At 59.1% G+C, this 115,343-nt stretch carries 92 protein-coding genes and 1 pseudogene (1 of these 93 only partly in view); 15 read left to right on the forward strand and 78 right to left on the reverse strand.

Annotated features, from left to right (window positions below; translation table 11 throughout):
• The 7 genes from I8J29_RS12685 to I8J29_RS12715 form a co-directional block, all read right to left on the reverse strand.
• Positions 1-5,036, reverse strand: partial view of an Ig-like domain-containing protein gene (locus I8J29_RS12685; protein WP_208847967.1) — the 5' portion only. It extends 2,218 nt beyond the left edge of the window; 5,036 of the gene's 7,254 nt are visible here — the first part of the coding sequence; its start codon is at positions 5,034-5,036; its stop codon lies off the left edge, out of view.
• A 415-nt stretch (positions 5,037-5,451) separates the two neighbouring features.
• Positions 5,452-7,320: a biosynthetic-type acetolactate synthase large subunit gene (gene ilvB, locus I8J29_RS12690; RefSeq protein WP_240546138.1), complete on the reverse strand. Its 1,869-nt coding sequence runs from the start codon at positions 7,318-7,320 to the stop codon at positions 5,452-5,454.
• Between the two features lie 800 nt (positions 7,321-8,120).
• The gene (locus I8J29_RS12695; protein ID WP_208847968.1) at positions 8,121-8,945 is read right to left on the reverse strand and encodes a carbohydrate ABC transporter permease; all 825 of its coding nucleotides are present in this window, start codon (positions 8,943-8,945) and stop codon (positions 8,121-8,123) included.
• Positions 8,942-9,826: a carbohydrate ABC transporter permease gene (locus I8J29_RS12700; protein ID WP_208847969.1), complete on the reverse strand. Its 885-nt coding sequence runs from the start codon at positions 9,824-9,826 to the stop codon at positions 8,942-8,944. Before I8J29_RS12700 ends, I8J29_RS12695 begins: the two co-directional genes overlap by 4 nt.
• Before the next feature lie 97 nt (positions 9,827-9,923).
• The gene (locus I8J29_RS12705; protein WP_208847970.1) at positions 9,924-11,282 is read right to left on the reverse strand and encodes an ABC transporter substrate-binding protein; all 1,359 of its coding nucleotides are present in this window, start codon (positions 11,280-11,282) and stop codon (positions 9,924-9,926) included.
• A gap of 144 nt (positions 11,283-11,426) precedes the next feature.
• Positions 11,427-12,500: a response regulator transcription factor gene (locus I8J29_RS12710; RefSeq protein WP_208847971.1), complete on the reverse strand. Its 1,074-nt coding sequence runs from the start codon at positions 12,498-12,500 to the stop codon at positions 11,427-11,429.
• Positions 12,497-14,287, reverse strand: a complete 1,791-nt coding sequence (locus I8J29_RS12715; RefSeq protein ID WP_208847972.1) for a cache domain-containing sensor histidine kinase — start codon at positions 14,285-14,287, stop codon at positions 12,497-12,499. Before I8J29_RS12715 ends, I8J29_RS12710 begins: the two co-directional genes overlap by 4 nt.
• Before the next feature lie 395 nt (positions 14,288-14,682).
• Between I8J29_RS12715 and I8J29_RS12720 the strand changes: the two genes are divergently transcribed.
• A complete protein-coding gene (locus tag I8J29_RS12720) occupies positions 14,683-15,849 on the forward strand; it encodes an acyl-CoA dehydrogenase family protein (protein ID WP_208847973.1) in 1,167 nt (388 codons plus the stop codon).
• Positions 15,850-16,022: 173 nt separating this feature from the next.
• On the opposite strand, the gene I8J29_RS12725 is transcribed toward I8J29_RS12720, so the two are convergent.
• The 12 genes from I8J29_RS12725 to I8J29_RS12780 form a co-directional block, all read right to left on the reverse strand.
• A complete protein-coding gene (locus I8J29_RS12725; RefSeq protein ID WP_208847974.1) occupies positions 16,023-16,730 on the reverse strand; it encodes a PIG-L family deacetylase in 708 nt (235 codons plus the stop codon).
• Positions 16,727-17,041, reverse strand: a complete 315-nt coding sequence (locus tag I8J29_RS12730; protein ID WP_208847975.1) for a DUF1806 family protein — start codon at positions 17,039-17,041, stop codon at positions 16,727-16,729. The genes I8J29_RS12725 and I8J29_RS12730 overlap by 4 nt, the downstream gene beginning before the upstream one ends.
• Positions 17,042-17,248: 207 nt before the next feature.
• A complete protein-coding gene (locus I8J29_RS12735) occupies positions 17,249-17,638 on the reverse strand; it encodes an iron chaperone (RefSeq protein ID WP_208847976.1) in 390 nt (129 codons plus the stop codon).
• Between the two features lie 24 nt (positions 17,639-17,662).
• Positions 17,663-19,030 carry an alpha-galactosidase gene (gene melA, locus I8J29_RS12740; protein WP_208847977.1) on the reverse strand — a complete coding sequence of 456 codons (1,368 nt, stop codon included), beginning with the start codon at positions 19,028-19,030 and terminating at the stop codon, positions 17,663-17,665.
• 328 nt (positions 19,031-19,358) lie between these two features.
• Positions 19,359-20,015 (reverse strand): bacillithiol biosynthesis deacetylase BshB2, encoded by a 657-nt coding sequence (gene bshB2 / locus I8J29_RS12745; RefSeq protein WP_208848049.1) that lies wholly within the window; start codon positions 20,013-20,015, stop codon positions 19,359-19,361.
• Between the two features lie 23 nt (positions 20,016-20,038).
• The gene (locus I8J29_RS12750; protein WP_208847978.1) at positions 20,039-20,383 is read right to left on the reverse strand and encodes a YojF family protein; all 345 of its coding nucleotides are present in this window, start codon (positions 20,381-20,383) and stop codon (positions 20,039-20,041) included.
• A 335-nt stretch (positions 20,384-20,718) separates the two neighbouring features.
• Entirely contained in the window at positions 20,719-26,490 is a 5,772-nt protein-coding gene (locus tag I8J29_RS12755) for a GH92 family glycosyl hydrolase (protein WP_208847979.1), read from the reverse strand.
• A 26-nt stretch (positions 26,491-26,516) separates the two neighbouring features.
• Positions 26,517-28,115 (reverse strand): S-layer homology domain-containing protein, encoded by a 1,599-nt coding sequence (locus I8J29_RS34465; protein ID WP_208847980.1) that lies wholly within the window; start codon positions 28,113-28,115, stop codon positions 26,517-26,519.
• Positions 28,116-28,140: 25 nt separating this feature from the next.
• Positions 28,141-31,695, reverse strand: a complete 3,555-nt coding sequence (locus I8J29_RS12765; RefSeq protein ID WP_208847981.1) for a discoidin domain-containing protein — start codon at positions 31,693-31,695, stop codon at positions 28,141-28,143.
• A gap of 777 nt (positions 31,696-32,472) precedes the next feature.
• The gene (locus tag I8J29_RS12770) at positions 32,473-33,507 is read right to left on the reverse strand and encodes a LysM peptidoglycan-binding domain-containing protein (protein WP_208847982.1); all 1,035 of its coding nucleotides are present in this window, start codon (positions 33,505-33,507) and stop codon (positions 32,473-32,475) included.
• Between the two features lie 375 nt (positions 33,508-33,882).
• Complete coding sequence (locus I8J29_RS12775) at positions 33,883-34,602, reverse strand: SDR family oxidoreductase (protein ID WP_208847983.1); 720 nt, start codon at positions 34,600-34,602, stop codon at positions 33,883-33,885.
• A gap of 379 nt (positions 34,603-34,981) precedes the next feature.
• A complete protein-coding gene (locus I8J29_RS12780) occupies positions 34,982-35,953 on the reverse strand; it encodes an aldo/keto reductase (protein WP_208848050.1) in 972 nt (323 codons plus the stop codon).
• A 103-nt stretch (positions 35,954-36,056) separates the two neighbouring features.
• Here I8J29_RS12780 and I8J29_RS12785 point away from each other — a divergent pair, with 103 nt between their 5' ends.
• The 4 genes from I8J29_RS12785 (at position 36,057) to I8J29_RS12800 (ending at position 40,088) form a co-directional block, all read left to right on the forward strand.
• The gene (locus I8J29_RS12785) at positions 36,057-36,500 is read left to right on the forward strand and encodes a MarR family winged helix-turn-helix transcriptional regulator (RefSeq protein ID WP_208847984.1); all 444 of its coding nucleotides are present in this window, start codon (positions 36,057-36,059) and stop codon (positions 36,498-36,500) included.
• 48 nt (positions 36,501-36,548) lie between these two features.
• Entirely contained in the window at positions 36,549-37,787 is a 1,239-nt protein-coding gene (locus I8J29_RS12790) for a carboxylate--amine ligase (protein ID WP_208847985.1), read from the forward strand.
• A 271-nt stretch (positions 37,788-38,058) separates the two neighbouring features.
• A complete protein-coding gene (locus I8J29_RS12795; RefSeq protein ID WP_208847986.1) occupies positions 38,059-39,492 on the forward strand; it encodes a sensor histidine kinase in 1,434 nt (477 codons plus the stop codon).
• Positions 39,493-39,683: 191 nt separating this feature from the next.
• Positions 39,684-40,088: a VOC family protein gene (locus I8J29_RS12800; protein ID WP_208847987.1), complete on the forward strand. Its 405-nt coding sequence runs from the start codon at positions 39,684-39,686 to the stop codon at positions 40,086-40,088.
• Positions 40,089-40,226: 138 nt separating this feature from the next.
• Here the strand turns inward: I8J29_RS12800 and I8J29_RS12805 are convergent, their stop codons facing one another.
• From I8J29_RS12805 to I8J29_RS12815, 3 genes are all read right to left on the reverse strand, one after another.
• On the reverse strand, positions 40,227-40,982 hold the full coding sequence (locus tag I8J29_RS12805) for an alpha/beta fold hydrolase (RefSeq protein WP_208847988.1): 756 nt from the start codon (positions 40,980-40,982) through the stop codon (positions 40,227-40,229).
• On the reverse strand, positions 40,966-41,412 hold the full coding sequence (locus tag I8J29_RS12810; RefSeq protein ID WP_208847989.1) for a VOC family protein: 447 nt from the start codon (positions 41,410-41,412) through the stop codon (positions 40,966-40,968). Before I8J29_RS12810 ends, I8J29_RS12805 begins: the two co-directional genes overlap by 17 nt.
• Before the next feature lie 267 nt (positions 41,413-41,679).
• The gene (locus I8J29_RS12815) at positions 41,680-42,498 is read right to left on the reverse strand and encodes an AraC family transcriptional regulator (RefSeq protein ID WP_208847990.1); all 819 of its coding nucleotides are present in this window, start codon (positions 42,496-42,498) and stop codon (positions 41,680-41,682) included.
• A 102-nt stretch (positions 42,499-42,600) separates the two neighbouring features.
• Between I8J29_RS12815 and I8J29_RS12820 the strand changes: the two genes are divergently transcribed.
• Entirely contained in the window at positions 42,601-44,535 is a 1,935-nt protein-coding gene (locus I8J29_RS12820; protein ID WP_208847991.1) for a glutaminase domain-containing protein, read from the forward strand.
• A gap of 243 nt (positions 44,536-44,778) precedes the next feature.
• On the opposite strand, the gene I8J29_RS12825 is transcribed toward I8J29_RS12820, so the two are convergent.
• The 16 genes from I8J29_RS12825 to trxB form a co-directional block, all read right to left on the reverse strand.
• Positions 44,779-45,978 carry a copper amine oxidase N-terminal domain-containing protein gene (locus I8J29_RS12825; RefSeq protein ID WP_208847992.1) on the reverse strand — a complete coding sequence of 400 codons (1,200 nt, stop codon included), beginning with the start codon at positions 45,976-45,978 and terminating at the stop codon, positions 44,779-44,781.
• Between the two features lie 102 nt (positions 45,979-46,080).
• Entirely contained in the window at positions 46,081-46,359 is a 279-nt protein-coding gene (locus tag I8J29_RS12830) for a hypothetical protein (RefSeq protein ID WP_208847993.1), read from the reverse strand.
• Between the two features lie 109 nt (positions 46,360-46,468).
• Entirely contained in the window at positions 46,469-47,638 is a 1,170-nt protein-coding gene (locus I8J29_RS12835) for an acyltransferase family protein (RefSeq protein ID WP_276316280.1), read from the reverse strand.
• Positions 47,639-48,048: 410 nt separating this feature from the next.
• A complete protein-coding gene (locus tag I8J29_RS12840; RefSeq protein WP_208847995.1) occupies positions 48,049-48,981 on the reverse strand; it encodes a hypothetical protein in 933 nt (310 codons plus the stop codon).
• Entirely contained in the window at positions 48,953-49,495 is a 543-nt protein-coding gene (locus I8J29_RS12845; protein ID WP_208847996.1) for an RNA polymerase sigma factor, read from the reverse strand. The genes I8J29_RS12840 and I8J29_RS12845 overlap by 29 nt, the downstream gene beginning before the upstream one ends.
• A 153-nt stretch (positions 49,496-49,648) precedes the next feature.
• Positions 49,649-50,149: an SRPBCC family protein gene (locus I8J29_RS12850; protein WP_208847997.1), complete on the reverse strand. Its 501-nt coding sequence runs from the start codon at positions 50,147-50,149 to the stop codon at positions 49,649-49,651.
• A gap of 30 nt (positions 50,150-50,179) precedes the next feature.
• On the reverse strand, positions 50,180-50,494 hold the full coding sequence (locus I8J29_RS12855; RefSeq protein WP_208847998.1) for an ArsR/SmtB family transcription factor: 315 nt from the start codon (positions 50,492-50,494) through the stop codon (positions 50,180-50,182).
• Positions 50,495-50,516: 22 nt separating this feature from the next.
• Positions 50,517-50,852, reverse strand: coding sequence for a DUF1801 domain-containing protein (locus I8J29_RS12860; RefSeq protein WP_208847999.1), 336 nt, complete (start codon positions 50,850-50,852; stop codon positions 50,517-50,519).
• A 246-nt stretch (positions 50,853-51,098) separates the two neighbouring features.
• On the reverse strand, positions 51,099-51,953 hold the full coding sequence (locus I8J29_RS12865) for a DMT family transporter (protein ID WP_240546139.1): 855 nt from the start codon (positions 51,951-51,953) through the stop codon (positions 51,099-51,101).
• A 283-nt stretch (positions 51,954-52,236) separates the two neighbouring features.
• Positions 52,237-52,452, reverse strand: coding sequence for a hypothetical protein (locus tag I8J29_RS12870; RefSeq protein ID WP_208848001.1), 216 nt, complete (start codon positions 52,450-52,452; stop codon positions 52,237-52,239).
• Between the two features lie 51 nt (positions 52,453-52,503).
• On the reverse strand, positions 52,504-53,442 hold the full coding sequence (locus I8J29_RS12875; RefSeq protein ID WP_208848002.1) for a GH25 family lysozyme: 939 nt from the start codon (positions 53,440-53,442) through the stop codon (positions 52,504-52,506).
• A 46-nt stretch (positions 53,443-53,488) separates the two neighbouring features.
• Positions 53,489-55,051, reverse strand: a complete 1,563-nt coding sequence (locus I8J29_RS12880) for a carbohydrate-binding protein (protein ID WP_240546140.1) — start codon at positions 55,049-55,051, stop codon at positions 53,489-53,491.
• Positions 55,052-55,099: 48 nt separating this feature from the next.
• Positions 55,100-56,146 (reverse strand): glycoside hydrolase family 19 protein, encoded by a 1,047-nt coding sequence (locus tag I8J29_RS12885; RefSeq protein ID WP_208848004.1) that lies wholly within the window; start codon positions 56,144-56,146, stop codon positions 55,100-55,102.
• Between the two features lie 347 nt (positions 56,147-56,493).
• Entirely contained in the window at positions 56,494-56,952 is a 459-nt protein-coding gene (locus I8J29_RS12890; RefSeq protein WP_208848005.1) for a MarR family winged helix-turn-helix transcriptional regulator, read from the reverse strand.
• A 212-nt stretch (positions 56,953-57,164) separates the two neighbouring features.
• A complete protein-coding gene (tpx, locus tag I8J29_RS12895; RefSeq protein ID WP_208848006.1) occupies positions 57,165-57,686 on the reverse strand; it encodes a thiol peroxidase in 522 nt (173 codons plus the stop codon).
• 62 nt (positions 57,687-57,748) lie between these two features.
• The gene (gene trxB, locus I8J29_RS12900; RefSeq protein ID WP_420831121.1) at positions 57,749-58,675 is read right to left on the reverse strand and encodes a thioredoxin-disulfide reductase; all 927 of its coding nucleotides are present in this window, start codon (positions 58,673-58,675) and stop codon (positions 57,749-57,751) included.
• 376 nt (positions 58,676-59,051) lie between these two features.
• Between trxB and I8J29_RS12905 the strand changes: the two genes are divergently transcribed.
• Positions 59,052-60,002 carry an alpha/beta fold hydrolase gene (locus I8J29_RS12905; protein WP_240546141.1) on the forward strand — a complete coding sequence of 317 codons (951 nt, stop codon included), beginning with the start codon at positions 59,052-59,054 and terminating at the stop codon, positions 60,000-60,002.
• An 86-nt stretch (positions 60,003-60,088) separates the two neighbouring features.
• Here I8J29_RS12905 and I8J29_RS12910 read toward each other — a convergent pair whose 3' ends face one another.
• The 6 genes and pseudogenes from I8J29_RS12910 to I8J29_RS12935 all read right to left on the reverse strand — a co-directional run bounded on the left by I8J29_RS12910 (position 60,089) and on the right by I8J29_RS12935 (position 64,917).
• Positions 60,089-60,856 (reverse strand): ABC transporter permease, encoded by a 768-nt coding sequence (locus I8J29_RS12910; RefSeq protein ID WP_208848008.1) that lies wholly within the window; start codon positions 60,854-60,856, stop codon positions 60,089-60,091.
• The gene (locus tag I8J29_RS12915) at positions 60,857-61,618 is read right to left on the reverse strand and encodes an ABC transporter ATP-binding protein (RefSeq protein ID WP_208848052.1); all 762 of its coding nucleotides are present in this window, start codon (positions 61,616-61,618) and stop codon (positions 60,857-60,859) included. It abuts the gene before it with no gap.
• A gap of 49 nt (positions 61,619-61,667) precedes the next feature.
• A pseudogene (locus I8J29_RS12920) lies at positions 61,668-62,312 on the reverse strand (pentapeptide repeat-containing protein); the annotation flags it as partial.
• A gap of 194 nt (positions 62,313-62,506) precedes the next feature.
• Entirely contained in the window at positions 62,507-62,695 is a 189-nt protein-coding gene (locus I8J29_RS12925; RefSeq protein WP_208848009.1) for a hypothetical protein, read from the reverse strand.
• Between the two features lie 12 nt (positions 62,696-62,707).
• Positions 62,708-63,661 carry a copper amine oxidase N-terminal domain-containing protein gene (locus I8J29_RS12930; RefSeq protein WP_208848010.1) on the reverse strand — a complete coding sequence of 318 codons (954 nt, stop codon included), beginning with the start codon at positions 63,659-63,661 and terminating at the stop codon, positions 62,708-62,710.
• Positions 63,658-64,917: an MFS transporter gene (locus I8J29_RS12935; RefSeq protein WP_240546142.1), complete on the reverse strand. Its 1,260-nt coding sequence runs from the start codon at positions 64,915-64,917 to the stop codon at positions 63,658-63,660. The genes I8J29_RS12930 and I8J29_RS12935 overlap by 4 nt, the downstream gene beginning before the upstream one ends.
• A gap of 265 nt (positions 64,918-65,182) precedes the next feature.
• Here I8J29_RS12935 and I8J29_RS12940 point away from each other — a divergent pair, with 265 nt between their 5' ends.
• On the forward strand, positions 65,183-66,769 hold the full coding sequence (locus I8J29_RS12940; RefSeq protein WP_208848011.1) for an RCC1 domain-containing protein: 1,587 nt from the start codon (positions 65,183-65,185) through the stop codon (positions 66,767-66,769).
• Between the two features lie 76 nt (positions 66,770-66,845).
• The gene (locus I8J29_RS12945) at positions 66,846-67,679 is read left to right on the forward strand and encodes a hypothetical protein (RefSeq protein ID WP_208848012.1); all 834 of its coding nucleotides are present in this window, start codon (positions 66,846-66,848) and stop codon (positions 67,677-67,679) included.
• 163 nt (positions 67,680-67,842) lie between these two features.
• Here I8J29_RS12945 and I8J29_RS12950 read toward each other — a convergent pair whose 3' ends face one another.
• The 3 genes from I8J29_RS12950 to I8J29_RS12960 form a co-directional block, all read right to left on the reverse strand.
• Positions 67,843-68,523, reverse strand: coding sequence for a GDSL-type esterase/lipase family protein (locus I8J29_RS12950; RefSeq protein ID WP_338113144.1), 681 nt, complete (start codon positions 68,521-68,523; stop codon positions 67,843-67,845).
• A 160-nt stretch (positions 68,524-68,683) separates the two neighbouring features.
• The gene (locus I8J29_RS12955; protein ID WP_208848014.1) at positions 68,684-71,527 is read right to left on the reverse strand and encodes an S-layer homology domain-containing protein; all 2,844 of its coding nucleotides are present in this window, start codon (positions 71,525-71,527) and stop codon (positions 68,684-68,686) included.
• A 324-nt stretch (positions 71,528-71,851) separates the two neighbouring features.
• Complete coding sequence (locus I8J29_RS12960) at positions 71,852-72,145, reverse strand: hypothetical protein (RefSeq protein WP_208848015.1); 294 nt, start codon at positions 72,143-72,145, stop codon at positions 71,852-71,854.
• A 239-nt stretch (positions 72,146-72,384) separates the two neighbouring features.
• Here I8J29_RS12960 and I8J29_RS12965 point away from each other — a divergent pair, with 239 nt between their 5' ends.
• Entirely contained in the window at positions 72,385-72,624 is a 240-nt protein-coding gene (locus I8J29_RS12965) for a hypothetical protein (protein ID WP_208848016.1), read from the forward strand.
• 149 nt (positions 72,625-72,773) lie between these two features.
• Entirely contained in the window at positions 72,774-73,520 is a 747-nt protein-coding gene (locus I8J29_RS12970; RefSeq protein WP_208848017.1) for a hypothetical protein, read from the forward strand.
• Positions 73,521-73,727: 207 nt separating this feature from the next.
• Here I8J29_RS12970 and murA read toward each other — a convergent pair whose 3' ends face one another.
• The 4 genes from murA to I8J29_RS12990 all read right to left on the reverse strand — a co-directional run bounded on the left by murA (position 73,728) and on the right by I8J29_RS12990 (position 80,552).
• Entirely contained in the window at positions 73,728-75,020 is a 1,293-nt protein-coding gene (murA, locus tag I8J29_RS12975; protein WP_208848018.1) for a UDP-N-acetylglucosamine 1-carboxyvinyltransferase, read from the reverse strand.
• Positions 75,017-75,730 carry an FHA domain-containing protein gene (locus I8J29_RS12980; RefSeq protein WP_208848019.1) on the reverse strand — a complete coding sequence of 238 codons (714 nt, stop codon included), beginning with the start codon at positions 75,728-75,730 and terminating at the stop codon, positions 75,017-75,019. The genes murA and I8J29_RS12980 overlap by 4 nt, the downstream gene beginning before the upstream one ends.
• 192 nt (positions 75,731-75,922) lie before the next feature.
• A complete protein-coding gene (locus I8J29_RS12985; RefSeq protein WP_240546143.1) occupies positions 75,923-79,519 on the reverse strand; it encodes an endo-beta-N-acetylglucosaminidase in 3,597 nt (1,198 codons plus the stop codon).
• A gap of 469 nt (positions 79,520-79,988) precedes the next feature.
• Positions 79,989-80,552 carry a hypothetical protein gene (locus I8J29_RS12990; protein ID WP_208848020.1) on the reverse strand — a complete coding sequence of 188 codons (564 nt, stop codon included), beginning with the start codon at positions 80,550-80,552 and terminating at the stop codon, positions 79,989-79,991.
• Positions 80,553-80,655: 103 nt separating this feature from the next.
• On the opposite strand from I8J29_RS12990, the gene I8J29_RS12995 reads away from it, so the two are divergent.
• Both I8J29_RS12995 and I8J29_RS13000 read left to right on the forward strand, forming a co-directional pair.
• Positions 80,656-80,826, forward strand: coding sequence for a hypothetical protein (locus tag I8J29_RS12995; RefSeq protein WP_208848021.1), 171 nt, complete (start codon positions 80,656-80,658; stop codon positions 80,824-80,826).
• Positions 80,827-80,914: 88 nt separating this feature from the next.
• Entirely contained in the window at positions 80,915-81,712 is a 798-nt protein-coding gene (locus tag I8J29_RS13000) for a class I SAM-dependent methyltransferase (RefSeq protein WP_208848022.1), read from the forward strand.
• Between the two features lie 115 nt (positions 81,713-81,827).
• On the opposite strand, the gene I8J29_RS13005 is transcribed toward I8J29_RS13000, so the two are convergent.
• The 21 genes from I8J29_RS13005 to I8J29_RS13105 all read right to left on the reverse strand — a co-directional run bounded on the left by I8J29_RS13005 (position 81,828) and on the right by I8J29_RS13105 (position 105,241).
• Positions 81,828-82,379: a YdcF family protein gene (locus tag I8J29_RS13005; protein ID WP_208848023.1), complete on the reverse strand. Its 552-nt coding sequence runs from the start codon at positions 82,377-82,379 to the stop codon at positions 81,828-81,830.
• A gap of 84 nt (positions 82,380-82,463) precedes the next feature.
• Positions 82,464-82,679 carry a DUF948 domain-containing protein gene (locus tag I8J29_RS13010; RefSeq protein WP_208848024.1) on the reverse strand — a complete coding sequence of 72 codons (216 nt, stop codon included), beginning with the start codon at positions 82,677-82,679 and terminating at the stop codon, positions 82,464-82,466.
• 188 nt (positions 82,680-82,867) lie between these two features.
• Entirely contained in the window at positions 82,868-83,821 is a 954-nt protein-coding gene (locus I8J29_RS13015; protein ID WP_208848025.1) for an aldo/keto reductase, read from the reverse strand.
• Positions 83,822-83,941: 120 nt separating this feature from the next.
• Positions 83,942-85,153, reverse strand: coding sequence for an MFS transporter (locus I8J29_RS13020; protein ID WP_208848026.1), 1,212 nt, complete (start codon positions 85,151-85,153; stop codon positions 83,942-83,944).
• Between the two features lie 364 nt (positions 85,154-85,517).
• Complete coding sequence (locus tag I8J29_RS13025; protein ID WP_240546144.1) at positions 85,518-86,297, reverse strand: glycerophosphodiester phosphodiesterase; 780 nt, start codon at positions 86,295-86,297, stop codon at positions 85,518-85,520.
• Positions 86,298-86,369: 72 nt separating this feature from the next.
• The gene (locus I8J29_RS13030; protein ID WP_240546153.1) at positions 86,370-87,176 is read right to left on the reverse strand and encodes a carbohydrate ABC transporter permease; all 807 of its coding nucleotides are present in this window, start codon (positions 87,174-87,176) and stop codon (positions 86,370-86,372) included.
• 126 nt (positions 87,177-87,302) lie between these two features.
• The gene (locus tag I8J29_RS13035; RefSeq protein WP_208848027.1) at positions 87,303-88,175 is read right to left on the reverse strand and encodes a carbohydrate ABC transporter permease; all 873 of its coding nucleotides are present in this window, start codon (positions 88,173-88,175) and stop codon (positions 87,303-87,305) included.
• 1 nt (position 88,176) lies between these two features.
• The gene (locus I8J29_RS13040; protein ID WP_208848028.1) at positions 88,177-89,247 is read right to left on the reverse strand and encodes an ABC transporter ATP-binding protein; all 1,071 of its coding nucleotides are present in this window, start codon (positions 89,245-89,247) and stop codon (positions 88,177-88,179) included.
• Positions 89,201-90,115, reverse strand: coding sequence for an HAD family hydrolase (locus I8J29_RS13045; protein WP_208848029.1), 915 nt, complete (start codon positions 90,113-90,115; stop codon positions 89,201-89,203). Before I8J29_RS13045 ends, I8J29_RS13040 begins: the two co-directional genes overlap by 47 nt.
• Before the next feature lie 204 nt (positions 90,116-90,319).
• On the reverse strand, positions 90,320-91,708 hold the full coding sequence (locus I8J29_RS13050) for an ABC transporter substrate-binding protein (RefSeq protein ID WP_208848030.1): 1,389 nt from the start codon (positions 91,706-91,708) through the stop codon (positions 90,320-90,322).
• Between the two features lie 174 nt (positions 91,709-91,882).
• Positions 91,883-92,629, reverse strand: coding sequence for a glycerol-3-phosphate responsive antiterminator (locus I8J29_RS13055; protein ID WP_208848031.1), 747 nt, complete (start codon positions 92,627-92,629; stop codon positions 91,883-91,885).
• Positions 92,629-93,471 (reverse strand): metallophosphoesterase family protein, encoded by an 843-nt coding sequence (locus I8J29_RS13060; protein ID WP_208848032.1) that lies wholly within the window; start codon positions 93,469-93,471, stop codon positions 92,629-92,631. The genes I8J29_RS13055 and I8J29_RS13060 overlap by 1 nt, the downstream gene beginning before the upstream one ends.
• Positions 93,472-93,759: 288 nt before the next feature.
• Complete coding sequence (locus I8J29_RS13065; protein ID WP_208848033.1) at positions 93,760-94,233, reverse strand: hypothetical protein; 474 nt, start codon at positions 94,231-94,233, stop codon at positions 93,760-93,762.
• Positions 94,234-94,445: 212 nt separating this feature from the next.
• A complete protein-coding gene (locus I8J29_RS13070) occupies positions 94,446-95,411 on the reverse strand; it encodes a LacI family DNA-binding transcriptional regulator (protein ID WP_208848034.1) in 966 nt (321 codons plus the stop codon).
• Positions 95,412-95,507: 96 nt separating this feature from the next.
• The gene (locus tag I8J29_RS13075) at positions 95,508-98,900 is read right to left on the reverse strand and encodes a GH36-type glycosyl hydrolase domain-containing protein (RefSeq protein ID WP_208848035.1); all 3,393 of its coding nucleotides are present in this window, start codon (positions 98,898-98,900) and stop codon (positions 95,508-95,510) included.
• A 99-nt stretch (positions 98,901-98,999) separates the two neighbouring features.
• On the reverse strand, positions 99,000-100,406 hold the full coding sequence (locus tag I8J29_RS13080) for a sulfatase family protein (protein ID WP_240546146.1): 1,407 nt from the start codon (positions 100,404-100,406) through the stop codon (positions 99,000-99,002).
• Between the two features lie 36 nt (positions 100,407-100,442).
• Positions 100,443-101,303 carry a carbohydrate ABC transporter permease gene (locus I8J29_RS13085; protein WP_208848037.1) on the reverse strand — a complete coding sequence of 287 codons (861 nt, stop codon included), beginning with the start codon at positions 101,301-101,303 and terminating at the stop codon, positions 100,443-100,445.
• 17 nt (positions 101,304-101,320) lie between these two features.
• Positions 101,321-102,211, reverse strand: coding sequence for a carbohydrate ABC transporter permease (locus tag I8J29_RS13090; protein ID WP_090638895.1), 891 nt, complete (start codon positions 102,209-102,211; stop codon positions 101,321-101,323).
• Positions 102,212-102,337: 126 nt separating this feature from the next.
• Complete coding sequence (locus tag I8J29_RS13095; protein WP_208848038.1) at positions 102,338-103,603, reverse strand: sugar ABC transporter substrate-binding protein; 1,266 nt, start codon at positions 103,601-103,603, stop codon at positions 102,338-102,340.
• Positions 103,604-104,079: 476 nt separating this feature from the next.
• A complete protein-coding gene (locus tag I8J29_RS13100) occupies positions 104,080-104,790 on the reverse strand; it encodes a DNA alkylation repair protein (RefSeq protein WP_208848057.1) in 711 nt (236 codons plus the stop codon).
• Positions 104,791-104,866: 76 nt separating this feature from the next.
• Positions 104,867-105,241: an ATP-grasp domain-containing protein gene (locus I8J29_RS13105; RefSeq protein ID WP_208848058.1), complete on the reverse strand. Its 375-nt coding sequence runs from the start codon at positions 105,239-105,241 to the stop codon at positions 104,867-104,869.
• 489 nt (positions 105,242-105,730) lie between these two features.
• Here I8J29_RS13105 and I8J29_RS13110 point away from each other — a divergent pair, with 489 nt between their 5' ends.
• Together I8J29_RS13110 and I8J29_RS13115 are read left to right on the forward strand one after the other, a co-directional pair.
• Complete coding sequence (locus I8J29_RS13110) at positions 105,731-106,318, forward strand: restriction endonuclease (RefSeq protein ID WP_208848039.1); 588 nt, start codon at positions 105,731-105,733, stop codon at positions 106,316-106,318.
• A gap of 329 nt (positions 106,319-106,647) precedes the next feature.
• On the forward strand, positions 106,648-107,073 hold the full coding sequence (locus tag I8J29_RS13115; protein ID WP_338113145.1) for a very short patch repair endonuclease: 426 nt from the start codon (positions 106,648-106,650) through the stop codon (positions 107,071-107,073).
• Positions 107,074-107,181: 108 nt separating this feature from the next.
• Here the strand turns inward: I8J29_RS13115 and I8J29_RS13120 are convergent, their stop codons facing one another.
• The 6 genes from I8J29_RS13120 to I8J29_RS13145 all read right to left on the reverse strand — a co-directional run bounded on the left by I8J29_RS13120 (position 107,182) and on the right by I8J29_RS13145 (position 115,279).
• Positions 107,182-107,949 (reverse strand): hypothetical protein, encoded by a 768-nt coding sequence (locus tag I8J29_RS13120; RefSeq protein WP_208848040.1) that lies wholly within the window; start codon positions 107,947-107,949, stop codon positions 107,182-107,184.
• Between the two features lie 79 nt (positions 107,950-108,028).
• On the reverse strand, positions 108,029-108,916 hold the full coding sequence (locus tag I8J29_RS13125) for a carbohydrate ABC transporter permease (protein ID WP_208848041.1): 888 nt from the start codon (positions 108,914-108,916) through the stop codon (positions 108,029-108,031).
• Positions 108,917-108,937: 21 nt separating this feature from the next.
• Positions 108,938-109,837 carry an ABC transporter permease gene (locus I8J29_RS13130; protein ID WP_240546148.1) on the reverse strand — a complete coding sequence of 300 codons (900 nt, stop codon included), beginning with the start codon at positions 109,835-109,837 and terminating at the stop codon, positions 108,938-108,940.
• A gap of 72 nt (positions 109,838-109,909) precedes the next feature.
• Positions 109,910-111,667: a type 2 periplasmic-binding domain-containing protein gene (locus I8J29_RS13135; protein ID WP_208848042.1), complete on the reverse strand. Its 1,758-nt coding sequence runs from the start codon at positions 111,665-111,667 to the stop codon at positions 109,910-109,912.
• 109 nt (positions 111,668-111,776) lie between these two features.
• Complete coding sequence (locus tag I8J29_RS13140) at positions 111,777-113,453, reverse strand: response regulator (protein ID WP_208848043.1); 1,677 nt, start codon at positions 113,451-113,453, stop codon at positions 111,777-111,779.
• Between the two features lie 5 nt (positions 113,454-113,458).
• Positions 113,459-115,279, reverse strand: coding sequence for a sensor histidine kinase (locus I8J29_RS13145; RefSeq protein WP_208848044.1), 1,821 nt, complete (start codon positions 115,277-115,279; stop codon positions 113,459-113,461).
• Between the last annotated feature and the right edge of the window lie 64 nt (positions 115,280-115,343).

A 115,343-nucleotide genomic window follows, 5' to 3' on the forward strand; every position in this document is an offset into this window, starting at 1 on the left:
TTGTTCACGAGCATGCCCGAGCCGATGCCTGCGAGCAGGCTGTTCAAGTTTTGCGGCGTGCCGTTGTAATTGCTCTTCTCGCTCATCAGGAGCGAGCCGCCGCCTTGGACGTACGTTTTCAGCACGTCGATTTCGGCCGGCGTGTACTCCGTGCTCGGGTGCGTGACCACGAGAACGCCGACGTCGGCGAGAAGCGAGGCGGTCAAAGCCGTTTTATTCTCGATGACCGTGTACCCTTGCTGCTTCAGCGTCAGCGTCAGGGACGTCAGGTTATCTTTGTACGTGCCCGTGTCGCTTGTCGTATTCTCGTTGCTGTGCGTCGCGTCAATCATGACTTTAATGCCGAGCGGCGCCTTGACGCTGAGCGCTTGCTCGAATTTGTTGTCGCCCAGATCGTTGCCGTCCCCGGCCTCAAGAACGACGATCAGCTTATGGTCGCCCGCTGTCGGGTTTGCCCAGCTGACGCTGGCGGTCGCGCTCTGGTTCGATGCCAGCGATTCGATCGTCGCGTCGCCGATCAGATGCTCCGCATCGATGCTGTCGTAGTAGAAATGCGCCGTCAAATTCGTCAGGCTGATCGTGCCGAGGTTGGACAAGCCCGCCTTCAGCGTCGCCGGCACGCCGGCGATGGCCGCGCCTTCCGCGATGGACAGGTCGTTGACCTTCACGGACAACGGATCCTGCGGCGACCAGATCGGCGCGGAATACGTGCGGTCGCCGTCCTTCTGCGTCACGCGGATGACGAACCATTGCTGGCCGCCGACCACGTTCACGCTCGGCTTCCAGTTGAACGAAGCGCTGTCGCCGGACGGCGTGTACGTGTCGATGACGCGGCCGCCGTTGGTAACCAGCTCGACCTTCGCGACATTGTCGTTCGAAGGCGTCTTGATGAAGCTGTATTTCGGATCGCTGGCGCTCTCGGATACCGGATCGCTGCCCGTCACGTCGAAGTTCAGCGTCTTCGAATCGACGGTCGCGCCCATGTAATAGCCGTTGGCCAGGACGTCCAATTGCGCGTTCGGATCTTCGCTGAAATACACGTGCATGTTGCGCATCGCGTCAAGCAGCGATTCCTGCGAAAGGTCTTTCGCGACGATGATCGTGCGTTCTTTCGTTTGGCCCCATGTGCCGTCATGGTTGTCTTCGCCGTACGTCGGCGCGACATGCCAGCCCAGGTCGAGCGCGCTGAAGAATTTGTTCTCCGCGTTCACGTACGAATAGTTGCCCGAGCCGTTGCCGACTTCCAGCATCGTGAACAGCTTGTCCACGTTTTTGTCGTACGGAATGAAATTGTCGAACGCGTTGGCGCCCATCGCCGGATGGTTGAACTGCGCCACGATGTTGTCGTAGGTCAGCGTCCATGCGTAGTAGTTTTGCAGGCTTTGGTACTTGCCGCCGTTCTGTACGCGGTCGATGAAGTTCGTCGTGCCGAAGACGTTGGAGTGGCCCCACGTCGTCGAAGTCATCTCGAACGCCGGGAAGACGACGAAGCTGCCGTCCTTCGTGTATTGGTTGGCCAAATCCTTGGTCAATTGCCAATCCGAACCGCCCGTCCGTTCCGGCATGCCGTTATGGTCGACGGTGTCTTGCCCGACCAGATTCGCGTCGATGTCATGCGAATGGTCGGAGAACGCGAAGTAATCGTAGCCATGCGCCTGCGCTGCCTTCAGCGCGTCTTCAGGCGTGCCTTGCGCGTCATGCGAAATGTTCGTATGGTTGTGCGTCGTCCCCCGGTAGTGGTTGCCGCCGGTGAACCGCTCCAGCACCTCGAACGTCCAGGAATGCGTGGATGCATTGCCCAGCTTGTCTTTGCCGCTCACTTGAACCGTATGCGTGCCGACCGCCAGATCGTCATCCGACGTCAGCGTCAGCTTGATCTGCGTCTCGGACAGCTCGGCCTTGGACGTCAGGTTCTTGCCGTCGATCGAGATGGCGAGCGCGGCCGTATCGACGCCGTTCGGATCGTCGACGTTCACGGACACGGCCGGATGATAGCTCTCGACCCGATCGCTTGGCGCCGGCTGCTCGTTCGAGTACGCCGGTCCGTCCGTATCCTCGACGACCGGTACTTCGTGCGGTTCCGCGGCGGTACCGGAATTTTGCTTCGGTTGGCCGGACGTTTCCGCTTCGATGTAGTACAGGACTTTCGCTTTCGCCGCGTTCACGTTTTCTTTCGGAATTTTGGCGTTGTAATTCAGGTTGTCGGTTGCGACCATCGGAATCGAGGCGAAGCTTGCGTCGCCTTCGTTCTTATAATAGAGCGTTACGGAATCCGCGTATTTGACCTTCGCGGTGAACGGAATGTCCAGTCCGACGTACGCTTTGGTCAACGGCGTATGGCTGAACTGCATGTCGCCTTTAATATCCGCCGCGTTTCTTGGCGCGAGGTAGTAGCCGCTTGTGTATGGCGAACCCCACTTGGTCTGCTCCACGATGCCCGTGAAGCCGAATGCGTCGCCCAGCGAAACCGCCGTATTGACGTCAATGCCCGAGTTTGCGGCGATCTTCACGTTAGCCACGTTGCCGGCATCATCGGCGATCGTAACGTTGAATTCCGGACCGTTCGCCGGAATGTTCGTCACTTTGCCGCGAACTGTAACCACGGTGCCTTCCAGCGGCTCGGCTTTCGCGGAGCTGCTCAGGTCGGCTACCGATGCGGAAGCCGCGGCCACCGGAGCGTCCATCCCTTCGTCCGTCACCGTCGTCGGCACGAACTGCATGGAGCCCGCCGCGAAGGCTACTTTGCCTTCGAGCAGCACCTTATGGCCGGGTTGAATCGTCTCCGCCGGCGCCTGCGCGCTGACGACATGAATGCCGCCCGTGCTATCCTGCACGTAGTAGCTGGCGTTCTCCGTGCCGACCGCCTGGTTGGCGGACGTTACGATGCCTTCGATCGTCGTGGCGTAGCCGACGTTCAGCGGAACGCCGTTCGCGTCCGTGCCGTCGATGCTCGCGATCGTCGACGATGCCGCCGGCGCCGCGTCGACATGCGCGTAGAAGCTCTCCGGCTGCGCGCCGTCCTTGTACGTCACGTAGACGGCTCCGCTGCCTTGCGCGTCATTAAACGTCAAGTGGAAGGAACCGTCCGCTCCCGCCGTCGCGGATTGGCCGGCCGCCGTTACGGCGCCGTTCGTCACGACGTACGCTTGGACGGACGCGGATGCCGGCACGGAGCCCGCGACGCCCGTTACGGTCGCGCTGCCCGCCGCGGTGGCGAGCGTGATTTTCGACGCATCCGGCGTCGTCATCGATTTCGAGTTGTGAATGACGATTTCTTTCGGATCGGTCTGCACGTCCGGCGCGTTCAGGACAAAGTCGTTAGCCGTGTTCCGGTTGAAATAACCGTTGCCGAGACCGAACGCATGCCGCGGATCCGAACCCGCATCCGTCTTGCGTACGATGGCGCCGCCCTTGATGCTGCCGTTGTAGAACGGCGCGCCCCAATGGTCGGTCTTCAACGAGAAGTTCTTGTTCGAACCGTCGCCGAACGCCACGATGTCGATCGCCCGCGGATCGTCCTGATCCGTCAGGCCGGTCGTGGAGTAGGCGAGCGTGATAATGCCACCCGCGCTCGCGCTCGGGCTCAGCGCGGAGCCGGCCGCTTGGTCGGCCGCGATCGGCAGCGGACCGCCCGTCGTGCTCGTGCTTCCGGAGACGAGGTAGTAGCCGTGCGCCTTGATCGTCCCGGTCAGCTTATAGCCGCTGCCGATAGTGCCGTTGCCCGCGGACGTATAGACAAGCGCCCACTTATTGTTGAAGCTGATGTCTTGGTTCGTACGGTTGTACAACTCGAAATATTTCGTGTTGTAGAACGCGCCGCCGTTGCCGCCGTTCGCGTACAGCTGGCTGATGACGACGTCGCCTGCCGTGTACGTCGCCGGCGTCGATACCGCAACCGTAGCGGAAGCGGTAAAATTCCCCTCAGCCGTCGTTGCCGTAATGACGGCCGATCCGGGCGCGACGGCCGTTACTTTGCCGGTACCGTCGACCGTGGCGGCAGCGGCGTTGTCGGATGACCATTGCACCGCTTTATTCGTCGCGTTGGCCGGCTGCACCGTCGCCGTCAGCTGGCCCGTCTGGCCGGCGTCGAGCGACAGGCTGCTCTTGTCGAGCGTAACGCCCGTTACGGCGATCGGCGTATCGTCGACCGTCACTTGGGCCGTCGCCGTGAAGCCGCCGTCCGCCGTCGTGACCGTGATCGTCGCCGTTCCGACGCTCACCGCCGTCACGGTACCGTTATCGACGGTCGCTACCGCGGCGTCGCTGGACGTCCAGGTAACGGCTTTGTTCGTCGCGTTGCTCGGCTGAACGAAAGCCGTCAGCTTATCCGTGCCTCCCGTGGACAGCGTCAGCGCCGCTTTGTCGAGCGTGACGCCCGTCGCGCTGACCGGCGTCGAGGTGCCGATCGGCGTGCCGTATACCGTGATGTTGCCGATTCGGCTCGTGCCGCCGGATCCGATCGGTTTATCGTTGACCGCTAAAGATGCGGCATCTATTCGCCAGCGCACATAAACCGTCGGCGAATCGTTTACATCGGTTGGCAGCACATGGTTGCTGATAACGCCTGTCGTGTTATCGTTCGCTACGTTATACGTACCGCCGTCCGTTTTCCATGTCGAATTGTCAGTGCTGTATTCCAGCAAAAAAGTTTTCGGCCCCGTTGCGGAGCTCTGCTGTACGGAAGACAGCGTAATGTTGTCGTAGCCAGTCGTGCTGAGCTTCACCAGCCAGTACGAGGTTCCTGCCGACCAGCCGCTTGACGTGACCGAAATCGGGCTCGTTCCGACGACTGACATCGGTAAGGTGGATCCTACGGGGCCGATAACGGTCGCGGGATTCCCCTTGTTCGCCGCGATGCCGTCGTTCGCATAATACGTCGTCGCATCCGCGGCGTTAAAATTGCTCCACTGCGCCAACAACTCCGGCGCCCCGTCCGCGCGCGCCGTCCGCGGCTGCGGAAGCAGCATGCCGGCCAGCAAGACGAACGTCAGCGCCAGCCCGATCCACTTCCGGTTAGTACGTATAAAAGACTGCATTTCCGAGGTTCACGCTCCCTAAAAATATGTAATGCCCATTGATGACCGCACGACCTTTGCCCTATGCCATCAAAACGATTTCTGCGCTAATTCAGTCCACCCACTCCTCTGCTGCAATCCCATCCACCCGACCCGTTAATCGTAACCCGACATATGTTGAAAAATAGCAAATATGCAGCGTATAAAGTATAAACCACCACTTTTGCGGATACCGCTTAAGAGATTGTAAAGGACCGAGCGCGAAACTCCGTTTTAATCGGGTCAAACATCCGGGAATTCGCGATAATTCGACAAAAATGGCTCCAAGGCCTACTCGCCTGGAGCCATTTATTTTGGATTAATTTACAAACTATTCATAAACCGCCGGCACGGTCCGGACACAACCCGCGCCAACCCTGGCGTTATGCTGCCCTACTCAAGCCTCCTGTTCGCCGAACCCGCCCAGGATCATCCGGTCCAGCGTCGTGCCGGCGACGACCATCGGATAGACGTTCTCGTCCATCGGCACCATGAACTCGACGAGCACGGGCGCCGGCGTGTCGAGCGCTTCCCGCCAGGCCTGCCGGGCTTCCGCCTTCGTGCTCGCCCGCAGGCCCTTAATACCGTACGCTTCGGCCAGCTTCACGAAATCGGGGCTGCCCGCCAGGTCGATCTGGCTGTAGCGCCGCTCGTACATGATCTCCTGCTGCTGCTTGACCATGCCGAGCACCTGATTGTTAATGACGACGATCTTAACCGGGATATTATGGATGGCGCATACCGCCATCTCCTGCGCGCACATCTGCATGCCGCCGTCGCCGTTGATCGAGACGACGAGCCGTCCGGGATTGCCGAGCTGGGCGCCGATGGCCGACGGGAAGCCGAAGCCCATCGTGCCCATGCCACCGGAGGTGATCAGCGACCGCGGCCGGTTGAACTTGTAGTAATGCGCGGTCCACATTTGATGCTGGCCGACGTCCGTCGTCACGATCGCGTCGCCGCCCGTCGTCTCGTGGATCAGCTCGATGACGAACTGCGGCTTCAGTTCGGTCTCCGAATCGCGGTACCGCAGCGGGTACGCCGCCTTGTTCGCCCGCAGCTCCGCGAGCCAGGCCTCCGACCGGGCCGGCTTGGCCGCTTCGTTCGCGAACCGCAGCACGTCCTTGACGTCTCCGATGCAGACGATGTCCGTCCGCACGTTCTTGCCAACCTCCGCCGGGTCGATGTCGATATGGGCGATCGTCTTCGCCAGAGGCGCGAAGCCGTCCAGCTTCATCGTCACGCGGTCGTCGAACCGCGCGCCGATCGCGACCAGCAGGTCCGCACGCTGAATCGCCATGTTCGCCGCGTATTCGCCGTGATGGCCGGGCATGCCGAGCCACAGCTCGTGACTGCTCGCGAAGCCGCCGAGCCCGAGCAGCGTGGTGACGACCGGAACCCGGGTCTGTTCGGCAAACGCCAGCAGCTCGGCCGACGCGTTCGCGTAGACGACGCCCCCGCCGGCGATGATGACCGGCCGCTCCGCCGCCGCGATCGCGCCGAGCAGCCGCTTTACTTCGCCGGGATCCACGGCCGGCGCCGGCTCGTAGCCCCGGACCCGCGGCTCGTCCTCGGCCGGCCGGTACGCGAAGCGCTGATTGGACACGTCCTTCGGAATGTCGATCAGGACCGGTCCTTTGCGGCCGCTGTTCGCCACGTAAAACGCTTCGCGGACGATGCGGGGCAGGTCGCCCGCGTCCCGTACGAAATAGCTGTGCTTCGTGATCGGCATGGTGATGCCGACGATGTCCGCCTCCTGGAACGCGTCCGTGCCGATCAGGCCCGTCGGCACGTTGGCGGTGATGACGACGAGCGGCACGGAATCCATGTACGCCGTGGCGATGCCGGTCACGAGATTCGCCGCGCCCGGTCCGGAGGTCGCGAGGCAGACGCCGACCTTGCCCGTCGACCGCGCGTAGCCGTCCGCCGCATGCACGGCGCCCTGCTCGTGCCGCGCGAGCAGATGCTTGAAGTCCGGATTGTCCGTCATCGCGTCGTAGATATTCAGCGCGCTGCCGCCCGGATAGCCGAATACGCACTCGACGCCTTCGGCCAGCAGGCCGCGCAGCAGCGCTTCCGAGCCGGTGATCGTCTCCGGCTCCGGCGGGTACTCTCCGCTCGCCGCGGCGGAACGCCGCTCCTTCTCATTCGTTTCTCCCGCCTGTTCCGATTGCCCCGACTGCTCCGTCCGTTCCGCTTGGCTCTCCTGCTCCGTTGTTCCATTTCCCGCTTGCTCCGCCTGTTCCATCCATTCCATTCGTTTCATGCCCGGTTCCTCCCGAATCGAAAATAACCTCTTCCTCCCCTCGCGGCAGACGTCGGCTGTCTGGCCAAGGGGCGAAAGAGGTCGATCGTTCGCGGTACCACCCGGGTTCGCCGAAACCTTGCGGCTTCGGCCTCTCGAGGCAGGGAGCGCCCTTGCGGCGCGCCTGCCTGCGGCACGGTAACGTGTGCCCGTCCGTCCGAGCCTACGCCCGCTGCGCCGGCATAGGCGCCAGCCGCGGGTTTCGGTCGGCCGCTCCGAGAGGACATCGCGCAGGGACTTAAGGCGAAGGTTTCAGCGTTCCCCCCGCTCTCTGGACGTAAGCACGTCCTGCGCTTTCTTCTCTTCATCGCGTTCGCCGTATAAGCCAAAAACCCCTTTCCTCCGAAGGCGCAGACATCCTGTCTGGCCAAGGGACGAAAGGGGTTCGATTTCGCGGTACCACCCTGGTTTGCCGACTTCTCGCGAAGCCGGCCTCATGAGGCGAGGAGCGTTCGCCGTGCGATCGAAGCGATCCGGCGCGTCCTGCCTGCGGCACGTTAACGGGTGCCGGCCCGTTCGCGCCTACGTCTCGCGCCACCGGGCATCAAGCGCCGGGGCCGGGATGTCGGGCGACCGCTCCGAGGGCGACATCGGACAAGGGCTTCCGGCGAAGGTTTCAGCTTTCCCCTCGCTCTCTGGACGGAAGGACCGTTTGCCTTTCTTTCTCATCATCGCGTTGTCTGAATTTTCATTATCTTAGCACAAGGCCGAACCGTTGGCAATCCGGAATCCGATCGCCGCGGGAGACGGCAAATCCGCCGTTACCCCTTGACCGCCCCGTCCGTGATCCCCTGGATGACCCAGCGCTGGAAGAACGCGAAGATCAGCACGATCGGAATCGAGGCCAGGATCAGCGAGGCGAGAATAAGCGCCCAGTCCCGGCTGTACTTGCCGAAGAACATGTTGATCGTCAGGACGAGCGTGTATTGGCGGAAGTCGTTCAGCAGCAGCACCGGCAGCAGGAAGTCGTTCCACAGCCAAAGCAGGTTCAGCACGACGATGGTGAACGTGATCGGCAGCAGCAGCGGGAAGATGATCAGGAAGAACCCTTTCCATTCGCCGCACCCGTCCATGCTCGCGGACTCGTCGAGCTCCCGCGGGATGCCCTTCACGAAGCCGTGGTAGAGGAAGATCGCCATGTTGACGCCGAGTCCCGCGCAGACGACGCCGAGTCCGAACGGCGAGCCCTGCAGGCCGAGGTCGCGGGCCATCTTGGTCAGCGTGACCATGATCGTCTGGAACGGGATGAGCATCGACGCGACGAAGAGCATGAAGATGGCGTTGCTGAGCTTGCCGCGCGTGCGGGACAGCTTGTAGCCCGCGAGCGAGCTGCAGGCGACGATGCCGACGATGCCCGTCACCGTGACGACGACGGTGTTCCAGCCGCTGTGCAGCATGTTCGCTTTCTTGAACGCTTCGGCGTAATTATTGAATTTCAAGGCGGACGGCCAGCCCAGAACGGAGCTGTACACCTCGCCCTCCGTCTTGAACGAATTGACGATGGCCATGTAGATCGGGAACAGGAAGTAGACGGCCAGCAGGGCGAGCACGACCCACCCCAGCACGGAATAGACGCGCTTGCTCATGCTTCCACCTCGCGCTTCTTCATGACCGTCACCTGAATCATGGTAATGACGAGGATGATCAAGAACAAGATGATCGCCTTGGCGCTGGCATACCCGTAACGGTTATTGCCTTGATACGCTTCCTCGAGGATATTCATCGTAATGACCTGCGTGCCGCGTCCGGGACCGCCCCCGGTCAAGGCGTAGACGAGGTCGTAGATCTTGAACGAGCTGTTCAGGGTCAGGAAGATGCAAATCGTCAGCGCGTGCGCGATCAGCGGCAGCGTGATGTAGCGAAGCATATGGAACGGCGTCGCCCCGTCGATGATCGCCGCTTCCTTCAGATGCTGCGGAATGCCCTGGATGGCCGACATGTAGATCAGCATCAGGGTGCCGACGCCGCCCCAGACGGAGACGAGCAGGATCGACCAGAACGAGATCTTGGGATCGCCGAGCCATGACAAATCCAGAAAACCGAACAACGCGTGCTCGGACAGCGCCGGAATGACCTTCGAGAACACGAACACCCACATGAACGTGCTGATGATGACGCTGAGCATGTTCGGCATGAAGAAGATCGTCCGGAACAGTCCCTTCGCCCGCGTGCGGGATTCGATCAGCAGCGCCAGCAGCAGGGCGAGCACGTTCGTGAAAATCACGTCGAAGACGACGTATTTGGCGGTAAACAGGATCGCCGTGCGGAAATACCGGTCGTCCCGCAGCGCCTCGACAAAATTCTGAATGCCGACGAAGCCGTACGTCTTGTTCAGACCGTTCCAGTCCGTGAAACTGTAGTACGAGCCTTGAAGCATCGGGATGACCAGAAACAGCAGGTAGAGCACGAAGGCGGGCAGCACGAACAAAATGAGCGACACGGTCGCCTTGCGGCGTCGGCTCGTCATGGTTGCATTCACTCCTTAGGGAAGACGCGCCCCGCTTCCGCCCGCGCTAGAGGGCGGCGAAAGCGGGGTGCGCTCGTTGTGATCCGGGTCCGGTCGGTTACTTGTTGGCCGCGTTGGCTTCCTTCCACGCTTTGTCCAGGTCCTTGATGACGTCTTCCTTGGACAGCTTCTTGTCGTAGTAGGATTGCAGCGCCTTGCCCGACTCGTCCTTGACCGCGGACGGAATAGCGGGATCGCGGTAGGATTGGCCCTTGTTCACGTACACGGCGGCGTCTTCCACCCAAGGATACGGCTTGAACGTATGGTTCTTCGATACCGGGTTGAACTTCAGGCTTTGGTACAGGTCGTTCGACGCTTGGTCGTCGAGGATGAAGTTCAGCAGGTCGATCGCGACGTCCTTGTTCTTGCTGTTCGGCGGCACGGACAAGGCCGTGGATACCGAGACGTTGATGCGGAGCGAAGCCGGGTCGTCGTTGATCGGCAGCGGCGCGACGCCGAATTCCATCTTGTCGTTCATCTTCAGGATGGCGTCCGCGTCCCACGTGCCCTGCACCCACATTGCCGCCTTGCCATTGGCGAAGTCGGCCGCGCCGTCGTCGTTGCCCTTCTCGAACGCGCGGTCCGTGCCGTTCGCGTTGACGAGATCGATGATGTCGAACATCTCCTTGATGTCGGCGAAGCTGCCTTGGTCGCTGTTCATTTTATCCATGAAATCCGTATGGCTGCTGTTCACGAGCCCGCCGACCGTCAGCGGCAGGAACAATTGCGGAATCCAGCTTTCCTTGTAGCTGAGCAGGAACGGCGCGATTTTATTGTCCTTCAGCTTCTGCACGACCGCTTTCATCTCGGTGAGCGTCGTCGGCGGCGTAAGGCCGAGGTCGCTGAATATTTTCTTGTTGTACAGGTAGCCCCACGACAAGCTCTCCATCGGCACCGCGACGACCTTGCCGTCCATCGAGACGAGGTCCTTGATGCCGTCGATCAGCTTGCCCGCGAGCGGCTGGTCGGAGAGGTCGGTCAGGTAGCCGGCCTTGTAGAAGGACGGCATGTCGTTGCCGGCGTGCAGGCTGAAGACGTCCGGCACGTCGCCCGTGGCGAGGCGGGTCTTGAGGATTTGCGGGGCGTTGTCCGCGCCCGGATATTCGGAGTTGAACGTCACTTCGATGTTCTTCTCGGCTTTCTCTTTTTCCGCGAATTTCTCGAAGTACCCGTCGAACTGCTCGCGGAACCGGTCGAGACCGCCCAGGAAGATCTTGAGCTCGACCTTCTTCGGCGCGGCCGCCGGTTCGTTGCCGCCCGCCGTATCGGCCGGCTGATTGTTCGCCGCCTGGTTGCCCCCGTCGCCGCCCGCGCTGCCGGCATTGGCGCCGTTGTTCGAATTGCCGCCCCCCGACGAGCAGGCTGCCGTCAATCCCAGCAATGCAACCGCTGCCAAGATCGAAATGGATTTCTTCATTACAAGACCTCCCTAGGTTGTGATAACGCTTACGTAACGAGTATAACGGGGAGGCGTCGCGCTTGGCATTGGACCGCATTTGCGCGTTGTTATGGACGATATTGATATTCCGCGGCGCTCGCTAGGCGATTGCTAGGCACTTGCTCAGCGCTCGTCTGCCGCTTCCCGCCGCGCCTGGGCCGGCGTCATGCCCGTGATTTTCTTGAAGATGCGGTGAAAATACGTCAGGTCGGAGTAGCCGACGGCCTCCGCCGCGCTCTTGATCGACGCGGACGCCTGCAGCAGCCGGTTCGCCTCCTCCACCCGCCTCGTGATGATGTAATCCATCACCGTCGAGCCCGTCGCCTGCCGGAACGTCCGGGACAGATGCTCCTTGCTGACGAAGTAGAGCCCCGCGACCGATTCCAGCGTGATCGGATCGGCGAACGAACGGTCGATGAACCGCCGGATGTCCTCGATGTCGATGCGGTGCTTGCTGCGGCGGAGCTGGATCGTCTGCTCGAGCACCGCCCCGTACGCGGCGCGCAGCATGCCGATCCATTGCTCGAGCGGCGTGAAGTCCGTCACGAAGAACGAACCCGCCTGCTCCGGCAGGGCGGACGCGTCGTCGGCGCCGGCCTTGGCCGCGAGCTCGCCGAGCAGCAGCATGAAATGCTTGTAGAGCAAATGGTACAGCCCCGGCGCCGCCTGCGCCTGCGTCCGCAGCAGCGCCTCCAGCGACGCGAACGACTCCCGGACCGCGCCCGCCTGCAGCTCCTGGAACTGCCGCGAGATCAGCTCCTTGTATTCCGTGACGACGCTCATGACGTCCTTGCCGAGCGGCTGCGCGGCGTGCAGCCCCCGGGCGATGCGCAGCTCCGACGCCGCCTTCTCCAGCGCCCGGTTCAGCTCCTCCGCCTGGACCGGCTTCAGGATGTATTCGTCGACCTTGGAGAGGATCGCCTGCTTCGTGTACGCGAAGTCGTCGAAGCCGCTGATGACGATCTTGCGGATGAACGGATAGTCCTCCGTCAGCTTCCGCAGCAGCTCCGCGCCGTCCATCCCGCGCATGCGCATGTCCGTGATGACGATGTCCGGATGGATCTCGTCGATGATCCGCAGGCCGCTCAGGCCCTCCTCCGCCTCCTCGACTTGCTCGATGCCGAAGCGCGTCCAATCCGCGAGCCGCTTGATGCTGTCGCGCGTCCAAAATTCGTCGTCGATGATGACCGCCTTCATTCCGTTTCTCCCTCCTCGATCGCGGGTATAAGCAGCTTGACCGTCGTGCCCTTGCCCGCCTCGCTCGAGACGAACAGGCCGTATTCCTCGCCGAACAGCAGCTTGATCCGCGCGTTGACGTTGCTCATGCCCATGCCGTCGCCGTGCTCGGGGCCGTCCGCCGGCTGGCTTAGCCGGCGGCGAATCTCCGCCAGGCGCGCGTCGGGAATGCCCGCGCCGTTGTCGGCGATGTCGATTTCGATTTCGTCGAGCACCTTCTCCACCCGGATCGCGATCGTCCAGGCGTCCATTTTGCCCTCCAGGCCGTGGAAGAAACAGTTCTCCACGATCGGCTGGAGCGAGAACTTCGGAATCCGGCAGCCGAGGCAGTCCTCGTCCGCCTCGATCCGCACGCCGATCATGCTCTGGAACCGCAGCTTCTGGATGTGCAGGTAGTTCTCGACGTGCTCGAGCTCGTCGGCGACCGTGACCAGGTCGGACTTCATCCGGATCGCGTAGCGGAACAGGTCGCTGATCGCCCGGACGTGATCGTTGATCTCCGGGACGTGGCGGGACAGCGCGATGCCCCCGATCGCCTGCAGGGCATTATGCAGGAAATGCGGGTTGATCTGCGCCTGCATCGCCTTCACCTGGGCCGTCCGCTTCTCGATCGTCGCCTTGTACTCCGTCTGGATGAGCTCCTTGATCCGGCCGAGCATGGAATTGAACCGTCGCTCCAGCGTCCCGATCTCGTCGCTGCGCGGCTCGCGGATGTCCACCTCGAAATTTTGGATCTCGACGGCCTTCATCGACTTCGTCAGCCGGATGATCGGCCGCGTCGTCACGTACGCGATCAGCACCGACGCCGCGATCGCCACGATCGCGAACGCCAGCGCCGTGAACAGGCTGAAGTTCAGCGTCGACGACGCGCCCTCGGTGACGTACGCGATCGGGATGAACTTCACGATCCAGACCTGGCCGGAGACGCTCGGCTGGTAGAACAGGAAGCCGCGCTTCGATTCCGCATACCCAGGACCGTCCGGGCCGGAGAGCGCCGCCTTCACCGTCTCCTTATCGGTCGTGATTCGCTCGCCGTACGGATTGTACATGACGTTGCCGTCCGCGTCCGCCACGAACACCTCGCTGTTGGCCTCCGAATGGACCATGTCGAGCACGCTGTTCATCATTTTCCACCGCACCTCGAGCATGACGCCGCCGAGCACCTCGCGATCGGAGAAGCGGTTCATGCTGCGCACGATGGAGAACGTGTTCTTGCCGTTGTTGAGGAGCAGGTTCAGGCTGTCGTGCGTCCGTCCGATCTCGCCCCAGTCCGCCTGCGGCGTCTTCAGCTGGTCGGTCGAGACGCCGGCGTCCTTGTCGACGACGTACAGCCGGTCTTGGGATTTCAGGTACAGCGCGATCTGGGCGATGTTCTTGTTGTTGGCGCTGTAGAGCGACTTCAGCCGGTCGAGCGTGTATTGGTTCACGAACGACGGCGCCCCCGCGCCCTGGACCGGGCCGCCGTTGGCGTTGGGAAACAACGTGTTGTCGAGGAGGAGCGAGTAGGAGACCGCCTGCAGCTGGTCGAACTTCTCGTCGAAATATTTCGAGGCCCACTCCATCCGGGATTCGTTCGAACGGATGACCTCCGTCGCGAGCGACTTCTTCGTCGTGTTCGTCGCGAACAGCGTGACGAGCGAGAGCGGCAGCACGGCGATGAGCACCATGAGCAGCATGAGCTTGTACCGGAGACTGAGCTGGAAGGGGCGCGCGATTCCGCGCCAAGCTTGTCGGGTCCATCTGAGCATCGGGGAGCATCTCCGCTTCGTGTAGAATCGTGTAGAATCGTGTAGGATGGCGTCTACTGCCAGTTTGCCTCCTGCCAAGCCGGGTTGTCAACGCTTCCATTGTTGGAAACCGCGTGTTTGGCGCGAATGCGTGCGCGGACGCAGAGGGAGAATTGCCCGCCGGCTGCCCGGCGCGCGCGGAACCGGTCGTGCCGAGCCGCCAAGAAGCCGGCGCTGCAATGCGCCTTAACCCGTGCACCAGTGCCTGCGCGCCAATTCGCCCGAGCCGGAGCGCCAATGCGCCTGACCCTTCGCGCCAAGCGCCCTAGCAGGAAGAAATCGGACAAAACGCCGTTTCGCCCTCCCCTTTCGCGCGCCGCTTGGTATAATACGAGATGTAAAGGAGTGAGCCACGGATGAGCCGTTATATCGATCGCTATATTCGCAACGAGAAGGAAGAAGCCCGGGTCCGGAAAATCGAGGCGCTGGCCGCGCGCTTCGCGGAACGGGCGGAGCGCCACGACCGGGAAGGGTCGTTTCCGTTCGACAACTTCGCGGACCTGCGGGAAGCGGGGTACTTAAGCATCACCGTGCCGAAGGAGTACGGCGGGGAAGAAGCATCGCTGCGCGAGCTCGTCCTGCTGCAGGAGCGGCTGGCGTACGGGGACGGCTCGACCGCGCTCGCCGTCGGCTGGCACGTCGGCCAGCTGCTGCATCTGCGGACGACCCGCAAATGGCCGGACGCGGCCTTCGCCGGGCTGTGCCGGGACATCGTCGCGGACGGCGCGATGATCAACACGTTCGCGAGTGAAGCGGCGACGGGCAGCCCGAGCCGCGGCGGACGGCCGGAGACGGCCGCCGTGCCCGCCGAGGGCGGCGGCTGGCGGATCACCGGCCGCAAGACGTTCAGCACGCTGTCGCCGATTCTCGACCGGTTCGTCGTCACCGCGTATATCCCGGACGAAGACGCCACGGGCGAATTTCTCGTCCGCCGGGGCGACGGGGTGACGATCGTGGAGACGTGGGATACGCTCGGCATGCGGGCGACCGGCAGCCACGACGTGGTGCTGGACGGCGCCTACGCCGCGCCGGAGTGCCGGCTGACGGGCAAGGGCACGGACGACGGGGCCGGCTGGATGCTGCACATCCCGGCCTGCTACATGGGGATCGCGTTCGCCGCCCGGGACTTCGCGCTGAACTTCGCGCGCACGTACCGCCCGAACACGATGGATAAGCCGATCGCCGCCCTGCCGCCGGTGCAGCAGCAGATCGGCGAGATGGAGATCGCGCTCCGCTCGGCGCGCGCGCTGCTCTACGAGGCGGCGGACCGCTGGGACCGCGAGCCGGAGGGCCGGACGTCGCTCAAGCCGGAGCTCGGCCTGGCGAAATACGCCGTGACCAACAACGCGCTGCGGATCGTCGACCTCGCGATGCGCATCGTGGGCGGCGCGAGCCTGTCGCGCAGCCATCCGCTCGAGCGCTATTACCGCGACGTGCGCGCCGGCCTGCATAACCCGCCGATGGACAACGCCGTCGTCGCGAACCTCGCCGCCGCCGCGCTGGGCGAGTCCATGCCCGGTTAAGGCGCGAGGGGCGGAAGGCGCGCGGAACGCAACACGGCCGTTGCGCAAGAATAGCCCGGGCAACATTGCCCGGGCTATTCCGGTTGCGGCCATGCGCGTTCCTGCAACGCTTCCGTCCGCGGCCCCATGCTCCGCACGCTCATGCAGACCGTCGCCCGTCGCGCGCCAGCCTGCTAGAACAAATCGTCGCCGGCCCGCTGCGGCGCGTCCGGGTCGCCTTTCAGGAAATACTCGTAATCGCCGAACCGGGACAGCGCCTCGTCGTCGGCCAGCCATACCCACTCGTCGATCTCCGTCTGGCAGCGGTGCGCGCGGAACGCGGCGAGCTTCGCCTCCAGATGGGCGCCGACGTCGACCTTGATGACGTCCTTGCGGGTATAGCCGTAGCGCTTCGGATGCTCCATCGCGTCGCCGAACGTAATGAAATAGAGCGCGCCCTTGCTTGCGGAGCGGCGAAACGCGGCGGTCGCCGCTTTGCCGATCGCGCAATGGTCCGGATGGCCGCCGTACCGCTCGTGGAACGTCAGCACGACGTCCGGCCCGATCTCGCGGATCAGCGCCTCGATGCGCCCCGTCAGCGATTCCTCGTCCTCGAACTCCACCGTCTTGTCGCGGATGCCGAAGAAGATGAGTTCGCCGATGCCGAGGCAGTCGCATGCTTCGCGCAGCTCCTGCTCGCGGGCGGCGGCCATCGTTTCCCGGTTCAGATACGGCGGATTGCCCATCCGGCGGCCCATATCGCCCTTCGTCGCGCTGACCAGCGTGATCTCGACGCCTTCGCTCGCGTACTTGGCGAGCGTGCCGCCGCAAATGAACGTCTCGTCGTCGGGATGGGCGAATACCGCCAGCAGCCTGCGCGTCTCATGTGCTTGCGTGTTCATTCCGGAAACGGCTCCTTTCCAAGGTGGAGCGCGGTATGCATGCGTCCCCTGTCGTCGTAGCCGGCCAGCAGCAGGCGGCCGTATTCGTCGGTTTCGAAATGCGTGAGCGCTTCCATGCGCAGCCAGCCGTGCCCGTCGAACCGGAGCGCGGCGCGGAAGGACGGCGCCTCGCCCGCGAGGTAGGCGTGGGTCACCTTGACCTTGAAGTTGCGGACGAACACGAAGGACGTCGCTTCGCTGTGCACGTACGCCTCCGTCCCGACGAACCGCCGGAGCTCGGCTTCCGCTTGCGGCTTGTTGATTTTAATCATCGCACAGGATCCTTTACCGGTTATTTTTTTGAAATCAGGCTTATTGTAGCACGAATGGCGGCGGGCGCCGAGTCCGTAAAGCACCGAAAACGCGGCTGCCGCGTGCGGTAAGCGTTTGCGCGCGAAGAAGCCGGGGCATCGCCGCCCCGGCTTCTTCGCGCTGCCGCCGTCCGCCTGCGCTCCCCGACGATCGGCGCGCCGCGCGCGTTACCGCTTCTTCGCCTTCTTGGCGCCCGCCTTCGCTTCGTTCTCCGCGATCCGGTGCGCGACGATCCGGCGGATCAGCTCCGCGGGCAGCGGCTCGCCGAACGGGAACTGCACGGCGCCCTTCGAGCTCTTGTACGCGGCCAGCTCGTCCTTGAACGCCGCGATGCCGTTCGCGGTCGGATAGAAGCCGATATGCTGCTTGTTGGCCGCGTAATACACCAGGATGCCGTGCTGCTCGAAGGCCGGCATCCCGTAGCTGATCTTCTCCTGCGCGCCGGGCGCCGCCTCGCGGATGAGCGCCCGCAGCCGCCGCAGCTCCGTCCGAACCTCGGCGGGACAGGCGTCGAGGTAGGCGTCGACGGCAGCCGGGGCCGTTCCGTTGTCTGCCATGGCCGTTCCTTTCCCGGGCCGCCGTTAGGCGCCCGTCCGCGGTCCCGCCGCTTGCGCTTCTTGGCGCCCGTAGCCTTCGAACTGCGGCAGCCAGCCGCGGTTCGCTTCGAACAGCTCGTCCACCATGCGCCGGATCTCGTCCAGGCTGCAGACGGCGGAGGTCAGCGGATCGAACGCGACCGCCTGGAAGATTTTCCGCCGGTCGCCCGTCAGCGCGCCTTCGACCGCCAGCTCTTCGCAGCGCGCGCTCGTGTTCACGAGAATCGCCAGATGGTCGGGGAGCTTGCCGACATGGATCGGCTCGAGGCCGCGGCGCGACGCCAGCACCGGCACCTCGACGCACGCCCCTTCCGGCAGGTTGTCGATCAGGCCGAAATTCCGCACGTTGCCGTTGAACTTGAACAGCGTGCCGTCGCCGAACGCCGCGTTGAAAATATACGCCGCGTATTCCTCGCCGCGCGCGAGGTCGATCGGCGCGTCCCGCCACTGCTCCATCTGCTGCTGCCACTGGTTCTTCATCTTCTCGCCGTACTTGACGATGAGGCCGTACTCGCCCGGATTCCAGCCCGTCCCGTGGAGACAGTATTGCTCGATGAGCTCCGGCCGCTTGCGAAACCACGCGTTGTACTCCGAATTATGGCCGCTCGACTCCGTCACGTAGTAGTCCAGGTGCAGGAACATCTCGTTGCGGACGATCTCTTCGTTGTAGACGGCGGGTTGGTTCGCCACCGCGTCCCGGATGAGCGGATAGGCATCCTCCCCGTTCCACTTGAAGTCGAGGTAAAACGCCTGGTGGTTGATGCCGGCGCACGTATACGTCACTTCCTCCATCGGCGCGCCGATCCAGCCGGCCAGCATGGCCGCCGTCCCCTGCACGCTGTGGCACAGCCCCGTCACCTGCACCTTCGTCTCGCCCTGCAGCGCGCGGCAAAGCATCGCCATCGGGTTGGTGTAGTTCAGGACGATCGCGTTCGGACAGATGCGTTCGACGTCGCGGCAAATGTCCAGCATCGCCGGCAGCGTGCGCAGGAAGCGGAATATGCCCGCCGGTCCGCGCGTGTCGCCGATGTTGATGTCGACGCCGTATTTCTTCGGGATTTCCACGTCGTGCCGGTACACGTCCAGATCGCCGACGAGAATCGTGATCACGACGCCGTCCGCGCCGCGGAGCGCCGCTTCGCGGTCCGTCGTCGCCTCGACGGCGACGTCGCCGTAGCCGCCGGCGGCGATGATGCGCTCCACCGCGGCCTGCGCGAACGCGAGCCGGTCCGGATTGACGTCCATCAGAGCAATCGTGCTGTCTTGAAACGCGGGGAAGGTCAGCAGGTCGCGCACCAAATTTTTCGTAAACACCAAGCTGCCGGCGCCGATAAATGCGATTTTCGCGGTCATGCCAGTTCCTCCTTCAAGGGCGTGGAATAGGTGCGGCTGCGCTCGCGACGCGGCGCGGCGAAAGCGCAGGCTAGTAACGATATTCGCCGCCGTTCCCCCAAAACCTTCCAGAAAAGCGGATTGGTTTGCGTGGACAACCGGAGGTTGGACATGCAGCATTCCGCGGCAAAAGCGGATTGGTTTGCGTGTACAACCGGAGGTTGGACGCATTCCGCTTTAATCGCAAGTGCCGCCCGGGCGCGCATCTACCTGCCGGCCCGAATGCGCAACGCAAAAAAGGGTCCGCCTCTCAACGAGGCGAACCCTTCTTGCGCGGTAACAACGGCGCTTAGCGGAACCGGTACGTCCAGAACCGTTCCGTGCCGAACCGCTGCTGCAGCTCCTTGTCCGATAGCGCGTTTTTGCCGAGCAGCTCCGCCGCTTGGAACTGAGAGCGGTGCGCCGTAATGGCGGCCACCTTCTGCTTCAGCGTGCCGCGGACGTCGTTCACGACGTCCGCGCGGCCGATGTTCTGCTCGTGGTCGCGCGCGAACGCGCTGCAGAGCACCTTCGGACGCTCCCCCTCGGGCAGCTTCGCGACGGCCCGGACGACGGCGGCGCCGGTGGCGTCATGGTCGGGATGCACGGCGTAGCCGGGATAAAACGTGTACACGAGCGACGGCTTGACCTCGTCCAACAGCGCCGCGATGCGACCGTCGATCAGCGCCGCCTCTTCGAACTCCACCGTTTTATCGTGGAAGCCGAGCAGGCGCAGATCCGTGATGCCGATCGCGGCGCAGGATTCCTCCAGCTCCGCCTTGCGGATGAGCGGCAGGCCGACCCGGTTCGTGAACGGCGGGACGCCCATGTTGCGGCCCATCTCCCCGAGCGTCAGGCAGGCGTACGTCACCGGCGTGCCTTCTTCGATATGTTTCGCCAGCGTCCCCGAGAAGCCGAAGGCTTCGTCGTCGGGATGCGGCAGCACGACCAGAATGCGGCGTTCCATCTCGTTGCTCCTCTCCTTCCCCATCAGAACGGCTCCCGGCTCAAGTGCAGGGCGACAACCAGCTTGCCTTGGCTATCGTGGCCCGCCAGAATGAGCCGCTCCGCGTCGGTCTCGTCGTAATGCGTCAGCCCCTCGGAATAGACCCAACCGTGAGGCATCTTCAGGCCGACCCGGTACGGGCCGCCCCCGGAGATCGCCCCGTGCGTATAACGGACGACGGCATTGGTGACGAACGTCGCCGCCGGATGCTTCGTGCTGTCCAGATGCGCGGCGTACGCCCCCGTCGTCATTTCTAAATGTAGGTATAACTCCTGGTCCTTCAACCGGTCGATCCGCTGTTGGATGACCGCTTCGTTGATCGGCTGCATGGGCCGCTCCCTCCCTTCCAAGCGTCGCGACGTCGGTCGCCATCTCATTATAGCCCTTCGCCGCTAGACTTCCAAAACGCCTCCGCCGGGACCATGAAAAGAAGCCCCTAAGCCGGATCCGACTTAGGGGCTGCCCTCGTGGGCCTGCTATTAAGCTGTTCTGGTAAGGTTCATTTTATCGAAATTGCCGACGTACAGCAAGCCGCTCGTCGTCGAACCCTTGAACACGATGCAGATCGTCTGCTTGCCGATCACGTCATCGTGTTGTGCCCGTGGCTCCGAACGTCCGGCTGACAGCCGGACCGGTACTCGAATGAAACCAACACGTCCTACTCTCACTGCGCAATAAAAGCGAAGCTTGCGTTATCGAAGTTGCCGATGTAAGGATGATTGCCGTCCGTCGCACCTGTCAGCACGAGATAGACGTCCTGAATACCCGTTACCTTCTGCGTCAGACTAGCCGTCGCCGTCACGTACGTGCCCCATGAAGGGACGGTCGGAGGCGTGGCCACCGTGCCGATCTGCGTACCGGTCGGGCTGCCGAGACGAACCTCGACCGAAGCATTGGCAGCAACCCGATTGGTATTGCCCGAGTACTCGATGGCAATCTGGTTCACGCCCTGCGTGCCGAAATTCATTTGACGGTACGCCAGCCATGCGCCGTTGGTCGTACCTGCCACCTGCAGACCGCTCTTGCCGCCTTCGGTTTTGAGCGGCGTACCGGACCATGCGTCGTACGACTCCAGTTCCAGCTTGGCATAATCGCTTCGCTCGTAGCTAAGCGTGAAGCTGTCGAGGTTGCCGATATACGGATGATCGCTGTCCGTCGTACCTTTCAGCACCATATAAAGATCTTGCTTGCCCGTTACTTTCTTCGTCAAGTTCGCAACGGCTGGCTGGTACGTCCCCCAGCCTGTGCCCGTGTTCGGCAACATCACGGTTCCGACCAGTTCGTTCTGCTCGCTGTAACCGCCGAGACGAAGCTCGATCTTGGCGTCCGCCGGCACCCGGCCGCTCGGCGCATCATACACGACGGAGACCTTGTTCTTGCCCGTCGCGCCGAAGTTGACGTTCCGGTAATGAAGCCACGCGCCGTTAAACGTATTGCCGACCGTTTGGCCGCCGTTGTTGTTCTCTATCTTCAGCGGGGTACCGTTTGGATGCAGCGCGTCCGTCCAATCGGCCTTCTGTTCAAAGCCCAGCTTCAGGCTGTCGGCATCCGGTTGGTCGCCCGGATCGGTCTCGGACGCCTTCAAGGAGAAGCTCGCATTGTCGAAGTTGCCGACGTATTTCTTGCCGGTCTCGTTCTCGCCCGCGCTGCCTTTCAGGACCAGATACAGATCCTGCATGCCTTTGACGGTTTGCGTCAGATCGGCGGTCACCGTGGCGTACGTGCCCCAAGCGCCCGCGGTCGGCGGCACGGCAACCGTGCCCACGAGCGTGCCGTTGATGCCGCCGAGGCGAACCTCGACCGCCGAGTTGACGAAGCAATTCGTGGAATTGCTTGTGTACTCGACCGCGATTCGATTCACGCCCTCGGTACCGAAATCCATGCGCTTATACGCCAGCCACGCGTCGTTGAACGTATTGGCGACCTGCTGCCCGCTCTTGCCGTTCTCCGTCTTCAGCGGGTCGCTGTTGGCCGGATTCAGGTCCGTCGACCACGCGTCGTACGTCTCGAGCTCCAGCTTGGCGAAGTCGGCTCTGGTCTTCTCGTAGCCGAATTTGAACCAGTCGAAATTGCCGATATACGGCAGTCCATTCGTAGGTTGACCCGCCTTCATCACGACATAAAGCTTCTGCAGGCCGGTCACCGTCCGGTTCAGCTTCGCCGTCGTATCGAGGTACGAGCCCCAATCCGCAAGCTTGTCATCCAAGTTCACGGTGCCGATCAGCTCGCCGTCCGCGCTATCCAGATGGAACTCCAGCTTGCTGCCCGCAGGCACCTTGTTCGTCGGCGCGTCGTAATCGACGGTCACTTGATTGTAGCCCGTCTCGCCGAAGTTAACGTTATAAGCGAGCCATGCGCCGTCGAACGTATGCGCGACGACGGTGCCGCCGCCGGTCTTGCCTTCCGTCTGCAAGCCGCCGCCGCCGTTCGGATGCTGGACCTCCGTCCATTGCGCTCGCTCCTCGAACTCGACCTTCAGCGTGCCGTCTTCCGGCTGTTCCGGTTCGTCCGGCGCGTCCGGGTCCGGTACCGGCAGCGGATCCGGAATCGGATCGTCGACCGGCGACGGTCCTTCCGGATCGGGCAGCTTGCCCGGCTCCGGCTGGTTCGCGATCGGCTCCGCCAGCCACAGCGGCGAATCGTAGATATCGCCGTTGAAGTCGCTGACGAGATATACGTTGATTGCGAATTTCGAAGCATTGACGTTATAGATTTCCGAAATGTCGAAATTGCCCTGCTTCACCGGCACGGCGGTGGACAGCCATGCGCTGGTATTCGTCGCGCCGTTCATCAGCTGGAACACGACGACCGCGGAATCCGCGTATTCGCCTTTCAGCGAGCCGGTTACGTGCACTTGCATGTTGCCTTCGCGTTTCACGTCGGCTTTCAAGTCGTACACGTCCCACTTCACGTCGGACGTATAGGCCTTGTCCGCCTTGAGCGCAGGACCGGCCGAGCGGTTATCCTCCGCGTTTGCGCCGACCCGTACTTGCACGGCGCCAACCGCGTAATTCAGCGGGCCGACCGTTTGCGGATTGGCGGAAGCCGTTCTCCACGTCTTGCCGCCGTCCGTGCTGAATTGATATTCCTTGGCGTCCGCGATGCCCGTCACCGGCGTCCAGCCGATCGTGTTCATCGTGTCGTCCACCGCGGAATTCGTCGGCGCTGCCGGCGTCGTCAGCTTCCGGACCGCTTCGAGGCTGAATTCGAACGCGATGTCCGAGCTCGTGCCGTTGACTTGGTGCACCTCGGCGGTCAGCACGTTCTTGCCGTCCACCAAGTATTTCGGATCGATGACATAGCTGTTGCGGCTGCGCTCGTCGGCGACGGTCGCGTTCGCGTAGGTGTCGTACCCGACGGCGCCCGCAGGCATGTTGGTCCGGATGACCTCATGTCCGTTCAAGTACACGATCGCGCCGTCGTCGCGGATCAGGCTGGCATCCAGCTCGAGAATGCCGCTCGGATCCTTAACGTTGAACGTCTTGCGGAAGTACGTCGTCGGGTACTTGTTGTTGGCGTTCGGGCCGTAGCTTACCTTCGTCGCCGGTTTGCCGTAGCTGTCGTACCCGAGCATCGCCGGCCCGGTAGCCCACGCGCTGTCGTCGAAGCCGGCCGTCGTCCAGCCTTCGCCGGCGTAGCGGCCCTTATCGAGGTAGCTCCACGTCGATTTCTCCGCGATCAGCGGCTCGTGACCGAACTTGTTGTCGATGTCGGCCGTGTAATCGATCGTCGGCGGCTGCGCGCTCGCTTTCGCGCCCCACTTCGTGTTCGGCTCGCTGCCCATGCGGAATTCCAGCGTGCCGCCGGCCAGGATGTCGTCGTACTTGATCCACGCCTGATCGAAGTTGCGGCCGTTCAGCTCCGCGGATTGGATGAAGCGGTTTTGGCTGGACACGTCGTCCGCCTTGATCGTCAGCGTCTTGCCGCTGCCCAGATGCAGCTTGACTTCCGAGAAGATCGGCGAGCCGATCAGGAAGTCCGATTCGCCCGGATTGCCCGGGAAGAGGCCGAGGGCGCTGTACAGGTACCAAGAGCCCATGCCGCCGGCGTCGTCGTCCATGGACAACAAGTAGCCTTCCGGGTCGTCGCGGTAAACGCGGGACTTCATCGGGTAGGCGTATGCGCCGTGGTTGTGATATTTCTGCGTCACGACTTCCGTCGTGAATTGGCGCGCGAAGTATTGCGTCAGATACGGATACCCCAGGTAATCGAACAAATACGGCACCTGGATATCCTCTTCGTTGATCGCCATGTACTCGTCGATGTCGAAGAAATGCAGCAATTGCTCCGCCGTGGCTTTATTGCCGCCCATCAGCTCGGCCATGCCGTTGACGTCCTGCGGTACCGACCAGCGGTACTGCCACAGGTTGCCCTGGTAGGCGTAACGGTCGACGGCCAGGATGTCGCCCGCGCCGACCGGCTTGCCGTTCGGCGTGAAGAAACCGGTCGGTTTGCCTTTCTCGTCGACTTGCGCCGCGTTCCACAGGTTCTTGTACGACAGCGCCATCGTCTTGTATTTCTCGTACGTCGCTTGGTCCCCGATCAAAGCCGCCAGCTTCATCGGGAACGACGCGCTGTTGTATTTCTCCAGCTTGCCGGAAATGTCGCCGTCGCTGATGGAGAAGTTGTCCGCGTCGACGGCCATGCCCTTCAGCGCCTTGTAGACGTCGAAGTCCTGGAAGCCTTTCGCGTACGCGTCGAGAATGACGGCGCCGTTGAATTCGTTCCGGACCGTCGGGCTCGGCCAGTAGCCGTCGCCCCACTGCATGTACGTGCCGCGGGTGCCGTACAGATCCACCAGCGATTTCACCATGTTGTTGTAGCGCTGCGGCTCGAGGAGGGAGAACATCGCGTATTTGCGGAAGTCGTCCCAGGTCGTCCAGCCGTTGTAATATTGGAAATCGTCGCCCAGCTCGGAGGCTTGGCGAATCGTCTTCTCGTCGAGTCCCGCCTTGAACGTGCCCGCGGAGCTCGTGACGTTTTTCGGGCTTTGGTACGCGTGGTACATTTGCGTGTAGAACACGCGCTTGTTCTGTTCGTCGGCATCCGTGATCTCGACCTTGTTCAGGACGCTGCCCCATGCGTCGCGGGCTTCCTGATGACGCGCGTCGAAATCCCAGTCCGCGTATTCGCCGCGCTCGGCTTGCGCCTGCGCCACGCTGATCGTCGACAGGCCGACCTTCGCTTGGATCGTCTTGCTGCCCGACGTGTCGAAGTTCATCCATGCGCCGCTGTTGAAGCCGGTACGCTCGGCCACGCCGTCGCCGACCGCATTGTCCTGCCACGTCTTATACGACGCGAAATCGTGATCGAATTTGATGGAGTAGTAGATCGTGTAGTAGCCGTGTCCGCAAACGTTCTTGGACTGGATCATCCCCGTGATCTCGTTGCTGCCGACCACTTTCAGGTTGGCGTCCACCATGCCCGCGTACGAGTTGGAGAGGTCGACCAGGACGGAGCCCGTCGCCGCCGATGCCGGGAACGTGTACTTGTGGAAGCCCACGTTGTCCGAGCTCGTCAGCTGCACGCCGACGCCGGACGCGAGCGTCACGCCGTAGAAGCCGGCGGATGCCGTCTCGCTGCTCTTGTCGTACTTCTGCTTGTAATCCGCGACGTTCTTCGTGAAATCGCGAACCTCCGGCATCATGAGGATGTTGCCGCCGCCGCCGCTGCAGCCTACGCCGCTGAAGCGCAGGTGCGAGAAGCCCTTCAAGCTTTTATCTTGGTAGTAGTAACCGCTGAACGCTCCGCCGTCGCTGTCCGGACCGAGGGAAACGAGGCCGAACGGCGTCGTCGGGCCCGGGTTCGTCTGGCCGTTATCCCCCATCGTGTTGATGAACGGATCGACGTAGTCGATCGGCGCGAGATTCGTTGGCGGGGAGGCCGGCGTTTGGCCGGCGTCGACGCCGTAAATCTCGAATTCATAGATGCGCGCCACATTGCCGTCGTACGCGGCTTTGTCGATCGCGAGACGGACGTAACGCGCTTCGAACGGCGACACGAACCGGTCGACGATCGTCTGCACGTTGCTCTTCACGACGTCGACGTCGGTCCAGTTCTGGCCGTCGTCGCTCTTCTGAAGGCGGAAATCCTTCGTATTCCAGAACGGAGCGTTGTTCCCCTCGCTGATGGCCGCGTTCTGCACGGCCCATTCGTTGATGCTGTAGACCTTGCCCAGGTCGAGCTGCAGCCATTTGTTCGCCGCGGACGTATTGTCGCACCATTTGGTGTCGTTCTTGCCGTCCACGGCGTTCGCCGGGTTCTCGTTCGCGTTGCATTGGCCGGACGCCGTCGCCGTCGCGCCGATCGCCACGTTCCGCGTCGCCGTGCCCGGGTCCGCCGAGGCGGCCGCGGACACGACTTCCGACGTAACGGGCAGCAGCAGGTTATAGACGAACATGGCCGTCATGGCAACCGCCAGAAACTTCTTCCACATTGAATTTCGGTCCTCCTTCGTTCGTCTTACAGGGAACCGGCAGGCAGCAGCCGGCCGATCATGACGGCCACTTCGGCGCGCGTCACGGACTTCTTCGGATTAAACTGCTTGCCGTCGCCTTCGATCAAGCCTGTGGTCCAGGCTTCGTTCACGGCTGCCGCCGCCCACGCCGAGATGCTCTTCGCATCCGCGAAAGCCGGCGCTCCCTTGCCCGGAGCGGAGAGATCGAAGTACTTCGCCGCGCGCACGAGCGCCACGACCGCTTCTTCGCGGGTAATGCCGTCGTTCGGACGGAACGCGCCTTGGTAGCCCGTCACGATGCCGAGCGAGGCCGCTTGCGTCACGGCGCCGGCGTAATATTGGCCGGCCGGTACGTCGTTGAACGGATTGGCGCCCGCAGGCACGTCCGCTTTGCCGTTCCACGCGACGCTCCGCATGAGCATCGTCGCGAACTCGGCCCGCGTGATGCCGCGTCCCGGCACGTAATGCTGCTCGTCCACGCCGGTGACGATATGCTTCGCGGCCAGCGATTTCACGGCCTGCTCCGCCCAGTGGCCCTTCATGTCGACGAAGGACTTGCCGTATTCCAGAATCGCGTACGTCGAGAAGTGATTCGCCGGGAACGTGAACGTACCGTTCTCCGCCTTGCCGCCGACGTACTCCAATTGACTGCCGTTCACGTAATACACGCCGGCCAGATTCGCCGCGATCAGCTTCGCCTGTTCGTTCGTCAGCTTCAGCCGGACCGTCACCGGCTTGCCCAGGTCGTGAATCTCGGTCGCCGTGCCGCCCGATACGAGCTGGATGGTGACCGTAATCACGGCGCCGATGCCATGATAGTCCGCGTTCGAACCGATCGAACCCGCGATGGCGTTCTTCGCGTCGTCCGTCAGCGCCGTGTTCAGCACGATGCGGATGTTCGTCTCCTGGCCGGCATTGCCCGCCGCGATCGCTTCCGCCGGAATGCGGACCGTGCCGTTGTCGGAGGCGATGACGAGGTCCTTGTTTTTGCTTTTGAGCGTTTCCAGCGCTTGCGCCGGGAACTCCAGCGCGTTGCCGGACGTGCCGGACGAATCCGGCAGCTTGATCGTTACGGCGCCGCCGGCTTGGCCGGCCGCGGACGTAAACGTATCGCCGCCGACGATGTACGTGCCGTTCGGCGCTTTGTCGGGCTGGATGTCGCTGCCCGTCGCCGTGCCGGCGTCGGCCGGAATCGCGTTCGACGGCGGAGCGATGCCGATACCGTTACCGCCTCCTTCCGACTGCTCAGGCGGATAATTGCCATTCTCGTCCGTAACGGCGAACGTCCTGCTCAGCGTCGCGGCGCCGTTGCTCGCCGCGAGATGGTAGACGCCGTACGGCGCGAAGTCCGCTTCTTTCGGGATGGTGATCGTCTTCTTGAAGCTGCCGCCCGCCGATTCGATGACGTCTAGATAAAACGTCGTTTTATCGGGACCCACGATTTTCACGTTAACGTCGCCCTCCGCCATTCCGGAAAGCATCAATTGCTCGCCGCGCTGCAGCTTGCTCGCATTCATCTCGAGCGCGAACGTAGCCGCGGCGTAGCCGGACACAGGCGCCAGCATGAAGAACAGCGCCAGCATGGCCGCCAAAACCTTTTTCACGATTGCAGTCCTCTCTTTCCAGCCGTTATTGGAGCACGATCGGCTTCGCCAGCTGTACCGGCGTCGTATCCAGCGGCTTCTTGCCGCTATCGAATTGATTCACGACGAACACTTTCACTTTCGCGTCCGCTCCTGCTTGGTCGAAGTACTGCGTGACCGTCATCTTCGTTTGGTTGAGCGGCACCGCGCTGAGCAGTCCCGGCGTTGTGTCGTTGCCCTTGATCAGCTGGAAGACGAGGTAAGCTTCGCCGCCGTAATCGGTCAACGACTCGACATTCACGGACACCTTCAGCTTGTTCTTGACGTCGTCCCGCTCGATGTCGCCCGTGAGCAGGAACGTATCCCGCACGTCGTTCTTCGTGAACGCCTTCGGCGAGACGAGCGGCGCGCCCGCGGAGATGCCGCGCGCCGCGTCGGCCGCCACGCGCACCTGTACGGCGCCTGCCGCATAGTCGGCGTCGCCGACCGGCTGCGGATTCGCCGTGACCGGCTTCCACGTTGCGCCGTTGTCCGCGCTGAATTCGTAATCCGCCGGTTCCGAATACTTCGGCGCGTTCGTCCAGCCGAACGTGTTGTGCGCGTCGTCGACGACCGGAATCGTCGGCGCGGCCGGCTGGTCGCCGGCGCTCGCCGCCACGCTCGCATCGGAGTTGTTGCGCTTGTTGACGGCCTTCACGACGAATTCGAGCGTTTGGTCCGGATCGGACGCGTCGACGACGTATTGATAGTCTTCTTGACCGGTTACGACCGGAATCGTAACGCTCCAGTTCGCGCCGAGCCTGTCTGCGGCTTCGTAAAGACGGAATTCGCGTACCGGGTTAGCCGCATCGTCGTTCTTCGGCTTCTTCCAGGCGATCGTCCGCTTGCCGTTGTCCGACTTGACCGCGGTCAAGTTCTCGACAGAAGCCGGCTTCGCGTCGTCCCGGAAGATCGCGTACGTATCGAACGGCGTTTCCTGGCCGGATTTGTACGAATCGATCTTGAAGCTGTTCTCCGTCATGCTGACGCCGGAATAAATGGCGACCTTCGGCTGTTCAAAGACATTCGCATAGAATTGGTTAACGCCATCCTTGATGTCGTAGAACTTCGTGGCTGCCGAGTTGTTGATCATGTACAGCGTGCCGCCCGGATTCACGACGCGGCCTTCGTTGTCCTTCGTCACGTCCTTGATCGGCTTGTTATCGTACATTTGGAACGAGCGCATGAATGTATGGTCATGCCCCTGCAGCACGACGTCGATGCCCAGATCGTCGAAGATCGGGTACATCTTTTCTCGAAGCGCCAAGATATCATTGTCGATCGCGTGGTTGCCGACGGAGTAAATCGCCTTATGGAACGCGACGATCTTCCACTTCTTGTCCGTCTTCGCCACTTCGTGCTTCAGCCACTCGACTTCTTTGTCGAACGAATCGGATTGCCGCTTATCCCAACCGATATCCATCGTGTTCAGAATCATGATGTGCGCGTCGCCGTAGTCGAACGCGTACACGCTGCCCGGCGGCAGCGGATCCGGGATGGAGTCGTTCGGATAGTTGAAATGGTAGTAATAGTTGTCGTTGTACGGTCCTTCGTGGTTGCCGACCGCCGCTTGAATCGGCAGGTTCATGAGCATGTCCTGCGGCTGCCCGAAGTAGTCCAGCCATTGGGATTCCAGCGCGCCCGCGTCGACCTGGTCGCCTGTCATGACGAGGAACCGCGGATCCGTGACATGCTTCAGCGCTTGGGACATCGTGTTCGCCCAGACGCTGTAGTCCTGGGAGTTGGAGCCCTGCGAGTCGGTCATGTACAGGAAGTTATAATTCTTCTCGTCGTTGCCTTCGGTCGTGAACGTGCCCGTCTGACTCCAGTTGTCGTCCGCGCCGACGCGGTACTTGTACGCCGTTCCCGGCGTCAGCCCTTCGGCCACCACTTTATGGGAGATGAACGAGCCCGTCGTGCCGCTCGTGATCTGAAGATTGGTGAGCACGCGCGTGTCTTCCGGCTTGCCGACGAAACGCTTCGCGTTCGCCGAGCCGAAGTCCTCGCCCGCCGGCACGATCTCGACGATGCTGTCCTTCGCGTTCGCCGGCGCGTTCTCCGGCCGATCGTAGCGGGTATACCAGGCGTACGACCGGTTCGTCTTCGCGCTGCCGTAGATCGACATCGCGATCGCGATCGGCGAGTAGTTGACGACCTCGGAGAGGTTGGACGGCGTAAACTTGAACGCCGCGACAGGCGTACCGTCCGCGTATTTCAAGCCGCCGAGCCCGTCGTAAGCCAGCGCGAGGCGCTGACCCGGCAGAATGGCTTTCGGCGGTTTCAGCGTGACGCTGGATGCGTCCGCCGGCGAGACGCTTTGCACGGCGACCGGCGCTCCGTCGGCCGTCAGCGTCAGGTGCGCGTTCAGATCCGCCGGCAGCTGGCCGAGCTCGGATACCAGCGTTACCGTCACGTTCTTGCCGTCCGCCGACGCGGCGCTTGCGACGGCGCCCGTGTAATCGGCCGGCAGGTAGTATGCGTTGCTCGGCACGAAATCCTTCGCCAGCGTCGGCGTCGACCAGCGCAGGTACAGGTTGGAGCCGCCGAAATCCTCGAAGTATTCGATCTTGAAGCTGTACTTGCGGCCGGCTTCCAGATGGACCGGCGCGCTCGTGATCTCTTTATCCCAATCGTTCACCCAGTGCTCGATGACGGGCTTGTCGTCGATCCACAGGTTGAAGCCGTTGTCGCCTTGCATATAGAAGGTGTAATCGTCGGTTGCCGGCGCCGCGATCTGGCCGGTCCAACGAATGTTCGCGTTGTCCTCTCCGCCCGTGAAGCCGGTCAGGATGGGATTCAGGTCCGTGAAGTTGAGGAGCGGGTCGACCGTGGTCGCCTTGTAATCCCCGAACGCGAAATTATTGGCCGCGCCCGTGCCCGCATAGAAATCGGCGAGCAAGCCGTGGACGCTGCCCGCAGCGCCTTGAGCCGTTCCTTCGCCTGCTTCCGGCGCGGCCGCGTCCGGCTGCTGCGCGTCCTGATCGGCGCGGAAGCCCATGGCCTCGAACTCGTAGATATGCGCCGCGTAGTTGCCCGTCGCGGGATCCGCGATGCCCGGATTCGTGATGGCGAGCTTGAAGTATCTCGCCTTCACCGGCGTCTCCAGATCGTGGGTCGTCGTGCCTTCCGTATTGCCGGTCACGGTGACGGCCGGCGTCCAGTTCACGTCGTCGCTGCTCGTCTCGATCGTGAAATCCTTCGTGTTGTATGCCGCTTGTTCGCCGCCGGAGCCGGCATGCGCAAGCACGAATTGCTGCACGGTCACCTCCGCGCCGGCATCGACTTCGAGCCAGTACGGACGTTCCGCCGTCGGCAGACTGTCGTCGCCTTCGGTGACCCATTTGCCGCCGTTCATATTTCCGTCAATCGCATTGGCCGGCGCGAACTCCTCCGACACGTACCCGTTCGCGGCAGCCGTCACGCCTTCCGCCGCGAACACGTTCACCGCCGCCGTCCGCGCGTTGGCATGCCGCACCGCGGAATAACCCGCAGCGGCAAAAACCGACGTCCAGATCAGCACGATGGCGAGCATGCGATTTGTCAGCCTGAACCCTTTCTTCACTCCTGCATTCCCTCCTATAAATCTAATAAACCCTGCATTACTATAAGCCGGATGAGAGGGGGCTTCAATTGTTAGCGCGTTAACGGCGGTTAAATCCTTCGTAAAGGCGAGGCTCGGTTTTGCCGCAGGCATTTGATAACTTTTTCTTGTGCGATCCGGGCCATAGGAAGCATTTTCTTATATTTGTAAGCCGAAGCGGACGCTTGGGTTTCAAGTCCCTCTTTGCCCTGCCGCCCCCTTGAAACCGCTCTACCCTCCGCCGACTAGGGATGTAAACGGTTCAGCGCGACGGGATGGCGGATCCCTGCGGTCCGCAAATAGTCCTAGGCAATTCGACTAAACTTTACGGTTTAGTCGTGTTTAGGAATTGTAAATATTGAGCGGAATCGCTCAAAGGTAAGTCACGAAGCGGCAAGCTGCCGGCTGGCACGGACTCGCGTCTCCATGCGAATCGGCGCCGAAAGTCTCAGGGACAAATATCCAATATTGGAATAAACGAAGACTGTTTTCGGCCCTGTTTTTGGTCCTGTCCTGTGAGCGGCTCTATGGGCGGCTCTATGAATGAATCTATAAATGACTCTATGAATGACACGATAAGCGATGCTGCGAGCGACGCGATGCGTGACCCCATGATCTCCGCGCGCAAAAAGGACGCGATCGCTCGCGCCCCGCACGTCCCCGTATACTAGCCCCCTGCCTCTAAACGCATCAAAAAAACCGCAGCAAGCCGCTGCGGTTCCGTTCGTCAGGAAGGCCGAAGCCGTTCCGAATATCCTTTCACGCGTGCAGCTTGACCTTCGTCCCCGTCGGGATCCGGTCGAACAGCCATTCGACGTCTTCGTTATGCATCCGGATGCACCCGGCGCTGGCGTTCGTGCCGATCGACGCCGGGGCGTTCGTGCCGTGGATGCCGTACGTCGTGCCCTGCGTATTCGGCACGTCGAGCCCAAGCCAGCGGCTGCCGAGCGGGTTCTTCGGATCGCCGCCGGGGATGCCTTTGGCCGAGTACCACGGGTTCTTGATCTTCGTAATGATCTCATAGCTGCCGATCGGCGTCAGACCGTCGCGTCCGCTCGCGATCGCGAAGCTTCGCTCGACCTTGCCGCCGGCGAGCACGTACAGCTTGTTGCGCGTCACGTCGATCTCGATCGCGTAGACCTTCGCGGACGGCGTTCCCGCCGCCGGCGCCGCGACGGCCGGGCTGCCCGCGGCTTTGTAATCGTACGGGTTGGGAATGCGGAGCGCCTGACCCGCCTTGACCGCGCCGTCGGCCGGCAGCCCGTTGGCCTGGGCGATCGCCTGCCGGTAATCCGACGCCTTGAAGTAGCGGGAAGCGAGACTATACAGCGTGTCGCCCCTCGCGACTTTATGCCGTCCCTCGCCCGAAGGCAGCGGAACGCGCAGCGCCATGCCTAGTTTCAGCCCCGTGTTCGGGTCCGTAATGCCGTTGTACGTCATGAGCGCGTTCAGATATTGATTTCGGTTATAATACTTGTTCGTAATCGCGAACAGCGTATCGCCGGGCTGGACCGTATACTGCGCCAGGACGAGCGGATTCCTCAGCCGCACCGTCGTTCCGGCCTTCAAGCCCGCCTTCGGGTCGAGACCGTTCAGCTTCGCCACCCGCACGTAGTCGCCGGTCAAATAAAACCGCTTCGCGATGCCGTAGAGGGTGTCTCCCGGCTTGACGCCGTACGCAATGCTGATGAAGCTCTCCTCGCTGCCCCCCGCGTTCGACATCCCCGGATGATAGCCGGCAAGCAGCGCCACCGCCATCACCATACTTAAGAACCACTTCGTCTGTCTGCTCAACGATGATCACGCCTTCTGCCGGAATAAATTGCGGCACAGGGGATTCGTCGCGGTTCGGCAAGATTCCTGCTTATTCGCTTCGCTTAGCGAGGAAAATGATTCCAACGGCGGAGCGCGGTTCTCATGCGAGCATGGGGAAGGTGCTTGAGGAGGAAGTTACGCATGAGCGCGGGAGTACGAAGTCGTACTCCTATAGACACCTTATTCGATTGTGATTATGGAACTACAAAGCGTTATTCTAACGCCTCGCCTTCTAGCTAAGGATCCAATCAAAAGAACTCCCGCTGGGCGGGAGTTCTTTTGATCGCGCGCTTCCTATCGAAAGCCGGCCTAACATGCGTCCCCGCCTTCGTCCATCCGCGCGACCGGAGCCGGTTAGTTCACGGCCGAGGCGGTCTCGAACAAGTGCGGATATATGGTCGCAACGCCGCCGGAAAGGTTCTTCAGCACGCTGCGGCTGACCTCGTCGGCCACGATTTCGTAGCTGTCCGCTTCCAGACCGTCCACGGCGATTTTGGCGATGTCGGCGGGACTCGATTTGGGCGCTTGGATATCGGCGGTCATATCGGTGTCCATGAAGCCGACATGGAGACCGGCGACGCGAACATTCCGCGGTGCCAAATTAAGCCGCAGCACGTTCGTCATGCCCCACTCCGCCGTTTTGGCTGCCGTATATGCTCCGGCGCCCCCTGTGGTAAACCAGGACAAAACGGACAGAATATTAAGAATCGCCCCGCCGCCGTTGCGTTCGATGACCGGCGCAAACGAGCGGACCATCGCAAGCGTGCCGAACACGTGCGTATCGAATTCAAGGTGCATCTTGGACAGGTCGTCTTCCAGCAGGGAACCGCCGGTCGAGGTGCCTGCGTTATTGATGAGCAGCGTCACGTCCTTCGCGGTTTCCGCCGCCGCGGCGACCGACTTCGGATCCGTGATATCGAGCTGCAGCGGAATAACCCCCGGAATATCGACGGCTTGCGGGTTTCTTGCGCCCGCGTATACTTTTGCCCCGCGGGCGACGAGTTCGCGTGCGAGCTGCTGGCCCAAGCCTCGGTTCGCTCCGGTAACGAGCGCGATTTGGTTCGCGATGTTCATGGATGATCTCTCCTCTTAGCGTTATGGGTTAGTCATGGCTTGTTGGCGATCGGATTAGTCATTTGGGAATAATCATTCTTTTATTCTGAAAAAAAGATGTTCATCTGAGATGAACATATCCAAGCACATTGGCCTGAAGTTGGTGTCTATAGCTGCCAAACCTGCGACTTTTACGAGAACAATCATTCCCAAAATGATAAATGCCGATTCCCTTTCACACATGCATCATACCTTATTTAAGAATGAACAGTCAACTATTAATTTTAGCATTCGCTCCCCGATTATTATGAGCGAACGTAAAGCTTTTCATCCTTGCCCCACGATCGCTCGAGATCATTTCCGATCCTGCGTAAGCGGGCGACGGATTTACGCGTGTTGCTTACACCCATGCATGAGGGATATAAAGTTCCTCTAGACGCATGACTTCTTCCGGCGTCAATCGAACCGACAATGCCGCGACCGCATCTTCGATATGCCCGAGCTTGGTCGCCCCGATAATCGGCGCCGTGACCCCGTCTTTCTGCAGCAGCCACGCAAGCGCGATCTGCGCGCGAGGAAGACCTCGGTTAGCCGCGATTTCCGACACGCGTTCCACGACTTTGCGATCCGCTTCCTCCGATTTGACGAACAGTCCCTTCGCGATTTGATCCTTCTCGGATCGCGAGGTCTGCTCGTTCCAATCGCGGGTTAACCGGCCTGCGGCCAAAGGCAGGTATGGCGTGACCCCGACGCCTTCGTCTTTGCAAAGCGGAAGCATTTCTCTTTCTTCTTCCCGATAGAGCAAGTTCAGCCGGTTCTCCATCGACACCAATCGCGTCCAACCCTTGCGCTCCGCGGCATGCTGCGCTTTGGCAAACTGCCATGCCAGCATGGAGGAGGCCCCGATGTATCTGACTTTGCCCGTCTTGACTAAATCATGAAGAGCTTCCATTGTCTCTTCGATGGGCGTATGCGGATCCCAACGATGGATCTGGTAGACATCGACGTAGTCCGTCCCGAGCCGTCTGAGGCTGTTATCGATCTCGGTCATGATCGCTTTGCGGGAAAGCCCCGCGGCATTCGGTCCTTTTCGCATGGGAACGAATACCTTCGTACTGATGACGAATTCGTCGCGGCGGCCAAAGTCCTTCAATGCTCTGCCGAGAATTTCTTCGCTCGTCCCGTCGGAGTACATATTGGCGCTGCTGAAAAAATTGATGCCCGATTCGACGGCTTTCTTGATGATCGGCCTGCTTTGCTCCTCATTCAGCGACCATGGCGTATTGCCGCGTTCCGGCACCCCGAAGCTCATGGTTCCCAGGCTTAATCTGGACACCTCTAATCCGCTGCGTCCAAGTTTGGTATATTCCATTGCAAACCCGCTCCTCTTCGATGCGATTGTAGGTTGACGCATCAACCATGAATGCAACTTTAACACCTTGTGGTTGACATGTCAACAGTGATATCATACAGGCATGAATACTAACGAACTCCGCGAAGATGAATTACGATTATGGAATATGTGGAAGGGCTCCTATAAACGCATCTTCGGCCGCGTCGTCAAAGAGATGTCCGAACACACCGGATTATCCGAAGGCGACTTCGGAGTCCTAGACCGGCTAGTTCAATTTGGCGACGGTCAGCTTCGTCAACAGGAGCTGGCGCATTCGATGGACTGGGATAAAAGCCGATTATCTCACCATTTGACGAGAATGGAAAAACGGGGGCTTGTCGAGAGAAAGCCGATGGACCTTGACCGCGGCGTTCAGGTCGTCATTACCGCCGCCGGACAAGCAGCCTTACATGAGGCCCTTCCCATCGTTTCAATGGCGATACGCAAGCATTTTCTCGGTCCGTTAACCCAGCAAGACATTGAATCGATCACGAAGATGGCGGAACGCTCAAAAGAGCAACCCTAACAAACGTAAACGTCGCTTCCCCCTGCGGGGAGCGAACGAGGAGAATTTATGAAGCCTACCGACTTTTTACCGATTATCCTTGGCAGCGACGAGAACGCCTACGGCAACGTCAGGCTGATCCATGAAACGTACGGGATCAAACCGCTCCTGCTCTGCACGCGGCTGTTGATTCCGACCATGCACAGCAGCTTGTTCGATCTCGTCCAGATCGATCGTTTCGACCAGGAAGACGTCTTCCCCGGCGCGTTGTCGGCCATCTTGCGGAAGCACGCCGCCCCGAATCGGAAGCTGGTCGTCATTCCGTGTTCGGATTATTATGCGGGGATGCTGTCCCGCCACTATGACGCGTTCGACGGCTTGATCGCCAACCGCTTCATCTCGGACACGCTGCTCCAAACGCTGGATACGAAGGACAAGTTCTACGAGCTGTGCGAGAAATTCGGGCTGGACTATCCGAAAACGGTCGTGTGCGAACCGAACGAGCGGGAAGATGCGCTGAACCGCATGGATTTTCAATTTCCGATCGTCGTCAAACCGGAGAACAGCAACGCGTACGAGTACTTGTACTGCCACTTCGAAGGCAAAAAGAAAGTGTTCTTCTTCAACAACCGCGAGGAATACTTAACGATGGTCCGCAATATGAACACCTCCGATTACAAAGGGAAGCTGATCATCCAGGAATTTATTCCCGGCGGCGACAGCGCCATGCGCGTGATCAACAGCTACTCGGACGACAACGGCCGCGTGAAAATGATGTGCCTCGGCCAGCCCGTGCTCGAAGAGTATGCGCCGAAGACGCTCGGCAACTATGCCGCGATCATTAGCCGTTCGGATATGGCCATCTACGAGAAGATCAAGACCTTCCTGGAGAACATCGGCTATGTCGGCTTTTCCAACATCGACATGAAGTTCGACAGCCGCACGGGCAAGTACATGATGTTCGAAATCAATCCTCGCCTCGGCCGAAGCAGCTTGTTCGTCCGGGCCGCGGGGTTGAATATGCTCCAGGCGCTGATCGATCAAGTCGTCTACGGCAAAGAGTCCGACTGCGTGTACGGGCGAGCCACCGCGATGTGGACGAACGTGCCGAAGAAGGTCTTGAACCGCTATGTCACCGATCCCGCGCTGTCCTCGGAGATTAATGGGCTTTACCGGGAGAAAAAAGTGATCCGGTCGCTCTGGTACAGCAAGGATCTGAACGCCAAGCGGATTCTCAGCGTTTCGCGTTACTTCTACGGTCACGTCCGCAATTATCAGCGTTATTACTTCGATAAGGGACAAGCTTAATGCCGCGGCGCGCATGCCGAAATAAAGGCAGCCGGTCGATTCGACCGGCTGCCTTCTTGTTAGGTCAAAGGTGTGTTAGGCATCTAATAGATTTCGATAATACCGTAACTTTCATCATCGAAGCAAACGAAGATGATTTGCTCCAGTATACCGAACGTATACGACCGGATAACTCAAATTTTAACTCCCCCTTGGTTCCATTTAATCTTGATTTAAGGATTATATTCCAAAATCAGGATAATCAACCGCTTCATAACCAGGAGGAGATCCTTTGACGATCCGGATACGAATCACGCTTTGGTATATGTGTCTGATCACATTGGTTTTAGCTATTCTTAGCAGCGCTCTTTACGGCTACATCTTTTATAAAACGAATCAAGACATAAAGGCCACCATTCAAAACACCGTCAAGGGTATTAAAATTTCGCAATCCGTCGATTTCTGGAACAGCCTGCAAATCGATGTTTCGCCTAACATTGCCAATAATCAAGTCATCATCCAAGTTGTGGACTATATTCATCAGAAGGTTCGTTACTCCAGAAACCTCGTCGAAGCCGGCATCACCCTACATTACCCCGATCCGAGCCCGGAACTCAAACTCAACTACAACAAGATCAGCGTTAATGGCGACCCGTTCACCATTCTCGACATTCCGATCGTGCTTCCAGATCGCAGTATAATCGGACTCCTGCAGGTGGGCATCTACACGGGCAAGGAAGTCAACATTCTGCATAATCTTCTATGGATTCTAGCATTATCATCGATTGGCGTGCTCGCCCTCGCCTTTCTATTGGGATTATTCGTATCCAAACGAGCACTGAAGCCTTTGCACAAGGTCATCATGGCCTCCAATCGAATTGAAAGCGGAGACGATCTGATCAAGCGGATTCCAAGAGGGCAACCTAACGACGAAATCGGACTTCTAACGGACACCCTCAATAACATGCTCGTCCGTCTGCAAGAGGCCTATCAACGTTTAAATGAAGCTTACGATGCACAACGTCGGTTCGTTGGCGACGCGTCCCATGAACTTCGAACGCCTCTGACGACAATCCGTGGAAATGGCGACTTATTAAAAAAGCTGTGGAGTACGATCACTAGAGAAGCGCAGCGGCCTTTGGAACAGCATCATATAGACTTATCCTTGGAGGCCATTACGGATATCTCCGATGAAGCCGAACGGATGACGCGTCTTGTCGCGGATCTTCTGACGTTGGCTAGAGGCGATGCCGGAATCATGATGGAGAAAACGAACTTAGCTATCCATCCGCTTATCCTTGAAGCGGCCCGGAAAGCAAATCTGCTTCCTCGTACGGTTGAATGGCGAGTGGAGCACATCGATGACCTCTTACCGGTTCATATACAAGGCGACTCAGATTACTTACAGCAGCTTCTGCTCATTCTGATCGAGAATGCCTTCAAATACACGTCATTCGGGTACGTGGAACTAAGCGGTCTGCAGAAGGAAGGCTATGCGGGAATTCAGGTGTCCGATACGGGAATCGGGATGCATTCCAATGAGCTCACCCTTATTTTTGAACGGTTTTACAGAGCGGATGTTTCCCGGGGAAAGACGTCCGGTTACGGACTTGGCCTGTCCATTGCACAATGGATTATCAATGAACATTCCGGTTCGATCGAAGTGTCGTCCAAGGAGAACGAAGGAACAACCTTCGTCGTTTGGCTCCCTACGATTACTGATTGAAGGCTTTATCTATTGAGAGCCAATCTGCCGGAAAGCCATAAGAATTCAAACACGACTGACATACTGTTGTCAGTCGCTTTTATTATAATAGGAGTACGTTTCCTGCGGGAGCAGGAGATCCAGGCGATGGATTGGGCTCAACCGAATAGGAAACGGTCTTGTATCCTGTACGATTGGAAGGATGGTAGCTCGTGAAATTCGCTTCTGTACGCATCATTACCGACGACGTCGATCGTCTCGTCTCATTCTATGAGAAAGTCTTGGAGGTTTCGGCGGAACGCCCCGCCCCCGTCTTCGCCGAGCTCGTCTTGCCCTCGTGCACCCTGGCCATCGGCCACTCCCAGACGGTGCAGCTGTTCGGCGCCGGTTCCGCGGAGGCGGCCAACAATCGCACGGTCATCCTCGAGTTCCGCGTCCACGATGTCGATGCCGAATACGAGCGCTTGAAGCCGCTGGTCGGCGAGTGGGTAAAGGAACCCGCCACGATGCCGTGGGGGAACCGCGCCATACTGTTTCGCGATCCCGAGGGCAACCTCGTGAACCTCTTCGCGCCGGTGACCGAGGAAGCGATTCAACGGTTCGGCGGCAGGCGTTGACGGACAATTGAAGTGAGCGAGGGCGAAATTTCGTTCATTTTGCCGAGACTCTTCATAAACGGAACCAGAGAACATGACACCAGGCTGCCGATCTTGCCGGCAGCCTGGTGTCGTTATACGAGATCGGTATTAGCCGGGTTACCTGTCATGGTTCAAGATAAAATCCACGATCGGCTTGGGATCCGACAGTCCGTGCGGGTGGTGCCCGCCCCCTTCCTTGCCGAACACGGCGATAATGTCCTGCTTGCCGTGTTGTTCGTAGAAGTCGGCCAGGAGCTTGCCGTTTTCCTCATAGGGCACGCTGGTATCGCTGTCGCCGTAGACCAGCACCACCGGAATGTCGTGCTCGGCAAGCGTGCCCATCTTGTCCATGGGATGGCCGCGGAAGCTCAGCATCTCCGACGCGGTCAGGCCGAGCGCGTCCAGCACTTCCTTGACCGTCTCTTCGTTCCTGGCGGGCTTGTTGTAGCCGAGCGGGGCGCTCAGCAGATTCATGGCCGGCGCGTCCAGGTAAAGCACCGACACATAGTCAGGGTACAGGTGGGCGAAATTGACCGAGGTCACGCCGCCGGCGCTCATCCCGATGGTCACGAACCGGCGGGACAGGCCGTATGCCTCGGCCAGGAAATCCACAAACTCCCGGCGCAGATGCTGGTCATCGTCTGTCCCCCACCGGTTGCCGTTCTTGATGTAGGAGAGGTGGTACCCATGCTCGACGAGTGAGATCGCGGTGTTGGGGAAGGCGCCGAAATACTCCATGTACATGACCATTTTGCCGCCGTCGGACTTGACCGAACGCGTTGCGGGCTGTATCAGAATGCACTCGCGGCCCTTGAACGTGAAGTCCAGCCGGGTCAAGCCCTCCCATTCGGAAGTGCTACCTTCTGCCGTCATCGGAATCGTCCTTTCTGTCGCGCGGTATCGGTATTGTAGATTGGCCCGTTGATGGATTCGGTTCCTCGTGAGTCACGATGAGGTTCCCGAATGGGTCCCGGAATTTCAGAAACCGTCGTCCGTCCTCGTCCGTTACAATCCCGCCTAGGATTTTCGCGCCGGATCCTTCGACTTTTCCGGCTAGTCCTTCGATATCGCTCACCTCTACGCCTAAAACAGGATACGCCACGCCGCCCACGGTAAAGTTTGCGGTCGTTTCGTCCTCCGTCTTCCATAGAAACAAGTTGACACGATTCCCAAGCCTGACGGACGCGAAATCTCCGAAATTTCCTTCCAATTCCCAGCCAAACACGTCGGTGTACCATGCGACGGCCCGGTTCAAATCCGTTACCGGCACCTGGACATGACTGATTACAGGGCGTTCCATCATCTCAACGACTCCTTCTAGTTACCGGCTCTCTGATTATTTCTCCTCGTCCGTTGTAACTGTATCGAATAATGCGGATTCCGCTTAACCATGATGCAGCCAAGGGCCTCCCGATCATAAGCTAGCGACGATTTCGGATCAGAGACAAGGCGAACCTGAAGATGTTTATCATCGCAACGTTATATTACCATAATAAGGAATCAATAGGATCCGCATTTTGAACGACTACACGCCTTCGGGATAGATGAGAGGCGGCCATGTGTCAGGAGGTTATTTTATCGTTCTATAATGGCTTTTCCGATATTCGGACGGGGAAATGCCGACAATGGCTCGAAAAGACGAAGAGAAGTAATGCTGGTCCGCGAAGTTCAATTTGACGGAGATTTCATTGATATTGAGGTACGTATGCAGTAAATAATGCTTCGCAAGCTCGATTTTGTGTTTGCGGAAATACGCATAAGGAGTAATCCCGTACGTCTCCCGAAACAGCTTGATGAGATAATTTTTTGAATAGCCGAACTGCGCACACACATCGTTCATATCCAGCTTGTTTTCAATGTTGACATCCAGGCATAGTTTGATCTGCTCCGCGGCAGAGAGCATTTTATGTTCCAAATGGTTTTTCAAACGCAACACGATCTTCAATAACATGACCGAGCACTCATCGATCAGCTCGGCATAACTCTTGTTGCCGGCGGATGAGATATGGATGATTTCGTTCATATAGGAAAGAATGTTGCAGTCCTTGATGAGATAGGTGTCTGCCGGCAAATACCGCTTAAACAAATACGCCGCAAAGTCCCCGTAAAAAACCACCCAAATTTTAACCCATGGATGATCTTCGCTGGAATAATACAGGTGATCGCTGTTGGCAGTCAAAAGATAGACGTCATTTTTTTGAGGGTACAACGTTTGGGAGTTAATCTCCAAAACACCGCTGCCCTCGATAATGTATTCGAACGAATACATGTCCTCTCCATGCCGTTCGATCCGGTAATTTTTATCGCAATACGAGATTCCCGACATGACGACGTTCAGCGGTAGCTTGGAATCACTCCTATGCCAAAAATTATAAATTTCTTCGCGCATGATGATAATCCTCACAAATGAATTGATTTTTTCTATTATTATAACGATGTTGGCATGATAAATTAAACCTAGGCCGTACAACCTTGATGTGGAGGGATTAGAATGAATTTGCGTGCTCCAGCCGTTCCGCTCATTACCGTGGATCCTTATTTTTCGGTTTGGTCGATGGCAGACCGCTTGAATGAATCGGACACCATGCATTGGACGGGTAAACCTCACCGAATGACCGGCACCGCTTTGATTGACGGCAAAACGTATTCATTCATGGGCAATACGCCAAACAGCTTGAAAATGGAACAAACGAGTCTTGACATTACCGCGCTTTCAACCGGCTACCGCTTTGCATGCGAAGAGATTCAATTAGACATTACATTTACGACGCCGCTTCTGATGGATGATTTGAAGTTGTTGTCCAGACCCGTATCTTATATACACGCGAAAGCTTCGACCAACGACGGACACCATCATCAGGTGACGATTACCATCTCGGTCGATGACGAGTTCTGCCAAAATTTCAAATACGAATTTCCGACCGAATACGCCGACCTTAGCCAGCCGGGCTTTGCCTGCGGCAGGGTCGGCAGCAAGATCCAGCGAATCTTGAACGCAGCCGGAGATGACCGTAGAATTAACTGGGGCTATGTCTATCTGGCGTCGAATCATGATCGGGCCTCGATAACGGCTCCATCCAGCACCAATGAATACGGGACTTTAAACCATATCCTGGCCTTGTCGATCCCGCTGGATACGGAACAAAATCGCGAAGGACTCTTCGCCGTCGCTTATGATGATATCAAGGCGATTGAATATTTCCATGAGCCGTTGGATGCGTACTGGAAAAAGGACGGCCAAACCATCGAGGAAGCCATTAAGCAAGCGCTGAGCGAATATGATGCGCTTTTCGAGAAATGCGAACGGTTTTCTTCGAAGCTGCATCGGGATGCCACGGAATCCGGCAATGAAAAATACGCGGAACTGCTAGCCCTTGCCTACCGGCAGGCCGTTGCGGCGCATAAAGTTTGCGTGGACCCGAACGGAGACGCGTTGTTCATTTCCAAGGAGAATTTCAGTAACGGCTGCGCGGCCACCGTCGATGTGACCTATCCTTCGATCCCCCAATTTTTGATCTATAATCCTGAGCTTGTGAAAGGCATGCTGCGACCGATTTTCAAATTTGCCTCCATGGACGTTTGGTATTACGACTTTGCTCCCCACGATGTGGGGACCTACCCTCTTCTTAACGGGCAGGTATACAGCCATGGGACATGTCCTACCTGGCAGATGCCCGTGGAAGAATGCGGCAATATGTTGATTTGCAGCGCGGCCGTCGCGCTAGCCGAAAATGACGTTTCGTTTGCGCGGCAGAATTGGAGCCACCTTGAGAAATGGTGCAATTACCTCATCGAGCACGGGGTAGATCCGGATAACCAGTTGTGTACGGACGATTTCGCGGGGCATCTGGCTCATAACTGTAATTTGTCGATTAAAGCCATCATGGGGATCGCCAGTTTCTCCATGTTGAACCGCTTAGCCGGACATGAGGAACGGGCGGCGGAACTGATGAAGATCGCCGGCTCGATGGTCGAGAAATGGCTGGCTATGGCCTCGAATGAAGACGGGACGTTCCGTCTGGCATTTGACCGTCCCGACTCCTTCAGTATGAAGTACAATGCGGTGTGGGATCGCATTTTCGGTCTGCATTTATTCCCTGACGATACCTTTAAGTCAGAGACGAGAGCTTATATCGAGAAACATTCCGGCCCTTACGGCCTCATGCTGGATAACCGCAACACCTATACCAAATCGGATTGGTTGGTGTGGAGTGCCGCGCTCTGCGAGAACAAGGAAGACTTCACCACCCTCGTGGACCGTCTGTGGCTTGCGTATCATGAGTCGGAAGACCGTGTTCCGATGGCGGATTTGTATTCAACGATTAACGCGAAAATGGAAGGCTTCCGGAACAGATCCGTACAAGGCGGATTATTCATGAAGCTGCTCATCGACAATGGCCTTCAAAATCGATCGGCGAACACGTGAGTGCGTTTCGAATTATTAGGATAAAGCAGCCTGCGAGGCTGCTTTTTTAATGGATTCTAGGATTACATACTCGAAACTATTTTGTGATTAGCCTGTTAGCGCAACGACGGCAGCCGATCGTTGTGGGGCCGGCTGCCGTCGTGTCATGATTGAGCTATCGTATCTATTAGCTTGATAAGTCGATCCCGGCTTCTGGTTAGAAGGAATATCAACTAGTAAGGACTCGCTTGCCACCACGATCTCTTAGCGACGATCGAAGTCCTGATCGAGACTAATATCGCTATTATACGTCCAGCGGCCATTGGCATATTCCATATAAATAAGGGCTTCGTATACATAATCGCCTTCTGCAACCTCTTCTGTCGCATCGCTCCAACTAAGCATCCCTTGGACGACAGCCTCCTTTTCTCCAAGGAAGACGACACGTTCATCAGTTAACTTATATCTCTCATCGCGATAGGAAAATATTGCCCTTAAATTGTCTTCCCATGTTTCTGGACCCCAAACATAATCATCCCAATGTTTTATTACGGAGGGGGCTGTGTATTGAAGCGTTCGGGCGAAGTCTTCTCCGTTGTAGGCTGTATAGTAGGTTCTTAAATCAGATAATACGGCATTCTCCTCGCTAAAATGGTTCTCCATGATGGCTGCGGCTTTTTGGTCGATGTCCTCTGGAAGTTCCATCTTATTGTAGATCCAGACCTCGTCCGCGATCCTCCATTGACCTTGTTCATAGCGAATCTTGAAGGCATACACGTCTTCTCGATTCAATTCTTCCGTATGCTTGATATAAGTTACTTGAAGCTTTGCTTCACTCTCGGACGTATATTCAATTCGATCAATGGTCACCTTAAAGTCCCGGACCGGGATTTCGCTAACTGCTTCATTCGCTTCGTAATCGTATTCTAAATTCATATATCCCAATGTTAGATTGTCAGATGTCAGTAATTGGGGACTGAAAGTTTCATAATACTTCGTAACGAGCTCTTTTACGGCGGCCTCCTGGCCGTCACCGTATGGCTTTAAACTTACGGTGAGCTTTGGTTGATCAAAATAAACCGAATATTTCACGAAGTATCCAAATTGGCGAAGAGGGATATAAACTTGTCCATTAAAGACAGGGATGACTTCGTCTAAACCGTAACTAACACCGTTACACTCAATCACATCCTCACCAACCCAGAACTTGATGTCAGCACCGTTAATGAACCCTGAGATTTGCCGGGTATCAGGATCATAAGCCGCCTTATAGCCCATAGCTTCAAAAAATTTACGATAGGGAACGTACATAACGCCCGATTTTACGATCGGATTGACTCCGGCAAGCTGTTTATGATTCACTAACAGTTGAATTGGCTTACGAACAGAAGCAGCTTTCGCTACTAGCGGGATCGTTGCGACAACGCAAAAAAGAAGCAACAAACCGACAAGCTTTCTACCCATGTGACACATCCTATTCATAGGGAATGATTTTGAACTCGCAACTTGTGTATCGGTTGGAAGGATTCGGATAGTTATTACAATTCTCCGCTGGACCCATCCCGCTTACGAACCGAGCGTGTTCTTTCTTATAAAGAAGTGATGAAACATACCGAAGACACGGATTTCCTTATCATCCGAGATATTGGTCTCGGCAGTCATATAAAACGGCAGCGTGCGAACATGCTCTGAAATCGAATGCACGCAGGGGTCATGAAAGTTAGCGCAAACTCCGTGAAAGCGATATAAGTAGGCATGATAGTCTTCATCCGACGGCTTCGTTAAAGCCATGGCAACGCCTAAAAAAAGCACGGCCCAAATCGCGTATCGTTTCTTCTTGATCACGAATCCCCCCTTCGAAGGCTAAGAAACGAAACAAGGCAACCGAGCGCTGCTAGCCGGCTGCCTTGCTAGGATCGAAAGCTATCTGCCCGTAATACTCGGATGCAAAAGATCACCTTTTTGCCGTCAGCTCGCCCGGGTAGTTCGGACGGATCGTTCTGCCGCCCGCAAGGTAACGCCCAAGACGTATGGACGGCAGCTCGACGTACCGGTAAGACAGCGCGGCGAGCGCCAGGCTGAGACCGACGGTGCCCAGCAGCAACCAATACGGCGAGATATAGTAGTGCTCATAATCGTCCGGATAGAGGAGGGAGGACGGATTGGTGAACAAGTTCATCAACGCGAGCAATACGACTAGGTGTACGAGATATAAGCTGTACGAGACACGCCCGACAAACGCGATCGGCCGCCAAGTCAGGACGGTCTTAAACCGGATCGACGCTAATGCCGCGATGATGCAGAAGCCCGAGGCGAGCATGGTAAACCAGTCCGACACGAGGTTCCCGAGCAGTCCCCCGTGATCCCAACCCAGATTGTTTCCCCAGGTATAGACGAGGAAGGCAAGCATACCGAGCACTAGCCGGGTGACGATCCGAAGGCGGTTGAACGCCTCCGCCAGGCGATGGCGGTGCTTCGCCATAATGGCGCCCGTGACGAACATGAAGACGTAATGCGCTGTATCGTAATAGTTCGTGAAGAAGTCAATGCTGTCTTGATAGCGCACATGCAAGAGAATCCCGCCGATCGACAGCACGAAGCCGATCAAGAAGCTCCACGCCCAGTTCGCCCTCATGACGAGCCAGACGATGAACGGAAATAGAAGCGCGATGCGCATCTCCATGACCAGCGACCAGACGACGGGATTGAAATACTGCTGATGGAATTGATCGATCATGACGACGTGCTGTACGATCGGAATCCAGCCGATCGGCCTGGACCAAAGATCGTTAATGGGAACCCGATAGCAGAGCAGGCGCAGCGCGAGCCCCAATGCCAGCGAGACGATATAAGGCACGTACAGCCGGCTCAGTCGCCGAAGCATGAAGTTGCCGTAACCGCGCGATTTCCCCTCGGCGAACGGCAAAGACAACACGAATCCGCTGAGGAGAAAGAAGAAAATCACGGCCTGATGGCCGGCCAGCAAGAGCTGAAGCGGCGTATGATACAGCCATGGCAAAGCAGCCATGATACCCAGAAGCGAAGCGGAATGATAAAGCACCACAGTCATGGAAACGATTCCACGAAGAGAGTCTAATTCGCCTAGACGCCCCTGTTCAGCCATCCGATGTTTCCCCCTCGTTACGTTTAGGAAGTACGCTAACCTTCATTCCAAACCAATAGAGCCTGGCAGGTCGATGATGAGAATCCCGTACGCTTCTTGCAGGTTCATCCACCGATGAAGAGGATCATGAACGCTACGCTTAACATTCGATGCAGGCACGCCAGTTCCTCTAAGAACGGTCTCCCGGCAATGAAATAAAAGCCAGCCGGTCGTTGAAGTCCGGCTGGCTTGGCGTTCGATTGACCTGCCGTTCCCGTTCGATGGAGACTGGCAGGCCTTAATCACTCGTCAGGGCCGATAGGCGCGGCATCGAGGCGCATAAGAAGCACCGGTCCGCCCTGCGAGCCGGCGGTGCCGATGACGACGAACCATATGGCTAACGGCTGTCGGGCATGAGCGCTAGTTCCTGCTTACCGCAGATCGATTAACCTTTCAGCCGCGAGAATAAAATCCTTTTTAGTCATAAAGCCATTGCCTAGAACGGTGTATTGCAGCATGGTTTCGTCCCGTTGAAGCGCGAAAGTAAGCGTGCGCTGCCCGGGCTCGTAAATCGCTTCCGTACCGTTACTATCGATGATCTCAGCCTGGTCGTCAAGATTGCTTGTACTTGTAAAACCTGTGGATTCGGTCACATTTACGCTTATGATCGGCAAATTGGAACGGCTCTTATCGACATAGCTGAAATGGACCCGCTCGACTTGGTCGGTAAGCTTCAGCGGCTTGATGAGATAAGGACGATCCGAGGCCTGCGCTTCCGCGTCCCATTGCTCCAGCGCCGTATGCTCGACAGGGGCAGTCTTATAGCGGATTGTTCCTTCGGAAAGCCCGTAGGATGGGATTATTTCGCTCGGAGCCATGAATGTTGCCGGAATCCGGCTCCTCATTTGCTTTATGTCCGTGAATGACGCATCTTGCTGCAACGGGAAGTAATGTCCATCGATTCGATAGGCCTCCGCAATGAAAAACACCGCAGCCTCTCCGGATTTCAACGACCGTTCCGCCTCTGCTATTTTGCTTGTGTACCGGGAGAGGATACCCTCAATCTTACGATCGGTTGTTACTCGATCGCTTGAGGACTGCTTATACTCAAAAATGGCGTTGTTGTTGGAGTCATGAAGAATGAACCTGGAGAATACCGCATAAGCGCGAGGCCCGGAGGCAACAATTGCGGCGATGCAAAGTAAAACGGCCGCAACCATAAGAGGCTTAAGCCTTCGCGGCGTTATAGGATAATCGGAATTCTTATGCCATATGTCCGCTTTTATTAATCGGGGCCTGGGAACGGGCTCGTTCTTCCATGCTTCTTCGAACTGCTCATATGTATGAAACGGTCGCTTGTTCATGTTCTTGTCCTCCATTCCCGGATTGAAGCGACTTTTGAAGCTTTCGTTTGGCTCGCTCGAATTTCTTCCTGGCGGTTGCGGCCGAATGATGAATGATTGCTCCTATTTCCTCAAATGCTCGATCTTCGATAACCCGCAGCACCATAATGGAACGCTCCTCGGAGGACAACCGGGACAACAGGCGATCAATATCGAGAGACGATTCCACATGAGCCAAGGCCGCGTCCTGAAAGGAATCGCCGCTGCGTCCCGGCACGAAAGGCAATAATTGAAGCAATTTTCGTTTCTTGAGGATATTCAAGCAATGGTTATGCGCGACTCGGTAGATCCAGGCCGCTTCGGATTGGATCTGATGCTGAACGTTCCGGCTTTTGAGCGTTTTCACGAAAATCTCCTGCGACGCATCCTCGGCATCCTGACGTTGCCGAAGCATGTGGTAACAGTACCTATAGACCGAATCATAATACCGATCGATAAGGCTCTCTATCCATTCGTTCCCGGCGTTGACTTCCATTTCCTCACTTCTTTCAAGCTTGATACTAGTAAAGACAATCAAGGCTCTATGAATGTGACCGATCTTTTTCCGACTATCCTGCCCGTTAAAACAGAGGCAGCCGATCGTTGCCGATCGACTGCCCGCGTGTTTTCGATACGTTCCCGATTCCCGCTATTGCTGGCTCGCGAGGTAATTTCCGAGCTGCTCGAAGGTTCCCTCGAAGCCTTGCGCAACCATGTTCGCCATGGCCTCGAAGGCGGCTTGTTCTTCGGCGGTCGCATTCAGCGGGCCGCCTTGAAGCGTCAGCAGCGTCGTGCCGTTGCGCTCTTCGAGCGTCAGGATATTCAGAATCTCGAGCGGCCAGTTCGGATTGAACGGCGCGCGGACGGTGTTCCCCGCCTCATCGGAGAACGACTGGACCCAGACCAGTTTCTCCGGCGCTTGCACGTCTTGGTACACGAATTTGCCCCACATGGCAAACTGCCCGTCCGCGGACTTCTGCAAGCCGAGGAAGATGCCGCCGGGACGCACGTCCATCCGGGCGACTTCCAGCGAAGCGCCCTTCGGCCCCCACCAGTTGGCGAAATGCTTGGGCTCGGTCCAGACGCGGTATACGAGCTCGCGCGGGGCCTGGAATTCACGCTGCAAGAGCAGTCCTTGCTGAGTACTCATCGATATTCCTCCTTCGAATGAAAAGAAATGTCACGTTCGGTCCATACGTCGTAAATAGTCGGATAGATGCTCGAATCGGCCTTCCCACATGCCGCGAAACGACTCCAGCCACGCGTTCATTTCCATCAGCGGCTCCGGACGCACCCGGAAGCGATGCCGGTTTGCCTCCGGGACGACCTCGACAAGCCCCGCCTCGCGCAGGATGCGCAAATGTTTGGACGCCTGAGGCTGACGAAGCTGAAGCCGGTCCGCGATTTCTCCGACCGTCAGCGATTCCTCGCGCAGCAGCTCGACCATCTTCAATCGGCTGGGATCCGCCAGCGCCTTCAGCGTTGCCGTATTCATCGTTCCCACCCGACGAGTGCCCTTACAGCGAGCCGGAGGCTTGCCTCAGCAGCTCGGACAGCGCGGCGAGATCCGGCGTGCTGCCTTCCTTCAGCTTGATCCATTTGCGCTCGGCCGGTCCCTCGAATCCCTTCGGAAAGTCGATGCCGGCCGCATTCATGATCATAAAGGCCACTGCGTCCTTCGAAGGCGAAATGACGGCCGCATAATGGCCGTTCTTCAAAAAATGGGGCTTCTTGTACTGGATGCGCTCCTCGGCTTCCGGAATCGTCTCATGAACCATGTTCCGCAGGACCTCGCCCAACTCCGCCTGCCATTTGGGCAGATTGAGCAGGTAATCCGCAACCGCTTGATTCATCCTTCAAATCCCTCCATGGACTCGTATTTTCTATTCGAGTATACCGTTATGGGAATATTCCCGTCAAGGAATATTCTGAAATGAACAAAAAGACAGCAAAACGAAAGCCGGCCTCCATAGGAAGCCGGCTTCTCCGCGAACTTATAGAGGCCGTACAGGAACGGCGCGCGATGCGAAATAGAGCCGTCAACGTCAACTGTTCGATTTGCTCGCATACGATGGCTTTCATGCATTCGCTCCTCTATGTCAGTCGAACAACCGCTTCTCTTTGTTCTTGAACAACTGACCCGCCTTCTGAATCGGCACGCTGAATAGGATGAGGACTGCCGCAAGACAGTCGGTGACCGTCAGCTTCTCGCCCACGAATACCACGATAAACACGAGCGTGACGAACGGCGTAAAGAAGGTGAAGCTTGCGACCAACGAAGCCGGGGAATATTTCAAAGCGCGAAAATACAAGAAGAAACCTAGTACGATATTGCTCATGCTCAACCACAGCACGCCATAAAAGTCTGCCGGGCGCGGAAGGATGAAGCGAGAGGAGGCGAACGTTGCCCCAATCGACATGACGAGCGCGACCAGGGTGATCGTGAACGTGCTGACCAGCATATCCTTCCGATTCTTCTTAATGAGGTTCGTAAACAGCCCCCAGCTTACGGCCGCCAAAACCGCGAAGAGATCCCCTTTGACGTTCGTAAAATGCAGATTGGCCGGATTGCCCTTGGTGATCAGGAGCATCGTGCCGGCAAACCCCATGGCGACGGCAAGCAGCTTGTACCGATTCATCTTCTCCCGATGGATGGGAATCGCGAAGAGCACGATAAAGATCGGAAATAAATAATTCAGCATCGACGCTTCGACCGCCGGGACGAGCTCCAGGGACTTCAGATAAAAGAAGTCATAGAGAAAGGACAACGCCCCGCACGAGAGCAGCAGGACGAACTCGGACCGCGTCCATGAAGCCATCGCGCGCAACCGCCCTTTGAACGACAAGATCGCCAAGAAGGCCAGGGCTCCCAATCCGTACATATAAAACATGACCTGATAGCTGTCCAAACGATGCAAGAGCAGCTTGCTGACGGCCGCCAACGAGCCCCACATCAAGAGTAACGCCGGCATCAAAACAAAGGGGTTCCGCGATGCTTCCAATTGCTTGCCCTGCCTGTCCATGGTGATCGATCCGACTCCCTCGCGCTAACTTATGTTTAGTTTACCGTATAGGCGGGGGTTCAGACTACAGGTATTGTCGGCGGCTTCCGAGTCGCCGGGCGCTTACCCTTCCAAATGAACCGCTGCAAGATTCCAAACTCAAAAAAAAGCCGCGATGAACGCGGCTCAAAAAGGTGCAATTCGGGTTATCCGGCATCGGACGACGGAAGACCGCCTACTTGGCCGGTTCCGCCTGATTCGGCAGGGCCTGGGGCTGCTTCGGCGCCTTGTGGTTCATAATAATGCCGACGATGCTGACGACCGCGGCGATGCCGTTGACCAGATCGTTGATATCCTTGTCGGGGATCGAAATCCCGTAAGGCTGGGCGATCAGCTTCAGCGCGCCGAGCACGGCCGGAATCAGCGTCAGCCACTTTACGTTCGTATTCACGTTCTTCCCCTCCGCATGGTAAACTTTCGAAGCCGCGCTCGATAGTCGAGTTTAGCCGTAATAATGGACCTTCTTCGTCGCTTCGTCGTAGGACACCCGTCCGCCCAGCAGCTCCGCGGCCGAACGGACGCCGATATAGGCCTTGCCGCCGATCAGCTTGAACGCGCGGATCGCGCGGCCGCCGACGTACGGGACCGATTCCTTCTCGTTCCAAGCCACCTGCAGGCCGAGCGCTTCGCCGAGGTGCTGAAGCGGCGCGTACGCATGCCCGTCGAGGATACGGCCGTAGCCCGCGAGCTTGTCGTTAACCACGATTTTGATCGCATCGGCATCGGCATCGGCATCGGCGGGCCGGGCGCCCGGCGAGCCGCCATAGGCGTCGAAGAAGGACTGCTCCATCGCATTGACGTCGACATTCCCTTGAATTCCGTTCACGGAGCCCTCGCTCGTATATTGAAAGACGGCCCACTGCGCCCAGGTCGGGTTCGCCATCGGGGTAACCGCGTCGTAATGGGCGACCCACAAGGGCCACTTGCCGAGCGCTTGGCCCAGATTCGAGCGCGCGAAGCTGGCGCCGGTATAGACCATGACCGGATGCCCGGCGAGCCGTTCGACCTCTTGCAGCCAGTCGGCGCACCAGGCGGTCAGCTTCTCCGCCCCGATCTTCCTTGCCTCGCCTTCCACGTCGAGCACATGCGGGAAGTCCGCCTTCCTGCCTTCGACCGCGCTCGCGAAGTTGGCCGCTTCCTCCTTGGGAGCGTTCAGCTCGGGATGGGCATAGTGGTAGAAGCCGACCTTGAGGCCGGCCGCGGCCGCGCCCGAAGCGTTGGCCGCGAACCCCTTGTCTCTGCCCGAACCGCCCTCCGACGCCTTGACGAACGCCCCCGCGACGCCGTCCTCCTTGACGGCGGCCCAATCGATCGCGCCGCGGTCGCTCTGATGATGCGACACGTCGATGACCTTCACATTGCTTGCCGATTTTGATTGCATCGTGTACCAGCACGTCCTTTGCGTCTCGTCTTGCGCGAGTATGCGTTTATTTGCTCACGAGCTCGAAGCTGTCGAAAGCGGCCCAGCTGCCGCCTTTGGCGTCGCTGAAGACGCCGACCTCGATTTGTCCGTTCGTGACCGGAATGTCGTCGATCGTGAACGTCGTGTAAGCCGTCACCGGGCTTGTCCCGATGTCCGCTCCCCGCTCGGCGCCGCCGTAATTCTTGACATACAGCTTCAGCGCGCGCTGGCCGCCGCCGGAGCGTACCCGTACGCTCGCCTTGTACAGCCCGTTCGGCACGTTGACCGTCTGCGCCGTAATCTGCTGATAATCGCCCGCCGCCCAATGCGTCAGCTTGAAGCTGCCCTGATCCGGCTGATCCCGATCGACCTTATGGGCAAGCTCGCGGTTATGCCACTCGAACCAGCCCGTCAAATCGCCCGTATCGAAGCCCGCGTTCTTCAGCAGATTCGGGCTCTCGGCTGTCGCGAAGCCGATCCAATTGAGGTTAAAGCCCGCTCCGCTCGCGTAGACGCGCAAGGTAATCGGGCCGGCACCGAGCGTCGCTTCCGCCGGGACCGTCTGCCAATTCTGCCAGCCGCCCGTATTCGGAACCGCCGTCGTCGCGAGCACCGTCTCGCCCGCTTTCAACTGAATCCGGCCGGTCGCCGCCGGGCTCGCTACCCGGTACTGCACCGTATAGCGGCCGGCAGCGGGAACGTTAAGCTTGTACTCCATCCAATCGCCGGCATCGATATACCCGACGTTCTGGCCGCCGCCGGCATCGGTCGTGCCTTCCAGCTGCACGCCGTTCATCGCGCTGAAGGTCTCGGCTTCGATTCGGGCGGGAATCGTCACGGGCGCCGGCGCCGCATTCGCGTCGCGTTCGTACGCGCGGACGTAATCGACGAGCATCGTCTGCGGGAAGACGGTCGCGTTATCCGGATCGCCGTCGAAATTGCCGCCGACGGCCACGTTCAGCAGGAAATGGAACCGCTTGTTGAACGGCGCCGGGCTGCCGCCGCCCGAGCTGTACCATTCCGAAGACTTGCGCGTCTGGTACAGGCTCCCGTCCACGTACCACCGGATTTCATTCGGCTCCCACTCCACGGCGTACACGTGGTAGCCCGCGTCCGGCAGCGCGTAGCTCGAGCCGATATATTTCCACGGATTGCCGAAGTGGATCGTGCCGTGCACCTTAAGCGGATCCGAGCCGCGCTGTTCCATGATGTCGATCTCGCCGCTGACCGGCCAAGCGCCGTATTCCCAATCGGTCGGCAGCATCCAAATGGCGGGCCACAGGCCTTTCCCGGCGGGAAGCTTGGCGCGGGCCTCGAATCTGCCGTACGTCCAGTCGCCCTTCTTATTGGAAACCAGCCGGGCCGAGGAATAAGGCATGCCGTTCGTGTTTTCTTGGATCGCTTTGATCACCAAGTGACCCGCGCCGTCCACATACGCGTTTTTCGTGCTGTCCGTGTAATACTGCTTCTCGTTGTTCCCCCATCCGCTGCCGCCGATGTCGTAGCCCCATTTGGCGGGATCCGGGGCGGTACCGCTCGCGCCTTCGAATTCGTCGCTCCATACGAGGCGCCAATTGCCCGTGCTCATCGTCATCTCTCCTCTTCTCCGTGGGTATGCCGTCTTAGATCGGGTCGATTAGCAGGACAGATTATTGCCCGGCGCGACGCCCAGAATCGAACAGATGCGCTTATACTGATCGACCCGGCTTTGAACCGGCCCCCCGCCTCCGCGGTTGCATTCGAGCGCGCCGTTGATCGTGCGGATCGTCTCGCCGAATCCCCGCGACTTCGTCATGGCGTCGTGGCAGGTCATCGATCCCGCGCCGGTCTGCGTGTTCCAGAACCAGAGCGCCGTCTTCCAGGCGACCGAGGAATCCTGGGCGACCAGGTCCGGATTCTTCAGAAGCGGCAGCCCCAGCGCCTCGCCCGCCGCGCCGTAGTTGTAGTTCCAGCTGATTTGCAGCGGTCCCCGGCCGTAGTATTGCTTGCCCGGCTCGACGGGATAACGGGTGTTGCCGTAGTCCGAATAATGCGGGTAATTCGCGGTATTCGCCTCGTTAATATAGTATAAGCCGCCCGTCTCGTGATAGACGTTGGCCAGGAACGCCGCCGCTTCCTGCTTGCGCATCGCGTCGTCGCCCGTGTTCGCGAAGCCGGGATAGGCGCCGAGCGCCGCGGTAAATCCGGCATACGTGTAGAACGATTGACGGGACGGGTAGATCTGGTTGAACTGCTGCTCCGACACGATGAACCCGCCGCCGCTCGGGTGCGAGGGCTGGGATGCCTCCGTGCCCGCCTGCGCGATCGTGAATTCCTCCCACCCGGCCGCGGCCGTCCGGTTCGCGTACAGCACGCCGCCCTTGTTCAAATCCGCGGATACGTACAGCTGATTGGCCACGGCTTGCAGCGCGATCTTGCCGTTGCCCCGGTCGATCTTCCTGAACTTCTCCCAGTCTTGGATGACCGACGCGCGCGCGATCAGCTTCGTCTCTTGATTGAGATCCGCCGTCACGTATTTGTTATTGGCGATCGAGAGGAACGATACCGTTCCGTCGGCGTTATTGACCACATTGAACGTTTCCCATGCTTGCGCGGCTTGCCGGTTGGCGACGAGCGGGCTTGCGCCTTGGTTTTCCGCCGATACAAACGTATTATTCGCGGATGATTTAATCGTAGCTGCCATGATAATTCCTCCGATTGTTTAATTAATTTTTTAAAGTAACTAATATTAACTATGATAATAATTCTACTTTTTTACAATGCGCCGATTATCCCGATATTGCATTACATAATTTAACTATATTTATTTTTTTATTTGTTAATTTTGAATAACTTCATGCAAACTCGTTCTCATTCATCCGCGATGCAATCGCTTACTATGATAACCGGCCCTATGCGCCCGCCTGAATCCCGGATCGCGATCTAAGCATGGAGTCCTAGAAGCCTTAGCATCCTTAGAAGCGTGCCTATACGGAACATAAAAAGAGACGCCGGAGGATCTCCCGCGTCTCGTTGAGCTTATTTATCTGCTTATTTTTCTGCCGATTTTTCGTTCACCTTATGGAGCAGCTTCCGGATCGCCCCGTTCAGCACGCCGATTTCCGCCTCGGTCATCCCGCTCGCTTCGAGCAGAGACATCGGTACGCACGTCGACTGTTCTTTGAGCGAGATCCCCTTGTCGGTTATCCGGATATGCAGGACCCGCTCGTCTTCCTTCGAACGCTCCCGCCGGATAAGTCCCGCGGCTTCCATGCGTTTCAGCATCGGCGTCAGCGTGCCGGAGTCCAAGACCAATTGTTCGCTGATCTCCTTGACCGACATCGTCTCGTGCTCCCATAAGGCAAGCAAAACCAGGTATTGCGGGTATGTTAAGTCCAAATCGTCCAGCAGCGGCCGGTACATTCGGAATATCGCGCGCGAGCAAGCATACATCGAAAAACACAAATGAGCTTCCAACGGTATATGAGGTCCTTGGTTATCGTCTTTCATCGCTCATCCCTCCTCCAACGTGAACGGCCGCATGTCCATCGCCCTTCATCTTACAATCCCTTATCCAAAAACACAATGCATCGCGAAGCCGGAAGCCGGAAATCGGGCAAAAAACAAAGATAAAGCCCCTTGATCGAATCGGATCAAGGGGTTTCCGTCTCCTTCATGTCCCGTTCGGTCCCGCTCCGGAGACGGAGACGGACCGCGATCGCTTACTCCGCGAGCCCGCGCAAGGCCGCAAGCGCGGCGTCGTAATTCGGATGCTCCGACAGCTCGCTCAAATATTCGACGTAGCGGACGGTATCGTCGGCGTCGACGATGAAGATCGCCCGTTGGTCCAGCTGCAGTTCTTTGATCAGCACGCCGTACGCCTCGCCGAAGGCCCGATGTTTGTAATCCGACAACGTGACGACGCGTTCGATGCCGGCGGTCGCGCAAAACCGGCTCTGCGCGAACGGCAGGTCGACCGAGATCGTCAAGACGACCACGCTGTCGCCCAGCTTCGACGCCTCTTGATTGAAGCGCCGCGTTTGCGCGTCGCATACGTCGGTATCCAGCGAAGGCACGACGGAAATGAGCTTGATCCGGCCCGCGTAATCGGAGAGGCTTGCTTCGGTCATGAGATCTTTGTTGATGGTGAAGGCGGGCGCCTTGTCCCCGACTTTCAATTCCGGACCTACCAGCGTGATCGGTTGCCCGCCTACCGTTGCTTTGCCCGTACGTTCTTGTGTCATGAGAAATTCCTCCGTTTTAGTTGATTTGGTTTGAGGTGACGCGTGAATGCAAACTACTGCTGTTACTGCTGTTCGAACAAGAAGCTTTCGCAATCCAGCGCCGCTTTGCAGCCGCTGCCCGCCGACGTGATCGCCTGACGGTAGACGGGGTCCATGACGTCCCCGCAGGCGAATACGCCGGGCACGTTCGTGCGGGACGTACCCGGAACGACGTCCACGTAGCCTTGCTCGTCGGTGCGTATCTGCCCGCCCAAGAACCCGGTGTTCGGACGATGACCGATCGCGAGGAAGATCCCGTCGGCTTCCAGCACCTCGTCCTCTCCCGTCGCGTTGTTGCGCACTTTGAGCGCGGTCACCCCTTTGTCGCCGGACAGCACTTCCAGCGGGGTCGCGTTCAGGCTCCACGCGATCTTCTCGTTCCGGCGCGCGCGGTCCTGCATGATCTGGGAAGCCCGAAGCTCCTCCCTGCGGTGCACGAGGCGGACCTCGGAAGCGAACCGCGTCAGAAACTGCGCTTCCTCCATCGCGGTGTCGCCGCCGCCGATGACGATGATCTTCTTGTTGCGGAAGAAGAATCCGTCGCAGGTCGCGCACGTGCTGACGCCTTGGCCGATGTTTTCCGCTTCTCCCGGGATGCCGACCATTTTCGCGGAAGCGCCGGTCGACAGGATGACCGCGTCCGCCGTGATTTCGGCGCCGCCTTCCACGTACAGCGTGAACGGACGCCTCGATACATCCACGCGGGTCACGTAGCCGGTTTGAATGCGCGCGCCGAACCGTTCGGCTTGCTTCCGCATATTCTCCATCAGCTCCGGCCCCGTGATCCCCTCCGGAAATCCGGGGAAGTTCTCGACTTCCGTCGTCGTCGTCAGCTGTCCGCCCGGCTGCGACCCTTCGATAATGAGCGGGGACAGGTTCGCCCGCGCCAAGTAGATCGCCGCCGTTAATCCCGCCGGACCCGTTCCGATAATAACCGCCTGATGATGCATCATGAATGCCTCCTCTTATTCGTTTGTCCGCTAATCATTCGCTCACAAACTTTATGAACCAATCATATCCACCGGGTATTAGTTTGTCAACAAATTAATTTTAAACAAACAGATATCGTTCGTGAGCCGGCCTTTCTGCCGATCCGATTTTAAACGCCTATATGGAAGAGATCATCCGGAAGCCCAAACGAGGCGAAATCCGCGTATTTTAACGCTTCATTATAGCGATCGGCGAAGCAAAATTTTTCAATTAATTTGTTGACAAACTATTTGTGCACAAATTATTATAGGGATGCGAGCAAGCCACAACTGGCCAAGGTAACGAGGGCGAGTACGGGCGGTTCGCGAAACCCGCCATTCTGAGGAGGAATACATGATGAAAAAGGTTACAAGCAAAAAGGTTATGACGCTGTCGCTGGCCCTCGCGCTGATCGGTACGGGAACGGGCATCGGAGCGAGCCTCGCGAAATCGCCGGTCGCGGAAGCGCAGCATTATACGGCCGGCGTCGTGAACACGGGCAGCGGCCACTACATAACGGTCGGCAACAACGTGAAGCTGTACGTCGAGGACGTGGGCGAAGGCAAGCCGGTCGTCTTCATCCACGGCTGGCCGGCCAATCACGAGATGTACGAATATCAGGAGACCGAGCTGCCTAAGCAAGGGATTCGCTTCATCGGCATCGACCTGCGCGGCTTCGGCAAGTCCGACCGCCCTTACGACGGCTACGATATGGATACCTTCGCGGACGACGTCCGCCAGGTCATCGACAAGCTGGAATTGAAGGACGTGACGCTGGCCGGATTCTCGATGGGCGGCACGGTGGCAACCAACTACATGATCCGGCATAAAGGACACGCGGTGTCCAAGCTGATGCTGTTCGGAGCCGCTTCCCCGAGCTGGAGCCAGCGCGACGGTTATCCGTACGGCATCACGCAGAAGGATATCGACAACATCGTGACCAACCTGAAAGCGGACCGTCCGAACATGCTGAAGAGCTTCGGCGACGACTTCTTCTACAAGCAGCCGAGCCCGGCGTTCCGCGCCTGGTTCGATCAGATGGGCCAGTCCTCGGATGCCCGCGCGACGATCGAAAGCATTCAATCGGTCGCGGCGACGGATCTGCGCGCCGGGCTGAAAACGATCGGCGTGCCGACGCTTATTCTGCACGGCGTGCACGACAAGGCGGTGCCGTTCGCCATCGCGGAGCAGCTGCACAAAGGCATTCGCAACTCGACGCTCGTTCCGTTCCAAAACAGCGGCCACGGCCTCTTCTATGAAGAGAAAGCGAAATTCAACGAGGAAATCGTCAAGTTCGTGAACCCGTAAACGCGATTCCCCCTCAAAAAACCCGCCGGGCGCCCGGCGGGTTTTTCATCGTTTACGTAGGCACCTTGTTCTTGATTGCTTGCACGTTAGACCCGCTTCTTGAACGCCCGCATGGCGAACAGATAGGCCAGCAGCAGGATTCCGATGCACCACGCCAGCGCGAGCCAGATGTCGTTCCCCGCCGGCTGTCCCGCCAAAAGCGCCCGGATGGCGTTGACGATCGAGGTCACCGGCTGATGCTCGGCGAAGGCGCGGACGACGGTCGGCATCGACTCGGTCGGCACGAACGCCGAGCTGATGAAGGGCAGGAAGATGATCGGGTAGGAGAAGGCGCTCGCGCCGTCGACCGTCTTGGCCGAGAGTCCGGCGATTGCCGCGACCCAGGTTAAAGCCAGCGTAAACAGCGCGAGGATTCCGGCGACGGCCAGCCAAGGCAGCACGCCGGCGGATGAACGAAAACCCATGATCAAGGCGGCGATAATGATGACGACGAGCGAGATGGCGTTGGACACCAGCGAGGTCAGCACGTGGCCCCAAAGCAAGGAGGAACGCGAGATCGGCATGGTCTGAAACCGCTCCAGTATGCCCCGCTGCACATCGGTGAACAGCCGGTACGACGTATAGGCGACTCCGCTGGCGATCGCCATGAGCAGGATCCCGGGCAGCAGGTAATTCACGTAGTTGTCCGTTCCGGCTTGAATGGCGCCTCCGAACACATAGACGAACAGCAGCATGAACGCGATCGGCATGATCGTCACCGTGATGATGGTGTCCATGCTGCGGAACACATGGCGCATGGAACGTCCCAGCATGACGCCGATATCGGTGAAAAAATGCTTCTTAGCAGCCTCCATTTACTTGCCCTCCTTCTTGCCGACGATGGCGAGGAAGATCTCCTCGAGGGTCGGCTGTTTTTCCACGTATTCCGCTTGCGCGGACGGGAACAGCTTCTTCAATTCCGCGAGCGTGCCGTTCGCGATAATGCGGCCTTCGTGCAGGATGGCGATCCGGTCGGCCAGCTGCTCGGCTTCCTCCAGATACTGCGTGGTCAAGAGGACCGTCGTCCCGCCGTTCGCGAGCTCCTTGACGATCTTCCATACCTCGATGCGCGCCTCGGGATCGAGTCCCGTCGTCGGTTCGTCGAGGAAGATGATCGGCGGATTGCCGACCAGGCTCAAGGCGATGTCGAGCCGGCGGCGCATGCCGCCCGAGTACGTGGACACCCGGCGGTCGGCCGCTTCCGTCAGGCCGAATCGGTTTAATACGTCGTCGGCCACCTGGCGAGGGTTCTTGAGATACCGCAGCTTGGCGATCATGACCAGGTTTTCGCGTCCGGTCAAGATTTCGTCCACGGCGGCGAACTGCCCGGTGAGGCTGATCGCCTGCCGCACGCGGTCGGGTTTGGCCGCGACATCGAATCCATTGACGGCGGCGGTCCCGCCGTCCGGCTTCAGCAGCGTGGCGAGGATTTTGACCACCGTCGTCTTGCCCGCCCCGTTGGAGCCGAGGAGCGCGAAGATGCTCCCCTTCTCCACCTCGAAATCGACGCCCTTCAGCACCTGCAGCTCCTTGTAGGACTTTTGCAATCCTTTGACTTGAATGCTCTTGGTTTGCATCGCTTGCCCGGTTTTCATGGCTTGCATGGTTTGCATCGGAATCCCTCCCTTATAGAATCGTGACGTTCGTCAGATCGGCTCCCATGCCCTTGAGCAGCGCATAGGTGAGTTTATCCATCGCCGCGCCGTCGAAGCGGATGGTTTTGATCATCCGGTAGTACTTGTTCGTGAGCGCGAACCCCGGCTTGAACGATACGTTGTTCAAGGTGGCGCCCTTAAACGAAGTTCCGGTTAAGGCCGCGTTGTCGAACTTTACGCCGATAAACGTCTGCCCGTCGAAACGCTGACCGCTCAGATCGGCGTGCTTGAAGTCCGCCCCGTCGAACGTGCACCCTTCAAACGCCGTCTTCCGAAGATCGGTCATCGCTAATGTCGCGTCGGTCAGCCGTACGCCCGTGAATTTGGCGCCGTCCAGTGCCGACTTGGTGAAATTGGTGCGGACCAGGATCGTTTTGCGGAAGCTGGCATTCGCCAGGTCCAGCGTGGACAGGACGCAGTCCGTCAGGTTCGCGCCGTCGAAATTCGCGCCGCGGACGTCGCTGCTCTTGAACGAGCTGCCGGTCAGATCCGCGCCCGAGAAGTCGGTGCCGCGCAGCGCGCTTCCTTTGAACTGTCCCTTATGCGCCGTCACGCCGGCAAAGTCGCTTTCCGCCAGGTTGCTTCCGTTAAAGTTCGTCAGGACGTTCCGCTCCAATTTTGCGTTTTTCATCTTAAATCGCTCCTCTAAAAATTAATTTTTCAACACGCGTTTCGCATTCTTTCAATTGCGTTGGCTGCGGGCTCCGGCAGGGCGGATGCGAGGTTGTTCTCGCTCGTATCGATCACCTTCATATCTGCATAATAAGCCATACTACTGTGACTGTCAAGGTACTTTTTTTATTATAATACTCAATCGATGATAATCGGTTCCTCCCCAACAAAAAAAAACCGCGCGGCGCGCGGTTCTGGGCAGCTTTCCTGGCTTTCAACGTCAAACGGCAGCCGATTCGCGATCGGCTGCCGTTTGGTTGTTTCGTATCCCGTGCGTTTGACGAATCGTGGATTGACGCGCTGCCGATCGTATTCCGTTGCCATCACGATAGCCGACGCTCATTCTTTCGTTGCCTCCGCCCTTACCTCGCCCGGCAGCGCTAAAGCCAAGGAGCCTGACGCTTCTTTGACTTCATCGCCGACGATTCGTTTGACGCCCGTAACCGCCGTCTTCCCATCAGGATCGATTTTCCCGGCCGTTATGTTCGTACTCGTCACCAAGCCGCTGGTTCGATAAAAGAAAAATTCCCGCTTGATCTCGGGTTTGATTCCCGCGGCATCCGTCACTTTGCCGTCCATGAACAGCTGATCCGTATCTTTCTGTCCAACGGGGATGCGCGCCTGCCACGTGACGACGAAAAAGTCGTCCTTCACTTCATAGAACGACACGGTATCATCCGTGATGAGGAAGAAGCGATTCGCTTCGCCGATCGGAAAGAAATACGCCGTTTCGAAGCCTTCCCGTTCGTGCGAGTAAGGGATGGGCTTAATGGCATAATGAGCATTCTTCGACCCCTTGTCCATCGCGAATTGCCGCGCTTTCGCCAGCTCTCCCTTATAGAGCGTATCTTGCTCGCTCGCGGTAAGCGGCGAGTTCACGAATGCGGTATCCCCGCTTGCCGCTACCCGATAGCCATACAACCGCGCAAGGAAGCGCAGCGGAACATACACCCGATTATGCACGAGCTTCACGGAAGCATCGAGCGTGACTTTATGGGTCTGATTCGCCTTCACGGAGTACGCGGTATTTTTGCCCGGTATTAACGTCGACGTCTCCGACCATTTGCGAACGGTTGCCGTCTTGGCGGCTTGGTTCCAGGTCGTCGAAGCGCCGAGCGAATCCGCCAGCGCGCGCAGCGGAACCAAGATGCGCCCCTTATCTACGACAAGCGGATCGACTAGTTGAACCGGCTTACCGCCAACGACGATTTTCGAAGGGGCAGCCGCATGGGAAGTGGCGGAAGCCGCTAGCAAGCCGGCGGCCGCGGCGACGACGACAAGCATTTTCTTCATGATGATTCTCCAACTCCTATCGCTCCGTCTTTTGGAGCCGTCCTTCTTCTCCCTCCCGCGATAAGCAAAGGGATGCTAAGCACGAATGCGCCCGCCGTCAGCCACATGGGCAGCGCCGGATCGATCGAATAGGCCGCGCCGCCGATAATGCCGGACGGGGAGACGACGAGGAGGACGAGGACGGATAAGATCGCGAACATTTTCGCCCGGCGCTCGTCGTCGATCGCATTCGCGACCGCCGCTTCCAGGTAAGGGGCCGTGATCATCGTCGCCCCGGCGGCTAATACCGTGCTTGCGATGATCCACCCCGCGGCGCCTGCCGGCGTTAAGGCAAGCACGCCGTTGGCGACGGCCGACAGGATGAAGCCCCACAGCATCGTACGAGGCGTCAGCCGCTCCGATATTCGCGGCATCACGAGCCAGAGCACGAGCAGCATGACGACGGAGGAGACGGCCGGCACGAAAGAAATGAATCCCTCCTCCACGCCAAGCCCGTCCGCCAGATACAAGGAGAGGTAGGTCCCCTTCATGGTCATTTGGAAGTTGAACAGCATGTAGACGCCGAACATGAGCAGCAGGCTTCGGTCGGTTAGCACGGCCCGCATGGTCGCGGCGTAGTCCCGCAGGGTTGCGCGGATGCCCAGCTCGCGCACCTCCCGCTTCTTCCTCAAGCCGATTTCCGTCTCGCGCGTCATGAAGTGCCGTCCCAGAAATTGAGCGGTCATGCAGACGAATGCGAGGACATACATCATCCGGCCGCCGGATACGACACCGTAATGGCTGACGATGAGCCCGCCCAGCGGAGCGAAGAGGCCGCCAACGACGCCGATCACCTGCAGCAGCGTAAAGACGTATGTCCGCTCCCTCGGTTCCGTATCCTCCACGAGCAGACAATAGAACGCGGTATGGGGAACGCGCTGAAAGCCGTTGATAAAGGCGGCGGCAACGAAAAACCAGATGTTCTGCGACGCCGCCCACAGCAGCGTTCCGATCGACCAGCTGATCAGGTCGAACGCAAGCAGCGCGGCCTTGCGCCCCATCCGGTCGGTCAGGTAGCCGCTGATCAGCGAAGAGAACACCTGCACGGCCAGCGTCAGCGTCGTCACCCATCCGATCGCCGTCCCGCTAAGCCCGAATTCATGCATGTAGATCGTGGCATAGGTGGCGAACATACTATAAGGAATCAAGAACAGCGGTTCAAACGCAAGACAGCCCCTGCTGTTGCCCTTCAAACGCGGAAATAATGCCGAAGCCAACCGGTTGGCCCCCTTAATCGTTCATGTCGTAATCTTGCGAGACGAGCCTCCTCGTTAATCCGGCGGAAGCAGCCGATCGGGCAGCTCTCCCATTTCACTCCTAAGATAAGCTAATTATACCGAATTCGGTGCGGCAATGGATAAGGATTACGAAATAAAGCCCGGTGCTCCGAGCCGAGGGCATGGAATATGGATCGTTGGAGGACTATCAATATTACCTGATTATGGTAAATTTAGAGAAAAGGACCCATAGGAGGGAAATAGGATGAGACGACGGTTTGTGCTTTTGATTTGCGGATTTCTGATCTTGACGCTGCTTCTGCCTTTTCAGGCGGCGGCTGCGGCATCCGGTTCCGAAGCGGCAGCAGAGCGTTCGAATTTGGAGGTCGCGCTCGTTACGGGAGGCGTGCAGCATACGCTCGCGCTTAAACCGGATGGAACGGTGTGGGTGTGGGGAAGCAATGAATACGCCAGCATCGACGGAAGTTCGACAGACCCTCATTATACGCCGGTTCAAGTACAGGGGCTTGATTCGGTGTCCGGCGTCGCGGCGGGCGATTCGCATAGTTTGGCCCTGAAAAGCGATGGCAGCGTCTGGACATGGGGTCGGAATTGGTATGACGGCACGAACAGCGTTTCCCCCGTTCAGGTCGCCAATCTTAGCCGCGTGGCCGCTATAGCTACGGGTCAAGTTCATAATTTGGCAGCGAAAAGCGATGGCACCGTTTGGGCGTGGGGGTGGAACGTCCACGGTCAACTGGGCGATGGAAGCCGGACGGACCGCGCCGTGCCCGTTCAAGTACAAGGTCTTGATTCGGTGGTCGCCGTCGCGGCGGGGCAGCTCCACAGCTTGGCGCTGAAGAGCGACGGCACCGTTTGGGCGTGGGGGAGCAATGAATCCGGCCAAAACGGGGTGCCCGGCGGCTCGATCATCTACGACGGACCCTACGAAACCCCCTACCGGGCTGCGCCCGTTCAAATCCCTGGGCTCGATTCGGTGATCGCCATTGCGGCGGGACAGCTCCATAACTTGGCGCTGAAGAGCGACGGCACCGTCTGGGCCTGGGGATGGAATAGTTCCGGCCAACTCGGCGATGGCAGCACGACGACCCGTTCCACGCCCGTTCAAGTGACCGCGCTCGAATCGGTGACCGCGATCGCCGCAGGCTCTTCGCATTCGTTGGCGGTGACGAGCGATGGCACCGTTTGGGCCTGGGGAAATAATTATTCCGGCCAACTCGGCGATGGCAGCACGATTAATCGTTCCTCCCCCGTGCAGGTAGCCGGGCTTGATTCGGTGTCTTCCGTCGGGACGACCGATGGCTCGCACAGCGTGGCGGTTAAGCGCGACAGGACCGTTTGGGCCTGGGGAAATAACGCGTACGGCCAGCTCGGCGACGGTACGACGATAACCCGCAATACGCCCGTACCAGCCGCGAATCCCGAAGCGCCGCAGTGGCCGGAATACGACGTGCTGACGGTTACCGATGTAACCGCTGCCAGCGTACGGTTGAATTGGCGGCCGGCCACGGATGATACCGGAGTCGAGCAGTATTGGGTGTATCAAGATCAGACGCGGCTGACCGCCTTGAATCCTGATGCGACCCATTATGACGTGCAGGGGCTGTCGCCGAGTACGTCCTACGACTTTGCGCTGGTCGCCGTCGATGCCGACGGCAACCAAAGCGTGAGACAAGCAGAGGCGGTTACGACGGCTGCCGATCTACCGGTACCCGAAGCGGAAACGCTGCTTTATCGGATGAACGGAACCATTCTGGACTTTGACCAGGACCGGATCATTTGGAAAGAAAACGGCGATAAAACGCTCTGGTTGTACAACCGCGCCGGCTAAAAGCCAAGTCAAGGTCTACGATGCCAACGGATCCGTTCGCGCCCTTCGCTCCGGGAATCTAACGACGGAAGGCGTGGTGTATTCCTTATCCGACGGCACCGCGATGTATTGGAAGGACGGCTCGGTTCAACGCAGCTGGGAACGGGGGAGCCCCTACGACGTAAAAGGAAACTTCGCGGTATTTGGCAACACCGCGGTGAACGTAAAGACGGGAAAGTCCCGTTCCTTGCTGAACGCGAATTTTAATAATCGGAACTTCTTCGATCTGTCGGCTGACGGAACGGTCGTATATGAGTTTAATACCGGTATTCGCCGCCACCTCGCCGACGATACGGCCACGACGTATTATCCGACCGCGCCCGAATATCCGAACAACTACAATGGGCCTTTGACGGACGGCAAAAACATCCTCTACGCCGCGTATACCATGTCCGAAGGCTATCCGAAATGGTCGCTCCAAGTTCGCGGCGCGGATGGCCAGGTTACCCCGATCACCTTGAACCCGGTCTTGAACGAGGACTATTATAAGACGGACCCGAGAACCTCGTACCAGATCAATAACGGATGGATTGCCTACAAGGAATACAACAAAGCATCGGAGCGCTGGACCTTGAAAGTCCGGTCGCCGGAAGGCGTGACCCAACTGGCGTATACCGCCCCGAAATGGTGGCAGTTGACCGGCGTCCCGCTCACCATTAAGGAGTTGGGGCCGGACGGGACCGTGGCGTACGCGTTTAAAGACACCACATACCTGTATTCCGCCCAAGCGGGCAAGCTGTTGTATACGTTCAAGGGTCCGGGAGAGCTGCACTACCGGGAACATGTCTTCGGCGGTCAGGGAGAGAATCCGTACCGGTATGGCGCCTGGTACCGGCTTGACGGAGGATCGTTGTACGCGATTCGCTTCTAAAGCGGAGGCAAGCCACTGAAAGAAGGACAAAGAACAAGCCTCAAGATCCCGTGTACGCCGGGATCTTGAGGCTTTTTGAATTCCCGCAAAAACAAGTAGCCCGAACACAATTACACTCGGGTCGAGCTCCGATCCGCCCGATGCCCCGTCCCAAGCGGACAGCTCACAAATACTTCTTCAAATTTTCCAAAATAACCCTATAGGCGTTGGGCCATAAATGGATGCCCTCCACGGTGAATTCAGGCTTCAAATTTCCTTCTCCGTCCGTTAAGCCTTCGTTCGCGTTAATAAAGGTAAAGCCATGCTGCTTGGCCGCCTGTTCGATCGCGGCATTCGCCTCCAGCAGGTTGGCGTTCGTTCGGGTGGCAAACATCGCTGCTTTCTCGGATTCCTCCATTCCGAAGTCCGCTCCCGCATTAACCGGATAGTAAGCCATCACGAAGACTTCGCACAGCGGCAGCCGCGCTTGCAACTGATCCATAATGGACGCGTAATTCATAAGCAGCGCCTCCTTGCTGTACCCCTCGGCCCCGATATCATTCGAGCCGATATTGATGAAGAGCTTGCTCGGTGCCAAATCAAAGATACAGGCGTCCATCGATTGCAGCAGGTCCGCGGTCGTCGTGCCGCCAATGCCCCGATTATAGATGACGCGGTCAAGTCCGAGATTCCACGACAGCTGCATTTCATGAATCGGAAATCCTTCCATCAGCGAAGAGCCTACGAATAAGATCTGCCCTTGTTTGGCGTGCCTGTTCAGCATGCGGTATTCCTTCAGCTTGGATGGGTTCATAGCGATCACTCCTATTATGGATGATTCGGTTTCTTTGTTAAATCCTACCACCCCCAATTAGACGGCTTGCCTGCCAAAAGGTTGCGTCCGCATGCCTTCTCCTTCTTCCCCGCCATAGCAGCTCAAGCAAAAAAAGGCTGCAACAGGTCGCTTGCGCTTCCCTGTCACAGCCCTCGGCCCGTATGCCGGCCGCCGCGGTTAACGATGTCGTTTAGTTCAGAAAACCTACGTGAAGCAAGAGATTGTAAATCAGTGCGGCGGTCTCCGCGCGAGTCGCGGATGCCTGCGGGTTCAAATTGCCCGCGGCGTCGCCGTTCATGATCTTCAATTGCGCCAGCGAAGCCACCGCGGATTTGGCGTACCCGGCAATCGCGTCGCGGTCATGGAACGCGTCCAAAGCCGCCTCGCCAGGCGTCGTCCCATCGTGGAGATACGCCAGCACCCGGCCGAGAATGACGGCTTCTTCTTGGCGGGAGATCTCCCGGTTCGGCTTGAAGCTGCCGTCCGCATAACCGTCGATGAACCCGCGGAAAGCCATGGCTTCAAGCACGCCCGCGTACCAAGCATCCGCGCTCACATCCGTGAACGCCGCGCGGCCCGAGCCGGTATGGAGACCCAAGCCCCTGGCGATCATTTGGGCGAATTCCGCCCGCGTCACCGCGCCGTTCGGCTTGAACGAGCCGTCGGCATACCCGGTAAGAATCAGCTTGTTGGCCAGCACCGCGATCTTGCCCTTGGCCCACGAGCCGCCGATGTCGGAGAGCGCGCTCGTATGCCCGATGACGGTGTAAGCCGAATTATGATCCGCCTTGATGACGGCAACGGACGTACCGCCCACGACCGCAAACGTCGTCGGAACCGGCGTCACCGAGCCGTCCGCCTGCAGCACCACGCCAACGGCCTTGGACGGATCCACGGACGCGGTCAGTTCAAAGGAACGGTTGATGTAGGTCCCTTGGAAATCATTGAGCGCATAGGTACGATCGGGCGTCACGACGGCAAGCGAGAAGCTGGCGACGGGAGCGGCCGGCGTGCCGCCGACGCCCGCTGCCTGCCGGCTTGCCGAATCCGCAGGCGCCAGCTGTATCGCGACCTGAAGCTCGGCATGCTTCGCGTCCGTCTCCGACAGTCCTAACGCCTGCATCACGGCGGCTTCGTTCGCCAGTGCCGCCGGCAGTTCATACGTTACGCCTTGGCTTTGGAACACGACCCTCGCGTCCTCGTGCTTGGCAAGCAGCGCCGTCAGCAAGCCCGGCGTCAGCGTTATGACGGCCTTGCCTTTCGACTCGGCCAGCAGGACGACGACGGTTTGCACATCGCCCTGATCAATGCGGCTCAGCAGCTCCGTTTGGTTCACGCTCACAACGGTGTCGCCGGCGCCGTTCGTCTTGGTCTGCACGGCGGCCACAACGGCGTTCGCGGCCTGCGCGCCAAGCAGAGCTTCGGTCGCATGCGTCAGATCCGCGGATGGCGTTGACGCGGGCGGCGTTGTGCCTACAACCGGATAAGGCGTACCCTTCACGGTCAGCGTGAGCGTGGTTTCGCTCTCTTCGTCGCCCTTAGCGACCGTTACGGTTAACGTGACGGTCTCATCGCTGCCGAGAGGTCGATGCACGACGCCCGTATTGGAGACGACGGCCGGATTGCCGGAAGACCAGGCCACATCCGAACCGTGCGCGCCCGCCGTACCCAGTGCCACGTCGCTCGTGACGCTGCCGTCCGAATCTCCGTCCGCGTATTCGACCGGGAGATGGGCTTTGTCGTAGGCGACGGCTTCGGCGTCCGTCTCGGGCTTCGTGAGCACCTGCAGATCGAACGCTTTGGTATCTACGGCGTCCCCCCTGGTCAGCGTAGCCGTCAGGACAACATCGGCCGGGCCGTCCGCGAAGTTCGGCTGATGCACCGTACCGTCGGCCTCCACAACCGCCGCGTTTGCGGACGTCCAGCTGATCGCGACGCCGTTCACGGAAGCCGGCAGCTGCAGATCCTGGGTGACGGCGGATTCGGAATCGCCGCTCGCGTAGGTCGGGTTGATGGCCGGCTTCTCCCAGTTGATCCATTCCGCGTCATACCCGATCACGGACAGCACGAACGTCGCCGTATCGGATGCGCCGTTTTTGGCGATGACGGCGGTCAACGTGACGTTCTTCGTTGCCGATTGCCTCGTCACTAGGCCGGTATCGGTCACGACGTCCGCATTGTCGGTACTCCACGCGATGGCGGTACCGGTAATCACGTCCTCGAGCGGCAGCGTTACGCTGCTCAAGACGTAGGCTTGCGTCTCGTCCGCGCCGTAAAACGGCGTCAACCCGGCTTTCGTGTTCGCGACGCTCTCTTCGTCGGTCAACACATTGCGCGGCGCGGTTCCGATGACCGTGATCGCGAAGTCATTCGTGACCGGTACCGCATCGCCTTTGGAAATCGTTGCCGTCAGCGTGACGACCGTGTCGTTCGTCTGCCGGACTACGTGCCCCGTGTCGGAAATCACGTCCGGCGTATCCGAGAACCAGGAGATATCCGTCCCGTTGATGATATCCGTCGTCGGCAGCGTCATGTCGGACAGCACCCAGCCGATGCTCTCGTCCGTATTGAAGAACGGCGTCAGCGCCGCCTGCGTATCCGCTACGCTCTCGGCATCGGTCGCCGTGCCGCGATAGTCGGTGCGCCCGAAGAATTCTCCGGCGTTCGGCCCCGAGACGGTGATCAAGCTGGATTTGCCGACGACGCCGGAGAGAAGGCTGAAGCTGTCGGACGTCGTATAGACGGCCACGATATCGGTTCCCGCGAGCTGTTCGTTCAGCAACCCGACCAGGTCTTGCATATCCGCGAAACTGCGATCCAATGTAATCGCAGCGGAGTGCCCGGCTTCGTCCCCGACCGTAAACGTCTTGGCGTTGCCGCCAGAGAAATCAAAATTCGACACCCAGCTTGCCGCCTCGGCCGCGGTCCCGCTTCCTGCGCCGGCAGAAGCCAGCCCGCCGAAACCGGTCAATAGCATCGTAAAGACGATAAGGACGGTCAAACCTCTCATAGCTCTGTTGCGTTGTTCGTTCATTTTGCTGCCCCTCTGCGGAAGATGTAGGAAGATAGACTTAGATTAACCACTAGGTAGTATAGCATATTCTGCTAGATTCGGACTGCCGCCAACCCCATATCGAGCAAAAAACAGAGCCGCTTGCATGCAAAAAGGCCTTAATGCCCGCTTCCACGCGGCCATTAAGGTCCTTGCGGCGATGCTATTGGACGAGCTTGAAATAAGCTTCTTGATACCGCCGCATCCGTTTGACGTCCGCTTCGGTTGGATGCCGAATCCGAGCCCATGCGTTGACATGGCAGCCTCCTCGATTCGCTCGTTCGACTTTGACTTGCTTCGATCGCCCTATGCCAAGGCGGTCATGAGGCTCAGTTCAATTACCGCGCCGGATTCGCTAAGCAAATGGGCATGCCGGCTGCGTCTCGGATCATTCCGATAATCCTCGAACGACTGGGGCGATGGGAACCAGAGGATATGCACCTCGGTAAGACGATCGGGGCTCTGGAGTCTTTTTTCTAATTTCGCGCCGTGGTCGCGAAGCAGGGGGAGCACCAGACTCTCGTATTCATTGAATTTCGCCGCGCCTGCTTCGGGAATCTTCGCCGTCATGACGTAGAACCGATTCTTGCATTCTTCCACCTGCAGCACCTCCAAGACTTCGTTAACGGATGTTGGGTTAACCGGCACGCTATCATAATCCCCGAATCGCATCCCGTCAAGCAATTATGCGCGAAAGTACGACCTGTCGGGCGTCCCCCCCCTGCTTTCAAACGAAGCATGAATTCCCGCGCAATGCGCCCGATATCGCTTTTTTCAAATCGCTCCGTTTCGCGTACGATTGTCATGAGGTTGACGCTACAGCGCGAAGGAGAGATTACATGAACCGCGTGGACAAAATCCGGTTTGCGCTTATTCACGGCGAAGCCCCGGAAGCCCCTTGTTACGGATACATGGAGCTGGACCGGGACGGCGCGATGATCGCGCTCTATAACGAACATGGCGAGGAGCTGGACATGCACGGGGGACATGAATTCGTCCGGGTTCGCACGCTCGGCAAGTTCGACAACGACGACCGCGATCACTTTTATGACTTGTTGGAACGCGATGGCGTGGGGTAGCGCTGCGCGGCAGACCATCTTTTGACTGAAACGATCTAAGCCCAACCCGCTTCACTGTCTTAGGAAATAAGCGAACGGCATACGCTAAGGAGTGAACTTTTCACGGCCTTTCGCGGGTACTTAACGCTTTCTTCGAGGAGGAAGACGACATGGCAAAGCGAAAATCATCGGAGCCCCGCGGACGCAAAGGCACCTCCGCCGCGCTCCCGGCAGCTGACGCAGCGAAGCATGCTGCGCTTCGTTCCGCACCCGAAACCTCAAATAGGAAAGGGTCCTCCGGATCGTTCAGCAACAGCGCGATCGCGATGATGCCGCCCGGACAGCCCGTGCCCCCGTCGAAGCAGGAAGAAATTCTCGGCATCAAAATTGCCCGGGCAATGAGATCCGGCCCGCATTCCATCACTAAAGACGCGACCGTAGCCGAATTTGGACCGGGCGGCAGCCTGATCATCCTCCGTCACGGCACCAACGAATGGACTTGCTTCCCCGGCGACGAGAATCAGATCGGCAATCCCCCGATGTGCGCCGACCGCATGGGCCTGCAATGGACGATGGACATCATGGCCAGGAAACCGCGGCCCACGAATACGGCCCCGGGCCTCATCTATATGCTCTGCGGCGCCACGCAGCACAGCAACACCGATCCGTTCGATCGCACGAGCCCGGCCATCCCGATCGGCCCGCATTGGATGATCATTTGGCCGTTCGGCGCCAAGCGGAGCGGATTGCCCGCGACGGTCCGCGATGCCGGCGCCTGGGTGATGTTCGACGGCACGCCGTACGCCTATCTGCACATCTGCGGCACGCCGTGGACGGGCAACGTGTACGACGTGAACAACCCCGGCGGCCAGGTGCCAATCTGGACCATGGCGTACGGCCCGAGGCGGGAGCCTTGACGCGGGCAAGGGGCCGGGCCCCTGCTCCATCACTCCCCTTCAATTATTAGGCGGTGGCCGGCATCCGCTTCAAACGACGCTCCCCCTTAAAGGCTCGCCTTCCCAATCCGCAACCGCCGCGCCCCTTTCCCCATGACAAAAAAAGCCGCATGCTCTGCGGCTTCGCCTTACTCGGCTTATTGGCCATTCATCCATCTAGGAACGAGGTTATGTACGCATCGACATCCGATCGGCCATGCCGCAGGCATCCAGCTCCCGCATCGAGAGCGAAGCGCCGATGTCCCGGAAGTTCGCGATCGCGTCCTCATACCCGCGCTCGACATGCTCGACGCCCGTAATATACGTGCTTCCCTCCGCCGCCAACCCGGCCAGCACCAGGCTGATGCCGGCACGCACGTCGGACGCATGCACCCAGCCGCCCTGCAGAGGAACTCCGCCGCGAATGAAGGCACTCTCGCGTCGTAACTCGATCTGCGCGCCGAGCCGCCTTAACTGGGGCACATGGGCGAAGCGCTTCGGGAAGACGCGGTCGGTAATGATGCTCTTGCCCCTGGCCTGCAGCAGAAGCGCGGTCATGGGCTGCTGCAAATCGGTCGCGAAGTTCGGGTACATGCCCGTCCGAACCCGCGTGGCCCTCAGCGAACCCGTCCCGAGTGCCGTGACGTGCTGCTCGCCGCGTTCGATGTGCATGCCGATCTCCTCGAGCTTGGACAAGCAGGCGTCCAGATGCTCGGGGATCACGTCCTGGACGGTCACTTGTCCCCCGTGAATGCCCGCGGCCATTAAGAACGCCCCCGCGATCAGGCGGTCGGGAATGACGGCATGCGTGCCGCCCTGCAGATAAGGGACGCCTTCGATGCGAATCTGCGGCGTGCCTGCCCCGTAGATCCGCGCGCCCAGCCGGTTCAGCAGGACGGCCGTATCGACGACCTCCGGATCTACCGCGGCGTTGCGAAGCACCGTCCGCCCGTTTGCCCGGACCGCCGCAAGCATCGCGTTAATGGTGGCACCGGAAGTAATGGTGTCGAAATAAATGTCCGCCCCCTTCAATTCGGCGGCCTCGACGACGAAATGATCGTCGAAGAGCTTGACCTCGGCGCCAAGCGCTTGGAAGGCTTTGAAATGCTGGTCGATCGGCCTGGAGACGAAATCGTCCCCGCCCGGAAAGCCGATCGTGACGCTGCCGAATTTGGAGAGCAGCGCGCCGGCGAAGTAATAAGAGGCCCGGAAACCGGCCGCTTTGCTCGGGTCGATGACGGCGCTGTGAATCCAGCGGGGATCCAGGACGACTTGTCCGCCGTTCTGTTCCATGGACAGGCCGATATCCTGGCTGATCGCCGTAATCATGCGAATATCCTCAATCCGGGGAATGCCGTTCAGCGTGACGATGTCGTCCGCCAGACAAGCGGCGGCAAGCAGCGCGAGCGAGCTGTTTTTCGAGCCGGGGATGCGCACGGTGCCGTTCAACGGACCCGAGTAGTCGACTTGGATGTATTTCATGACGTAATTCCCACTCTCGTTTTCGATTCAGTCTCGAGGATATACCCGCTTCCGCGGACTGCGTTAATGAGCAAGGTGTCTTTTCCGTATTTTTTGCGCACGCGATAGACCAACGCATTTAATTCGTCGAGCGTGACATCGGGGACGCCTTCCTCTCCCGGCGGGCGTTCCGGCCACACGCTGGCTTTGATTTCGTTCAGCGGCACCAGCTGATTCGGGTGCTCATGGAGGGCCCGAAGGAACAAATATTCTTTCTCCGACATCGGAATCCGCTTGCCTTCCACGATGCATTCCCGCTTGTCCCAGTGAATGATCAGCCTCGCCTCCGTCTCGTCCGGCTGCGAGGCGATGCTTGGCGCTTCGATATCCAAGGTTTGCTCGGCGAACGAATACGAGAAGTGAAGGACGACCAGCCCTTTGGACAGCTGAATGCGGTCGAAGTTGTGCAGCAGATACGGCTTGTGCGGCGTAATCCGCACGCCGTTCAGCTCCGTTCCGTGACGGCTGCCGAGGTCGTAGAGCAGCGCCTTGTCCCGCTCCCTGCGGATGATCACGTGTTGACGGGAAATATACGCGTTCGTAAAGGCAAGGTCCGGCGCCGACTGATGCGCGATTCTGCCGATGAGCGTCGAATCGGCCGTCAGGTTCACGCACGTGCCGCGGTGGTAAGGCTCGCCGCTGATGATGTACAGGTAAGCGTAATTGTCCACATTCGTCACCTCCGTTCGGGTTTGCGAGCTGCAGGGTGCGACTCCATCCTTATGGTACCGGAAACGGCGCGCAATTAAAACCTCTCGGCGCTGACGGCACGCTTACGGTTCGGTAATAACCCGTCATCACCCGCGCAAGCAAAAAAAGGGAACCGGCGATGGGCCGGTTCCCTGTTGACGGTATGCCTTTCCTTACTGCTGCTGGGCGAGGAAAGCCGCATCCCGCAGCAGGCATGCCGCCGCTTCCTCGGAAATATGCTTCCCGCGCTGCGCGCCGACTTCGTTCACGAAGCTGTCTAAGCTTCCATGCTCCAGCTTCTTAAGCAGGCTGTTCGCGATGCCGCCGTTGTCGATCGCCCCGTTCGCTCTGAATCGCTCGACCAGAGCATGCAGGGAATCGAGGCTTGCCGTCGTCCGGAACCGAACCGTCAAGGTACCGGCATTCCCCGCGCGGTCGCTAGCCTCCACGGCCAGGACGTGAGTGCCGAGCGTCAATCCGCTCAGGTCCACCGCCGCCCCCGGCTGAAGCCGTACGCCGTCGAGCGTGACGATCGCGTTGTCCGCATCCGCGCCGGAACCCGTATCGGTTACGGCAATCTGCGGCATGATGATTTGGTCATCCGTGAACGCGTCGCCGTCATGCACCGAAGCGGTTATCGCCGGCGCCGTCGCGTCCAGACGAATGAGGCTTTCTCGTGCCGTCTCGACGTTGCCCGCGGCATCCGTCGAGCGGTACAGGATGCGGGCCGCCGCGTCTTCGCCGAGCGTGATCGGTCCGGAATACGTCAGCCAGCTCGCTCCGCCGTCGACGCTGTATGCCGTCGAGGCGACGCCGGACAGCTCGTCCGATGCCGTCAGCCGCAGCTCGACCGGATGGACGTACCAGCCGTTCTGTCCGTCCGGCTCGGAAGGCAGCGCGGTCAGCGTCGTGACGGGGGCCGTCTTATCCAGACCCGCTACCGCTTGATCGATCGCCTGCTGAATCGCGGCGCTGCTGAAATACCCGCCTGCCGGCTTGCCGCTCGCAATTGCCTGGGCTACGAAGAGCTTCCCGTCGCCGCTCAGCAGATTCCACTTCGACAGGTCCAGATGGAGGCCCGGCGCCGCGGGCGAACCGAGCAGATGGAGCACGTTCTCGGCAGTCGCCGCCTGGTTGAGGCTTAGGAACGCGGGATTGACCGCATACCCGTCGATCTCGAATTCGTAGATCCGGGCCGCGTTGTCCGTCGTGCTGGCCGGCTTCGTCACCCACAGCCGGACATACCGGGCTTCCGACAGGTCGATCGTATGCTCGGTCCGCCCCTTCGTATTCCCGCGGATGTCGACGACGTCCCGCCAGGTCGCTTTGTCGTCGCTGAGCTGGATCTTGTAATCGTACGTATTCATGCTGACCGCTTCGCCGCCAAGCTCGGCATGCGAGAGCGCGAAATCCGTGATCGCGTAATTGGCGCCCAAGTCGTTCACGACCCAGTGCGGCCCGCTGCCGGCATTGGCGCACCATTTCGTTTTCAGATTCCCGTCAAACGCGTACTTCGCGGCTTCGGCCGACGCGCAGGTCGAGCTGGCGGTCGCCGTCTTGTTCAGCGCGAGATTGGACTGGCCGCCCGAGACCGCCCACGTCACGTGGACTTGCTCCGTGTGCGCGTCTTCGCCCGAGCTGTTCGCGGCGGTCAGCGTAATCGTGTACGTGCCCTCCTGATCGTAGGTGACGACCGGGTGTCCCGAGCTGTTATCGACCCGGCCGCCCGGCACGTCCCAGCTGACCGCTTCGGTCGTATCCGACGATTCGTCGATCAAGTCGATCGGCTGTCCCGGAGCGGCATACCGCTGGCTGACGGAGAAATCCGCCGCCGGCTTCGGATAGGCCGGCCAGTTCAGCGTGACGACTGCCGGCTCGCCGTGCCTGAAATCGCTGTCGACGCCGACGATTTGCAGCGTCGTTTGCGCTTCTTTGCCGATCCGCTTGATTTGGGACACGTAATACGCGTCGTTCGGCGTGGCGCCGAGGAACTCGCGCGTCCCGTCCGGCTTCAGCCGGTATACCTCGTACAGCGCGGCAGCCGGGGCCGGCTTGGTCCAGGTCAGCCGGGCGTCCGCGGTAACGCCTCCGGTAAATTCGTTCTCCATCGCGGGCGCGCTCGGCTGAAGAGCCGGCGCCGGCTGCCCGGCTTCGTCGGTTACGGACAGCCGTCCGATGTTGACGGCGTAGCCGTTGATCGCCGTGTCGCTCGCGAAGCTCAGTCCGATGGCGGCGATCCGTTTGCCGGCATAAGCGCCGAGCGGGATCGACTTCGAGGTCCACGCGCCGCCGGGAGCATCACCCGCATCGAGGTAGACGAACGCGTTCGGATCGTCCGCGAATGCGAGGCCGACCTTCATATGCGAAGCGGCAAGGCTCGGATCCGCCAGTTTGAACGTCAGGCCCAGCTTCGTGTCGGCCCCTACCGGCAGATCGGTCTTGTACAGCTTGATCTGCGTGGCGTTCGCCGGGCCGAGGTCGCCCGAGACCTTCAAGGAGCTTCCGCCGTAATAGGCGGTCGCGAAATCGATGTCCGGCTTCAGCGCCGTGCCCGCGCTGTCCGCGATCCAGCGCCACGTCGGCATGACGTCCTGCAGGCTGCGGTTGTTCCAGTCGGCGCTGCGCAGCACCTCGCCGTTCACGGCGAATTGATGCCCCTGCCCCGCATTGAAATTCGTCACGAACGGCAGGCTCGTCACCGGCGTCTTGTCCGCGATGTAATTCGCGATGCCCGGCCAGGACGTTCCCGGCGCCGTGCGCCGCGGATCGCCGTTCGGTCCGACCCAGAACCGGTTCTCTCTCGCATAGAAGTCCGCCTGCCCGGTCGACGATTTGTACGCCCAATCGGGACGGTACAGGCCTAACGACGTTACCGCCTGGCCGCCGGACGGGAAGATGGAGCTCCAGCGAGGCGCGGAATTATAGCCGTTCGCCTCTACGTCGATGCCGGCGTACAAGTCGTACGGATTTCGGCCCAGGCTCGCCGCCGTCGCGTTGGAAGCGCTCAGGGTGCTCCCGCTCCACCTGAAGTCGAGGAACATGCTGTCGGACACGGTTCCGTTATCCTGGAAGAACATTTTGTTCGAGGCGTTGAGCGCGCCCTGCCACGACACCGAGCCGCTGCTGACCATCGCGTCGTACCACATGATCTTCATGCTTGCGGGCTTCTTCGCTTGCAGATACTTCAGCATTTGCTGCATCTTCGCCGCGGTCGCCGAATTCCCGCCGGCCGTCTCCTGATTGATGAACCAGCCGTCGAACCCGTAATAATCCGCAACCTCGATCAGCTTGTCCGCGAAGGGGAACGAGCCGTCCGGATTTTGCGCCAGCGAGTCGTTCACCCAATCGATCGTCCCGCCGTATGCGGTCGGCGGATAGAAGATCGTGCCGAGGATCGGAACGCCGTTCTTATGCGCGGCATCGGTCGCGTCGGCGCTTGGCGGCACGATAATGCCCTCGCCCGAGGAGCCGGCCCAGTCGACGAGCACGTCGGGATACTGCCAATATTGAAACGCGTACGTATCGAACCGGTCCGAGCCTTGCGACGGCGTTCCGCTCGTATGCTCGGCCATCGACGAAAGCGCTACCAGTTTGGGGTTCAACGTCACGTTGGGATTCACTTGAAAGCCCGTATTCCGGCTTGCGAGGGGGATGCCCGACTTGTTGAACGCGGCATCCTTGTCCGTCCCGGGGGACCAGTTCAGCAGGTCCTTCGGAAACCAGTACGAGGAATACGGCTGCTCCGCGTGCGCGGACGCTTGCCAAATCATGCAGGAGGCCGCCATGACGGCCGCCAAGGCGAACAATCTTCGTAGGAGATACAATCTCATCCGTCCTTTCTCATCGTTACGACTAATAGAGCGCTTTCATTGCATCGTATCCTGCCGCTTTCCTGCGCTGCGTTATCCCGCCCGCCGACGATTGCCGCGCAGCCCTCCTCTCCGCGTACTGCTAATCTTTAACAATTACGGGCGTGCAGGTCATATTTTACTTCAAGCCCGCATGGTTGAATAGTCAACAAACGATAGATCTTACAAACAACTTCGGCGGGATTCGCGCTTGCCCGCGAACAAAAAAAGAGGCCCGCAGCAACGGGCTGCGGGCCTAAAGAATATATTTCAAAAGGGGGGTCGAGTTCAAGTATAGCCCAGCAGCCTTAAGAAGAGATAAAGATTGGATTGCATTTTCTTTACAAATGTCTTACGAATTCAATTCAGCCGGCATTCGGCCGAACGCGCCTCATCCGCGCCGGCGCCTCATGAGCATCGCCGGCAGGAGGACCGCGATCAGCACGCCCGCGCCGACCGAAGCGATCACGGCTGCGCCCGATCGGTGCGACAAGGGTTCCTTCATCGGGACGGGTTCATAGCCGGCTCCCAAGGCTTGAAGGTCAGGCTGCGCAGCGGCTAGCGTCTTGTTGCCGTTGCAAAGCCCCGTTTCGAGCCGGTTCGGTTTGCCGTGCGCAAAGACGAGATAGTCTTCGTTCACTTGAAAGTCGTCATAGCCGCAGCTGGCCGAACTGAGCGCGGTATAGACCGTCGCTTGGGCGCTTAACGTCCCCTTCCATACCGTCTTCACCTCGAATTGAACGCGGACGGGATCCGCCGAGGATTGAAAAATCCCCTTAGCGGGAGCGGTCAACCGCACGACTTTGCCCGTGAATACCGCGGTGTCTCGATTCAGCTGCGCTTCCAAGCTCGGGGCGCTTGCGCAGGAGCAGGCATGAACCGTTGCGGGCCTTACCGCCGTCCATGTTCCGAACGCGAGCAGAGCGGTCAGGAAGACCCCTACTGTTCTCTTCATCGCTATCCTCCCTTTGCGTGGCGAAAAATTCCAGTTCTATGATCTAGACGGAATTTATCCGAAAGTGTTGCAGCGGGGGGACGGTGTCCGAAGTGGTTTAAACATGGTCCTGTTCGATTTTAGACCGGAACAGCTCTTCCATGTCTTCCTGCTCTTCTTCCGTTCTTCTTCCAAGCGGCTCACGCCACAAAAAAAGACGCCTCTCGGCATCTTGGGCATCGCTGTTTTTGGGTGGAATGAAATAGAGAAGCCCTATCCGGCTTCCTTACGATAATAGTATAACTTTCCAATTATTATAAGTCTATACTTCCGATGAAATTTTGTATACCTTAATAAGGCCGGCCGGCAATCCTTAATCGGAGGTGGATTTCATTTACCCGGATATTAGCCAACATCCCGCGTATGTAAAGCCGCAGTCGAGGGCTTGGTGCGACCAGCTTGCGGCGCAAACCGGAAAGTACGCGTATACCTGGACCTACGCCGTCGACGGAACCGCGGCGGAAGAGGTCTTTACGGAAGAGCTGTCCAAGGTTATCCGCGGCCATGTCCTTGATGTCGGATGCGGCCACGGGGAATTCACGAACCGCTGGGCCGAACAAGCCGAAGAGGTCATCGGCTATGACATGACGGAGGGATTTCTCGCGACCGCGGTCCGTCACCGGCAACCGAATGTCCGTTACGTGCGCGGCTATACGCACGAGGACGGCCTGCCGTTCGCGGACAACTATTTCGACGTCGCGTACACGAAGAAAGGGCCGGGGAGCATGTATGTCGAAGCGAACCGCGTGCTGAAGCCGGGAGCGGACGTCTTGGCCATTCATCCCGGAGACGGCGACGGCGAAGGAGGAGAGCTGGGCCTTTATTTTCCGGGCCTATTCCCCCCTCCGGCGAAAGGCGCGCCGATCTTGCAAGCGATCCAAGCGTATTTGCAAACAAGCGGTCTGCGGATGCTAGAGATCCGGTTCTTGCGGGAAACGGTCCATATTCCAACGGCGGAAGACATTCTGACCTTGGCCGGCTTCGGGCAAAACGAACGTGTTGCCGGTTATCTCCGGGAAACCTGCTTCGAGGAAATACAACGGCAGTTCGGCCGGCATGCCACCGGCAAGGGCGTGAAATCCACCAACTTCTACTACCTCATCCGGGCGAAAGCCACGTAAGGAACCGTACCGCCGTCCAACTTCGCGAAGCACATGACAGCACCCGCCATGCTTCTCCCATACGTGAAGGGCAGCCCATCGCTTCCGATCGGCTGCCCTCCTCCTTCGTGTCCGTTCATTCCACCCAGTTCGGAATATGATGCGCGAAATATTGGCCGACCTTGGTCAGTTCCTTCATGACGATCGCAATCCGCGTGTCGTCCAGGAACCAATTCTCTTTGGTAATGCCGGTCTTATCGGTGATGGGGCTTACATCGAACATCGTCTCTTTAAAGTCGACCTGATACGTGAGCAACGCTCTTCTTGCGTGATAAGACTTGCATACTAGAATGGCCTTTTTCGGAATGACGCCCTTTTGCTGCAGCACCTGTTTGGAAAATCTTGCGTTCTCGAACGTGTTGGCCGCCCGGTCTTCCCGAAGAATTGCATGATCGGGCACGCCGAGCGCGAGGCCGATCTCGCGAAGGAAGGCCCATTCCGTCGTTTCCACGTTCCGGGAAGGGCCGCCGGAAGGCAGAATAGTTGGCGCGAATCCCTGATGATAGAGCTCCGCCGCTCGTTCCATCAGCCGAGGCTGACCCGCTCCGGGAATCAGAATCACATCCGCCGGTTCGAGCTTCGTTTCGAAAAACATAAATTCCGTGATACAGTCGAACGGATAGGACATGCCTGGCTCTCCTTTCCAAACCAACGATCAGCTGCGCGCTCTGCTTGAAGGCAACGACACGCATTTGCTCGTTCTTCTGCTCGATTATGACTTGTCGGTGTCGGGTCTATTAAACAAGTAAGCGCCGATAAACAGAGGGATGAACAGGAGCAAATAAACGATAGGCGGGACTTGATCCCATAACCCTCCATAGGATCCGTCGATTTCGTCTGTATTCTGCGACAATTGCGCCAGCGTAACTATAAGGGCCGCGGTCAAAAAGGTAAACGCAAACACGATCAATCCGGCTATCTTATTCATAAAAAACCCTCCCTCCACGGTATCCATTTTATGAATTGGACGTCCGATTGGTTTGGTTAGTTGCTCCTCTCTGGCCTCCGCATCAACAAAAGCAGCCGATCGCGACCGGCTGCCCTTGCGTTACCTCTATTGCAATGAAGTCTTCCTAACCGCGAACAACGCGAGCTGCGGCTCGATTGGCAGCTGCCTTAAAACGGCGGCGCATAAACGAAGCTTTTGCTGGCCTCATCCAGCGCCTTTAATACATCCTCGGTCAGCTCAAGCTCGACCGCCTTCAGGTTCTCGTCGATCTGGGACTCGCGGGTCGCGCCGGCAATGACGGTGCTTACCGCGGGCTGATGCATCAGCCAAGCCAGCGAGAGGGCCGTGGCGGACGTTCCGATCTCCGCGGCGATGCGCGCCACCTGCTCGCCGAGCTCCACGCGGGCGGCGTTCAGGCGCCGGGCGAAGTTCGGATTCTTGTCCAGCAGCGAACCGCTCGGGACGGCTCCTCCCGAATATTTGCCCGTCAGAATGCCGCCTGCCAGCGGAAAATAAGGGATGAGTCCGATCCCCTGATCGACGCAGAACGGGATCAGCTCCCGCTCCGCGCCGCGGTCGGCCAGCGAGTAGCCGGGCTGCACCGACGCATACCGGATCAGATGCCGGCTATCGCTGATCGCGAGCGATTTCATCATCTGCCAGGCGCTGTAATTCGAGGCGCCGACGTACCGTACTTTGCCGGATCGCACGAGATCGTCGAGCGCCCGGAGCGTCTCGTCCAGCGGCGTCTTCGGATCGAAGACGTGGATCTGGTACAGGTCGATGTAATCCGTCCGCAAGCGGCGCAAGCTCGCTTCGACTTCCTTGAAGATATGCTGGCGCGAAGCGCCTCCGGCGTTCGGGCCCTCACCGTTCTTGATGCCCGCCTTCGTCGCGAGGAGCACGTCCTGACGCCGTCCCTCGAACGCTTCGCCGATGATCTCCTCCGACTTCGTGCCGGTATAGATATTGGCGGTGTCGATGAACGTGATGCCGTTGTCGACCGCGTGATGCAGCACGCGAATCGAGGTCTCCTTGTCCGCGCGTCCGCCGAAGGCATTCGTCCCCAGCCCCAGCACCGATACTTCCAATCCGCTGGCTCCCAACTTCCGATATTGCATAGTCATTCCTCCCGAACTTGTTTTTAGATTCGCCTCAAGCGGACAGCCCAATGAATTTGAACGGCTGCGAATCGTGCATGGCTGCGAGCCGTACATTGCTGGCGAACCGTGTGCTTTACGTTAGACAGCGCGATTGACAACGGACGGTTTCTTCGCGTTCCTGTCCTTGGACCCTCGCTCCCGGTACAGCACGATTCCGATAATCAGCAGCGACAGCGTGACAAGCGCGCTCGGGATGTAGAAGATGTCCGGCGTGATCCCCTGAATGAACAGCGGCAGGAAATACCCGATGAGCGAAGCCGTCTGCGTAATGAACACGTATAAGCTCGCCCCGAAGCCCGTTCGGCTGAGGAACATCCGCTGCACGTAGCCCATCGCCACGCCGGCCAAAATCGAGACGAAGAACGAATACAACGGCTGTACCGCGAAGAAGACCGGAAGCGAGCCGCTGCTCGTATAGGTCAAATACGCGGCAAGCGCGAAACAACCGCCCAAAAAGATAATCTTCTTGCTTCCGTACCTTGCCGCCCAATAGCCGCCCAGCGTCATGAAGAACAGCTCGAATACCGCCTGGGTGCTCCAGATGTAGGACATCACCTCCGGCTTGCCGAAGAGCTTCAGGACGACAAGCTGCAAGTACAAGCCGCGGATGGCATCGGCGCACGAGAGCAGGAGCAGCGCGATCAGCATGACGAGGGAGAACGGTTCGCCCCTCACGGCCGTCTTCGTTCCCGGCTCGCCCGCCGTTTCCTTATACGCGAGCAGCAGCACCGCCAAGCAGACATAACCGGCCACATTCCCCCACAGGACGCCCCGGAAGGTGGCGATCAGGAAAATATTCGCGCCAAGCAGCAGCCCCGCGAAAAAACCGACGCTGAAGGAAGCCCGCAGCCACAGCTGCGCCATCTCCACCAGCTCGCCGGCCTTGCGGGCAAAATGGCTTCTCGCCATGCCGAACAGCTGCCCCATGATCAAGCCGGACGGCGCGACGGCGATCGTCATGCCGATGAGCGCGCTCCGGAAATCGGAAGCGTTCATGTAGACGGCCAGCCCGATTATGCAGAGAAACGCCGCGGCCAACGGGAGCTTCTTCTTGCGCCGCAGCCGGTCGCTGAACCAGCCGACGGTAATCGTAATGGCGATGTTGCAGAACAGGGACACGGCGAATACGGCCACGATCTGTTCCTTCGACAGCCCGACGCTTTCGTCGAGATAGACCGCGTTCATCGGCGCCAGCATGCCGGTTCCGATCCCGTAGAGCAGGAACATCGCGAGCAGGATTCTCGCTCCGGAGATCGACATAAACGCGCGAACGTCTTGAAAGATTTGCATACGCCGTCCATCATACCTCTCGTCATTCTATTTCGCTTTCCCGGCAGCCGCGCTCCCGTCAAGCGGACTTGCCTCTTCTCCTCTATTATAGGCCGGCCGATTAACGCGTGAAAGCAGTGAAAACTTTATCAGCAGCTTACCTCGTGTATAGTTACTATCCGCGCTGTTGGCGGCTGATGCGCCGACGCCATGAATGATGACTGCGTATTGGGCGGCAGCCGCGAATCCCGTCCCTGATACGGCAAGAGACAGCCGACTGAACCGGCTGCCTCCGCGAAGCGATCTCCTATGCATGTGTCGGATCGAGAATAACCGGCCATCGCCGCTCCCGGCTATTAACGCCGTCTCCCAAGCCTATGCCGTCCTACCGTACCTCCAGCTCGCGCTCCCGCATGATTCGCAGCGCCCGCTCCGGATAATCCGTCGTGACCCGCATGCCCGGATATTCCGCCGCGATCCGCGCCAGCAGCGCCGGATCGTTCACCGTCCACACGCCCAGATCGATGCCGAGTCCGGCCATCTCGTCCGCGAGCTCGCGGGTCAGGAACGCATGGTGCATCGACAGGCTCGACGCGCCCGCGTGCCGCAGCTGCTCCGCCAGCAGCACCGGCTTGCCGAGGAAGATCAGCCCCGTGGCGATGGACGGATCCAGCTCGTGCGCCAGCTTCATGGAGTCGTGGTTGAAAGACGACAGCACGACCTCCCGCTGCATGCCATGCCGCTGCACGAGCGCGATGACCTTCTCCTCGATGCCCGCGTATTCCCGCGCCAGCATCTTCAGCTCGATATGCAGCTTGCAGCGGCCTTTCGCCAGCTCCAGCGCTTCTTCGAGCGTCGGGATCCGCTCCGCCGCGAACGCGGGCGCGAACGCGCTGCCCGCGTCCAGCCCGCGCAGCTCCTCGAGCGTATGCGCATCGACGCGCCCCGTGCCGTTCGTCGTCCGCTCCAGCGTATGGTCGTGAATGACGACGGGCACGCCGTCCTTCGATAAGTGCACGTCCAGCTCGATGATCGCGATGCCCGGCTCCTCCAGAGCCAGCTTGAACGCCGCCGGCGTGTTCTCCGGCGCGGCGCCCGAGCAACCGCGGTGCGCCACGATCGTCAGCGGCCATTCGCGCTTCGCGTCCTGCGTCATGTCGTTCATCTCTCATCCATCCTTTCGATTCTCCTATTTCATCTCTCTCTTCTTTCGCGTCTCTCTTCTTTCATGTCTCTCTTATTTCACGCCGTTATACACGAATGCCTTGATGATCTGCCGCTGCGAGACGAAGAACACGACGAGAATCGGGGCGACCAGGATCAGGTTGCCGGCCATGAGAATATTCCACGTCGCCACGCCTTCCACTTCCCGGATCTTGGCGATGCCGAGCGGCAGCGTGCGCGCCGTCTCGTTCGTCGTCATGACGAGCGGCCAGAAGTAATCGTTCCAATGGGCGATGAAGCTGAACAGGGCGAACGTGACGAGCACCGGCTTGACGAGCGGCACCATGAGCTTCAGGATGATTTTCCACTCCGCCGCCTGATCGAGCCGCGCCGCTTCGACGAGCTCGTCCGGGATCTGCATGAACGCCTGCCGCAGCAGGAAGATGCCGAACGCGCTCGACGCGAAGGGCAGGATCAGGCCCAGATGCGTATTCAGCAGCTTGAACGCGCTCAGCTCCAGGTACACGGGCAGGAAGATCAGCTGCGCCGGGATCATGAGCGTCACCATGACGATGCTGAACAGGAAGCCCGAGCCGACGAACCGGTACCGGGCGAACGCGTACGCGGCCGGGATGATCGTCAGCATCTGCAGCGCCAGAATGCCGACCGCGATGACGAGGCTGTTCGTGAAGTAGTGGAGGAACGGCCCCGTGTTCCACGCTTCCGCGTAATTGTTCCAGACCGGGTTCCGCGGAATCCATTCCGGCGGGAAGATCATGGTCTCCGGCAGCGTCTTGAGCGAGGTGGAGATCATCCAGATGAACGGCAGCGCGAAGATCAACACCAGCAGCAGCAGACAGGCGATATTGAGCACGCGCAGGACGGCGCCGAGCGTCTGGCGGACCGCCGCCTTCCGCGTCCGCGCGCGGGTCCGGCTGCCGGCGGCGGCGGCGATCGGGCGGCCGCCGATCGTAGGGTCTACGGCTTTCAACAGCTACACCTCTTCCTAACGGTAATGGACGCGTTTCGACAGCAGGTTGAAATACAGAATCGTCAGCACGCCGACGATCGCCAGCAGGATGACGCCCGCCGCGGAGGCATAGCCGATCTTGAAGAACCGGAAGCCGTACTGATAGATGTAATAGACGAGCGTGTTGGTCGAGTTGACCGGACCGCCCTGCGTCATGATCGCGATCGTCTCGAACACCTGGAACGAGCCGATCATGTTGATGACCGCGAGGAAGAAGATCGACGGCGAGAGCATCGGAAGCGTCAGCTTCCGGAACGTCGTCCACGGCTTCGAACGGTCGAGCGACGCGGCTTCGTAGATATCCGGCGGAATGCTCTGCAGGCCCGCGATGAAGACGAGCGCGTTGTAGCCGAGCCCCTTCCAGACGGCGACGATGACCAGCGAGACGAGCGACGTGCTCGGATGGGACAGCCATTCCAGCTTGCCGAACCCGAAGAGCCCGATCACCCAGTTAAGCAGGCCGTATTCGGGATCCATGAGCCAGCTCCACAGCAGCGAGATCGACACGAGCGAGATGATGTGCGGGCTGAAGATCGCTCCCTGCACGAAGCCGTGGAACATGCTCTTGCGGTTGAGCCAGAGCGCGAGCAGCAGGGCAAGCCCCGTCGTCAGCGTCACGGTCATCAGCGTATAGAGCGTCGTATTGGCGAGCACCTGCCGGAAATCCGGCTCCGCCAGCAGGTCCTTGAAGTTCTGCATTCCCACGAACGACTTGGTCGGGCTGACGAAGTTCCAGTCGAACAGGCTCAGGTACATCATGTAAAAGATCGGATAGATGAAGAACAAGGAGAAAATGATCACGGCCGGCGCGACCATGCCGTACGGACGCAGCTTTTCCCAGAGCGTCATGTCATCTGCCCCCCGCCGCCGCCAGCTGCCGGGCGCCCAGCTCGACGCCGCGCATCCGCTCGCCGTCCGGCCCGAAATAATAGAGCCGGTCGTACGGGATCGTCACCCGGACACGGGCGGCCGTCTCGAGCGGCGCGAGGAACGTCTTCACGAAGAAGATGCCGCAGGCCGAGCGGATCTGATAGATATTCTCCGCGCCCAGGCTCTCGCGGGTAAGAATCTCGCCTTCCAGCTCGTATCCTTCGGCGTCCGCGGCCGCGCCGAGCAGCGCCTGCTCGGGACGGAATCCGACGTACCCGACCGCCAAGGACGAATGAACCTCCAGCCCCGCCATGTCGCGGCGGTCGATCAGATTCATCGCCGGCGTGCCGATGAACTCCGCGGTGAAGCGGTTCGCCGGATCGTGGTAGAGCTTCATCGGCGTATCCGCCTGCTGGATGACGCCTTTGTTCATGACGACGATCTCGTCGCCCATCGACATCGCTTCCACCTGATCGTGCGTGACGTAGACGAACGTCGTGCCGAGCCGCCGGTGAAGCTGAATCAGCTCGGTCCGCATCTGGTTGCGCAGCTTGGCGTCGAGGTTGGACAGCGGCTCGTCGAGAATGAACACCTTCGGCTGCTTCACCATCGCCCGGGCGAGCGCCACCCGCTGCCGCTGGCCGCCGGAGAGGTTCTGCGGCTTCTTGTCCAGATGCGGCGTCAGGCCGACGATGTCCGAGATGTCCGTGATCAGCCGGTCGCGGTCGCGCTTCGCCACGCCGCGGTTCTTCAGCCCGAACTCGATGTTGCCGCGCACCGTCATGGTCGGATACAGCGCGTAGTTCTGGAACACCATCGCCACGTCCCGCAGCCCGGGCGGCGTATCGTTCACGCAGACGTCGTCGATCCAGATCTCGCCGCTCGTCACCCGCTCGAGCCCCGCCACCATGCGCAGCGTGGTCGATTTGCCGCAGCCCGACGGCCCGACAAGCACGGTGAACGACCCGTCCTTGATCGTCAGATTCAGATTCTCGATGACGGTCTCATCCTTGAACTTCTTGCCGATTTGCTTCAGCTCGATCTTCGCCATCCGATATGCTCCTCCTTGTGATGGATTGTTGCATCGCGCGCATCAGCTCCTCCAGCTCGTCCAGCCGGGCGAGCCTCAGATCCCAGGCTTCCGGATCGCGGCTCGGATACGGCGAGACGAGGCAGGTCCGCCCGCCCAGCCGCTTGACCGGATGCAGGTCGTTCCAGGCGTTGTCCCCGATCGTCAATATCTCGCGCGGCTCGTAGCCCTGCGCCAGCAGCGACATCATGTACGCGTGAAGCCCCGCGGGCTTGTCGGCGCCGAAGATCACGTCCCCGAACAGATGCCGGATGCCCATAAAGCCCAGAAACTCGACCCCGGACTCGACCGGCGTATTGGTCAAGAGGCTCTTCTTCTCGACCGCGTCCAGCGCCTCGATCGCCCGGAACAGGCCGGTGCTGCGCTCGAATTGATGGGGCGGCCGCAGCATCTCCTTCCGCACCCGCTCGAACGCCGCCCGCAGCTTCGCGTCCGGCAGCCCGTACCGCCGGCACAGCGCCGTGACGATGCTCCACGGATCGCCGATCGGAATAAGCTGCGGCGCAAGCGACGCGTAACCGCCGTAGGCGCGGGCGCCGACGTCGATCTCGCCGCCGTCCGCCCAGTTATAGCCCCGGACGAACCGCTCGCCCTCGAGCGCCAGGCAGACGTCGTCCCCGGCATGGTAGAAATGGCCGAAGCCGCCCGGGTGTTCGCCGGCCTGCATGGCGCCGCCGAGGCGCACCGCCGCCTCGGTCTCTCCTTCGTGCTCCGTCCCTTCCAGCAGGTAACGGATATACCGTTCCAGAAACGCATGATCCTGGTAGAGCGTACCGTCCATGTCGAATACGACGACTTTGACCGCGGCCAACCACTTCTCGTTGTGCATTCGGCGCTACCTCTCCGCTCTTTAGTCTTAGGATAGGCGGAGGGCCATCCGCCGCCGGGCGAACTGCCCGCGGGGCAATTCTCCCGTGCGGCGAACGGCCGCTCCGCCGCTATGATCCGCTGTCTTCCCGTCTTCCTTGCTCAGCAGCTTGTCCGCTGTCTTCCCGTCTTCCTTGCTCAGCAGCTTGTCCGCTGTCTTCCCGTCTTACTTGCTCAGCAGCTTGTCCGCTTTCTCCGCCGCCTGGTTCATCGCGTCCTGCGGCGTCGTCTTCGGATCCAGAATCGCCTTCTCGATCGACTCCTTGATAATCTTCGCAATCTCGGGGTACGCGTTCTCCATCGGGCGCGGTCTGGCGTATTGCAGCTGATCCACGGCGACTTTGTACTGCGGGAACTCCGCGAAATGCGCCTTCAGCTCGTCGCTGTCGACGGCGGACAGCCGCGTCGGCAAGTAACCGACATGCTTATGCTGGTAGATCGTGTTTTCCTTCGACGTCATCCACTTGAGGAATTCCCACGCCGCTTCCTTCTCCTCTTCGCTGCTCTTCGACGTAATGACGAGCTGGCAGCCGCCGGTCGGCACGCCGTAGCTGGCGTTGGCCGGCATGAACGACGTATCCATCGTGAAGCCGTTGCCTTTGGCGATCTCGAGCGCGCCGGATACGCCCGCCGTCGAGGCGAATTTGAAGGCCGACATTTGGTTCGCCCAGTCCTTGTCCGCCGTGGCGCCCGCTTCGTCGCCGACCGGAATCTTGATCAGCCCTTCGTCGGCGAGCTTCTTCCAGAACGTGACCGGCTCCACGCCTTCCTTCGCGTTGAACGTCGCCTGCTTGCCGTCCTCGCTCAGCATGCTGCCGCCGCTTTGGGCCACGAGCGCTTCATAGAACCAGATGTCGACCGGCATCGTCATGGCGGACTTGCCCTTCTGCTTCAGCACGCGGGCGTACTCCTCGAGCTCGGTCCATGATTTCGGGCCGGCCGGATCGAGCCCGGCATCCTTCAGCATGGTGACGTTCTTATACAAAATCGGCGTGCTGCGCATGAACGGGAGGCCGTACAGCTTGCCGTCCACGTAGGCGTTGCCCATCAGGCCGGGGTTGAAATCGTCCAGCTTCAGCTGCTCCTTGTCGCGCTCCGCGTACGTCGTCAGCTCCTCCAGCATGCCGGAGCGGGCGAAGACGCCGGTGGACGCGATCTCGAGATCGGAGACCGCGGGCGCGTCGCCGGCCGCGAACGCCGCTTGGACCTTCGCGTGCAGGTCGTCGTAATTGCCCTGATGCTCGGCGACGACTTCGATCTTGTCCTGCGATTCGTTGAACGTCTGCACCATGTGCAGCTTCGCTTCCTCGATCTTGTCCCCGAAGGCGTACCAATACTTGATGACGATCTTCTTGGACGCGTCGTTCTTGCCCGTTTCCGTCCCCGCGTTGGCCGCGCCGTTGTCCGCCGCCGTCTCGGCCGCGTTCGCGTTCGCCGCGTTCGCGTTGCCGGCCGCGCCCGTCGTCGCGTTGTCTTCCGTCGTTCCCCCGCCGCAGCCCGCGAGCATCCCCGTCATCAGGGCCGCGATCGGCAGTACCGTAAGCTTCTTCATCATCGTTTCTCCTCCGCCTTTTTCTTTACTTTGGTCTGCAAGCTCTAACCGGGGCGCAAAAAAGAAACCTTAATCCAGCCGGGGACGATGCGCGTCCGCCAGCGGATAAGGTTTCTCCAATACTCCAACCGATCGTATTTACTTGTCGCCTTGAATATTACGCGCCGTTCGTAAAATCTAGATTATCCCATTGCTAAGATTATATGAATATTCATAGAGCGCCGTCAGCCCGAGTCCGACATGCGCCAGCGGGAATCGCTTCCGCTCGCGGCCGGCGGGCGCCGCCGCGGCGGACGGCGCCCGGAGCTCCGGACTCGGGCCCAAGCACCGCCACAGCTCGGGCCGCGACGCCGAGATCGCCGCCGCGCCGTGGCGCAGGCATTCCTCCGCCTGGCTCCGCTCGTACAGCAGGCCGCCGGTAATAATCGGCAGCGAGGTGAAGGACTTCACCCGGTCGATCATGTCGGGGATGCGCGCCGGCATCACTTCGACGATATCCGGCTCGCTCTGGGCGAGGCTCTTCGCGATGTTCTCGAGCCCTTCCGTATCGACCAGGAAGAAGCGCTGCACGGTGAGCAGGCCCATCTTCTTGGCGGTCTTCACCACGCTCGTCTTCGTCGAGATAATGCCGGTCGGCTTGATGACCTTCGCCAGGTAATCGAGCCCGTAGTTGTCCGTGCTCAGCCCGCCCATCTTCTCCAGATGCAGGAACACCGGCAGTCCGTGCGCCTGGAACACGTCCACGTAGCCCTTGACGACGCCGATGTGCCCGGTGAGCAGGAAGATGCCGCTCAATTGACGGTGCAGCGACAGCGCGGTCTCGATATGCCGCGGGTCCTTGATGGACGCGATCATCCGGTGCGCGGCGAGGCCCTCCAGGAACGCGGCATGGTCCGCTGCGCCGTTTTTGCCCGCGCGCTCCATTACTGCTGCTTCGCCGCGGCCGGCAGGACGATCTCGATCTGACGGTCCGTCTCCTGCCCGCGCGCGTTCGGGTTCGGGCTGAAATGCTTCATGTTCCGGTGCAGCGTTGCCCCATGCTCCAGCAGCCCTTCGACGTCCACGTCCACGGCGGAGATGCGGATCCGTCCGCCGTCCAGCTCCACGATCCGGTAGCCCGGCAGGTCGAGGCCGGCGGACAGCTGCACGAAGGTCCAGTTGTCCCGGGCCGCGATCGAATCCACGTGCGTGTGTCCGTTGAAGTACACGCCGACGCCCTGCTTTTGGCTCAAAATGCGCCACATGTCGATGTCGGGGTGAATCGACGCCTTGTCCAGCTCCGAGCGCGCCGTCGTGCCGTAGACCGGATGATGCGCGAAGACGAGCAGCGGCTTCGTGCCGGACTCCGCTACCTTGGCGCCCAGCCAGAGCAGCTGTTCTTCGTCCAGCCAGCCGCTCCAGTCGGCGGTGTTCATCTCGCGGGCGGTGTCCAGGAAGACCAGCATGGCCGCTTCCGTATCGATGGCGTGATAGCGCTGCTGCCCCGTGATCCGCAGCACCTCCTCGCGCGGCTGCGAATAGACGTCATGGTTGCCCAGCACGTGAATGAACGTCCGATCCTCGCGCTTCAGCAGCGCGTACACTTCGTTCAGCTCCGAGGCCGTTCCGAAATTCGTCAGGTCTCCGAGCGATACATGCCAATCGGCTTCCGTGTTCAGCGCGTCGTCCAGCAGCGTGCGATAATAAGCCTCTCGGGCCTCCGGCAGCCCCGGAACCGCGGCATCGATCTCGTGATAGTGCAAATCGCCGAGCAGTACCAATTTCATGATTCTCCTCCTCCTGGCCTTGCAAAGTTTGGGATACCCGGTGCCATTGTACAGGACAAGTATTCCATGTTCGTCAAGCGAAGTGGGAGTTTATGTAAAGCTAGATGGAAAACTGCCATCCTGTCGCAGGCGGGATGCCCCTGTACATACAGTTCTTGTTCCGCGGCCCGTTCTCCTATCGGCGCGAACAGGTTTGTTGGGAAAACCGCCAAGGCGCATGAAAGGCTATCAGGAGGACGGCGCGTGTGCGAGCAGAACAGCCGGCGAGCCCCGAGTTTTTGGAGAAGCTCATTCTTTGATCAGCAGCCCAAAATGGTAATCGACGTTGTTCTTTTGGTCCCACGCGGCCGAAAGGCGGTAACGATAGTAGCCCGGCCTCGCAGGACTAGGGTAGCGATAGGGATCCGGTAAGCTTATCGTTTCCTCCGTACCGTCATCCCGGGTCACGGTCAGGGTACATTCATCCGGCTGAATCGGAAAAGTAATGCTGATGGTCCCTTCGGCGCTGCCGACAACCGCTCTTGCTTGAACACTTGTATAAAACGCAGCCGGATGCGGAGGATCTCCGCAAACCCCTTCGGCTTCCATCCCGTACCAGCAATATTGACCGAGTAGATAATCAACGGTCTGGTTTTGCATTCGTATCGTCGGTCGAATCGGCTCATTGGGTAACGTTTCATGCGCGGAACAACCGACGAATAGGGAACAGACGAAAACAAGGCACAGGAGATAAATGACGTTCTTCCGCATCAACGTTCTCATTCTTCGCGATAAAGCCCCCTTTCGTTTCCAATATTTGTATGATCAGCTAGACAATTAAACGTACTGGATCCTTGTAAGGTTGCAGCCGGATCAGCCCTGCAGAGAAACCTGCCGCCAATACAAAAATAACCCGCATCCATGCCCGAATACGTCGGGATGGATGCGGGTTATTGCCGTTTTCGCGTCCGCTCTCTTTCATGTACGCCTAGCGCTCACGCCTGCTGCACCGACTCGCCTTCGATCAGCGAGACGTAGATCCGCTCGTGCTCCGCGCCCTGGCCCGCGATCAGCTTGATCAGCTGCTCGGCTGCCACCGCGCCCCAGCGCCGCTCGGAATAATCGACGGTCGCGAGACGCGGCTGGACGTAGTCGGTGATGTCGATATGATCGAAGCCGACCACGTGCAGATGCTCGCCGATCCGGTACGGCGTGTCCTTCAGCGCGTGGTACACGCCGATCGCCATCTCGTCGTTCAGGCAGAAGACGCCGGCCGGTCCGTCGTATTCGTCGATGATGCGCTTCGCGGCGGCCTCGCCGCTCGCCTTGTCGAAGTTGCCGGGAATCTCGGCGTACCGCAGCGGCGCGTTGCGCTCGACCGTTTGGCGAACGGCCGCGAGCCGCTGGGCGGAGTCGAACGAGCCTTCGGGGCCGGTCACGGCGTACAGCTTCTTATGGCCCTTCCGGATGAGGTATTCCGTCGCGAACGTCGCGCCCGCCTTGTTGTCGAGCAGCACCTGCACGATATTCGGATGGCTGAGCTGCCGGTCCAGCACGACGACCTTATGGTTTCGGGCCGCGTGCTGCAGCAGTTCTTCATCCTTGAACTCGTTGTCCAGGATAATCGCGCCGTCCAGCATGCCTTCCGACAGCATGCGATGCGACTGCGTGCCGCTGCAGATCACGAGGTCGTAGCCCCGCTTGTTCATCTCTTCTTTCATGCCCTGTAGCAGCTGGCCGTAGAACGCGCCCTCGAAGGTCGTCAGGAACGCGCCGATGATGCGCGTCTCCCGCTTCTTCAGCGTGCGCGCCGCCGCGTTCGGCACGTAATTCATCTCTTTGGCCGCGGCCAGAATTTTCCCCCTTGTTTCTTCCGTGACTTTCGGATTCCCATTCAGCGCGTAGGATACGGTCGAGATGGATACCCCCAAGTGCTTGGCAATGTCTTTAATGCTCACCACAGCAATCGCTCCTATCTTCACGGCTCGCTTTCGCGTTGCGTATCGCAATAAATTCGGCGATGAGGTACTGACTTCCCCCATCGCCTCAAAAAAATGTTATCCCATTTGAATCAAGACTTCGTTCAACTCTTCGGTCAGCAGCCCGTCCAGCGCTTCGCGGGCAATCCGCACGCCGCCGTGGCGGTAGCGGTTCGCCTGCTCGCTCGCCGGAACGGCCTTGCCGTTCACGGTTACGCCGCGCACCGCATCGCCGCCGATCCCGTAACGGAAGACGATCGGCTTGCCGTTCCATTCGAAGCGGAAGCGCAGCCCGTCCAGCTCGGCCGGCAGCACGGGATCGAGCAGCAGATCCCCGCCTTCTTGACGGATGCCGAGGCCGTTCGAGATGAACTGGTTCATGTAGATCCCGGGACCGCTGGAATAGATGCGCCAGCCGCCCTTCACCTGCACCTCGCCCTTGCGCAGCCGGCCGAAACCTTCCCGCGCTTCGTAGCGGTCGGCGAACTTGCCGTCCGAGCTGCTGAAGTAGGCGTTGCTCTGGCGCCAATCCGCGTTCGGCACGACGTCGCGCAAGCCGACCGGATTGATCATCCGGAGTCCTTGCCACACCTCGTCGCGCTTGCCCAGCTTGGCCATCGCTTCGATGAAGCGGATGTGGGCGTGGACGTACTGCAGCCCGATCTCGCGGCCGAAGTTCGCCGCCTGCTCGGCGCGCTTGAACCGGGTGCTGACGCCGCCGTTATAGTCCGCGGGGCGGTTCATGAGGCGCACGCCGTCCGGGCAGTACAGCTCCCGCTTGATGAGGCGGTAATGCGATTCCGCCTGCTCCGCGTCCAGCAGCTCGCCGATCATGCTGCGCGTCATCGGGAGGAGGCGGTATTCGATGCCGGTCTTCCCGTCGCTCGGATGCAGCATCAGCTCGATCCGCTCCGGCTCTTCCATATAAGCGAAGCCGGAGATGATGCCGTCCTTCACCAGGTACCGGTTGAAATCGGCTTGGATGCCTTCGGCCAGCTCCTTCAGCTCGGCCGACAGTTCCGCCAGCTCCCCGCTTTGACCGGACAGCGCGCCGGACAGCCGGGTTAACGTTTGGAACGTCAGCGACACGGTCCAGCTGCTAATCATGTACTGCTTCAGCTTCGCGTTCGCCGGCTGCAGCGTATCGTCCCAGTCGCCGTCCCCGTACGCGGACAGGTAGGTGCCGTGCAGGAAATGACCCTTGATGTACTGCAGCTCCTTGCGCGCATGATCGAGGACGGTGAAGGTCGCCTCCGTCATCTCGCCGCTGTGCGTGGAGTACGGCACGCGCTCCTCCAGAATCGCGAAGTCGCCCGTGACCCGCAGGTAATCGCCCAGCACCTTCAGCGGCCAGACGATAATGTCGCCGTGGCTCTCTTCCTGCTGGATCCGGTAATACCGGTCGAACATGAACCATTGCGGCCAATTGCCGTCTTCCTGGTACTGGTGCGCGTAGACCGTCTTCAAGATTTCCTTGATCTGGCCGTGCTTGCCCGTCGCCATGAAATATTCCGTCGGCCCCTGGCAGACGTCGCGCGTGCCCCAGGCGGCGCCGGTGTATTGTTCCAGGCCGTGCGGGACGGAATAATGGACGAGCATGTTATGCGTGTACCACCAAGCCAGCGCGTTGAACTTCTCCAGCTCCCGCGTCTGCTTCTCCGACGCGTGCGTCAGCTTGAAGCCGTTCATGACCGACGCGAGGAACGAACGGTACCGCTCGATCTCCGTCTCCGCCGGCTGCCGCTCGTCCGCGGCGCCAGCCTTCGCGGCGGCTTCGGCTGCTTCCAAGCGGCCCGCGATCGTCAGTCTCCAGCTGGCCGCAGGTTCAAGCGCCAGCACCGCCAGCGAAGCGGAGCCCGCCGGCGCTTCCGGGGCGAGCGCGCGCTCATCCACCAGCCGCATCGCCGTGCCCGTGACGCCCAGACGGTAGTGCAGGTCCGGGTAGGCGCCGCTGCTAAGCGACTCCGGATGGGCGCGGAAGACAAGCTCGCCGCCGTCCTGTTCGACGAGGTACGGCAGCTCGTATTCCTTGTCGTTCATCGTCATCTGATTCGTGACGAGGAAGCGGTAGGCCTTGCCCGCCTTGGAGACGGTCTCGAGCGCCAGCTCCGGCGAATCGGCCTTGGTCCAGGCCGTCACGACCAGCGTATCGTCCGCCAATTTATAGGTCCAGCGCGCATAATTGAAGCCGATCTCGTACACGGACGGCAGGGTGAGCAGGCGATACTTGCCTTCAAGCTCTACGTAGATCCGCTGTCCGGACGTCTTCAGCACGTTCAGCGCGCTGCGGGTATTCGTCATCAGTTTATTGAACGAGGTGTTGCCGACCGTAATCTGCGAATGGAAAATGCCGTACATGTAGTTGGTCGTCGACAGCACATGCTCGTTCAGGCGCGCATTGTCGCCGCTCATCAGGATGTGGCCGTGCGGACGCTCCGTGCGGAGCTCCTTGGCCTTCAGCACGATATGCTCGTACGTGTCCGTGAAGAAGGAGAGCAGCTCTTCGCCGTCGTATTCCTCCTGCAGCCGGACCGGGTACAGCGCCGCGACTTCATCCTTCGTCAGCGCTTCGCCGCGAAGGGTTTCGCCGACGGCGTCGCTCCATGCCACGCGGGAGCCAACGGGCTGCAGCTCAGCCGCCGCAGCAACGCCGGACTCCGCCTGCGCCAGCGCCCAAGCCGCCAGCACGTCATCCCGGAATTCCAGCTCGGTGACCGCATCGGCATGGTTCGGCCGCAGCAAACCGTAGAATACGAACGACGCTTCGCCGTTCAGCCGTACCGTCTCCGACTGCAGCGCCGTATACGCGAATTCGTACTGGTAGACCGTATTGGCCAGCCGCTCGCGGCCCAGCGCTTCCGGCACGTTCGTCTCCTTGTAGGAGAGGCCGTAGAACTGGAAGCCGTCCGTCGAGTAGCCGGCGGCGCCCGTCAGCGAGCCTTGCTGCAGGTACGGGAAGCCGGACGACATCGGCTGGTTTTGCCGCGAGCACACGACATAACCTGCTTCTTCCGTGCGGAACGCCGTATGGCCGATATATTGCGACATGTAGGCTTCGTTCGTGCGCACCGCGCCTTTGTCCGCGAGTCCCACGTCTTGCCCGTAGACCACGTCCGTTTCCGTGCCGTCGCCGCTCAGGCGGACGTCCCAGAACCAGATCAAGCCGGGCATCAGCGTGAACGTCACTTGGTAGGCGACGCCGAGCGCTTCGCCGCTCCAGACGACGCGCCGGTCCGACGCGCTCACTTGGCTGTTCGCATGCACGCCAAGCAGAGGCGCGGACAAGATCCGTCCTCCCTCGCGCACGCGCAGATACAGATTGTTCATCGATCCGTCCAGCGGATTCGACATGACTTGATTGACCATGATGCCTTCGAATTGGATATCGCGCAGGTCGCCGCTCTCCAGGAACGTGAAGACCAGCCCATCCGCTTCCACGGGAATCGTCGTTGTTGTCAGCTCAGTATTCATCTCCGGGCTCCCTCCCCATGCTCTTGGTTTCCTATCCGTCTAATCTATCTCTAAGTATGAGGTCGTCCGCATAACCGTCGTAACCGCAGTCGGCTCTATTCAGGCATGAAGGTATTCGTCCTGCACGTCGTCCATCAGCCGCTCGAGCTCCCGCTTCAGAGCCGCGATCGTACCGGCGTAATCCGGATTGCCGTACACATTGTTCAGCTCGTGCGGATCCCGTGCCAGATCGAAGCATTCCCACTCCGGCGGCCGGGACTCGTCCCGCGAATCCGTCGTGCCGAGCGCCTGCGCGTAATAATAAATCAGCTTATAGCGATGCGTCCGGATGCCGTAGTGCGCGTACACTTCATGGCTGCCGTCCAGGTGCATCCAATAGCGGTAGACCATCGACGTCCGCCAGCCTTCCGGCACCGCGCCGTTCAGAAGCGGCCGGATGCTGAAGCCCTGCATGCGTTCGTGCGCCGGCAAGCCGGCATAATCGAGGAACGTCGGCGCGAAGTCCGTGTTCAAGATCATCGTCTCGCTCACACGGCTGGCTTCGATCTCCCGCGGGTACCGAATCAGGAACGGCATGCGCAGCGACTCCTCGTACATGAACCGCTTGTCGAACCAGCCGTGATCGCCGAGGAAGAAGCCTTGGTCGGACGTGTAGATGACGATCGTGTCCTCCGCCAGCCCCTTCGCGTCGAGGTAATCGAGCATGCGGCCTACGTTATCGTCGATGGAGGCGATGCAGCGGAGATAATCCTTGATGTAGCGCTGGTACTTCCACTTGCGGACTTCTTCCGGCGTCAGTCCTGCCGGCGGCGGCCCTTTCGTATCCAGGTCGTTCAGGTCGTCGATGCGCATCTTCGCCTGCACGGCCGCCTGCGAGCGCGTCGCGTAATCGTCGTTGAACGTCGGCGGCTCGGGAATTTCGATATCTTCGTAGAGGTGCTTGTGCTTCTCGTCGGGTTCCCAGTGGCGATGCGGCGCCTTGTGATGGCACATCAGCAGGAACGGGCGCTCCGGGTCGCGGCGCTCGATCCAATCCAGCGACTTGTCCGTAATGAGGTCCGTGACGTAGCCTTCGAACTTCTTCGTCGTGCCCATCTCGATAAAATCGGGATCGCGGTAATCGCCTTGATCCGGCAGCACGCTCCAGTAATCGAAGCCCGTCGGATCGTGATGGCCGCCGTGGCCGAGATGCCACTTGCCGACGATCGCCGTCTGGTAGCCGTCCGCCTGCAGCAGCTTCGGGAACGTCACTTGCCGGCCGTCCAGATCGTCGCCGAGCGTCTTGACCCCGTTGATGTGGTTGTACGTCCCCGTCAGAATCGTCGCCCGGCTCGGCGCGCAGATCGCGTTCGTGCAGAAGCAGTTGTCGAAGCGCATGCCTTCGTCGGCCAGCCGGTCCAGATTCGGCGTCGCGTTGATCCGGCTGCCATAGGCGCCGATCGCATGCGAGGCGTGGTCATCCGACATAATGAAGAGGATATTCGGTCGTTTCGGAGCAGCGGTCATCGTCATAGCACCTGCTTTCGAACCTATTGGTGTGAATTATTTCATGCCGGAAATGCTGAAGTTCTCGATAATATGCTTCTGGAAGTACGTGAACAGGACAATGACCGGCGCGACCATGAACGTGGCGCCCGCCATCTGCAGGCCGTAGTTCGAGGCGTACTGCCCCTTCAGCAGCGACAGCCCGACGGACAGCGTGTACAAACTCTCGTCGTTCGCGACGATCAGCGGCCAGAGGAAGCTGTTCCAGCCGGCGATGAACGTCAGGATGGCCTGCACCGCCAGGATCGGCTTCGAGATCGGCAGCACGATTTGGAGGAAAATCCGGTATTCGCTCGCGCCGTCCAGCCGCGTCGCTTCGAGCAGCTCCGTCGGAATCGTCGACATGAACTGGCGGAACAGGAAGATCGCGAACGCGCCGACGAAGCCCGGCAGCACGATCCCCGTCATCGTATTCGTCAGCCCCATCGAATTCAGGATGAGGTAGACCGGAATCATCGTGACCTGGCTTGGGATCATCATCGTCGCCAGGACGAGGACGAACAGCGCGTTGCGGCCTTTGAAGTCGTACTTGGCGAAGCCAAAGCCCGCCACGGCGTTCAGCAGCAGCCCGACGAACGAGAACAGCACGATGATCAGCGTGTTCTTCAGGTACACGCCGAAGTTCATGTTTTGGAACAGGTCCTTGAAGCTTTGCATCGTGAAGTGGGACGGCCAGAGCGTCGGCGGAATCTGCACGATCTCGCTCTCCGGCTTGAACGACGACATGATCATCCAGAAGAACGGCAGCAGGAAGAAGAGGCCGCCGATCGTCAGCACGATGCCGGATATCCACTGGAACAGACGGCCGCCGTGCTGCGCGTCCGGGCTCCCTTTGCTCACGGCAGTTGATTTACTCATAGGAATCTCCCCGCATCTTAAGTCATGTCAGACTCGTTTTTTTGCAGCCTGAGTTGAACGAGCGTAATCGCGATGATGAAGACGAACAGGACGAACGAGCCGGCCGCCGCATACCCGAAGTGGTTGAACTTGAAGCCGTTCTGGTAGATGAACAGCGACACCGACAGCGTGCCGTCCAGCGGACCGCCGTTGGTCATGACGAACGGTTCCTCGAAGAACTGCAGCCAGCCGATCATGGTCGTGATGGACACGAAGAAGATCGCGAAGCGCATCATTGGAATCGTAATCTTCGTCACTTGCTGCCATAGGCTGGCGCCGTCGAGCTGCGCGGCTTCGTAGTACGACTTCGGAATGCCCTGCAGCGCGGCGATGAAGATGATCATGTTGAGGCCGACCGCTTTCCACAGCGCCAGCAGGATCAGCGACAGCTTGGCCGTCGTCGGCTGCGTGAGCCACTGCACGTCCGGCAGGCCGAGCGCGTTGAGCAGATAGTTGAAGAGGCCGAGCGACGGATTATAGAGGTAACTCCAGACAACCGCCACGGCCACGATGTTCGTCACGGAAGGGAGATAATAGACAACGCGAAACGCTTTGAAAATCCGGGCCGTGCCCAGGTTGATCAACAGCGCGATGGCAAGCGAGAACAGGATGACGAGCGGCACGCCGATGACGACGTAGAAGACCGTATTGAAGATGGACTTCAGGAAGACGGGGTCCTTCAGAACCTCGGCATAATTGTCAAAACCGATAAAGTTGATCGAGTCGTAATTCGCGAGTCCGCCCAGGTCCATGTCGGTGAGGCTGATCACGAGGGCGACCAGAATCGGGACGAGGGAGAACAGCGTAAGCAAAATCAAGGTTGGCGCGATGAATACGTACGGTGCTTGCCTATTCAGGAAACCTTTCATCGGGAGATCTCACTTCCTTCTTTCATGCCCGGGGCATATATAGAGCAGGCCGGCCGCGGGGGCGGCCGGTCTGCTTCAGCGGAGCGGAAGACGATTCCCGCACCTGGATTGCTGGTCAAGCAAGGATTACTTCATCAGCTTGGCCGCTTCTTCGTTGAAGCTGTCCATTTCCTTCTTCACGTCCGCGTTGCTGCGGTAGATGACTTCGAAGTGCTTCAGGTAGGCGTCGCCGATTTGCGCCCAGGACTTCAGGACCGGCATCGGCTCCGCCGTCTTCAGCTGCTCGCCGATGACTTGGTAGTTCGGGTCGTTCTTCAGCTTGTCGTTGTCCCATGCGGCCGTGACGGCCGGCAGCGAGCTCGTGTCGTCCATCCATTTGAGCTGCGTTTCCGCCTTGCTCATGTACGCGACGAACTTAGCCGCGGCATCCTTGTTCTTCGAGTATTCGAAGATCGACAGGTTCGAGCCGCCGAGCACCGACTTGTTGTTTTCTTTCTTCGGCAGGACCGCGAGCGCCCACTTGTCCTTGATCTCCGGCGCCTGATCCTGGATCATCTTGATCATCCACGGACCGCTGATGAACATCGGCAGGATGCCTTCCTTGAACGCCGGGATGATGTCGAGGCCGAGATCCTTCGGCGCGGAGCCGTTCTGGTAGAAGCTGTTGACGTACGAGATCGCTTCGACGAACTTCGGATCGTTGAAGTTCGGCTTGCCGTCCGACGTGAACCATTCGGCGCCGTTCTGGCGGGCGAACATGAAGCCCAGGGACTGCTCTTTCGGATCGATGCTCATGCCGTACTTGCCTTTGCCGCCGGCTTTCGTCAGCTTCTGCGCCGCGTCGGACAGCTCGTCCCACGTCGCCGGCGCCTTGTCGAAGCCGACGTTCTTCAGCATGTCCGTGCGGTAGAACAGCACGCGGGTCTCGACGTACCACGGCGAGCTGACGTACTTATCGTTGTACTTGCCAGCCGTGACGGCGCCCGGGTAGAAGTTATCCGGATTCAGCTCCGGGTATTGCGAGACGTACGGCGAGAGGTCGGCCAGCACGCCGGCATCCGCGAATTCCGGTACCCAGGACGAGCCCATTTGGACGACGTCCGGGCCTTTCTTCGACGCGACCGCGGTCAGCAGTTTATCGTGGCCCTGATCCCAAGGCAGCGCTTGGACGTTGACCTTGATGTTCGGGTTGGCTTTCGTGAATTCGTCCGCGTACTTCGGCAGCGTCTTCGCTTCTTCGCCCATGCCCCATACGGTCAAGGTGACTTTCTCGTTCGAAGCGCCGCCGCCCTCGCTCGCATTGCCGCCGTTCGTATCGTTCTTCGCTCCGCAGCCTGCGAGCAAGCCGACGCTCAGCATCGCGGCCGTCATTACGGTAACTGTCTTTTTCATATCGAAATACCCCTCTCGATGATTTCGCAAATTAATTCGCAGGTACTGTCCTTACGTGCACGCTTTCATTTCTTCCGGTCCGTCACTCGCGAGAAGCGCACGCACCCCCTCATTATGTCCTGTCTTTTCCAGCCTTATTACGGCGTTCCGAACTTCGGGATTTCCGTAGAAACGTTTCGATTCATCGTATAATTCCCATATCAGAGGTAATAATCACCGAAAACTACGCAAGTGAAACGTTTCGATCCGATTATAGCCGAAATATAAAGCGTATTCAAGGGGTTATTATTGTTCAATCGAAACGTTTCTATTGATGTCATGGATGTAATGACAGCGCATCCCTTGCTGGGCTTGCTTACATGGCGTTTTCACGAGGACGGCTTATTTTTCTTACCAGGCCAGCGGCCGCAAGCGAACGCAAAAACAGCTGCCCCAGGAAGCGATCTCCCTGCCGCAGCTGTCCAAGCGACAAGCGGTTAACACCGCACGTATTTGCGTTTAAAGCCGAGCTGCCCTTTCTCGAGGGCCTTCTGGATGTTCTCATAAGCGTGGATGGCCTGCTTGCTCTTCGGCTTGTCGCGATTCACCGCGACCGGCCCGACGGCCTGGGCCGCGGCGACCGCCTGCTCGTGAAGCGGCACATAGGAGGTGGCGACCGTGTACAGGAAGTTGTTCATCGCGAACTTCGCGCGTTCCGGCGCGTCGTGAATCGTGCGCTGCACCGTTTCCAGCATCCCGGCCAGCTTGTCCGGATCGAACTCGGCGTCCTTCCGGCTCCCGAGCAGCCAGCAATAGCAGCTCCATCCGGCCGACATCCGCAGTTCCTCCCCGCTCGCGATCCACGTATCCGCGACCTGCTGCGCGATCTCCGTCTCGGCCAAGGTGACGGCCACCACGAAGTCCGACAGCATGTAGAAGTACGCCGCATCGATCCAGCGGTCGAAGTCCGAAGGCGTCATCGCCTTCGGATCGGCAATGACGCCGGCGAAGTACATGGCATCGTAATTCCCCGTCGCATACAGCTCCTCGGCCAGCGGCTGATTGCGCTTGATCTTCTTCGACATGGGCTTCATCTCGCCGGTCGCGACGCCGAATACCGGCTCCTGCGCGCCATTGGAGACGTACATTTTCCTCATGCGTTCCTTGCCGAGCGCCTCGAGCTCCTGCATGACCGCGTCCGCGCTCATGACTTCCGCCATTTGAGATCAACTCCTTTTGGTCTAAGTGTAAAGGAAGCGGAGGGGCAGATGCCACAGCGTTTCGCTAATTCTCTCCGATTTCCATGATGGATTGATAAAAACGTTCCGGGTCCGCGCCGCCCGGAAGCGTCGACACCTGGCCATCCCCGACCTCGATGATGATCCAATCCCCGGCCTCGGTTTTGGCGATATCCATTTTGAAGAAACGGCTGTCCATGCTCTGCGCGATTTCGATGAAAGCATCCAGTCGTGGCGCTACTTGCCGATAGTCGGCATCCTCCCAATACTGCATGCACTGAATCAGCTGGCGATGCAAGAAAAACAACCGGTATTCGTTCGCTAACGGCATGCCGCTGACCGGATGCTTCCCGAGCTGCTCGAGCGTTACGAACTCGCGGAGGACGATGCCGCCGTTCAGCTCCGAGCCTTGGCGTTCGATGAAGTTGCGGAGGACGGTTTACACCCGCTCCTTATCGGAAGCATCGGGGATATAGCAAGCCTCTTCCGACTCGTGCTTTCGGGACTTCACGTAGTCTTTCACGAGAACCGGTTGGTCGTTAAACGTACTCATCTTCTCGTACAGAGGCTCGAATCCATTCGCAAGCTCGCCAATTGGAATCCAAATGCTCCGCGGCGTCGCGGCTTGAATCGCTTCATAAGCCAGGCGTTTTATCGGGAAGGATTTTAAGTAAAGCAAGTCAACATCCATAAATATGCAGTCGGGTGCAACCTCTTCTGCCCAGCTAAGTCTATACTAGACATAGCGTCCATCGTATTCTTTCGTTGATAGTTCGGTTGGTAAAGTCATGACGGTTTCGCTCCAAACTGGGATTAAGATGCACAATAGTAATAGAATTCAAGCCATTAGTCTGAAAGTCCTGCTTAACGAAGCCGATATAATAGTATCCCAGTAAAAAGGAGCTACAACATGACAAGCATGATTCTATTCATATTAGCTATCGCCGCACTAGGTGCTTTAGCCGGCATTATGCAGCCCAAGAAAAAGCGCCGAAAGCGATCCGCTAAGAAAGCCGGCCAGAAATCCGTTAGAACTGCTCAGAATCGACGAGTATCAAAAACCATCCGAACCGATGAAGTCATTCTTAAAAGCGCTCTGAACGACCTTTCGGGATTTGAATTCGAGCGTTTGCTGGCCCTCTATTTTAGAGATCAAGGGTATGTTGTCCATGAAGTAGGAGTCGGGGGAAATGATGGGGGAGTCGACCTCGTTATCGTCGATAAACGAGGAGAACGCACTGCCGTACAAGCCAAATGCTACGCGGATCACAATTCGGTCGGCGTCACGGTTGTCCGGGAGCTTGTGGCTGCTAAGAGAAATCATAACTGCGTTCTTTCGTTGCTCGTGACCACATCCGACCTCACTCAACAAGCAAAGAAAGAGGCTGAGCAATTCAAGGTCGATTACTGGCATGGCGGATTGCTTGAACAAAAGCTGCGAAATTGGAGTAAATGGCAACCTACCAAAAAGGGCTCCACAAAAGCGTTAAGCCGATAATAGGATAAGCAGCAGATCTATTAAAAAGGAGTTATCACTGATAACTTCCTACTAAAATAGGGACTGCTGCTTTCATTTTCGTTGTAACTCGTCTTCTCAACCAGTATGTGATTCAATCATTGCATGCGACTCTTCCCCGGCCGTCTGTCCGTCTGTCCGTCTGTCCGTCTGTCCATCTGTCCATAATAATGGGTTTTAGCAATAAGCGTTAGTAACATTCCCTTCTTTAATCCACAGTTCATCCCCCATATTGCTTTGGAGTAAATTCCAAAGTAAAATCATTATAGGAACTCTTGTTCTTATGATGAATTTTTGGAGCGTGAATTAATATTCCAGATGCTGATTTCAGAAGCAAGAGCATGGGGAGAATAAGAGGCAAAAACACAAAATTGGAGCAATCCGTTTCAAAGGCCCTTTGGAGAAACGGCCATCGATTTCGAAAAAACGTCCTATCCTTGTACGGGAAGCCTGATATAGCAATTAAAAAGTATAAAATCGTCATTTTCATCGATTCATGTTTCTGGCATGGTTGTAAGAGCCATTTTAAGTTGCCGTCTAAGAATTCCGACTATTGGTCTAAAAAAATAAACCGTAACATTCAGAGAGACATGGAAGTTACTCAATATTACATCAATAAAGAATGGGTCTTAATCAGGATTTGGGAACATGATTTAAAATCTTGTTTTGATATGGTTATTGAGCAAGCCTGCAAAAAAGTATTTGCCGCTAAACGTCAGACGTTTGATTGTTCATAAATTTTAGAGAATTCATAACTACGATTAGCCACTATAAGCGAACGCCACGTAACAATTCCCGCGGATATGCGACCGCCTGCCGCCGGGCTCCATTCCAACAGTATCGCGTCAGCCGTCGGCCGGATAAGTCGCGATGAACGCGTCGAGGCTGCTCATCACCTTGCCGATTCCCGCGCTTCTGACCTTAGGGTCCTCCGCGATGAGCAGGAATCCCGCCTGCACCCGGCCGTTAAACCACGGCTTCGAGTGGTTGATCCGCTCGGCGGGCGTGAAGCCTTGCCAACAGTAATCGTCATGCTCAAGGTATGGAGTCGTCATCCGATCCTTCGTCTCCCGGACAATGCGTTCGTTAATGCGCGGGCTGATCGCGTCGAACCTGCTTCCGAGCAAATAACGCGTCCATAGCAGCAGTCGCGCCGTTTCCACGGTGGCCAGCCCGACTCCGAATTCCGTCTCGTCCGGAATCCACTCTTGCTTCTCGAACGCCTTCCACTGGCTGCAAGGGCCCGGGAATGCCCATGTCTTCTCTTCGCAGATGGCGAAGATCCCGTTCATTAGTTGATCAAGGTACTCGCCTTCGCCTTCCATGCATTCGGCGATGACGAGAATGCCGAGCACGCTTCTCCGTTCAAAGTAAGCGAGACTGAGAGGCGGCGGACCGCCGCTCGCCGGATAGACGCGATAGTCCGGCATCGTAGGCACCGGCCACGCGTAGTCGGCATAGCGGTCAGCGATCCGCAGCCAACTCTCTCTTTTCTCAGACGGGATCGATCCCCAGGCTTCGCGGTCTTCCGCCTTCGGGAACGGCGCGCAGGGGGCGTCGCCAGAGCCAAGTTCCTCAAGCCGTTCCGAACCGTAACGTTTAGATACCATCATGCCTTCTCCTCCCAAATTCCTACGTCTGCGTTAGAAAACCGCCCTGCTCCGAAGAACAGGACGGCTATCGAACAACGCCTTATTCCTTCACGCTCCCCAGCGTCATGCCGCTCATAAAGTACCGCTGCAGGAACGGATAGACGCACAGCACCGGCACCATGCCGAGGAAGATCTGCGCCGCGCGCACCGACCGGTCGTTCAGCTTCGACAACAAGAGCAGCATCGTTGGATCACTGATCGAAGACATATCCATGCGGACGACGATCGTCTGCAAGTAGCTGGCAAGCGGATAGTGGCTCAGATCGTTCATATAGATCAGGCCGTTGAACCATTCGTTCCAGTGCGAGACGATCGCGAACAGCGTGACGGTCGCAATCGACGGCATCGAGAGCGGGATGATGATCCGCCAGAGCGTCTGCCAGTGGCCGGCGCCGTCGATGAACGCCGACTCCGACAGCTCCTTCGGCAAGCCCCGGAAGAAGTTGAGCATCAAGATGACGTTGAAGATCGGCAGCGCCCCCGGCAGCACAAGCGCCCAGATGCTGTCGAGCAGGTGCAGATTCCGCACGACCATATAGGTCGGAATTAAGCCGCCGGAGAACAGCATCGTGAAGACGAAGAACCAGGCATACCCCGTGCGGAATTTCAGATTCGCCGCTTCCTTGGACAGCGGGTAGGCCGTCAGCACCGTGAGCAGCATGTTGATGCTGACGCCGAGCACCACGCGCTCGACGGAGATGCCCATCGAGACCAGGAACTCATGCTTTCTCGCCACAAACTCGTACGCCTTCCACGAGAAGTCGACCGGCCATAGCGTGACCTTACCCGCTTCGATCGCGGCCGCCGAGCTTAAGGAGACCGAGAACACATTGATTAACGGCAGAATGCTTATAAGAGACAACACCGCGAGGAAGGTATAGTTGAAAACCACGAACAGCTTGCGACTCCATGAGTAATGTTGAACCATGACAATCCTCCCTGCAGCTTGTCAGAAAATGCGATAATTCGCGAAGCGATAGGCCATGACGTACGACAACGCGATCAGGACGAGCGAGATCACCGACTTGAACAGGCCGACGGCGGTCGCCACGCCGTATTGCGCGCTGGCCAGGCCGATCCGGTAGACGTACGTATCGAGGATGTCGCCGGTCGAATAGACGGACGGGTTATACAGGTTGAAGACTTGGTCGAAGCCGGCGTTCAGCACGTTGCCGAGCGCGAGCGTCGTCAGCAGGATCGTAATCGGAACAATCACGGGAATCGTGACGTTAAGCGTTTGTTTCCAGCGGTTCGCGCCGTCCAGGACGGCCGCTTCGTACAACGCGGGATTGACGGCCGTGATGGCAGCCAAGTAGACGACCGTGCCGAACCCGAATTCCTTCAAGACGTCGGTCACGACGAGCACATACGGGAACCACTTCTCGTCGCCGAGGAAGAACACCTTATCGAAGCCGAGCCACGCGAGGAATTGATTCACGATCCCGGACGTCGGCGAGAGCACGTCGAGCAAGATGCCGGCCATGATGACCCAGGACATGAAATGCGGCATATAGATGATCGTTTGGACGGTGCGTTTGTAAACCTTCTTCACGATCTCATTCAATAGAAGCGCGGTAACGAACGGCGCGACGAGGCCGCCGATGATTTTCAAGAACGCGATAAATACCGTATTGCGCAGCACTTCCCGGGTCTCGGACAAGTGATAGATATACTTGAAATGCTCGAGTCCGACCCACTCGGAGCGAAACATCCCTTTCACCGGGATAAAATTCTCGAAGGCGATGACGATGCCGACCATCGGACCGTAGCTGAACAGCAGCACGACGATGATCCCCGGCACCAGCATCAGGTGAAGAGGCCATTCCAGCCTCCAATTTCTGCGGCTCAATCGATTTCCCTCCTGCCTGATTGCAAAGAGGGGATAGCGGCTAGCGGCTAGCCCCTATCCCCCTGCTGCCTCTTATTGGACCATGCCGCTGGCGTTGACTTCGTCGAGAATGCTCTGACCGCCGGATGCCAGCCAATTCGCGGCCCACTCGTCGAAGTAGTCGAGCGGCTTGGAACCCATGATGATCGACGTCATCATCTTGACTTCTTCGTCGCGAAGCGACGGCCCCTTGGAGACCATCGTCGGCGTCGGGTTGCCCATATACGCCGAGGTGAACACTTGGTGGTTGTCGATGTATTGGCCTTGGAGGCTGAATACGCCGCCTTCCGACCACAGTTTGTTCGCGGCCCACATCGTCTTGTCGCCGGCTTCGAATTTGGCTACTTGATCGTAGTATTGCTTTTGTTCATCGTTGAGCGCCGACGTATCGCCGGATTTCTTCGCGGCTTGCACCGCGACCGCCGCCCGCGGATTGTTGCCGGGCAAGCCTCCGTTGATCGGCGAGAGTCCGAATTCGCCGTAGTCTTTGCCGTCCACCGTGACCGTGTGGTACTTCTTGTCGAAGTGTCCGTAGAGCTTCTCCATATACGTGTTGAGCAGCAAGAACGGCGCTTCCGGATGCTCGGACTTCTTGCTTACGACGAAGTAGTGCGAAGGCAACCCGGTCGTGCTCTGCGCGAGCACCGGCTGATCGTCGGACGAGACGAGCGGATAGATGCCCCAATCCGAACCCGGCACGTCCTTGTACATGTTGTTGATCGGCCAGGTCGGCACGAAGAACGAACCGAACGCCATGCCGACTTTGCCGGACGTCACGAGTTCTCCGGACTTGATGCCGTCGATGACGCTGAATTCCGGATAGATCGCGCCTAGCTTGAACAAGTCGGCCAGCTTGCCGAGCGCGGTCTTCACTTCCGGTTGAACGTCGGCCCACTGCACCTTGCCGTCCGCGCCTTTGATGAAGTTCAGGTTCGTGCCGGTCCCCTTGGTCGGGTTGAACGGATACGCGTGGTAGCCGTTGAAGAAGCCGTCCAGGCCGGACCAGCCGTTGAACAAATTGTAGTCGAGGCTTAAGCCGTACGTATCGTTCTTGCCGTTCTTGTCCGGGTCGTTCTTCGTGAACGCCATGGCGATCTTGATAACATCGTCCATCGACTTCGGCGGCTGAAGCCCCACGTTGTCCAGCCAGTCTTTGCGAATATAGATGAGATGGGTATCGGCGGATTCGCCGCCGTCTGCCGGAATCCCCATGAGTTTGCCGTCGATCGTCGCCGCCTTGAGACGCAGGTCGTTGCTGCCTTCGAACGAGCTCTTCGTCAGATCGGACGCGTACTTCGCGTAGACATCGGTCAGATCCGCGATCGTGCCGGCTTCCACGAGGGTCTGGAACTGCTGCGCGTCCACGTTCATGAAGTCGGGCATATCGCCCGAAGCCATCGTGACGGCGACCTTGTTCTGATACTGCTCGGCGTTGACTTTCCAGAGATTCTTCACCTGAATGCCGAGATCGCTTTCGAACGTTTTGGTCCAAATATTCTGATCGAACGTTTCGCCCGGCGGAAGCTCGCCGGCCGCATTGACGGAGCGCACGGTCGTCACTTCGATCGGAGGGTCGTATTTGCCTTCCGGGCCGCTCGGTCCAGAAGCCGCCGGCGAAGCCGCAGGGCTATCGCTTTCGGCTGCGTTCGCGTTCGCGTTCGTCGCTGCGTTTGGCGCGTTGCCGTTGCCGTTGCCGCCGTCGCCGTTGCTGCTGCAAGCCGTTACGGTCGTCAGGATAAGCAATAATGAGAGCATTGCCGAGCCTTTCGCTTTCGCTTTATTTACCACCACCTGCATGCCCCTCCCCTGTATCCCGCATTAAATGCGGTACGCTTTCATTATGAGGCCCCGGCGGCGCGGCGAATATATTAAAGCGATTACATTCCTTATCCTTTTATATCTACTTGAGCGAATCGCGGTATTCCTGAGGGGTCAACAAGGTCGCTTTCTTGAAGAACCGGGTGAAATAGGACGGCGAATCGTACCCGATCCGCATGCCGACCTCGTGAATCTTAAGCGCGCTCTCGCCGAGCAGCCGCTTGGCGCTCTCGATTCTCGTCCGCGTGATGTAGTCGCTGATGCTGTGGCCCGTCTTCTGCTTATACAAGCGGGAGAGGTAAAACGGCGTCAAATAGACGTGCTCGGCCAGGCGGTTCAGCGACAGATCCCCCTCGATATGCGCCTCCACGTACCGATGAAGCTGCTCGACGACTTCGCTCGTCTCCTGCTCGTTGCCGCCTTCCATGCGTTCGAACAGCAGATCCGCCAGCTCGCGGAAAAAGCCGGCAACCTCCCGCCACGAACGATGCTCGCGGATCGAGAACAGCTTACTCGTGACGGCGTGGCCGGCGGCGGCGCCGAGCGCGTCGAACCGGTTCAGATGCGGGATGAAGATCGCGGACAGCTCGTAGAACACCTCGAGCGGCAAGCCCGCTTCCAGCGTCGCCGGCTCGCCGACCGCCTCCGCAATCTCGTCGAACAGCTGCTCGAACTTGGCCCGCTCCTTCTGCATCAAGTATTGGTCGAGCAGCCGGATGCGCTTGACCTTGCTTCGCGCCTTCTCGTCGCCGCTTTCCTTCGCCCGGTCGTCCGACAGCAGCATCTCGCTGCCAAGTCCGAGCCCGCGGCCGAACAGCCGCGACAGCCGTTCGTATTTGGACGCGAGCGCGTCCCACGCGAACGGCTCGCTGGAGACGACGAACGAGCACGCGAGCTTCAAGTACCGGCTGCACGCGTCCTGCATGGATTCGAGCATCCCGAGCAAGTACGCGTGCAGGTCGGCTTCCGGATCGGCTTCCGCGCCTGCGCCGGCGTGCAGCGGCGGCTTGCCCACGATCGCCTGGCGGTACCCCGATTCCGTCTTCGGCTGCAGCAGCCAGACCAGCCGCTCGTGGTCGCCTCTGAAGTACGTCAAGTCGAATTCCACCGCGACGAATTCTTCGAAGATGTTATTGATCGAATACGCGAACAGCACCTTATCGCCGCCCGTCGCATCCTCGCGCCAACGATCGATCCGGCCGACGGCCATGACGACCGGCAAGTCGGGATCGAGCGGCACCTCCAGCTGCGCGAACCGCTCTCTCCGCGTGGCGGGCGGCGAGGCTTCTCCTTCCAGCAGTCCGGTCAAATACTCCTTGCGCAGCGCCGGCAGCGCCAGCTTCAGGGACGAGCGCGCGTTCGCGATCAGTCCTTCGTAGCTCACTTCCTCGGCAATGACGCGAATCGCCTTCTCGACCGAGGCGACGATCGAATCGTCTCCTTCCGTCTTCAGCACGTAATCGATCGCGCCTCCGCGGATGGAGGATTGGATATAATCGAAGTCGTTGTAGCCGGTCAGGAAAATCGACTTGCAGCGCGGCCAGAGGCGCAGCACCTCCTTCTGCAGCTCGATGCCGTTCATCTCCGGCATCTCGATATCCGTCATCAGAATGTCGATGCGCAGCTTCCGCGCGATCGACAGCGCTTCCATGCCGTCGAACGCCTGATAGACCTCGAGCGGATAGTCGGATTGCAAGAACAACTCGCTTAAGCCTTCGACGATGATCGGCTCGTCGTCGACGATCAACAGCCGGTACATGGCAATCACACTCCTTTCGCGTCATTTGGATCCGCCAGATCCGACGGATCCGATGATTCCGCGGCTTTGCCCGGGGACGGGGGCATCGGCAGCCTCAGCGTCGCCTTCATGCCGCCCATTTCGCCGCGGGCGACGGACACGCCGTACGCGGCGCCGAACCGGATTTGCAGCCGGCGGTGCACGTTTAGCATGCCGGTATATTCCATATTCGCGCCCTGATGTACTAAATTCGCTTCGATCCGCTGAAGGTCGGCGTTCGTCAGCCGCTCGCCGTTATCCTCGACCGAGATGAGCAATCGGCCATCCTGTTCGGTCATCGTCACGGCGATTCGGCCGTCCCTGCGCTTGGTCTCGATTCCGTATTGGTACGCGTTCTCGATGAACGGCTGCAGGATCAGCCGCGGTACCCGCATGTCGCCGCAGCCCTCGGGCAGCTCGCTGAAGTCGACGGTAATGCGGCTCTTGGCGAAACGGATGTTCTGAATTTCCACATACGAGCGGGAGTGCTTGATCTCCGCGTCGAGCGGCACCTCGTCGGAGCCGTTGCGGGTAATATATTGGAAGTAGCCGCCAAGATGCTGGCTGAACCGGATGACGGTGTCGTTATCGTGCATCTTCGCCAAGCGGTAGAGGATGAAGTAGGTATTATACAGAAAGTGCGGATTGATCTGCGACTGCAGCTGCTTGAGCTCCGACGTCTGGGCGCGCAGCTTCTGCTCGTACACCTCCTGGATCAGCACCTTCAGATTGTTCGTCATCATGTTGAACCGTTGGAACAAGTAGTAGAACTCATCATGCGTCTTGGGCAGCGGCATCGGCTCCATCTTGCCCGCCTCCACCTTGCGGAATCCGGCGATCATCCGATGCAGCGGCTTGCGGATGAGCTGATAGAGCCAGTACGAGTAAGCGATGATAAAGGCGAGCGAGACGAACGACAGCAGCCACAGCAGCATCCGGTACTTGTCGATCGCGCCGACCATCTCGACTGACGGCACGTAGGCGATCAAGTAATAGCCGAACGCATGCGAACGCTTGTAGGCGACAAAATAGGAGCTATCGCCCGCGGAGAGCTGCGCGTAGCCTTCGTCGGCGCTGTCCGCGGGACGGTTCCTCAAGTAATCGGAAAGCTCGTGCGTCAGCCCTTCGCCGGCCTGATTGTCCAATATCCAGCCATTTTCGGGATGGATGAGCATCGCGCCCGCGTTCTTGTAATCGGAGAAGTTCTGCAGCGACTGCTTCATCATCTCCTCGTTGATCTCGACCGAGAGCACGTACGTGGCCTTCATATTCGGCAGATCGGAGCCGGGATACGCGATCGCCATGAACAGCCGCCCATGCCAGTAGTACTTGCCGACGCCCCGGAGTTTGGATACGGAGGCGACCGCCTCATATTCGGGGCTGATCGCGTCGCTGATCGTTTCATCGCTCGATATCGTCCGCTTCAGCGTCAGAATATGCGCGCTTACGCTCTTGATGTAGGGGTTCGAGCTCTTGATCAGCTGCAGCTTGTCCTGAATGCGCTGCACCGTTTCCGTCCATTCGCCGATCGTCATCGTATTGCTGATGAAGGCCGCGTGTTGGATGTCTTTGTCGACCGCGTACTGCTGCAGCAGCCCCATCATCTGCTCGTTTTCGACCTCCAGCAGGTTGAGATAGAAATCGACCCGCGAATTGAGCGACTTCGACAGTTCCTCGCGGACGCTCTTCTCCCCCAGCTGATTCATCCCGAGGCCGATGCCGTAGATCGGAGCGACCACAAGCAGGAACGCGATGATCAGCTTCGGAAATATCGTCAGGCTCAACCGTCGTTTCCGAAAAACATTCATTTCGAGCCGCCCCTTTGCGTGATAGATTCGGGATGCGATCGCTGAAACAAGCGTAACCGGCTTA

This window comes from Paenibacillus artemisiicola (genome assembly GCF_017652985.1).
In the GTDB taxonomy this organism is placed as follows: Bacteria; Bacillota; Bacilli; order Paenibacillales; family Paenibacillaceae; genus Paenibacillus_Z; species Paenibacillus_Z artemisiicola.

What these genes read in the sequence shown, in the direction of transcription:
- I8J29_RS13085 (WP_208848037.1), bottom strand. Translation starts at nt 101,303, where the DNA reads ATGAGTAAATCAACTGCCGTGAGCAAAGGGAGCCCGGACGCGCAGCAC.
- I8J29_RS13035 (WP_208848027.1), bottom strand. Translation starts at nt 88,175, where the DNA reads ATGACGCTCTGGGAAAAGCTGCGTCCGTACGGCATGGTCGCGCCGGCC.
- I8J29_RS12810 (WP_208847989.1), bottom strand. Translation starts at nt 41,412, where the DNA reads ATGATGGAACGCCCTGTAATCAGTCATGTCCAGGTGCCGGTAACGGAT.
- bshB2 (WP_208848049.1), bottom strand. Translation starts at nt 20,015, where the DNA reads ATGGAACGCCGCATTCTGGTCGTGCTGCCGCATCCCGACGACGAAGCC.
- I8J29_RS12930 (WP_208848010.1), bottom strand. Translation starts at nt 63,661, where the DNA reads ATGAAGAAAATGCTTGTCGTCGTCGCCGCGGCCGCCGGCTTGCTAGCG.
- tpx (WP_208848006.1), bottom strand. Translation starts at nt 57,686, where the DNA reads ATGACACAAGAACGTACGGGCAAAGCAACGGTAGGCGGGCAACCGATC.
- I8J29_RS12850 (WP_208847997.1), bottom strand. Translation starts at nt 50,149, where the DNA reads ATGAGTACTCAGCAAGGACTGCTCTTGCAGCGTGAATTCCAGGCCCCG.
- I8J29_RS13010 (WP_208848024.1), bottom strand. Translation starts at nt 82,679, where the DNA reads ATGAATAAGATAGCCGGATTGATCGTGTTTGCGTTTACCTTTTTGACC.
- I8J29_RS12815 (WP_208847990.1), bottom strand. Translation starts at nt 42,498, where the DNA reads ATGCGCGAAGAAATTTATAATTTTTGGCATAGGAGTGATTCCAAGCTA.
- I8J29_RS12805 (WP_208847988.1), bottom strand. Translation starts at nt 40,982, where the DNA reads ATGACGGCAGAAGGTAGCACTTCCGAATGGGAGGGCTTGACCCGGCTG.
- I8J29_RS13015 (WP_208848025.1), bottom strand. Translation starts at nt 83,821, where the DNA reads ATGCAATATCGGAAGTTGGGAGCCAGCGGATTGGAAGTATCGGTGCTG.
- I8J29_RS12720 (WP_208847973.1), top strand. Translation starts at nt 14,683, where the DNA reads ATGAGCCGTTATATCGATCGCTATATTCGCAACGAGAAGGAAGAAGCC.
- I8J29_RS13075 (WP_208848035.1), bottom strand. Translation starts at nt 98,900, where the DNA reads ATGAATACTGAGCTGACAACAACGACGATTCCCGTGGAAGCGGATGGG.
- I8J29_RS13145 (WP_208848044.1), bottom strand. Translation starts at nt 115,279, where the DNA reads ATGAATGTTTTTCGGAAACGACGGTTGAGCCTGACGATATTTCCGAAG.
- I8J29_RS13050 (WP_208848030.1), bottom strand. Translation starts at nt 91,708, where the DNA reads ATGATGAAGAAGCTTACGGTACTGCCGATCGCGGCCCTGATGACGGGG.
- I8J29_RS13080 (WP_240546146.1), bottom strand. Translation starts at nt 100,406, where the DNA reads ATGACCGCTGCTCCGAAACGACCGAATATCCTCTTCATTATGTCGGAT.
- I8J29_RS13055 (WP_208848031.1), bottom strand. Translation starts at nt 92,629, where the DNA reads ATGGAGCGCGCGGGCAAAAACGGCGCAGCGGACCATGCCGCGTTCCTG.
- I8J29_RS12780 (WP_208848050.1), bottom strand. Translation starts at nt 35,953, where the DNA reads ATGGAATATACCAAACTTGGACGCAGCGGATTAGAGGTGTCCAGATTA.
- I8J29_RS12875 (WP_208848002.1), bottom strand. Translation starts at nt 53,442, where the DNA reads ATGCAATCAAAATCGGCAAGCAATGTGAAGGTCATCGACGTGTCGCAT.
- I8J29_RS13090 (WP_090638895.1), bottom strand. Translation starts at nt 102,211, where the DNA reads ATGAAAGGTTTCCTGAATAGGCAAGCACCGTACGTATTCATCGCGCCA.
- I8J29_RS12725 (WP_208847974.1), bottom strand. Translation starts at nt 16,730, where the DNA reads ATGAACACGCAAGCACATGAGACGCGCAGGCTGCTGGCGGTATTCGCC.
- I8J29_RS12820 (WP_208847991.1), top strand. Translation starts at nt 42,601, where the DNA reads ATGAATTTGCGTGCTCCAGCCGTTCCGCTCATTACCGTGGATCCTTAT.
- I8J29_RS12695 (WP_208847968.1), bottom strand. Translation starts at nt 8,945, where the DNA reads ATGAGCAAGCGCGTCTATTCCGTGCTGGGGTGGGTCGTGCTCGCCCTG.
- melA (WP_208847977.1), bottom strand. Translation starts at nt 19,030, where the DNA reads ATGACCGCGAAAATCGCATTTATCGGCGCCGGCAGCTTGGTGTTTACG.
- I8J29_RS13020 (WP_208848026.1), bottom strand. Translation starts at nt 85,153, where the DNA reads ATGCAAATCTTTCAAGACGTTCGCGCGTTTATGTCGATCTCCGGAGCG.
- I8J29_RS13060 (WP_208848032.1), bottom strand. Translation starts at nt 93,471, where the DNA reads ATGAAATTGGTACTGCTCGGCGATTTGCACTATCACGAGATCGATGCC.
- I8J29_RS12990 (WP_208848020.1), bottom strand. Translation starts at nt 80,552, where the DNA reads ATGAAGAGAACAGTAGGGGTCTTCCTGACCGCTCTGCTCGCGTTCGGA.
- I8J29_RS13100 (WP_208848057.1), bottom strand. Translation starts at nt 104,790, where the DNA reads ATGAGCGCGGACGCGGTCATGCAGGAGCTCGAGGCGCTCGGCAAGGAA.
- I8J29_RS13065 (WP_208848033.1), bottom strand. Translation starts at nt 94,233, where the DNA reads ATGAGAACGTTGATGCGGAAGAACGTCATTTATCTCCTGTGCCTTGTT.
- I8J29_RS13025 (WP_240546144.1), bottom strand. Translation starts at nt 86,297, where the DNA reads ATGAACGACATGACGCAGGACGCGAAGCGCGAATGGCCGCTGACGATC.
- I8J29_RS12750 (WP_208847978.1), bottom strand. Translation starts at nt 20,383, where the DNA reads ATGCAGCCGATCAACGAAGCGGTCATCCAACAGCGGATCGACCGGTTG.
- I8J29_RS12775 (WP_208847983.1), bottom strand. Translation starts at nt 34,602, where the DNA reads ATGAACATCGCGAACCAAATCGCGCTCGTTACCGGAGCGAACCGAGGC.
- I8J29_RS12730 (WP_208847975.1), bottom strand. Translation starts at nt 17,041, where the DNA reads ATGATTAAAATCAACAAGCCGCAAGCGGAAGCCGAGCTCCGGCGGTTC.
- I8J29_RS12910 (WP_208848008.1), bottom strand. Translation starts at nt 60,856, where the DNA reads ATGGAGGCTGCTAAGAAGCATTTTTTCACCGATATCGGCGTCATGCTG.
- I8J29_RS13045 (WP_208848029.1), bottom strand. Translation starts at nt 90,115, where the DNA reads ATGCACAACGAGAAGTGGTTGGCCGCGGTCAAAGTCGTCGTATTCGAC.
- trxB (WP_420831121.1), bottom strand. Translation starts at nt 58,675, where the DNA reads ATGCATCATCAGGCGGTTATTATCGGAACGGGTCCGGCGGGATTAACG.
- I8J29_RS13095 (WP_208848038.1), bottom strand. Translation starts at nt 103,603, where the DNA reads ATGAAAAAGACAGTTACCGTAATGACGGCCGCGATGCTGAGCGTCGGC.
- I8J29_RS12790 (WP_208847985.1), top strand. Translation starts at nt 36,549, where the DNA reads ATGAAGCCTACCGACTTTTTACCGATTATCCTTGGCAGCGACGAGAAC.
- I8J29_RS12755 (WP_208847979.1), bottom strand. Translation starts at nt 26,490, where the DNA reads ATGTGGAAGAAGTTTCTGGCGGTTGCCATGACGGCCATGTTCGTCTAT.
- I8J29_RS12970 (WP_208848017.1), top strand. Translation starts at nt 72,774, where the DNA reads ATGGCAAAGCGAAAATCATCGGAGCCCCGCGGACGCAAAGGCACCTCC.
- I8J29_RS12785 (WP_208847984.1), top strand. Translation starts at nt 36,057, where the DNA reads ATGAATACTAACGAACTCCGCGAAGATGAATTACGATTATGGAATATG.
- I8J29_RS13120 (WP_208848040.1), bottom strand. Translation starts at nt 107,949, where the DNA reads ATGATGGTATCTAAACGTTACGGTTCGGAACGGCTTGAGGAACTTGGC.
- I8J29_RS12915 (WP_208848052.1), bottom strand. Translation starts at nt 61,618, where the DNA reads ATGCAAACCAAGAGCATTCAAGTCAAAGGATTGCAAAAGTCCTACAAG.
- I8J29_RS12845 (WP_208847996.1), bottom strand. Translation starts at nt 49,495, where the DNA reads ATGGAAGTCAACGCCGGGAACGAATGGATAGAGAGCCTTATCGATCGG.
- I8J29_RS12890 (WP_208848005.1), bottom strand. Translation starts at nt 56,952, where the DNA reads ATGAAAGACGATAACCAAGGACCTCATATACCGTTGGAAGCTCATTTG.
- I8J29_RS12700 (WP_208847969.1), bottom strand. Translation starts at nt 9,826, where the DNA reads ATGACGAGCCGACGCCGCAAGGCGACCGTGTCGCTCATTTTGTTCGTG.
- I8J29_RS12705 (WP_208847970.1), bottom strand. Translation starts at nt 11,282, where the DNA reads ATGAAGAAATCCATTTCGATCTTGGCAGCGGTTGCATTGCTGGGATTG.
- murA (WP_208848018.1), bottom strand. Translation starts at nt 75,020, where the DNA reads ATGAAATACATCCAAGTCGACTACTCGGGTCCGTTGAACGGCACCGTG.
- I8J29_RS12835 (WP_276316280.1), bottom strand. Translation starts at nt 47,638, where the DNA reads ATGGCTGAACAGGGGCGTCTAGGCGAATTAGACTCTCTTCGTGGAATC.
- I8J29_RS12965 (WP_208848016.1), top strand. Translation starts at nt 72,385, where the DNA reads ATGAACCGCGTGGACAAAATCCGGTTTGCGCTTATTCACGGCGAAGCC.
- I8J29_RS13140 (WP_208848043.1), bottom strand. Translation starts at nt 113,453, where the DNA reads ATGTACCGGCTGTTGATCGTCGACGACGAGCCGATCATCGTCGAAGGC.
- I8J29_RS13005 (WP_208848023.1), bottom strand. Translation starts at nt 82,379, where the DNA reads ATGTCCTATCCGTTCGACTGTATCACGGAATTTATGTTTTTCGAAACG.
- I8J29_RS12840 (WP_208847995.1), bottom strand. Translation starts at nt 48,981, where the DNA reads ATGAACAAGCGACCGTTTCATACATATGAGCAGTTCGAAGAAGCATGG.
- I8J29_RS12865 (WP_240546139.1), bottom strand. Translation starts at nt 51,953, where the DNA reads ATGTGGGGCTCGTTGGCGGCCGTCAGCAAGCTGCTCTTGCATCGTTTG.
- I8J29_RS13110 (WP_208848039.1), top strand. Translation starts at nt 105,731, where the DNA reads ATGACAAGCATGATTCTATTCATATTAGCTATCGCCGCACTAGGTGCT.
- I8J29_RS12825 (WP_208847992.1), bottom strand. Translation starts at nt 45,978, where the DNA reads ATGGGTAGAAAGCTTGTCGGTTTGTTGCTTCTTTTTTGCGTTGTCGCA.
- I8J29_RS12855 (WP_208847998.1), bottom strand. Translation starts at nt 50,494, where the DNA reads ATGAATACGGCAACGCTGAAGGCGCTGGCGGATCCCAGCCGATTGAAG.
- I8J29_RS12905 (WP_240546141.1), top strand. Translation starts at nt 59,052, where the DNA reads ATGAAAAAGGTTACAAGCAAAAAGGTTATGACGCTGTCGCTGGCCCTC.
- I8J29_RS13125 (WP_208848041.1), bottom strand. Translation starts at nt 108,916, where the DNA reads ATGGTTCAACATTACTCATGGAGTCGCAAGCTGTTCGTGGTTTTCAAC.
- I8J29_RS13040 (WP_208848028.1), bottom strand. Translation starts at nt 89,247, where the DNA reads ATGGCGAAGATCGAGCTGAAGCAAATCGGCAAGAAGTTCAAGGATGAG.
- I8J29_RS12710 (WP_208847971.1), bottom strand. Translation starts at nt 12,500, where the DNA reads ATGAAGGCGGTCATCATCGACGACGAATTTTGGACGCGCGACAGCATC.
- I8J29_RS12715 (WP_208847972.1), bottom strand. Translation starts at nt 14,287, where the DNA reads ATGCTCAGATGGACCCGACAAGCTTGGCGCGGAATCGCGCGCCCCTTC.
- ilvB (WP_240546138.1), bottom strand. Translation starts at nt 7,320, where the DNA reads ATGAAACGAATGGAATGGATGGAACAGGCGGAGCAAGCGGGAAATGGA.
- I8J29_RS12885 (WP_208848004.1), bottom strand. Translation starts at nt 56,146, where the DNA reads ATGGCAGCTACGATTAAATCATCCGCGAATAATACGTTTGTATCGGCG.
- I8J29_RS12940 (WP_208848011.1), top strand. Translation starts at nt 65,183, where the DNA reads ATGAGACGACGGTTTGTGCTTTTGATTTGCGGATTTCTGATCTTGACG.
- I8J29_RS12735 (WP_208847976.1), bottom strand. Translation starts at nt 17,638, where the DNA reads ATGGCAGACAACGGAACGGCCCCGGCTGCCGTCGACGCCTACCTCGAC.
- I8J29_RS12985 (WP_240546143.1), bottom strand. Translation starts at nt 79,519, where the DNA reads ATGATTTGGCAAGCGTCCGCGCACGCGGAGCAGCCGTATTCCTCGTAC.
- I8J29_RS12860 (WP_208847999.1), bottom strand. Translation starts at nt 50,852, where the DNA reads ATGAATCAAGCGGTTGCGGATTACCTGCTCAATCTGCCCAAATGGCAG.
- I8J29_RS12995 (WP_208848021.1), top strand. Translation starts at nt 80,656, where the DNA reads ATGGTCCTGTTCGATTTTAGACCGGAACAGCTCTTCCATGTCTTCCTG.
- I8J29_RS12955 (WP_208848014.1), bottom strand. Translation starts at nt 71,527, where the DNA reads ATGAACGAACAACGCAACAGAGCTATGAGAGGTTTGACCGTCCTTATC.
- I8J29_RS12880 (WP_240546140.1), bottom strand. Translation starts at nt 55,051, where the DNA reads ATGAGCACGGGCAATTGGCGCCTCGTATGGAGCGACGAATTCGAAGGC.